The following is a 112496-nucleotide window of genomic DNA, read 5'->3' on the forward strand; positions in this document are numbered from 1 at the left end:
TCAGTATTACTCCGGCGGTGACACTTATGCAGCACATAGGCGCAATAGGTCACGGATTTGTCGTCCCGGTCACGGGTTTTGAATTCGATGGTGTCGATCTGTAGCCCCTTGTCACGTAGCGATCCAATGAGCTGCGGTACGCCATTACAGGGGATTCTGTCGAACAGCTCACGGACAGAGCGGGGGCCTTTCATCAGCAGCAGTAGGGCCCTATACTGGCGGGGAGATGAAAGACGTTTGGTTGTGGTGGCCGGCGTCTTTTTCATTTCTCTGCCTCCCGCTTATCGATGTATCGATAAAGATCCTCCAGGGCAACGGCCTTGCAGCCGCTAATGCGGATTATCTCCAGCTCACCCCGAGAGACAGCATCCGTCACTTCAGAGGCGGTCAGGTTTAGCGCCTGTGGCACTTGTGAAAGGGCAAGAAATTGGTGGTTGTTGCGGAAGAACCAGCCGGGGCTGCGCTTTTCAGATTGGTGTGATCTCATGCTGCGGCCCCCTTGGTTGCTTCCCAACTTTCCACGTCCGACAATTTCCAGCGGGTGCAATTGGGGCCGAGTTTTACGGGGGAGGGGAACGCGCCTTTCTTCGCCCATCGCCAGGGCGTAACGCGGGAGACTTCATAGCGGGATGCTAATTCTCTGTCGGAAAGGTACTTCTCTTTTTGCTGGTGATTCATTGCCGTGCCTCATGTGATTTGGCGTAACACATGGGCAGTAAATCAGGGTAGAGAGCGGGCTGAGACGCCTCTCCGGTGGACTAAGTACGGTTGCCTGTGCACAAAGTGCAGTCTCCTGTGGAGACTGCTATCTCAGCTTAATACCATTGTCCCTGGCGTACTTCCGGATCCACGTGGTGATGGTGCGGGGTTCGTATTCAAAGCCTTTGCTTTCGAGCCAGTCGGCGTAATAGTTGCCGGCCTTTTCGGCGCTTCGAAACTCGCTTTTTCTTTGGTGCCAGTCATCTATTACAAGCTGTCTTGCCTCGTTCCTTCTGGCGTGGCGCATCTTGTTCATTGACTGAGACTTCTGTTGTTTTCGGATGCTTTCTTGGTGCTTGATGACTTCCCGTGTTCGGTTAAATTGATCGATTCTGTCGAACCAGAAAGTTACCCAACCGGCTGCTTCTGAATTCTCTTCATTGAGATCGATCCCAGCTGCAACATCGTCTAGAAAGCACAATGTGAAGTAGGCCCCTAGCAGCTCTCTATCGTAGGGCCAGATCTCTTCTTCATCTTCGGAGAGCAAATTGGATTGTTCAAAAAGAGAATCGATGGCAAATATGTAGGGCTCAAGGTGAAGGTAGGACCATGGATTGGTTGGATTGATCTTAAGCTCTCGGAACTCTTTAATCGGTTCCTCTGAATCGTATGGATATATGACCAAAAGGCCCTCCTCTATCATTTGCTCCAGAGGGCTTCGGAATCGGTTCCACAAAGAGGCCAGCTCTTCAGTAGAGACAGTCAAGAACTCCTCTAGTTCATCCAAGGAAATTTCCTCTCCCGGAGGAAAAATCAAGTCAAAGGCTCGTTTACCTGCCTTCCAAAGTGTCTCGCGCTCGATATGCTTTTCACGACTTAAGCCCGCAATTATTAGCACTTCATCTTTATGTCCGGGCCCGCCTTCCACGAAAGAAGCTACAGGATCGATTACCCATCCTATGGGCCTTTTGCGCTCGGCTTTAACTTCGGAACTTTTCATGATTTCCCCTCGCCAATAGCTACCACCTTGCCGGATTCCGTCTTGGTATCGCCGTGCAAACAGAATTGCTCCCAATCCGCCATCATGAGCCGGCGCTTGTCTATCAGCTCCGAACGGGCATAGGCGGCCCGTGTGGCGTCACTGTTGATGTGTGCAAGGGCCAGTTCAGAAACCTCGTCAGCGTAGGCTGTGCGCTCTCTGGCCCAATCCTTGAAGGTTGAGCGGAACCCGTGCGCGGTTACTTTTCGCTCCATTCGTTTCAGCAGAGCGGTTAGGAAATTGTTTGATGGTTCGTCGCCTTTCGGACCGGGAAATATCAAGTCAGTCGGGGCGCCTTCCCCCATGCCTTTCAGCAGTTCAATCGCGGAATCTGTCAGCGGTACGCGGTGAACCTTTTCGGATTTCATTCGCTCTGCTGGCACTGTCCATACCTTGCGGGCCAAGTCGATTTCCTGCCAGGTAATGCCAGCCTTTCGGATTCGTTTATCTCCAATCACTTCGTTGGTGCGGGCAGCGGTCAGAACAAGAAACTCAAGGGCGCGGGCGGCGGTCCCGGTTCGTTTCTTGAGACCCTTAATGAATGCCGGCATTTCATCTACTGGCAGCGCTGCAAAGTGGCCACGTTTCTTGATCTTCTCCGGTGAGGGGTAAACCTCATCCAGGTAGCCCTGCCACTTGGCGGGATTTTCGTTGGATCGGTAGCCGTGAATCGCACACCAGCCCAATATATTTTCAATACGGGCCCTGACGCGGTTGGCGGTTTCCGTCTTGGTTTCCCATATCGGATCCAGTACTTGTTTGATGTGGGGTAGCTCGATTTCTCGTACTGGCATTTCCCCCAGATGCGGAATGGCGTAGGTGGTGAGGCTGTTGGTCCACTGCGTTTCCTGGCGGGGATTCCGGAACTCTTTGGACTTCATCCGGATGTATTCTTCCATCGCCTTCTGGAAGGTCAACGTGCTGATTTGTTCCGCCAGCAGTGAACGCTTCAGGGAGCGCTTTTCCTCAAGGGGATCTATACCATTCCGGATCTTCTCTTTCACTTCCCGGGCTTTGTCGCGGGCCTGAGCGACGGAGATTTCAGGGTAGGGGCCAAGGCCCATATCCGGGCGCCGGTTGCCTATCTTCGTGCGCAGGATCCACTGACGGGCGCCAGAGGGTGTAACTTTGAGTAGGAGGCCAGAAACTCCACCGACCGGATAACGGATTTCTGTTGCCTCTCCCGTGTCAGGATCAATTCGACAGGAGAGGCGTTTTACCTCAATGGGTGAAAGTTCCTTGGCAATCTTCGGCATGGCTTGGCCCACATCCCGGCACACAAAAAGTATTGATATTCGATGCTACAGGGTGATATGGTGGGTTACAAGCGTTTCAGGTAAGTAGTTGTTCTGGAATGGTTAAATGCTGAATTTTTCGAGGAAAATCAGTGTGTGAGTCAGGTCTGGCCCACCGCCACTTTCTCTTCCTTCCCTGATATTTCCCGTATCCTTTCAAACTGTTTCGTTAGTGCTTCTAATTCGTGGCCAATGCTTTGCGAATCGCCCGAATGCCACTCAGCGCTGCCTCATTGTCACCGTGTACGCACAGGCTGTCGGCCGGCAGTGTCAGCCAGTTACCGGATGAACTGTAGACTCCACCGTTTTTAGCGAACGATACCGCCTGATTGACAATCTTGTCTGCAGACTGATGTACCGCCCCTGGAAGGCGACGGGATACCAACTGGCCCTCATCGTCGTAGGCGCGGTCGGCAAAGGCTTCCAGCAGGATGGGGAGACCAACATAGTCCGCCAGTTTGCGGTGTTGTTCGTGTTTGACCGTCACCGGGAGCATCAGCGGCAGATCCTGCTGATAGCTTCTAACCGCGGTCATAACGGCTTCCAGGGTGCTCATGTCCCGCATCATGTCGTTGTTCAGGGCACCGTGGGGTTTTACGTAAGACAGTGTCAGGCCCTCGGCCCGACATAGTCCCTGTAGCGCGCCAAGCTGATAGAGGATCAGGGCGTGAATTTCCTCGGGGCTGTGGCTGATGGAGCGGCGGCCAAAACCGGCGAGGTCGTGATAGGAGGGATGGGCACCGATCTCTACTCCGTGCTTCGCTGCCAGAGCCACGGTTTTCTGCATGACCGAAGGGTCCCCGGCGTGAAAGCCGCAGGCAACGTTGGCCATATCGATAAGGGGCATCACCTGATCGTCCTGGCCCATACGCCAGGCACCGTAGCTTTCCCCCAAGTCACAATTCAGTTTCATCTCACAGCTCCCGGCCCGGGTACTGGGCCTGTCTCTGTTCCTCCGCGAGCCTGACCCTCTCTGCCAGTTCTTCGGGTTCATTGCGCGGCACCTGCCAGCCCTGCAGGTTCTCCTCAATCAGCTGCGTCAGGGCGTCGATATGTCCCGGTGTGGCATTGAGGGCGGAAATATAGCTGAAACCCTCGCCGCCGGCTTCCATGAAGTATTCACGGTTTTCCTCGTCAATCTCTTCGATGGTTTCGAGGCAATCCGCCGAAAAGCCGGGGCAGAACACATCTATAGATGTTACGCCTTTTTGGGGCAGTGCTTTAAGGGTTTCGTCAGTATAGGGCTGCAGCCACTCTTCCCGGCCAAAACGTGACTGGAAGGTGGTCAGGTATTCATCCTTTCCAAGGCCAAGCCGTTCTGCCAGCAGGCGGGAAGTCTTGTGGCACTCACAGTGGTACGGGTCCCCGCGCTCAAGGTACTTCAGGGGAACTCCGTGATAGGAGAGGATCAGTTTCTGGTTGCGCCCATGCTTGTCCCAGTGCGCCTGGATATGGCTGGCCATAGCCTCAATGTAAGGTGGGTAGTCCGGGTAGTGGGACACAAACCTCAGATCGGGCAGCCAGCGCCGACGGGTAAAATTATGGGCAATGGCATCGAATGTCGAGGCCGAGGTCGAGGCAGAATACTGCGGGTACAGGGGCAGTACCAGCAACCGGCGAACCCCCTGCTCCTGCATTTCATCAAGCACCTTTGGGATTCCCGGGTTGCCATATCGCATGGCAAATCCCACCAGGAGGTTATTGCCGTGTTTCGCCTGCAGTTGTTTGCGAATCGCTTCGGCTTGCCTGGCGGTGTGAATCAACAACGGCGATCCTTCCGGTTGCCACACGCCAGCATAGGCTTTGGCTGACCGGCTGGGACGCAGTCGCAGGATAATGCCATGGAGTATCAGCCACCAGATCGGGCGCGGCACTTCAACCACCCTGGGATCCCAGAGGAATTCCCCCAGATAACGGCGCAGGGCAGAGGTGGTTGGGGCATCCGGTGTTCCCAGATTGGTGATCAGTACTCCGGTTTTTTCGGGATGGTCATGGCGAAAATCGGCGGTACCCTTGTACGGCATGGTTCTGGATCCTGGAAAATGATGGGTGTCCGTTCAGAAAGTGGCTCAGGAGCGTTTCCCTGCCTGCTGGGCCATCCGCGGCGCCAGCCCGCCAACATCGTAACCAGCTTTACGGGCCTTGTTGACAATGTCGTGGGCCGGCTCGGTGCGTGCCGAACTCAGTGCCCAGAGCACGGTGCAGCGGGTTCCGGAGCGGCAGAAAGCAAGTACGGGCTTGTCTGCCTGACGGATCATTGCATCAAAGCGGTCAACGTCGTTGTCAAAGATATTCCCGGACTCGACCGGCAGATACACCCACTCCATCCCGTTTGCGCGAGCTGCGGCCTCTATGTCGGCCATGCCCGGCTGGCCGGGCTCTTCGGCATCGGGGCGATTGGCAACGAGTGTTTTGAAGCCGAGTTTTGCAGCTTCGCTAACGTCCTCCACAGTGAGCTGGGGCGAGACTGAAATCGTGTCGTCGATACGTCTGATGTCCATAAGCGATCCTTTTGCCGGTCACATAAATGCCTCAGCATAATGCCACAGGACATAGCCGCTGTCAGAGCCCGGGCCATGGGAAGTTTTAATCCAGGAGATAAAAAAAGCCCGGCACTGGTGGCCGGGCAGAGGCGTGCGAGTAGTATCCATGAAAGACTTCCAGACAAACCGGCATCAGCAGGGACACCGGTACAGTGAAGTATTGACCATATTTTGAACACTTCAAGCCAGTGAGCGATTCGTTTGATCACATTTTTTCATATTGAAAGTGTGCTTATACTAAAGCCGCTCGCTGTGGGCCTTTCAGGCGATTTGGTTTCAGCCCTGACGCAGAGATATTGGCCTGTTGACTGAAATTCAGTGCCCGCTGTAATACAATAATGAGCCATTGAGAGTCCAACGCCTCCGAGGTTTTGCATGTCTGACGAAAACGAAAACACGCCGGAAAACGACGAGCAGCTGGCGGGTAAAATAAAAGGGTCTGCGCGGCAGATCTGGCTGGCCGGGCTCGGTGCCTACACCAAGGCCGAGGAGGACGCTGGTCGCTTCTTTGAGCGTCTGGTTCAGGAAGGCGAGCAGTTGGAGAGTAAGACCCGCGGCGTGGTTGAAAAGCACGTACGCACAGTGGAAGACCGTGTGGACGATGTGCGGGAAAAGGCCACTGGCACCTGGGACCGCCTCGAGAACATGTTTGATGAGCGCGTGTCCGGCGCGTTGCGTCGATTGGGTATTCACCGTAGGGACGAAATCGAAGCCATGGAACGCCGGATTCAGGCCCTGGAAGCGGAACTCCAACGCCTCAGGGAGCAGACCGAGGACCGCTCCGAAGAGGAATGATGCTCGCTTCCGGCCGTTGATGTCAGAGGTAATCCCGGCTCATCAGGTAAATTTGTTCTTTTTCATCCGGGCCCAGGTAGGGCAATAGCAAGTGCATCATCTGGTAAACACCGCGGCCCGGGTCCATGGAGTCGCGGTCATCCAGATGCGACAGGCTGTCGAAGCTGCTCCAATAGCAGGCGGTGAGCGTCAACTGGTCGCAGAGTGCATCCAGCTCCCCATCGGTAATCTCCATGACGCCCTGGCGGCGAAAGCTCTCGCAGATGACCCTGAAACCATGGGTTTTCTTTTTCAGAATGCGCCGGAAGCGGGTTTGAAGCTGCTCGTATCGGGACAGGACGTTCACCAGGTCCTGATACAGGAATCGGTAGCGGGCGACGGTTTCGAACAACAGATGCAGGAAAAAACTCTGCTGGTCCAGGCTGATGGTCGCGTCTTCCGGAACCGCCAGCAGGTCGTGCATTTTGTGTTCATAGCTGGCAAACAGTTCCCCGACAATATCGCCCTTGCTCTTGAAGTGGTAATAGAGGTTGCCGGGGCTGATCTCCAGTTCGTCCGAAATCAACAGGGTGGTTACGTTGGGCTCGCCGATGCTGTTGAACAGCATCAGGCTGGCCTCAAGTATACGGTCGCGGGTTTTCATTTTTTTCATGTCGCGGCCCGGCGAGGTGGGTTCAAAGCGAGAAACGAGCCCACACCGGACAATGGTCCGAAGGCCGCTCCATGGCGCGAATATCGTAGCTGACGCCTGCTTCTTCCGCCTTGGGTAGAAGCGGGTCACTGGCCATGATCAGGTCGATCCTCAGGCCGCGGCGTGGGTCTCTGTCAAAGCCCTTGCTGCGGTAATCAAACCAGCTGAAGGTGTCAGATTCCTCGGGGTGCAGGTGTCGAAACACGTCCGTGAAACCACGGCTTTCGACCTGTCCCAGCCATTCACGCTCTTCCGGAAGAAAGCTGCATTTACCGGTTCTCAGCCAGCGCTTGGCATTGTCGGCACCGATGCCGATGTCCTGGTCAGTAGGCGAGATATTCATATCGCCCATTACCACAATCTCACCGTTGGCGGCTTTCAGGTCGTCCAGGTAGCTCATCAGGTCCGCGTAGAATTTTTCCTTGGCGGGAAACTTTACCGGGTGGTCTCGGCTTTCGCCCTGGGGAAAATAACCGTTGATCACCGTAAGTTTGCGGCCATTGACTGTGAAGTGTCCGGTAATCAGCCTGCGCTGGGAGTCCTCTCCGTCCCACGGGTAGCCTTTCTGGACGCTGTCCGGCGCCTGGCGGGAAAGAAGCGCAACGCCGTAATGAGTCTTCTGGCCATGGAAGTGAACGTGGTAGCCGAGTTCGCGAATGGCGTCCTCCGGGAACTCCTCGTCGGTCACCTTGGTTTCCTGCAGGCCGATAAAATCCGGGTTCAGGCTATCAATCACGGCCTCAAGCTGGTGCAGCCGCGTGCGGATACTGTTGACGTTGAATGAGACAAACATCATCGGCGGAAACCTTCTGTTTTGCAGTTTTGGCGATTGTCAGGGTGTGTCAGGAAACCGCAAGTCTACCACAACAGGTCGGTGTGTCCGCCTTGGCTGCAAGGACGGATTCAGCGGGTCAGTTCACAATCCGGAGCGGTGTCCACGGCATAGCGGATATGGGCGGTGTAGTTTGAGTCCTTATCCTTGCGGATATTGGTCAACCCAAGGTAGTCCGTCAGCGCGCCGTTGTCGTTATAGCCCAAGAGGATCGGGTCAACCAGAAAGCTCAGGATTGTGCTCGAGGGCTCTATCAGCACCGTATGTGTGGCGTTGATGCGGTCGTCCTTCGCAGGCTCCAGTACAAAGCCATAGGCTTTGCCCCGTGTGGGCGCCAGAAAGTTGAATTCGATGCGGTCACCGGAAGTGACCTCGGGCCAGTGGTTGCGGACCAGATTGTCGAAGCCCGCATCTGCCACCAGTTTCCGGGTGACCTCCACCGTCGAGTTTTCCGTGTCGCCTTCCGGAGTCTGCCACTCGATTTCCAGCGTCGCGTCATCCCGGTTGCGGATCTCCATGACTTCATTGAAGCCCGGCTGTCGGAAGGTCATCGCTGGACGCAACGTCGATTGTTTGTAAGACAGTGTCTTTTCAGCAAATGGCTCACCGTTACTGCGAACGTAAGTCACGTTGTGGGAGGCGGGTCGGAAAAGGCCATCGGTGCACTTGCCTGTGACCACGTGCTGCTCTTCATAGAGCAGGTTGTCGCCGTTCAACGGCATCGCCTGGCCGGTAAAGCGCATCTCGGCGGCCGCGGCCGACAGGGGCAGGGTGCAGGCGAGCAAAAGGGTGCTGGTCCTCATCGTATCAGCTCCGGATAGAGGGCCTTGCGGAGATAGAGAAGGCTCGGGAATACAACCAGCCAGCCCAATGCCAGCGCAGCCAGGGAAAGTGTGAGGTTCGGAAGTTGCACGGCGCCCAGCGCGCTGGCGGACCAGTAGGCAAATGGCCCGGCGATGGGGGCACACACAAAGGGCAGCCAGGGTTTGCTGCCAATCCATGACAGGGAATGGCTCAGGGTGGTCATGAATATGGCCCAGATGCCGACCAGCCAGACCGGTGTGATCTGTACGCTGCCAGTGCCATCATCAAGGATGCCGGTCTGGAACCAGATGCCGTCCAGTACACCGCCCAGAACCGTGCCGGCGCCGATAAACTGCAGTTCGGCGGAGCGGTGCTGGCTGACAAACAGCATGTGGAAAACCAATAGCAGGACCACGAATCCGGCAGCCATCAGGCCCGGATAGAGCACGCATACGAACCAGCCAGCCTGGAACAGGGCGAAGTTCAGGACATTGCGCAGGGTATCGGTGTGGATCATACGCTCAGGATGTTCTCACGCTTGTTACCTGGCTTGGCGAACAGGATCTGGGAAACTCCAATGGCACGTTCACTGAACCCGGCTTCGCAATAGGCGAAATAGAAATGCCACAGGCGGCGGAAGGCCTTGTCGTAGCCAAGGCTGTCGAGCGTATCCCGGTTCGCCATGAAGCGGTCGCACCAGTCCCGCAGCGTGCGGGCGTAATGGAAGCCGATATCTTCTGCGTGGGTCATTACCAGGTCCGAACCGGTGCGGACGGAGTCCAGCATCGCGCCAAAAGAGGGAATGAAACTGCCTGGAAAAATAAATCGTTGAATGAAATCGACGTTCTTCAGGGCGCGTTTGTATCGCTGTTCGGGCATATTGATGGCCTGAACCAGAGCCAGGCCGTCCGGCTTCAGCAAGCGGCTGATTTGAGAAAAGTAGCTGTCCAGAAATTGCGGGCCCACCGCCTCGATCATTTCGATGGACACCAGCTTGTCGAACTGGCCTTTCAGGTCGCGGTAGTCGTCAAACAGCAGGGTGATCTGCGCTTCCAGGCCCTCGTCGCTGACCTTTTTTCTCGCCAGTTCCAGCTGCTCGGCGGAAATCGTCGTGGTCGTCACATGACAGCCATAATGTTTGGCCGCATGCACGGCGAATCCACCCCAGCCGGTGCCGATTTCGATCACCCGGTCGCCCGGTTGCAGGTCCAGTTTTCGGCAGATGGTATCCAGTTTGTGAACCGCCGCTTGCTCCAGCGTCGCCTCTGGGCCTGGGTAGATGGCGGAGGAATACATCATCGTGGGGTCAAGGAAGGTCTCGAACAGGTCGTTACCCAGGTCGTAGTGGGCGCTGATGTTCTTGCGGGAACCTTCCTTCGTATTGCGATTCAGCCAGTGCAGGCCCTTCAAGGCCGGTTTGGTGACCCAACTGAATCGGTCCTCGAAGGCGTTCATTCGATCAACGTTTCGGGTAAAGAACCGCAACAGGGCCACCAGGTCCGGCGTTGACCAGTCACCTGCGACATAGGCTTCAGCGGCACCCACGCTGCCGCCCGTTAGCAGATCCTTCCAGGTGCTGTGGTCGTGGATGACCAGCTCCGCCGGCGCGAATCGGCTGTCATTGTCTCCAAAGGTCAGGGTTTCCGCCCCGGCTTCACGAATCGTCAGTGTTCCCGCTTCAAGAAGCGAAAGCTGCTGGCACACAAGGACTTTCGCCCACCGGCTGGTGAGCGGCGCCTGGCCAGTGCCAGTGGATTCAAGCGAGGTGTTCAGGTTCTCCATGAGCTTACCTTTCCGGTTGTCTTGTTCTGGGCTGTGGGTTCGGTGACATCCTGGCCTGAGTCTTCTGCGCCGCGCCGGTGCGCCGGGTCGTTTTCAGGCAGCTTGTTTGGATGGGTAAAGAACGGCACCCCTTTGAGCTTGAGCTTCAGGGCGTGCCAGTAAATACCGCCCACCACCTTCAGCGCTTCCAGTGGAAACTGTCTAAGGCTCCTGTGTAGTTCTTTACGATCCAGGGGGGTGCGTCGGACCACCAATGTGGCGTCAAAATGCTTGCGTTCGTCCTGTTTCACACCCATGTGGATCCGAAGCTCAGGGCCGCGGAAACTGAACGTCCACTGGTAATGCTGATCCATGGGATTAAAGGGCGATACGTGAAAGCGTTTGCTGAAATCGAAGCGCTCAGTGCGCCAGCCGGCACTGGTTGGTTCCGCGCCTGCGGTTTCGAGGCAGTACACATGGCGATCTTTCCAGGGTGTATTGGTGATCTGAGCCATGATGACCCGGGGCACGGCTCCATGATCCGGGCGGTCGCCGGCGTGGTAGCAGAAGTAGAAACTGACCGGATTGAACACATACCCGAAATAACGGGGATGAGTAATGAGTTGCACCGCGCCGTCCGGGCGCCATCCCGTCGCCTGTTGTACCTGATCGCTCACGGCCTGCAGGAGGTTGTCGGTCTCGGGCCGGAAATAGTCACGGCGGTACAGGGACAACCAGTTGAAGCGTTCCAGGGAAAACAGGCGGCTGATATGGGTTATGGATGGCCACTCGCGCAGGTCCAGGGCCAGCATGCCGGTGCTGTAGCTGAATTCGTGGCGGACCGGTGCCTTGCGACGATGCCGAATCGTGCCCTCCAGCCATTGGCTGTGAAGCTGATTGGCGACCATGTTTTGCGGTAGGGCAGCGTTCATGGCTACAGCTCCACTCCCAAAGCCTGAGTAACGCGGAGCGCACTGCTCACACCGTCCTCATGAAAGCCATTGAACCAGTAGGCGCCACAGAAGTGGCTGCGGTTGTGGCCGCCGATTTCGTCATAGCGTTTCTGGGCCGCCACGGCCTCCAGGGTGAACACGGGGTGTGCGTAGTCGAAGCGTTTTATGATGCGCTCCGGATCAATGTCCTGGCTGCGGTTGAGGGTGACACAGAAGGTTTCCGGTGCCTCATCGAAATTCTGCAGTACGTTCATGTTATAGGTCACAGACACAGGCTCGGTGCTGTGTTGCGGTATGAAATAGTTCCACGCCGCCCACGCCCTGCGATTTGATGGCAGTACCGAACTGTCGGTGTGCAACACCACATCATTGCGTTGATAGGTAATGGCACCAAGAATATCCAGTTCTTCGGCGGAAGGATCGGCGATCATGCCGAGGGCCTGGTCGCTGTGGCAGGCAAACACCACCTGGTCAAAGTGGTGGTGCTCGTTATTGACGGTGACCACCACATGGTCCGGCTCACGGACGACGGAACTGACCGGGCTGTTCAAATGTATGCGTTCGCCCAGGCGTTCCATCATCGCATCGACATAGCGCGCGGAGCCGCCGGAAATGACCCGCCAGGTCGGACGATCGTCTACCGACAACATGCCGTGATTATTGAAAAACTGGAGAAAGAATCGGATCGGGAACTGTTCCAGGACAATCTCCGGCGCCGACCAGATCGCAGCCCCCATGGGGACGATGTAGTATTGGCGGAAGTAGCGCGAGTAGCCGTTGCGGTTCAGGTATTCGCCCAGGGTTTCGGTGTCTGCGATGTTGCCAGCGGCCAGGTCTGCCCGGGATTCCTTATTGAAGCGCAGGATCTCCTGGATCATACGAAGAAACGGTAGATTCAGCAGGTTTCTGCGTTGGGCAAACAGGGTGTTCAGGCTGGTGCCGTTGTACTGTAGCCCGGAGGAATGACAGTCAACACTGAAACTCATGTCGCTGACTTCCGACGCAACACCCAAGCGGTCCATCAGCTTCATGAAATTGGGGTACGTCCAGTCATTGAAGACGATAAAACCGGTGTTGACCGGCCACTCCCGACCACCGGCAGTAACCATCTCTGTGTTGGTGTGGCCTCCGGCATAGTCGCCGGCTTCAAACAGCTCCACATCGTACTTTTCGGATAAGAGCCAGGCTGTGGTAAGGCCGGAGACCCCAGCGCCAATGACTGCAATACGTTGACGTTCGTTACTCATCCACTGGTTTCCTGTTCATTCCTGCTTTTGCGGCTCATGCTGGCGGCCATGCGATCAATCAACCCCTGGGGCAGGGCGCCCAGAGCCTTCAGTGTCCAGGTGAATCGCTTCGGAAAAGCGATTTCGTTACGGCCTTTACGCAGTCCTTTGACGATACGGCCTGCAGCGTCTTCCGCTGAGACCAGGAACGGCATCGGAAAATCGTTTCTGTCGGTCAGCGGCGTTTTCACAAACCCCGGCGAAACCACCACCACGTCGATGCCTTCGGGCGTCAGATCCGCTCGTAGCGCGTGGGCAAAGTAGGTGAGCGCGGCCTTGGAGGACCCGTACCCCTCGGCACGGCCGAAGGGAAACCACCACGCCGATGAGCTGACAATCACCAGCGTCGCCGGTTGGCCCTTCGCGACAGTGCGCCGCAGAGCCGGCAAGGCAATATCCAGACAGCGTGCGGTGCCCACCACGTTGGTGTTGATGTTGTTTTCAATCACAGCGCTGTCGTAGTCGGCGATTTCCAGGTATTCACAGGTGCCGGCGTTGAGGATGGCCATGTTGAGGTCGCCGTGGGTTTCCAGGGTGGAGGAAATACCCTGTAGGTCGTCCCGGCTCGTGGTGTCCGCCCGCGCTGCTACGACCCGCTCTGGCGCCAATGCGCTCAAGCCGTCCAATGCCTCCTGTCGTCGGCCGGTGATCACCAAACGGTGCCCCTGGTCTACCAGCGCGTGGGTAACGGCTTCGCCGATCCCTGAGCTGGCCCCGGTAATCCAGATGTTGGATGCTGTTCCAAGCCGTTTACTCATCCCGCCTGATTCCTTATCCAACGGATCACGCCACCCAGTAACGGAAGGTTTTCGTAGAGCAACTGGCCGATGTCGAAATAATCCCGATGGGAGAGAACGCGCCCCTCACGAATAACCAACTGACTAATGCCTTCCACCGCAACCGGGTTGCCCTTCCGAATACGCTTGTGCCTGAGGTGCATCACCCAGGGAATGCACACATCCTCGCCGTTGACCACGGGCTCGCCGAAGTCGAAACCGCAGGAAATCACGTTGGCGTAGGCCCCGGAAAAGTATTCTGTCAGTTCACCAATTCCCCGCACGCTCGTGAACGGATCGGTAAACGTCACGTTTTCGCTGTACACGCTGGACAGCTCCGCCATGTTGCCGGCGCAGAGGTTATTGAAGAGTTGCGTGAAGCGCCCAAGAGTTTCCTGGACGGATGAATTCTGGTTGCCCATTTCGATGATAGAGGCGGTACTCATGAGTGTTTCCTCCTCATGGAATCCAGTTGGCGGGTTTCTTCCTGAATGTGTTCTGGAATAGGGTTCATGTCCCATATGATGCCAAGACGCGCGAGTAGCCACAGTCCGTACCAGGTCATATCCACCTCGTACCACCGGAATCCCTGGCGCACGGATTGCGGCCAGCGATGGTGGTTGTTGTGCCAGCCTTCGCCCATGGCGATGAGCGCGAGCCAGACGTTATTCCTGCTGTCGTCGGAAGTCTCGAAACGGCGTTTTCCCCAGACGTGGGACAGGGAATTGATGGACACCGTGGCATGGAACAGCAACACCGTCGATATGAAGAAGCCCCAGGTCAGCAGCTGCAAACCATTGGTGCCCAGGCCGGGCGCCCACGCCGCCAGAGCTTCACCCAAGGCATAAATACCGACCGCGGCTGCCGCCGGTACCAATGAGTCAAAGCGGTTGAGAAAGCGGAGTTCGGGAAATTTCATCCAGTCCTTCACCCGGCGCTCATCCATGGCAAAGCCCGCGTCACAGGTAAACCAGCCAACGTGGGACCACCAGAACCCGCCTTGGTGTGGTGAGTGCAAGTCCTTCTCGTCGTCGGAGTGTTGATGGTGGTGCCGATGATGAGCGGCCCACCACAGCGGCCCACGTTGGGCTGCGCTGGCGCCCAGGACACCGAAGAAAAACTGTGCAACACGGCTGGTCTTGAAGGTTTTGTGGGCAAAGTAGCGATGGTAGAAGCCGGTGATGGCAAACATGCGCACGGCGAAAAAGCCGAATGCAAAGATGACAGCAAAGGTACTGGTGCCCGTGAAGATGACCAGCAAACAGGCCAGATGAAGTGCTATAAAGGGAACCACCCTGAGAAAATTGAAAGCCCGCGAGCTTGTGTCGAGGTGATCCGAACCCGCAGCGGAGTCGAACCATCTCAGAATGTTTGTCAGCCAGTGTTGCACTCGGGTCATACCCTGATTGCCCTTTCGTTCGTGGTTTAACCTGTAAAGCCTGGGCGTTGAAGAATCTCAACCAGACGCTTGACGGGTTCTACGTTCCAACAACCGAATTTGGATGCACGTTATACGATGTTTAACCAAACCGATCAGATGCCTGTTATACGCCGGATTGCCATTGTTGGTTCAGGCATGGCCGGCCTGAGTGCAGCACTTCTGCTTCAGGAGCAGAACCATGAAGTGACGATCTTCGAGAAAAGCCGCGGCCCGGGCGGTCGCATGGCCGCAAAGCGTGTTGCGGGTGGCTCCGTAGACATCGGGGCGCAATACTTTACGATCAGGAATCCTGCTTTCTCCGCCTTCCTGAACCGTTATGCCGAAGGCAGTTTCAGGCCGTGGCCCGGGCGGTTTGGTTACCAGACCACCTCCGGGCAATGGGAGCCGTTCCCGCAAGAGACCCGCTACGTCGGCGCTCCCCGGATGACCGCCATCACCCGCGGGCTTTCCACCGCTGCAGACGTCCAGGCGCAAACGCGCATTGATAGCCTGGTTCGCCAGGGTCAACAGTGGTTGCTGAACGATACAGACGGCGAGTCTTATGGGCCCTTTGACGCGGTTATCGTCACGGCACCTCCGGCTCAGACCCGGGATCTGTTCAGCAACAGTAGGCTCACAGCGCTCTCGGACCAGATGCAGGACCACGTTAGCCATATCCAGCCGTGCTGGGCAATCGCTGTCTATTTTCGGCAGGCGCTGGAACAGCCCTATGACGGGATGCGGTGCCAGAACCCGATACTCGACTGGATTGCGAATAACTCGAGCAAACCGGGCAGGGACGATTCCGGCCAGTGGTGGGTTCTCCATGCAACGCCTCAATGGTCTCGGGAGCACGAAAATACCTCGGCGGACAAGGTGTCGGCTGCCATGATTGAGGCGTTTAAGAAGGTAACCGGTGTTACTGTCTGCCCTGACGACTGGATTTCGCACCGGTGGCTTTATGCGAAATCCTCGCCCACGGAGCAACCCGGTTTTCGCTGGTATGGCGACCAGCGCATCGGGCTGGCCGGGGACTGGCTGAGCGGCGGCCGCGTGGAGGGCGCGTTCAACAGTGCCAGTGGCCTGGTCGCGCATATGCTGGCGGACTAAACCCAACTTACTTGCCGGTCAGTACGGTTGGCCGAACGTAGAAGTGGGTGATGGTACCGTCGCTGAACTTGCTGAAGAAGGCGCTGATATCGGTAATCTTGCGCAGGGAACGGGCACGGTTGATCGGATCACGCACCAGTACCTTGATGCCGTTGAAATTGTCCTGGATGTTCGAGAACCGTGCCCGCATGGAGCAGGTCACAACCTCGCCCGGGTCCAGGTCCAGCTCCCGGGCCAGCCAACGGCTGTGATCCTCGATGCCGGCGACAGTGAGATCTTCCCGGGTGTCCAGGTGGTTCAGTTTGGCCCGGTCCACAATGCAGCGTGAATAACTGCCAGACTTTTTCCGCGCCACTTTGCGAAAAGCCTCCCAGAAGAAGCTGTCTGTCAGTTCTGCGAAGTAACGCATGTCGCTCAGGCAGGTATCCACCCAATCAAATATTTCCGGGTCTTCAAGCACTTCGTTGATCGCTTCCCGCAACAGCCAGTCGAAACCCAGGGCCGTCTTGTGGGCGTAGACCTTGCGGTACATCTGGTGGCGGCTGTAGACGAAGTCCTCCAAGGCGCCAAGACCCTTCTGGGTGATGGCCAGGCCGAGCCAGGGCTCGCGCACGTCCCAGCCGAAGCGCAGGTTGCTCAGCAGGTGGTCAAGGTTGAAACCACCGATGGTGACTGAGGAGTGAAAACCGTCCCGAAGCATGTAGTCGGCCCGGTCGGCGTCGATTTCACCGGAGACAATGGACGACATCAGGTCCATCACCAGCCGGGGGGTGTCGGCTTCGCTTAGAACACCGGAGTCCGCGTCGTTACCGGCGATGAAATTCCAGAAGGTGCGTGCGTGGCGGCAGAACGCATCGCTGGGCCGCACATCCGTGGTCTCCATGATGCCGATCACGTCTCTTGGATCGAGGCCGGCGGTCTCAAGATCAATGGACGACAGCACTTCGTGGGCAACCCTCACGGAATAGTGCTCGTGCTCCAGTTCTTCCGGGCGTTCACTGTGATACACGGAATAGTCGACACCGCTCCAAAGGTCATCAAACCGGTCGGGCCGCGACATAAGGTCGTGGATGCGCCGCGCCTGGGTGAACTGGTGGGAGAAGCTGGAATGTCCGCTGTCGTGCAGCAGGCAGCCCAGGCGGATGGTCTTGGCCAGGTAGTCAATGGCATCAAGCTGGCTGAGGCTAAGGTCTGTCTGGTCGCTGAGTTGGCGTTCCCGCAGGTAGGCGTCGATCATCGAGCGGAACATCCGCGTGCCCACGTGCATCACGCCAATACTGTGAAGGAAGCGTGAGTGGGTCGCCCCAGGGAAAACCAGGCTGAGGATGTCGTTCTGGCAAATGTTGCGCAGGCGCTGGAACAGGGGATGGTCGATAACCTTGATTTCATGCCGGTAAAGCGGAATTCCGCCATGGACCGGGTCCATGATCAGCTTGTCATAAGCCCCGAGCAGGTCATTGACGGCACTTCTCATAGATTACAACCTCCCAAAAACATCAAACATGTCTTGTTATATCACAGGGGCGTGCCAGAATAGGTATCAGAAACCCAATTTCCTGTTTACCGATGGTAGTTTAGGGCAATCGCCATGACATCGCGCACCGAGCGCATTCTTATTATCGATTCGGATGAACGTGCCCGCTCGGAACTGGGTCGATACCTTGAGGCCAGGGGATTCTACGTTACCGGTTATTCGGACCTGGCTTCCGCCCGTTCCCTGTTCGACGATAATATTCCGGACATCATTTTTGCCGACCTGTCGCCGGACGCCATTGGTGAGCTTGCCGGTCGACTGGAAGACGCGGAAACCTTCACCCCCATCGTTGCCTGCTATTCCACCGCAGATGCCTCCGAAATCGTTAATGCGCTGAGAGCGGGCGCGGCCGATATCGTGCTTAAACCCTGTTCCGATGATCGTGGCGCCCTCGATGACGTTATTGGCAAGCTGTTTGATCGGGTGCGTGTGAACCGGCTCAACCAGCTTTATCGTCAGGAACTGGAAGAAGCGAACCGGGACTTGCGGGATGGCATTGCGGAATTACGTACCGACCAGCGCGCCGGCCGTAAGGTCCAGCTCAGAATGTTGCCGGACCGGGAACAGGTGCTTTCCGGCTTTTCCGTCAATCACCTCATCAAGCCCTCGCTGTTTCTCAGCGGGGATTTCCTGGACTATTTCCGAATAACCGAAGACAAGGTGCTGGTGTATATCGCCGATGTGTCTGGCCACGGTGCCAGCTCGGCGTTCGTAACGGTGTTGCTGAAAAACCTGACCAACCGCCTTCAGCGCAATCTCAGGCGTGGTTCCAGTGATGACATCCTGTTTCCCGATCGTTTCCTTGAGCGGATTAATTCCGAACTGCTCGATACCGGGTTGGGCAAGCATGTAACGGTGTTCGTGGGCATCATTTCAACGTCTGACAGAAGTCTTCGTTATTCGGTAGGCGCCCATTTCCCGATGCCGATCCTTTCCCTGGAGGGCGGCAAGACAGAGTTCCTAGAAGGCAGTGGCTTGCCGGTGGGGCTGTTCGAGACGCCGGAATGGGAGGTTTACGAAGTTCCACTGGACAAACCGTTCCACCTGATTCTTTTCTCAGACGGTATACTGGAGGTCATCAAGGCCAAAAGCCTGGATGAAAAGGAAAAGACACTACTTGAACTCGTCTCGGGAGGTAGTCACACTATTGCTTCCCTGGGCGACGCTCTGAATCTCGACGAGATCACAGAGTTACCTGACGATATTGCTATCGTATCAGTAACGGATACCGATCCTGATACCAATGGCCCGACGTCGACATAGTGGCAGTGGATTCAATGGCTGGTTACAAGATCCTGCAAGCTGAAAAACAGGGCATCTATGTCCTTAAGTTTATTGGAGAAATCCGGCTGAACCTGTGTTCGACGCTGGACAATCTGGTTGAGTCCATTACCCAGGATCCTGATTTCAAGACGGTGGTTATTGATCTTACCGAAACCGAGATCATCGACAGCACCACCCTGGGGCTGTTGGCCAAGATTGCCATGGCTGCCCAGAAACGCAGTAATTTCCTGCCCACGATGATATCCACCAACCCCGATATAACCCGAATCATCACCTCCATGGGTTTCGACAAGATTTTCATCATTGTTCGCGAGCCTGCGTCCCGCATCGAAGAACTGGAAGAAATCCCCGTATTGCGCGCGAGCGAGCAGCAGGTCAGGGATAAGGTGTTGGAAGCCCACCGTGTGCTGATGGGCCTAAACAGCCGTAACCGGGAAGAATTCAAGAACCTGGTGCGTGCCCTGGAATGCGAAGAGTCCGGCTGAGCCCGGGGTCATCACTGCGTTCTCCATTCCTGCCGGCCGTTTACCGGGCTGAACCATAAAACATAACGGAACGACTATGCCTGAGAAAAATAACCGTGGGCCCACCGACGTTTCCCAGACCGGCCATGATGTAGCGGTTCTCGGCGGTGGCAGTTTCGGTTCTGCCATGGCCAAAGTGCTGGGGGAGAATGGCCATACCGTCCATTTCTGGATGAGGGACGAAGCCCAGGCGGATGAAATCCGCAACACCGGTATCAACAGCCGCTATATGCCGGATGTCACCCTAACTGGTGATATTCAGCCAACTACCAGCCTGCCGGAAGCGGTCGGTAAGGCTGAAATTGTCTTTGTGGCCATTCCCAGCAAAGCCTTCCGCTCGGTCATTCGTGAAAACAGCTCTGAGTTCCGTGAAGGGCAGATCGTTGTCAGCCTGACCAAGGGCATCGAAGAGCATGGCTTCAAGCTGATGAGCGAAATCCTTCAGGAAGAAATCCCGCGTTCCCGCATTGGTGTGCTCAGCGGTCCCAATCTGGCTGGTGAAATCGTCAGTCAGGACCTTACGGCAACCGTTATCGCCGCCAAGGACCCTGACGTGCGCCGCACGGTTCAGGAACTGCTTGGCTGCGAATATCTGCGGGTCTACGCCAATGTGGATGTGTATGGCGTCGAGCTGGCCGGTGCACTGAAGAACATCTACGCCATCGTTGCCGGGCTGGCGTCAGCGCGGAACCTGGGAGAAAACGCCAAAGCGATGCTGATTACCCGCGGGCTGGCGGAAATGAGCCGGTTTGCGGTCAGCCTGGGGGCCAACCCCATGACGTTTATGGGCCTTGCGGGGGTAGGGGATCTTATCGTGACCTGTACGTCTCCGAAAAGCAGGAACTACCGTGTTGGTTACGCCGTGGGTAACGGCCAGGCGCTGGAAGAGGCGGTCGCGGAGTTGGGCCAGGTGGCCGAGGGCATCTACACTCTGAAACTGGTCAAGGAGAAATCCGAGGCGATTGGCATCTACATGCCGTTGGTTCGAGGGCTCTATGAGATTCTTTACGATGGCGCCTCCATCAGTGCTGTGATCAACAGTCTGATGATGTCGGTCCAGAATTCAGATGTGGAATTCATTCTTCCACGAACCATCAGTCAGTAAGGTTCGGGTTAGCCGGAGGGAAAGCCAGTGCACTTGATCGTCATGCGCCATGGTGAGGCCGGTTGGCACACTCTGGACAGGGAGCGTGAGCTGACGGAGTTTGGTCGCCACGGGGTAGCGGATGTAGCCGCTCAGATTGCGGAGTCGCCCTGGCGCCCCGAGTTTATTTGGTGCAGCCCATTGGTCAGGGCCCGGCAAACCGCTGCGATTGCGTCCGAGATTCTGAATTGCCCGGTCACGGAAAAGGATTATATTACCCCGGATGATGATCCCGGCCGTTGTCTGGATGAGTTGATCGAATCCGCCCCCTCTCCGTTATTGCTGATTTCTCATATGCCCTTTGTTGGCAGCCTTTCGACACTCCTGGTGGATGGTCATCGTAAGGGCATACCCTTTATGACCGCTCAGGCAGTGGTTCTCGAAATGCCCGTAGCGGGTCCGGGCTGCGCCGACTTGCGGGCACAATTCCTACCCTGAAATCTCTCATAAGACCTTTAAAATCGGTGCCCCAGCGCCCATAGTTTCTGTGAAACCACACAGGAATAACCTTTATGAGCCAGAAGCCCGAGACAATTGCGCAACAAGTGGAAAGTGCACAGGCTCCCGGAAAAGGCCTGCCACCGCTCGAAACATGGAATCCGGAGCTGTCCGGAGACATTGATATCGTGATTGCCCGTGACGGGCAGTGGCTGTATCAGGGCAAGCCCATCGGCCGGGACGCCATTGTTAAGCTGTTCTCGACGATTCTGCGGCAGGAAAGTGACGGGCACCATTATCTGGTGACGCCGGTTGAGAAGTGGCGGATCACTGTCGAAGATACGGCCATTCTCGCTCATTCTCTTGAAGTCTCTGGCAGTGGAAAGGACCAGGTTCTGTCTGTAACTACCAACACAGGAGAGACACTGTTAATTGGGGACGAGCACCCTCTGCACATTGGGGTTTATGAAGGAACCAACGAACCACGCCCGGTCATCGGTTTACGCCACGGTGTGGAGGCAAGGCTGGTAACGGCCGCTTATTACGATCTGGCCGACCGGGTGACTGAAGAAAGTTCCGGTGAAGATACCGTTATAGGTGTCTGGAGTAGCGGAAATTTCTACAAAATTGCCGATAACGGTTGAATTACCAGCCGCCGTCCCAACTAACTCACGGTAGAAAACGCAGTCTGACACTTGTTAAACTGTATTTTCGAACTTGTTACCGAGCCTGGCTCTCTAACGAGGCCCGGTGGTCGTAAGTCCCTCTGTGCAGTCTGGCTGTTCAAGATCACTTTCGATTGCCCAAATTTACATCAAACAGTCATTGCGACACGCAAGGAGATCACATGGCCCAACCTCGTGTTGTCACCATCCACTACACGCTCACCAACGACCAGGGAGAAGAGCTGGACTCCTCCCGTGTAGAAGGTCGCGAGCCTCTGTCCTATCTGGAAGGTGCTCAGAACATTATCGGCGGACTGGAAAATGCGCTGAACGAAAAGAACGCTGGCGATCAGGTGAAAGTATCTGTTGAGCCGGGTGAAGGTTACGGCGAAGTCAACGAAGAACTGGTCCAGCCGGTCCCACGTTCTGCGTTTGAAGGTGTCGACACCATCGAGCCGGGCATGCAGTTCCAGGCACAGACTCCGGGTGGCCCCCAGGTCGTTCGTGTCGTGGAAGTGGGCGACGAAACCGTCACCATCGATGCCAACCACCCGCTGGCGGGTGAGACCCTGCACTTCGACGTGGAAGTGGTTGAAGCGCGCGAAGCAACTGACGAAGAGCAAGAGCACGGTCACGCTCACTGATCCCGTCATAGTTGTTCATAAAAAAACGGCCCCTGTTGGGGCCGTTTTTTTTGGCTATCCGGAACTATTTACATGTTCGGATAGTTCGGACCACCGCCACCTTCCGGCGTCACCCAGGTGATGTTCTGGGCCGGGTCCTTGATGTCGCAGGTTTTGCAGTGAACGCAGTTCTGCGCGTTGATCTGGAACTTCTTGCCACTGCCGTCATCCGCTTCAACCACTTCGTACACGCCGGCCGGGCAGTAGCGCTGCGCAGGCTCGTTGTACTTCGGCAGGTTATCCTTAATTGGGATGTCCGGGTTGGACAGCTTCAAGTGAACCGGCTGATCTTCCTCATGGTTGGTGTTGGAGATAAACACCGAGGACAGCTTGTCGAAGGTCAGTTTGTTATCCGGCTTCGGATAATCGATCTTCTTGGCCTGGTCCGCAGGCTTTAGCGTGGCATAGTCGGGAGTCGTGTCGTGGAACGTAAACGGTAGACTGCTCCGAAGAATGTTCTGCTCGAAGTAGGCAATCGCGCCGCCCACGAAGTTACCGAACTTGTGCATGCCCGGGCTGAAGTTGCGCTCGGCATACAGCTCTTTATAGAGCCAGCTATCCTTGAAGCGCTCTTCGAAACTGGTGATTTCCTCACCGCTCTTGCCGTCCTTCAACGCTTCAAACACTGCCTCTGCGCCCAGCAGGCCGGATTTCATGGCGGTGTGGGAGCCCTTGATCTTGGAGCTGTTCAGGGTGCCGGCGTCACAGCCCAGCAGCAGGCCGCCCGGGAAGCTCATCTTCGGCAGGGAGTTGAAGCCACCTTTGGTGATGGCGCGGGCGCCATAGGCCACTCGCTTGCCGCCTTCCAGGTGTTTCTTGATCTCCGGATGCAGCTTCAGGCGCTGGAACTCGTCGAACGGGCTCATGTGCGGGTTGCTGTAGGACAGATCGCTGATCAGGCCAACGTATACCTGGCCGTTTTCCAGATGGTAAAGGAAGGAGCCACCGGTGGAGCCGGATTCGTTCAACGGCCAGCCAGTTGTGTGGATGACCAGGCCTGGCTCATGCTTGGCCGGATCGATGTCCCACAATTCCTTGATACCAATACCGTAGTGCTGAGGGTCTTTGCCTTCGTCAAGCTTGAAATCGTTGATCAGGCGCTTGCCCAGGTGACCACGGCAGCCTTCGGTAAACAGGGTGTACTTGGCACGTAGTTCCATGCCCGGCATGAAGCCGTCTTTTTCGGAGCCGTCACGGGCCACACCCATATCGCCGGTGATAATGCCCTTGACCTGGCCATCTTCTACGATGGTTTCGGAAGCGGCAAAACCGGGATACACCTCAACGCCCAGGCCTTCGGCCTGCTCGGCCAGCCAGCGGCACAGGTTGCCCAGGCTGATGATGTAGTTGCCGTGGTTGTGCATGTTCTTGGGCACAAAGGCGTTTGGAATCTTGGTGGCGCCTTCCTGGTTCTTTAGCAGGAAAATGTCATCACGGGTGACCGGCGTGTTCAGCGGTGCGCCTTTCTCTTTCCAGTCCGGGAACAGCTCGTTGAGGGCCGTGGGCTCAAACACTGTGCCAGCCATGATGTGGGCGCCGATCTCGGACCCCTTCTCAACGACGCAGACGGTCAGTTCCTGCTCGGCTTCCTGGGCCATCTGCATGACACGACAGGCTGCCGAGAGGCCAGCCGGCCCACCGCCGACGATCAGAACATCAAATTCCATCGATTCGCGTTCCACGTTGGTCTCCTCATCTGTTTTATAGTGATGCCAACAGGCAAATTCTTAGGGGCGTCATCATACCGGTAAAAGCTCGTATAGACGACTCCCTCAAAGCGAAAGCACCTGCCTTAATAGAGTAAAAGGATACCGCAATTGAATAATCAAACAAACGTTTGTTTGAAATTTGGATCTACCTTTGGCATTGTTTGGTGGCACTGGGCCAAAACGTGTTTTTTGAATCGTTTTTTAGTATCGTCTCACGCTCAGGTGGAGTCAACAGGTGTTCATTGGCCATTGACGCGGCGGTGCAGCGTCTATAGGGACTATTGACCCCGGTAGCCTTTGCCTGCAGTATTATGACGCCCTGACAGACAGCAGATCCTGCAAGTATGTGCTGTTCTCAATTGTAAACTCATCGTAGAAGAACGAGGAATCTATGAAGGTTCTGGTCGCTGTAAAACGAGTAATCGACTACAACGTGAAGGTGCGCGTCAAGCCGGACAACACCGGCGTTGATCTCGCCAACGTCAAGATGGCAATGAACCCATTCTGCGAAATCGCTGTTGAAGAAGCGGTTCGTTTGAAGGAAAAGGGCGTTGCCAGTGAAATCGTGGTGGTATCCATCGGCCCGAAGGCCTGCCAGGAGCAAATCCGTACCGCTCTGGCACTGGGTGCTGACCGGGGTATCCACATCGAAACTGACGAAGAGGTTCAGTCTCTCGAAGCGGCCAAGCTGCTCAAGAGTGTGGTTGAGAAGGAAGAGCCCAAGCTCGTCATTCTTGGCAAACAGTCCATCGATTCCGACAACAACCAGACAGGCCAGATGCTGGCCGCGCTGACCGGTATGGGTCAGGGCACATTCGCGTCTGAAGTAGTTGTCGAAGGTGAGAAGGTCAACGTGACCCGCGAAGTCGACGGCGGCCTGATGACCGTGGCCCTGAACCTGCCGGCGGTTGTGACTACCGATCTTCGCTTGAACGAGCCGCGCTACGCGTCCCTGCCGAACATCATGAAGGCCAAGAAGAAGCCGCTGGATGCCATGAGCCCGGCCGATCTGGGTGTTGAGCTTGCTCCGCGTCTGTCCACCCTGAAGGTTGAGGCTCCGGCTTCCCGTCAGGCGGGTGTGAAGGTCGCTGACGTAGCTGAGCTGGTCGACAAACTGAAGAACGAAGCGAAGGTGATCTAAATGAGCATCCTTGTAATTGCTGAACATGATAACAGCAGCCTGAAGCAGGCTACCCTGAACGTAGTCGCAGCTGCCAAGGCCATTGGCGGCGACATCGACGTACTGGTTGCCGGTGAGAACTGCGGCGCTGTAGGCGAAGCGGCTGCGAAGGCCGAAGGCGTTAACAAGGTACTGGTTGCCGACAACGCTGCGTACGGTCATTTCCTGGGCGAGAACCTGGGTGAGCTGGTTGCCGAAGTGGGCAAGGGCTACAGCCATATCCTGGCCGCTGCCGGCACCACGGGTAAAGACTTCATGCCGCGCGTTGCTGCGCTGCTGGACGTTGCCCAGGTATCCGACATCATGCGTGTGGAGTCCGAAGACACCTTCGTTCGCCCGATTTACGCTGGTAACGCCATTGCCACGGTGAAATCCGCTGACAGCATCAAGGTTATCACCGTACGCCCGACCGCCTTTGATCCGGTGGCTGGTGAAGGTGGCTCCGCCGCCGTTGAGCAGCTGGACGTGGTTAAAGACGCTGGCCTGTCCACCTTTGTCGGCGAAGAGCTGGCCAAGTCTGACCGTCCGGACCTGGGAAGCGCGGGTATCGTGGTTTCCGGTGGCCGTGGCATGCAGAACGGCGACAACTTCAAGATGCTGGAGCAGGTTGCCGATCTGATGGGCGCCGCTGTTGGTGCGTCCCGTGCGGCTGTTGACGCAGGCTTCGTGCCCAACGACATGCAGGTCGGCCAGACCGGTAAGATCGTTGCACCGCAGCTGTACATCGCGGTTGGTATCTCCGGTGCCATCCAGCACCTGGCCGGTATGTCTGACTCCAAGGTGATCGTTGCGATCAACAAGGACGAAGAAGCGCCGATCTTCCAGGTGGCGGATTACGGCCTGGTCGCGGATCTGTTTGAAGCGGTTCCGCAGCTTGAAGAAGAGTTGAAGAAAGTCCTGTAACTTTCTGAATCTAATAAAAAAGGCACCCTAGGGTGCCTTTTTTATTGCTCGTCTTTCGGCTTTTTCCGTGCCGTCAGCTGTTTTTCCTTCTTACCGAAAAACAGGGTGTCCGCCAGTATATGCAACGCCTTGTTGGTGGTGTGCACCGAGCGATAGATCTGGTCACTGGTCTGGTCGTGGGTTTCCCGCGCCCGACGGGCGTTTTCGCGGAACTCCTCATTGCTTGAAAAGCGGTCGATCAGGCTGAACGTTGTGGTGGTAATGGCCTTGTGAACCTTCTCTACCGCGCTGGTGCCATTCTTGACGGTTTCCTCCAGCAAGCGGGCCCGGTTTCGGGTTTCCATCAGATCCATCCGGGTTTTCTGGATATGGCTGTTGGCCGAAATTCGTTGGGAGTGAAGGATACGGAGAGTTCGGGTGTTGCGGCTGTGTTGTCGGAACGCAACCGCCATAAGCCCCGTTGAGGTCACAATGGCGCTTAAACTGAGCAGTGATACGATGTCCATGGCGCCTCCTATCGGTATTCGAGCTTCATTTCCACGTCGATTTCCCGTTCGGCCAGTTCCAGTTCGAGCTCTTTCATGACTTCCTGATACACCAGCCGTTTCACCATCACCGGAAGACGGTCTGCCAACATGCGGGCTGACTTCGATTCGCGTTTTGCCAGGGCAATCGGATCTTTTACTCGCAGCGTAAGTATCAGCTCCGGTTCCCGTGTATTATCAGGGCCATAGCTCTCAGCTATCGCCTTGCCAATGGATCTTTGCTGGAGACGTACCTGCCAGAACAGCCAGGCGCTGAGAGTGGCAAGTATGAGGCTCAGTACCAGAAGCAGGGTGTTCAATGGGTTAACCTCCGGGATTCGGGTTCATTGAGTCTGACAGAGTGTGCAGTATCGGTACGATGATTCGATTGGCCGATGCGACGTTTTGTTGCAACCTCCAGGGAAATAAACGAAAGGATAGTGACATGATCTGGTTAAAAGCATTTGTCAGTGGCCTTCTTGCCACCCTGATCTTTCATCAGGGGCTGTTTGCCGTGTTTTATTTCGTGGGAATGGTGCCATCCGCACCCTTTAACATGGCTGCGGTTCCGCCGCTGGGTATTCCCGCTGTTTTCTCGCTGGCTTTCTTTGGCGGACTTTGGGGGATCGTGCTCTGGGCGATCCTTGGCCGCTTTGGCGGCTTTAAGTTCTGGTTGGGTAATGTAATAGTAGGCGCCATCGGGCCGACAGCGGTCGCCATGCTGGTGGTCTTCCCGCTGAAGGGCATCGCTGTCACCGCCCAGACCTGGGTTGGCGGGCTGATACTGAACGGCTTCTGGGGCCTGGGTGTAGCGCTGTTCCTGGTATTGATGGGTGCAAAAGCGTCGCGGTCGACCGCCACCAATTCATAATTGATCCAAATGGATTAAGGACAACGAATGAGCACAAAGACTGACACCACCTACGACATCGTGGTATTCGGTGCCACCAGCTTCGTGGGGCAGATCCTTACCGGTTACCTGTTGGAGTCCTATGGTATCGGCAAAGACGTTCGCTGGGCCATCGCCGGACGCTCAGAAAGCAAGCTGGCCACCCTCAAACAGGGCCTGGGCCCGTCGGCGTCTGAGCTGCCCGTCATTGTGGCAGACGCCGCCGATGAAAGCGCCCTGAAAACCATGTGTGACCAGACACGTGTGGTGATCTCAACCGTTGGTCCCTATGCTCTGTATGGCGAACCGCTGGTCAAGATTTGCGCCGAAACCGGTACGGATTATTGCGACCTCACCGGTGAAGTGCAGTGGATCCGCAAGATGGTGGACACCTACGAGGACAAAGCCAAGGCCTCCGGGGCCCGCATCGTCCATTGTTGTGGCTTTGACTCCATCCCATCAGACATGGGGGTCTGGTTCCTGCAGGAAAAAGCTGCGGAAACCTTTGGCGCTCCGTGCCAGGATGTGCGGATGCGGGTCAAAATTGCCAAGGGCGAGTTCTCCGGTGGCACCGTAGCCAGCATGATGAACATCGCCAAGGAAGCGGCCGCCGACCCGAAACTGCGCAAGGAACTGGCCAACCCGTTTTCGATCTGCCCGCCGGAACACCGCTCCAAAACCCGGCAACCGAGCCTGAAAGGCGCAGAGTTCGATAACGACTTCGGCGTTTGGCTGGCGCCGTTCGTCATGGGGGCCATCAACACCCGGATCGTCCATCGCTCCAACGCTTTGCAGAACGCTCGTTATGGCAAGGAGTTCACCTACGATGAGGCCATGATGACTGGTCGTGGTGTGAAAGGTCGTCTCGCGGCTTACGGAATTACCGGCGCGCTTGGAGGTTTCTTCACCGCGTCTGCGTTCAAGCCAACTCGTTGGGTGGTGGAAAAGTTCGTGCCCAAGCCGGGCGAGGGCCCAAGCCCGGAAGCCCAGAAAAATGGCTTTTACGATCTACGCTTTGTGGGCAAGACGACCGACGGCAAGATCATCAAGACCAAAGTCACGGGTGACCGCGACCCCGGTTACGGTTCAACCGGCAAGATGCTGGGCGAGGCAGGTATGAGCCTGGCGTTTGATGTACCGGCCGAAAAACAGGGCGGTTTCTGGACACCATCGTCGCTTCTTGATGGCAAGCTCTATGAGCGCCTGACCAGCAAGGCTGGCCTGACCTTCGAAGTACTGGAAACCAGCTGAGGCCGCTAGGCCAGCCGGATGGTACGGTCGGAGGCGGGTAAGGCCTCCGGCGCGTGCCCCAGTGACACCACCGTTTTTCCTGCCAACCACTGCCTCATACCCGTCGCAATGTTGTTCCGGGTTTCGGCGTCCACTCCGGTGAACGGTTCGTCCAGAATCAATAACGGCGCTTTGTTCAATAGCACCCGTGCCAGTGCAATACGCCGGGCTTCACCGCCAGATAACTGGCTACCCATGGAGCCCAGCCAGGTGTTCAACTGCGCCGGTTCGTGGACAAACCGGTCTGCCATCGCCACCAGCTCCAAAACCCGCCAGAGGTCCGCATCCGTGGCGTCTGGGCGGCCGATCAGCAGATTGGCTTTCAGGGTGTCATCGAACAGTACGGTTTTCTGTGTCAGATAGGCCAGCGGTAACGCGTGAACACGCCCGACTGCCGGCGTCTCAAGGCCTGCGATGATATCCGCCAGTGAGGATTTTCCCGCGCCGGAGTGGCCAATGATTCCCACCCATTCGCCCTTAGCGACCGCCATATCGAAATGACTGAGCACCGGCGCATGGTCGCTGAAACGGATCGTCACACGCTCGAGTTCCAGGGCGCAGTCACTGCCATGTGGCTGTTGTTCGTGCGCACCCTGGGAGGGTTCTGGAGCGCAGTCCCGGTTGAGCGCCGCAGCAGAAGCAAGCGTGCCCCCCAGGCGCGCGAATGCATCCGGCAGCATCGAATAGATTTCCTGTAAACCGAGGAGGGCGATTGGCAGCAGCACAACCATCGGGCCGGTTATGGACCCCGCCTGGAACAGCTCTAGCCCCATCCACAGCGCGAGCACCACCGACAGGTTCACCATGACCTGGGATAGCCCCAGGTTCCAGCCGGTGCGTGTGTCAGTGCGGGCTTCGTTGCGGGTGATCTGGCCCGCCTGGCGCAGGCACAGGGCGGCATGTTTGCCAATGCGTCCTGCGGCGGTGAGTTCCCCGAAGCCCTCGATGTGCTCGATGACGTCTGTTCTTACCCGTTCGCGGGCCGCCGTCTGCTGGTAGACCAGATGCCGGGTTCGCAGGTAAACCAGCAGCGTTGCCACCAAAAATGCCGGTACCAGCACCAGAGCAAGGCCGACGGCCAGTTCCCCGCGATACATCAACCACGCGGCGATCAGCAGTATCGCCGTTACCAAAGCAGCAAGGGCCGTAGGTGCGATCAGGCGCAGATACAGCGTGTCCAGGGCATCCACGTCATTGGTCAGGCGGGATAGCCATTGCGGGCCGCGTAAACGGGTTCTCCGGTCCCGGCCGGCGGTGGATAAACGCTCGAACAGGGCCACTCGGATATCCGTCAGCAGGCGCAGCACGGTATCGTGGTTGTACACCCGCTCGGCATACCGCGCGACCGTTCGCGCCACGGCAAAGAAGCGAATGCCACCACCAGGGACATACAGATTGATGGACGCCTGCACACCGGCTGCCAGCAGGATGCCGGAGAGCGCCGTGGCGGTAATAAACCAGCCCGACAATGCCAGCAGCCCCATACCCGCAAGCAGAGTGGCCAGTATGAGAATGCCGCCGGTCACCAGGCGACCGGGGCGACGGAAAATCAATGCCAACCAGGGGCCAAGCTCACGCATCTGCAACGCCTCCTTCCGTCACCAGCAAAGTACGGTTGGCCAGTGTCAGCAGTGCCTGGTGGTGAGTGGCGAAAACCAGAGTCTTACCGGCCAGCGCCAGCTTGTGCAGCGCTTCCAGCACGTATATTTCGCTGTCACTGTCCAGCCCCGCTGTGGGCTCATCCAGCAGTATCAGGTCGTAACTGGCCACAAATACCCGCGCCAGGCTCAAGCGGCGTGCCTGCCCGCCGGAGAGCCCCTGGCCGTCTTCGGTAATGGCGCTGTAGATTCCCCGTTCCCGGCCTTTGATCAGGCTTTCCAGGCCAACGTGATGCAAGGCGGTTTCTATGGCGATGTCGGTCGCGTCCGGCGTGGTCAGGCGCAGGTTATCGGCCCAGGTACCATGCACCAGGAAGGGGGACTGACCCAGCCAGCCAAAGGCTTCGTCGCCGGCACGTTCTCCAAACACTGAAATACGCCCCCGGTCTGGTCTCATGAAGCCGGCCAACAGATGCAAGAGCGAGGTTTTGCCGCCACCGGAAGGGCCGGTGAGGGCGATGACATCGCCTTTGTTGATCACCAGAGACGCGCCGTCCAACACCGGCCTGGCGGCATCGTAGGCAAGAGCGACGTCACGAATGGCCACAATATCGGGAGATTCCGGCTGGTGACGGGGCTCTGCCTGCGGTTGTGGTTTATCAACTCCCTGCAACCGATCGACGATTTCAGAACTGGCACCCATCGCCGCAGCGCGATCATGATAATGCTGGGACAACAATCGCAGAGGCTGGAAAAACTCCGGGGCGAGCAGCAGGATCAACAGCCCGGAAAACAGTGTCAGGTCGCTGGACGGTCCAAAGGTGATGTACCCCAGCAACCCGAAGCCGATGTAAATGGCCACGACGGCAATGGCCACGGAGGAGAAGAACTCCAATACCGCTGAGGACAGGAACGCAATCTTCAGGGTTTTCATGGTGATGCGGCGGTATTCGTCGGATCGCTTGCGCAGGGTTTCTGTGGCAGGAGCGGTCTGGCCGAACAACTGCAGGGTGGTCAATCCCCGAACCTTATCCAGAAACTGGCCGGACAAACGACCGATGGTCCGGAAATGCTGCTGGTTGAGCTTTTCCGCGCCCATCCCGACCAGTGCCATGAACAATGGTATCAATGGGGCGGACAGCAGGAGGAAGATCCCCGCGAGCCAGTCCAGTGAAAATACCACCACCAGAATCATCAGCGGCACCACCACCGCGAGCATCATCTGGGGCAGGAAACGGGCGAAATACCCATGCAGGGCGTCCGTGTGGTCAAGCCATTCTCGCGCCAGGGTGCCGGCGGAGGTCTGGCTCATCGAAACCGGCCCGCTGGCCTGCCAGCACCGGTTGATACTATGGCGAACCTCGCTACGCACCTCACGGCTGCAGCGGGCTGCGTAGCGGGCCTGTAACCCCTGAGCCACACCGCGGATCAATATGGCGACGATGGCACCGGTGAACAGCAGCGACAGTTCCGCCACCGGTATCTTATCCACAATACCCTGATGAACAATGCCCGCCAGGAACGCCATTTGCGCGATGGTGGCAAGGGCCACCACAACGCCAGCCGAAACCGTGGCCAGGATCAGCCGCCGGCTGTGGGCGGCAAGTGCCCCCAGCCAACGTTTTGACTCGGCTTGTTCAGCCACCTAGTGGTATCCCTCGCCAGCCCGTACCTTGCCCCGGAACACCCAATAGGTCCAGGCGGTGTAGACCAGCACAATGGGAATCACGAACAGCAGCCCCAGCAGCAGGAACAACTGTGAGCCGTACGCGGAGGAGGCGTCCCAGAGCGTGTATTCCGGCGGCACCACATAGGGCCAGCGGCTGACGATCAAGCCCAGGTAGGTAAAGATGAACAGCCCCACCGTCGCGACAAACGGCATGCCTTCAAACCGGTTCCGAACTGACCGGAAGATCTGAAAGGCACAGAGCAGGGCGAGCACGGGCAATATCCAGATAATGCTCAGATTGGAGAACCAGCGGTTTTTCACCGCTTCATCCACAAACGGCGTCCAGACGCTGATCATCGCAAACACGACCAACACACCCAGCAGCAGCGGAATAGTGATCCGATACGCCCAGTCCTGCAGGCGGCCCTCGGTTTTCATGATCAGCCAGGTGGAGCCCAGCAACGCATAGCCGGCCATCAGACCGAAACCGGTCAGCACCGTGAAGGGAGTCAGCCAATCCAGCGCACCGCCGGTATAGACCCGGTTGGTAATCTCAAAGCCCTGGATATAGGCACCCACCACGGCGCCCTGGGCAAACGAAGCCACCGTGGAGCCACCGGCGAAGGCCCAGTTCCAGAGATAGCGCGAGGTTCTGGCCTTGAAGCGGAACTCAAACGCCACCCCGCGAAAGATCAGACCGGCCAGCAGCAGGAATACACCAATGTACAGCGCCGGCAGAATGGTGGAGTAAACCAGTGGAAACGCCGCCAACAGGCCCGCCCCGCCAAGCACCAGCCAGGTTTCGTTGCCATCCCAGACCGGTGCCACCGTGTTCATCATGGTGTCCCGGTCTTCTTCTTTCGGCGCGAAGGGAAAGAGAATGCCAATGCCCAGGTCAAACCCGTCCATCAGCACATACATAATAATGCCGAAACCGATAATAAACGCCCAGATCAGGGCCAGATCGAACAGTTCCATAATCAGTGGCCTCCCTGGTTCAGTGGCTTTTGACGACCGTTATCATCAATCTCAAACGGCACATGGGTGGCCGAGAAGGGACGTTTCGGCCGTTCGGCTTCATGGCCGTCCTCTGCGTCTTCGTCTTCCATGCCCACGTACAGCACCCGCATCAGGTAATAGACACCGGAACTGAACACCAAAGCATAGACCACGATGTAGCCAATCAGGGAGAACAGCGCCATACCGCCGGTCAATGACGGCGTAACCGACTCGCTCTGGTTCATCAGCCCATACACCAGCCAGGGCGCGCGGCCAATCTCCGTGACAAACCAGCCGGCCAGTACCGCCACAAAGGGTGTCAGACTCATAAAGCGCAACCCTTGCAGGAACCAGGGGGTTTGCCAGTATCGGCCACCGGCCCTCAATACCAGGCCGGCGAGGCCAAAGAGGATCATCAGCATACCCAGGCCAACCATCACCCGGAATGACCAGAACACGATTGCGACCGGCGGCTGCTCGTCCACCGCGACTTCGTTCAGCCCGGGCACTTCGCCGTCCCACTCATGGGTGAGGATCAGGCTGGCCAGGCTGGGAATGGCTACCTCGTACCGGTTGGTCTGGTTTTCCTGATCGGGAATCGCGAACAACAGCAGCGGCACATTACGCGAGGTTTCCCAGTTGCCTTCCATGGCGGCGACCTTCATGGGCTGGTGTTCCAGCGTGTTCAGGCCATGGAAATCCCCGATAACCGCCTGGGTGGGGGCAAGAACCAGAATCAGCCACAGGCTCATGGACAACGCGCGCCGGTTCGCCTCAACCTCACGTTTGCGAAGCAGATACCAGGCACTGACACCCGCCACCACGAACGAGCCAGTCAGGAACGAGGCCACCACCATGTGGGAAAAGCGATAAGGAAAGGACGGATTGAATATCGCCTCGCTCCAGGAGGTGACAAAGAACACCCCATCCCTGAATTCCGTACCGGCGGGGGTATGCATCCAGCTATTGGCTGACAGGATCCAGAACGATGATATAAAGGTGCCCGTGGCCACCATCACTGCCGCAAACAGGTGAACCCCGGCAGGCACCTTGTCGCGCCCGAACAGCAGCACGCCCAGGAAGGCTGCCTCGAGGAAGAAGGCGGTGACCACTTCATAACTCAGCATCGGCCCCAGGAAGTTGGCGGACGCCTGGGCAAAGTTGCTCCAGTTGGTGCCGAACTGGAAGGACATCACAATGCCCGACACCACGCCCATGCCAAACACCACCGCGAACACCTTGGTCCAGAAGGCAGAGAGTTTCGCCCAGGAAGGGTTATTGGTTTTAAACGCCAGGCCCTCGAGCACTGCAATGTAGGACGCAAGCCCGATGGTAAACACCGGAAAGATAGCGTGGAAGGACACCACGAACGCAAACTGGATTCGCGACAGAAAGACGGGATCAAGTTCCATGCGGAACCTCCGGACACTACAGTGAACAGAATAAACGAGCTTGGCGCCCGCTTGGCCGCTGCCTTGGCTGGGTTGTAGTGTTGTTTTACCGGCAGATAGTAGCCATGCTACCCATAGCACAGGGAAAACCAAGGGACAGAATGTCGCACCCCTTGATTTAAAACAAGTATAGGAAGGCTCCATGGGTTTCTACGACGAGCGAATACTGCCGCACCTGATCGATTACTCCTGCTCAGTAGGGCAGGTAATGAAACTGCGCAGCCAGGTGGTGCCACAGGCACACGGCACCGTGCTGGAAGTGGGTATGGGCTCGGGCATTAATCTGGAGTTCTACAATCCGGATACCGTTAGCCTCGTCTACGGCCTGGAGCCGTCCGAAGGCATGCGCCGAAAGGCACGGGCAAATCTGGCCAAATCCAGCGTTGCGGTGGAGTGGCTAGACCTACCAGGCGAGCAAATTCCGCTACCAGACAACAGCGTCGACACGGTACTGCTTACGTTCACCCTGTGCACCATACCCGATTGGCGAGCCGCGCTGGATCAAATGAAGCGGGTACTCAAGCCCGACGGCGAACTGCTGTTCCTGGAACACGGAGAATCGCCGGACCAGGGCGTGTGCAAATGGCAACACCGCATCACCCCAGGCTGGAAGAAAATCGCCGGCGGTTGCCACCTCAACCGACCGATCGCGGACCTGATTCGGGAAGGGGGGTTTGAGATCACCGAACTGGAAAACCTATACGTGCCCAAGGCCCCGAAATTCGCTGGTTATATCTACAAGGGCAGGGCGCGGAAGCCTTCGCAGCCAGCCTAAAAATACCACTTCCGCAATCCCAATTGCGTTACCGGGCAGGGCCTTATACAATCCTGCCCGTCAAAAGCTGCTTACAAGCCCCTCCGAATGCCCGGATGGTGGAATAGGTAGACACAAGAGACTTAAAATCTCTCGGCCGTTAGGTCGTGCCGGTTCGATTCCGGCTCCGGGCACCATATTTGACAACATTCTAGGGCCTTCTCTGTTTTTCTTCCTCGGATCTAATCGTACTATGTAGACGGGCATGTAGGCAGTTTGGCAAGCTGTCGTTTAGGCAGAGCACTCTTTACAGCGTTAGTGGTACTGAAGGTCAAAGAGGTTCACCAAATCCTGATCAAGGAGCCCATCAGTCCCTATTGCCAGTCTATCGCTGTTTTTATACAAGACTTGCGATAGACGATTCTGTGAGCGCTGAAGCACTATTTAATCTAGTTACTTGTAGCATATAAAAAAGGCTTTTGAATATGTCAAAAAATAGATGCGAGTTTTGGCATGATTTCTGGGACGACAGATGGGAAGAGTACCGTGACTTCTTTCAGTTGATAATAGTGCGATACCTAATAATATGGTTTTCAACCGTCCCGGTTGTTGCAGGAATAGTCTCTCAGTTTCCTAGCCCTCTCGTTGTTGAGTTTGCCAATGAGGTGCATGAGATCGAGCTCGTTATGCCTTTTAATTGGCAGCTGCTTTGGCTGTCTTCGTTATTCTTTGTGTTTGCTTTGTCTGTTTATAAAATATTTTGTCCAAAGTTTATTCAAGAATATAACAATTTTTCAGATTATAAATCACTTGGCCATCATCCCCGATGGCTCGTTTGGCAGGCGCACAAGCTTTTTAAAAAAATAGATAACCGTAACAAAGAAAAATTTTTCAAACGACTTTCGGACAAAGGTTACTTAGAAGAAGTAAAAAAGAAAGGTTTGTCAGAGCTGTGTAAGAAGCCAATTGTTGCGCGAAAAGAAACGTTTATGACGTTCAAGGTTGAAGGTAGAGCTTATAGGTTTGGGATGCCAACAAAGAAAGTTGACAATGAAAATGAGCCTGAAAAAGACGTTTTCTATGAGATTTTTGGAAGATATTCTCAAAGCAAAAAGTCCGCTCGTGTCATTATAAAGGCTTCTTTGTTATTAAGCTTTGTGTTGTTTTTGGTTGTTCTTTTTCAGCATGTGTGGAATGGTGGCGTATTCGTTTTGGATTGGGTTCAGGGTTTTACTAATGAGGCCATATAAATATTACGCTGGATTAACCAGCCAGGTCGCGTTTTGCGCTACTCCTCTTAGGCTTGATTCATATAATCGATGTCAATTTTCTTGTGAGTATTGTTTTGCCGCGACACGTCAAGGTTACGGTCGCGGGGAAGCTCTTCAGATTAGCAATCCTAAATCTCTAAAAGAAAGATTGGAAAGGGTTTCGAAGGGAATCATACGTTCAGCTCTCGATGAGATGATTGGTAGGAATATTCCTTTTCAGCTCGGAGGTATGTCTGACCCGTTTACTAAAATTGAAAAAGAAAAAGGTGTTACCTTAGAGTATCTGAAGATACTAAAAGACTATAACTATCCTGTAATAGTAAGTACTAAAAGTGATCAGGTTATCGGAAAAGATTACTTGGACGTAATCAATGGCTCTAATATTTATATTCGTTTTTCAACGACCATTGTTTCCCCGCACCTAAGAGAGAAGATTGATCGCGGATGCCCGCCATTAGCTGATATTGGCTTTGCCGCTAGCGTCCTTGCTAATGAAAATATCCCGGTTTGCTTTAGGTTTCAGCCTATCATCCCTGGGCACGAGAAAAGTTTTGATGAGGTGTTTGAAGTTGCTAAGAAAGCCAACGTCAAGCACATTTCAGCCGAGTATTTGAAATGTCCGATTGATGCTAATAGAAATTTTGGAAAATCATTGGCAAATGACTTGGGCAAGAATCCAATAGAGTACTACAAGGAATTAGGGGCAGAGAGATATGGTCGAGAATATATGCTGCCTCTTCGTTACCGTGCCCCGTGGTTGATAGAGTTCGCAAATAAAGCTAGAGATAACGGAGTTACGTTTGGGTTTGCAGACAATGATCTGTTGTTACATTCTGATGGTCAATCTTGTTGTTCAGCTTCTGACTTGTATCTCAAAAAGGCTAGTTTTTTCAATGCTAATATAGTTGCTTTAGCGAAATCTAAGCAATATGGTGACCTGATTTATTTTAGCGACTATCTTTCGCGGTGGATTCCTGAGTCGTCGGTCTCAACATATCTTAATTCGACAGCAAGATTAAGGTCATTGAACTTTGAGGAATCTCAATGGTTGCAGTATCTAAGGGAAATGTGGCTTGGTCAATATGGTGTGTTCCGCCCGGATTATTTTGACGGTCTTGAAAAGACCAAAAAGGTTGATTTGAACGGTCTACCAGTTTACGTAAAACGAAAGTCTGATTTCGTAAATCGCTTAGAAACCAGTGCTGCGAGTTCCGGCTATTTAGAACGTAAAGTTCAGTTGAATTGAGCGCTGAGTTCTCAAAGATCAGGTTATTGTATCTAACATACAGTTACTGAAGGCACTCTAAGGTGCCGGTGAGTCCAACTGTCAGAGGTTACCCGAACTCGGAAATGATAGAGTCGAGCAGAGCTGTCACCGCCGTGATGAGGTTGGGCCTCTACCCGATAGCTTCCGTGCCTTTTGGGTATTATGCCGGTGCAATATTATCCATCTTGTCTCAAACCGTCCTTCATGGCACGCGCCGCGTGCAACTTCTTATAACTATCTACCAACCGCTGATGCTTCTCCAGGCCTTCCAGTTTCATACTGGTAGGCGTCAGGCCATGGAAGCGTACTTCGCCGCTGACTGAGCCAACCACGGCGGCCATAGTGTCTTCGCCGAACATGCGCTGCAGATTGGGCAGGTAGTCGAGCAGTTCCAGTTCGTCACTCAGGGTGATTTCCAGAACGGTGTTAACGGCGCGGTAGAACAGGTTGCGTTCCACGGTGTTGTCGTTGAACTGCAGGAACATGTCGACAAATTCCTGGGCTTCTTCGTGCCATTGCAGGGCCAGGCAGATCAGCAGTTTCAGTTCCAGAATGGTGAGTTGGCCCCAAATTGTGTTCTCGTCGAACTCGATGCCAATCAGGCTGATGATGGTCATGTAGTTGTCGAGCTGGCTGGCTTCCAGGCGCTCGGCCAGGTCGGCCAGCTGATCATCGCTGAGGGCGTGGAGATTGAGGATATCTTCGCGGTAGTCCAGCGCCATGTTGGTGTTGTCCCACACCAGATCCTCTACCGGGTAGACCTCGGAATAGCCGGGTACCAGGATGCGGCATACCGGCGCGCCCAGGTCTTCGTGGGTCGCCACGTACACTTCTTTGCCGAGGTCCTCCAGAATGCCGAACAGGGTGCTGGCCTCTTCTTCGTTGGTGCCGGAGAAGTTCCATTCGCAGAACTCCAGGTCGGATTTGGCGCTGAAGAACCGCCAGGACACCACGCCCGTCGAATCGATAAAGTGCTCGACAAAGTTGTTGGGCTCCGTCACTGCCTGGGTGCTAAAGGTGGGCGCCGGTACGTCGTTGAGGTTCTCAAAACTGCGGCCCTGAAGCAGCTCGGTCAGACTGCGTTCCAGCGCCACCTCGAAACTCGGATGCGCGCCGAAAGAGGCGAACACGCCGCCGTTTCGCGGGTTCATCAGTGTCACGCACATAACCGGGAATTGGCCGCCCAGGGAGGCATCTTTCACCAGGATCGGGAATCCCTGTGCTTCCAGAGCGTTGATGCCCTCAACAATGTGCGGGTATTTATCCAGCACACTCTGGGGCACGTCCGGCAGCGCCATTTCCTCTTCGATGATCTGCTTCTTGACCGCGCGCTCGAAGATTTCAGACAGGCACTGTACCTGGGCTTCTGGCAGAGTGTTGCCCGCGCTCATGCCGTTGCTGAGGAACAGGTTCTCGATCAGGTTGGAGGGGAAATACACCGTTTCGCCGTCGGATCGGCGTACGAACGGCAGGGACACGATGCCCCGGTCGGTCTTGCCGGAGTTGGTGTCGGTCAGGTTAGACCCGCAAAGCTCGCCTTCTGGGTTGTAGATGGCCAGGCAGTGGTCGTCGAGAATACCTTCGGGCAGCTCGTCGTCCGGTCCTGGCTTGAACCATTTTTCGTTGGGGTAGTGGACGAAATCGCTGTTGGCGATGTCTTCGCCGAAGAACTGGTCGTTGTAGAAGAAGTTGCAGCTCAGGCGTTCGATGAATTCACCCAATGCCGAGCACAGTGCGCTTTCCTTGGTGGCACCCTTGCCGTTGGTGAAGCACATCGGGGAGGCGGCATCTCGAATGTGCAGCGACCACACGTGGGGCACGATGTTGCGCCAGGAGGCGATTTCGATCTTCATGCCCAAGTCCGCCAGTATACCGCTCATGTTGGCGATGGTCTGTTCCAGCGGGAGGTCCTTGCCCTCGATGTAGGTGCTGGTGTCACCTTCCGGCGCCATCAGCAGGGCCTGGGCGTCTTCGTCGAGGTTTTCGACGGTTTCAATCTGGAACTCGGGGCCGGTCTGTACCACTTTTTTCACGGTGCAGCGGTCAATCGAGCGCAGGATGCCCTGGCGGTCCTTGTCGGAAATGTTTTCCGGCAGTTCCACCTCAATTCTGAAAATCTGGTTGTAGCGGTTTTCCGGGTCGACGATGTTGTTCTGCGACAGACGGATGTTTTCGGTGGGAATGTCCCGCGCCTTGCAGTAAACCCGCACAAAGTACGCCGCACAGAGCGCCGATGACGCCAGGAAATAATCGAACGGGCTGGGGGCCGAGCCGTCGCCTTTGTAGCGAATGGGCTGGTCCGTGACCACGGTGAAATCGTCAAACTTGGCTTCAAGCCTGAGGTTTTCGAGAAAATTAACTTTGATTTCCATGAACAGCGTACCGGGTTTGCAGAATTGAGCGGGCTTTCAAAAGCCGGAGGGCCATTATCCAGTTTTTGCCGCCCTGCGTCTTGGGTGGCTTACAAATCGGATGGGAATGTCCGTACATCAACGGATGTGTCAAGCCAAACGGGTTTGCCGATACCGTTTCACCTCTATCCAGCCATGGACCATCAGTGCGGAGAAGACAATGGCGCCGCCGATCAGGCTCAGGGTGGTGGGAACCTCGCCGAGGAACAGCCACACCAGAAAAGAGCCCAGTATGGTTTCCAGTAACAGCATCAGGCTGACTTCTGCGGCCGGTATGTAGCGTGGGCCAATCTGGATGAGCACGCACGCCACCGGCAGGAAGAACAGGCAGAGCAGGGCGATGAATAAGGCATCCCGGGGTGAGAGCAACACTGCGCCGCCCGCCAGCGCTGCAGTGCCGGCAACGAGCAGCGCGCCGAACATCAGTACAAGGCTCATATCGCTGTCCGGTTTTGAGCGTGCCACGTTGAGATTCAACGCCAGAGCGGTTGCCGCAACGCCCGCCATGATCAGCCCTAAAGGATCTCCGCGCCCCCATTCGCCAAATGCCATCAGGGTGGCGCCTGCCACGCACACGAGGATGACCATCCAGGTTCGCCACGGCAGGGCTTCTTTCCAGACCAGCCAGGCGATGAGTGCGGCAATGACCGGAGAGGTGTTGAGAATGACCAGCACGTTGCCAGCCGCGGTGTTTTTCATGCCCATCACAAAACCCAGTTGGCTTAACCCGAAGGCGACGGCGCAGAACACCCCTTTCCAGCCGCATCGACGGATCTCAGCCCCCAGGCGGGTGCGATAGCGGACCGAACTGATCACCAGAAAGCTGAACGCCAGCAACAGCCCGCGCCAGAACAGAAACACCACCGGCTCCACGGAGGTGATTTTCACCAGCAGGGCGTCCGGCACGATGAACAGCACACCCAGTGCGGCAATGGTCAGGCCTTTGAGTCGGGTTGTCTGCAAGCCGCTACTCCGCTGCGTTGTCGTTGGCGGTGCAGGCTTTCTCAAGCCGGGTGATGCAGTCGCTGAACGTACGGCTGATGCGTGTCTGGTCTCGAATCATGGCCATTCGCGGCCAGGTGGCCTGCTCTCCAAGCCGGACGAACATTTCCAGGTCTTCCTTGTTGGGGTTGGACAATATCTTGCGATACAGCAGCGGTTTGAACGGGAACTGTATGTTGATGTCCCCCAAATAGGTCTGCGTGGCCATGGCATGAGCCTGCTCCAGTAAAGGCCGCAGTACCGTCGATGACCAGTTGTTGCGGGTGAGCTGAAGCGTTGTCGCTACCTGGGCGTGCATCAGCGATGCGGCAGCCTGTTTGGCAGAGGCGCCCGGGCCGCGCTGGTGGTGATGGCTGATAAAGGGCAACACATGGGGATTTGCCTGGCTGACGATGGTGCGATTAACGTTATGCAACCGCGCCATGCGCATCAGCGGCAGGTCGCCATGAACACTGCCGTCGATCCATCGCTCGGTGGGCATATAGGGCTTGCCCCCGTTGTCACCCCTATCCTTGTCCCTGGCCTGGAGCGTTACCGGCGGATAGATGCCAGGCACGGCACAGGACGCCAGGATGGCGGAATCCACCAGTACCTCCGGTGAGGCCAGGTTGTTCAACAGGCGGGGTTTCTGGCGAGTACGGGTCGGCGATACCGAAATGTTCAGGGTGCGGCCGCTTCGTTCAGCCGCTTCCTGAAAGCTGGTACGGCCGATGTTGGTGCGAATGTGGTGGAGTAGCTGGGATTGGTCCATGGCGTGACGCTTTCGCCAGATTCGTTTGGGTTCGAGCCAGCGGAAGGCGTCCAGGTGGATCTCCCCGGGTTCGTTGAAAAAGCGCTCGAGCTCGCGATTGTTACGGGTACAGATGGCGCCGGCGACAATCGCCCCCATGCTGGAGCCGGCAATCACGTCGGGAAGCAGTCCTTCCTGCCAGAGTGCGCGGGTGACACCAATATGATAGATGCCGAAGGCGGCGCCACCACTCAACATAAGGGCCGGGCGGCCATACACTCGCTCTGCATCCCGGAACAGGCGCAGCTTTTGCTGGTCAGATACGCCCGGCATGGGGTTGTCGCAGATGAAGTTCATGGAACGTTCCACTTCATAAAGGAACTCGCTGACCAGGACTTTGGTGCCGCTCCAGGAGATGGCGTAGAGGTCAGGGTTGCCAATCTCACCCAGGTGGCGATAAAGGCTTTCCTGCAGAACCCGCGTCAGCGCTCGGGTATCGCCCTTGTCGCGACAGCGTTTCATGGCCGTGATGTGGTCGCGAATCAGGGCTTCGTGGAGCAGTTCGCAGCCATCCTCTTCCCGCCACGCCAGCGTTCCCTCCAGTTCATCCAGGTTTGTGGCGGTGGCGAGCCAGTGCTTGTAGGAGGAGGCTTCGGTGAGTTGCTTTTCCAGTTCCCGGCGTTGTTTCTTTGTATCTCTCATGGGATAAAGGATACATCAGGAAAACGAAGTAGGGGGGATGATGACTGAGCAAACCGAACTGTTGGTAAAGAAATACTCCGAAAACGGAATCACCACGCTCACACTGAACCAGCCGGAGCGCCGCAACAGCCTGTCCATGACCATGCTGGAAGCACTTTCCGCCGAACTGGAATCTGTTGCGGATGACGTGGACACACGGGTGGTGGTGATTGCGGCCGCAGGGCAGGTGTTCTGCGCCGGGCATGATCTGCGGGAAATCCGCGACCAACTCGACAGCCATGAGTTCCAGCTGAGACTGTTCAATCAGTGCAGCAAAGTAATGCAGCAGATTGTGAACCTGCCGAAACCGGTGATTGCCCGTGTGGCTGGCGTGGCGACCGCGGCCGGTTGCCAGCTGGTGGCCAGTTGCGACCTTGCGGTAGCGGCTGATACGGCGCGTTTTGCCACGCCCGGTGTGAACATCGGCCTGTTTTGCTCCACGCCCATGGTGGCGTTGTCCCGCAACGTATCCCGCAAGCAGGCTATGGAAATGCTGTTAACCGGCGAGATGGTCGGAGCATTGAAGGCTGAGCAGATCGGTCTGGTGAACCGGGTGGTGGATGAGCAGGTTCTTGACGAAACTGTCTACCGCCTGGCCACCACCATCGCCGGCAAATCCGGCCATACCCTGAAGATTGGCAAGGAGGCGTTCTATCAACAACTGGAGATGGGGCTGGCCGAGGCCTACGACTTTACGTCGGAAGTGATGGCAAAGAACCTGCAGGCGGCCGACGCCCACGAAGGCATCTGCGCGTTTCTGGACAAGCGCAAACCGGAATGGAAAGACGAGTAGGGCGGCTAACGGCAGTCTGATGGTTTCAGGGAGAGTCGATCTCCCACGCCAATTCCCCGGCTTTCGAAATAGCCCAGGTTCATTTCCAGGGCCCGATAAAATGGGACGCCGGCTTCATAAGTTGGGCAGTCCCGGCCCTGGTCCGACGGGCAGGGCTCCATAGGGTGAATGGCACCGATGGTGCCGTCGCGGTCCAGATAGGCAATATCCAGTGGAATCAGCGTGCGGTACATCCAGAAGCCGTGGTCGGCACGGCGCTGGTTGTTATAGACGAACAGCATGCCGGCGTCTGGAGCCAGCCTCTCCCTGTCCATCAGCCCGCGGCTGCGTTCGGCTGGCGTGCGCGCCACTTCAACCGTGATGGGCATCGCCTGCCCGGCAGAGATCAGGCATGCCTGTTCCACCGGCAGTTCGTCATTGTCCGGGAGTGCTGCCAGGCAACCGGAGAACAGCAGCGCCAGGCAAACCAGCAGGGCTCTCACGAACGCAGCCGGTAGCCGGTCTTGAAGATCCACCACACCGCGACCATGCACGCCGTCAGGAACAGCAGTGTCATGCCCACGCTGATACCCACATGCACGTCAGACACGCCGTAGAATGCCCAGCGGAAGCCGCTGATCAGGTACACCACAGGGTTAAACAGGCTGATGGTCTGCCAGATCTCCGGCAGCATTTCGATGGAGTAGAACGTGCCCCCGAGAAACACCAGCGGTGTCACGATCATCAGCGGAACAATCTGCAGCTTTTCAAACCCGTCCGCCCAGATGCCGATGATGAAACCGAACAGGCTGAAGGTGATGGAGGTGAGCACCAGGAAGGCGAACATCCAGAAAGGGTGGAGCACGTCGTAGTCCACAAACAGTTTGGCGGTAATCAGTATGATGACGCCAAGTATGACGGACTTGGTGGCGGCGGCACCGACGTAGCCGAGAACGACCTCCAGATAGGAGACCGGTGCCGACAGGAGCTCGTAAATCGTGCCGGAGAACTTCGGCATGTAGATACCAAACGAGGCATTGGAAATGCTTTGCATCAGCAGCGACAGCATTACCAGGCCCGGAATGATGTAGGCACCGTAGCTGATGTTGTCGATGTCGCCCATGCGGCTGCCAATGGCGGAGCCAAACACCACGAAGTACAGAGAGGTGGAGATTACCGGCGAGGCGACACTCTGCATCAGGGTGCGGCGCATGCGGGCCATTTCAAAGTTGTAGATTGCTCGGACACCGTAAAGGTTCATTGCGTTACTCCCGCATACCGGTTGGTTTTATTCATGCACCAGGCCAACAAAAATCTCTTCCAGGGAGCTTTCCCTGGTCTGAAGATCCCGGTATTCGATGCCCAGGTCGCCCAGGGTTCGCAGCAGGCGCGCTACGCCAGCCTGCTCCTGTTGTGAGTCGAAGGTGTAGATCAACTCGTAGCCGTCATCTGACAGGTCCACCGGCTCCAGCGTGAGCGTACCGGGGATTTTCTCGAGCGGATTCTGCAGGTGCAGGCGAAGCTCTTTCTTGCCCAGCTTGCTCATCAGCCGGGACTTGTCCTCAACCAGGATGATCTCGCCTTGGCGGATAACGCCGATTCGGTCGGCCATCTCCTCCGCTTCTTCGATGTAGTGGGTGGTGAGGATGATGGTGACGCCGCTTTCCCGCAGCTTGCGCACCATTTCCCACATGTCCCGGCGCAGCTCCACGTCTACCCCGGCGGTGGGCTCGTCGAGAAAGAGGATGCGGGGCTCATGGGATAGCGCCTTGGCAATCATCACTCGACGCTTCATGCCGCCTGACAGGGACATGATGCGGTTGTTGCGTTTGTCCCATAACGACAGGTCTTTCAGGACTTTCTCGATGTGATTCGGGGCGGGCGCTTTGCCGAACAGGCCCCGGCTGAAGGAGACAGCGTCCCAGACGGTCTCGAAGGCGTCGGTATTAAGCTCCTGGGGCACCAGGCCAATGCTCTCCCGGGCTTTGCGATAATCCTTCACGATGTCATAGCCGGCGGCTTTTACTTCGCCATCGGAGAGGTTCACAATGCCACAGATAATGCTGATCAGTGTGGTCTTGCCGGCGCCGTTAGGGCCGAGCAGGGCGAAGATTTCTCCCCGCTCGATGTCGAGGTTGATGTCGTTGAGGGCCCTGAAACCATCCGCATAGACTTTGTTGAGGTGCTTGACGGAGATGTCCGGTTGCACTGGCTTGTCCTGTTGGTGGTGGATCAAAGCGCGGTATTTTCTCATGACCGGTGATGATTTAGAAAGCTTTGCCTTGTTAGCGATTATCCCCATAATGCCCGCTCAATTGTGGAGGAGTGGATGTGTTGAGAGCGCTTGTTGCTGTGCTTGCCATTGCCTGCGTCGTCGCGCTGGGCATTTTGGGCCCGCGTTGGCTGATGTCTGAAGATACCGCCGAGGCCGATCAGGGCACGGTTAAGTGCGATCTCCTCAATGCTACGTGCCACTGGGCACAAAAGGGCAAAAGCTGGCATGCGCGGTTGCAAAAAAGCGGTGTTCAGGCCCAGGGCACGGAATACCATCTAACGGTAAAGACCGACGGGAATCAGCCCCGGATGCTGGCTGTGCTGCGGGGCGAGTCCATGTACCTGGGGGAGTATCCCGTTCCCATGACCAAGGCGGGGATGTCGCCCGATGGTGAGGGCCAGCTTTGGGAAGCACGGTTTACCGCACCTTTCTGCACCACGGACCCAAGCATGACCTGGCGGATCGACCTTCAGGCCGGGATAGATCACGCCTTCGTGATGCCCGTAAAACTGACGTTTGTAGCCAAGGGCCGCGTCTGACGATGGGATGACAGTGTGTCAGGATTGTGTAAAATCAGCAGACCACCATACATCGTCCAGGGAAGCGCATATGGATTATGGCGATAGCGTACACAAAGTCCTGTTAAGGAAAATCCAGAAGGCGGAACAGGATCTGCTTCAACTCAAACTGGATTATTGCCGGTTCATCTTTGGGCTTAGCCACCGGGCCAGAGTGACAAGCAATGGCAACAGCTACGTGGTGCGTTCCGTGGATGTGGAGACTATGGAACGTCTGGACGACGGGTGCTTTTCCCGGCCAGAGGTGGCAGGGAGCCCTGTCGATAAGCCCGATACCGCAGACGCCGTAAACCTTGGCGTCGACTGGACGCTGGAAGAGCCTGCTACCCGCCCAAAAGCCCGCAGTTGAACGGGCACTCCTTTAAGCGTTAGATAAAGGCGTTCGACGTAATCGTTGAGTAGAGGCTGTGTTCCTGCGGAACATAGCGATGCCCGCTCCAGTGCTCTGCACCGTTTACACCACTTCTAAAAAAGGCCAACAAGGTCGAACTACCTGTCATCGTCGATAGCGCCTGGACCGCTTCGGGTTGCCGTATGCCGATTTTTCGGCTGGCCAGCTTGCTGACCAGGTCAAGCAGCGCATCTGAATGCCGCTGCGGCTTGTCACACAGGGCGCAGGCAGCACCGTACAACCAGACGACGGCATATTCCCGAACCGCAAGGGGCGCTGTTTCCAGAACTAGCCCATGTTCCCGGCAATCCCTGTCCTGAAGGCTGAGCAGGATATGCAGTTGGGTGATCAGTCCACACGTGTCTGAGGGGGCTGTGTGGGATGGTTGCGGAGCAGCAACGGAGCGTTTCTTTTGAGCCTCTGGTAGTGGAGGCTGGGCCGACTGTGGGTGTCCAGCCACCATTGTCACCACGGACGCCGGCACGAACGGATCGTTTCGGACCAGTGTAAGCATGCGAAAGAACAGTAAAAGCAGCAGCGCAATCAGCCCGACTTCGAACAGCATAATAAAGCTGCCAATCATAGGTGTTCCCTCTTGCTCAAACCTTACTCAAACCCTGGCCGAGCGGTGTTCCGGTGGAGATTGTTACATTCGTTATCCGAAGTGTAACTAAATGCATCCTGAGCACGAAGGGAAGCAGGGCCAAAAGCGGCGGGAATCCGCGGAACTGTGACGCGGTAGGCAGCTAGCAGGTGGGCATGGTCTGCAGGGCGAGTTTCCTGCGGATAAAGCGGCCCAGCACATCGACACCGATATTCAGCGATGCGGTGATCAGGATCAGCACCATCGCGCGATCAAACTGGATGTTCTGGATGGCGCTGTCGACATAGAAACCCAGGGTGTAGATGCCCAGTATGCCGAGGATGGCAGTTTCCCGCATGATGATCTCCCAGCGGTAGAACAGGAACGCCAGGAACGAACGATAGACCCTGGGCACCAGTTCATAGGTATATCGATTAAGACCATTCGGCGCATCCGGGCGTAACCGGATGGTGCTGGACTGCCGGCCAATCAGATGGCCGATGATGCCCCCATTGTGCAACGCCAACGCGACGACAGCAGGCAACATGGACGGTCCCCACAGTTGCAAAAGGATATACGCCAGGATGTATTCCGGCGTGGAACGCATGATCACCAGGAAGACATGCCCGGACGTGCGGCGCACTGGCCCTCCGAAGTGAGTGGAAATCAACGGGAAGGCCAGCAGTGCAATGATCCCGGTTGCAACCAGGGCCACCTGGGTCAGGATCACCGTGTTCCAGATGCCCGGCATGGCCTGATTGACAAACATGTCCCCCAGCCACGCGCCCATGCCGCCCCAGCCTTCTTCACCGCGCAGTGGCGACGGCACGATGTCCTGGGTGAAAAACCGACCGACGTTGCTCCAGACAATCGGGAGACCTTCGCCAAGAAAAAACGGAGCGCCAACGATATAAACGGGCAGCAGCTTCGGCTTTACCCAGAGCGGCATGGTGGCTATCAGCACATAGAAAAGGATCAGCATGGCGCCGGCGTCGGAATAGTGGCCTTGTGAAAAGGCCGATTCGAGGTAGAAGCCGAGGGTTGGCAAGCCGACAAAGCCAAGGATGGCACTGGAGCGCAAGCCGCATTCCAGCCGGTATGCGGTGTAGGTTCGCAGTTGCACCCAGCAATCCGGTATTTTGGTGTACAGGAAGGCCGAAACAACGCCCGTACGGGGCGGTAACAGGCGACCGGGCTCGGGGTCGGCTTCTTCCAGGATCTCCGAATAGACCTTGGCGAAGATACCAGCGTAGGGGATAGCGATCGCTAGAACGCCTGTCAGCGGATGGAAGCCGAAAAATTGCAGGAAAATAAGCGCCCAGAACAGCTCGTGTATCGCCCGCACAAACGCGCACAGAATCCGAATCGGCATCCAGCGATAAACAAGCGCCAGAAGAAAGCCGCTGATACTGCCGAGAGCGACGCCAACGAAGGCAAAGGCAACCGTCCGAAGCAGGGCGGTTGCCAGCCCTTCGGTACTGAAAAAATCCGGTGTCATCACGCCCAGGAAGAACCGACCAAGATCTTTCCAGGGATTGGCTGCCGTGATAGCGATATCGGCAAACACCAGGCCTACCAGGGCGATGGCGATAAAGATCAGGCTGGTTTTGACGGTTGGCGAAGACAGCATAGGAGTGGAATCTGGGCCGGTTGAGTCAGTAGAGTGGCGCAATGTCGGCCGGTGTGAGCTTTTCGCTCGGCTCGTCCAGCGCGATCTGCCCGTCCTGGATGCCCACGATACGGGTGCAGTATTCCAGTGCGAGCTCGACATCATGGAGTGCGATAACGCTGGTCTTGAAGCGCTCTCTCAATAACGTCATAACCTGATGGGCAAGCGGTCCGTCCAGGGCGGAGACAGGCTCGTCCGCTAACAAAAGTCCTGACTGCCGGTAAAGGGCACGGGCGATGGCCACGCGCTGGCGCTGTCCGCCGGACAGCGATGCAGTGGGCATCCAGGCTTTCTCGGTCATCCCCAATTCCGACAATAGGCTTTTGACGTCACGGCTGTCCCGGGTAAATGGCCGAACCAGGGTAACCATGTTGTACCAGTTGCCGTGGGCATCGAGGCGGCCCATGTACACGTTGTGGAATACCGGTAACGCGTTGACCAGCCCCAGGTCCTGGGGTACCAATGCTGCCAGGCGCTCCACCTGCTCATAGACAAGACGGATCAGAGTGGATTTTCCGGCGCCGCTGCGGCCCACCAGGCCAACGCGCTCTCCTTCCCTGACACTGAGGGAGAGCGGGCCAATCACCCGCTCTCCACCAAAAGACGCCGTCAGGCCGGACAGATCGAATCCCGACATTAATCGATGATTCCGATCTGCTTTCCAACTACCCGGATCGGCTCGTAAGCGTCATTGGAGACTGGGATGAAACCACTACGGGGAAAGCTTTCAAGCAATTCAGGGTCGTCCATCGCAAGCAGGGCTTCCTGAAGCCGTTTCTGGAAACCTTCACCGAACTGTTCGTTGACGTCGCCGCGAACACTCCACTGATAGTTCGGGTACGACGGCGTTGTCCAGATGACCTTCACCGCGTCGGTATCAATGTTGCCGTTTTCCATTTCCTTGTCCCACACTGAGAAGTTGATCGCGCCAACATCGTAGGTGCCCGCCTCTACGAGACGAAGGGTGCGGGTGTGATTGCCACTGAAGCCTACACGGCTGAAGACGTCGTCGGGGCTGTCATCAAAGGATTCGCGAATATAGTACTCCGGAATCAGGCGGCCGGAGGTTGACCCCTTGGAACCGAAGGTAAAGGTCTTCCCCTGGAGTTCGTCGGACAGGGTTTCCATCTCGTCAAGTCCGGTACTTTTGTGGGCAATGAAATGAGTGTAGAACGCTTTGTCTTCCACGCCCTGGGCAATCGCTTCAGAGCCGGGAACCAATTCACGGGCCTGCACGCCGGAAAGCCCGCCGAACCAGGCTAGCTGGACCTGGTTGTTGCGGAAGGCTGAAACCGCGGCGGCGTAGGATTTGACAGGGATATAGCGAACATCTACGTCCAACTCTCCTGCCAGGTAATCGGCGATACCCGTGAAGCGTTCCACCAGTTTGGTTTCGTCTTCATCGGGAATGGCCGTGAAGACGAGTGTCTGGGCTGAAACGGTTGCTGAAGAGAGCAAGGTCAGTAAGCTGGCGACAGCGAATTTCCGTATCAATTTCAAAGCCATTTGAATTTCCTTGTGTCTGGAGCTGAATTTAGCGGGGTCACATGTCCGGACCGGAAGCCCGAAGCTATCCAGAATACCGTGATTTACTGCAACTCTGAACAGCTATACGATTCTATGAGCCAATCAGGTTAGGGGTATCCGGCAAAAAATGAAAATCTTGATGGAAACCGACACTCATGAAAATCATCCTGAATACCCCGGCGCTACCGGGCTCCAGGGCTGGTAATCGGGCCACGGCGGACCGATGGTGCCGATTGCTTGAGCAGGCCGGACACCGGGTTTTCGTTGTGACCGAATACAACAACGAGCCCTGCGACCTGTACATTGCCCTGCACGCTTGGAGGAGCCATGAGGCCGTTCTTCGCTTCCGTGACCGTAACCCGGAAACGCCGATAATCGTTGTGCTTACGGGCACGGACATATACGACCACCAGTACCGCTACCCGGAGCAAACCCTCCATTCCATGGCCCTCGCGGATTGCCTTGTGGGGCTCCACCATCGTGTTGGCCGGGATATTCCCGAGCGTTTCGTGCCAAAGCTGGTGACGGTGCTGCAGTCCGCCGATCGGCCCGGGGGCAATGCAAGCGTCGATACCAGGCATTTCGATGTCTGTGTTATCGGACACCTGCGCGAGGAGAAGGACCCTCTGAGGGCCGCAATCGCGGCGAGGACATTGCCGCCAGGTTCGACCATCCGGGTGCTGAATGCAGGCAAGGCTCACAGCCAGGACTGGGCTCGGCGAGCCATAGCCGAACAGGAGGCCAATCCGCGTTTTCAGTGGCTCGGCGAAATTGACAGACCGTCCACCCATCAGCTTATGAACCGTTGCCGTGCCATGGTTATCAGCTCGGTGATGGAAGGAGGCGCTAATGTCGTATCCGAAGCCTGTCGTGCAGGGCTGCCGGTTATCGCGTCGGACATCTCCGGCAATATTGGCCTACTGGGTGAAGATTACCCGGGGTACTTCCGTGTAGGCGACGAGGCTGATCTTGCGAAGGTGTTACTGTGGGCGGAACATTCCCCCGAATATCTCGGGGAACTGACCGATCGCGTCACCGAACTCGCCTCTTGCTTTGTTTCTGAAGCTGAGCAAGCGGCCCTGCTCACTGCGATTGAGAAGGCCAGGGCCAAAGGCGACCGTCTCAATCCCTGAGTGTAATGGGCTCGATGGGGCCGCTCTCATCCTGCGGCAACACCCGCCCTATAATGGCAGTGTGGGGATAGCCCATTGCTTTCAGCTCACTGATACAGGCATCCGCCTGGTCAGCGGGCACGCTGGCCAGCAGTCCGCCGGCGGTCTGCGGGTCGAAGATCAATGGGTAGCGAGGATGGTTGACCCACTTTTCCTGGCCTCTAATACCACGCCGGAGACGAATGTTGGCCGGCTGCAAGGAGCTGAGGATACCTGCTGCTGCAGTTTCCTCAGCGCCAGGCAAAATCGGTATTGCCGTGAGATCGAGCTCCGCATCAACGCCAGAGGGGCGCGTCATCTCAACCAGATGGCCAAGCAAACCAAAACCCGTTACGTCGGTGCAGGCTCGTGAACCATATCGGCGCAGGCACTGGGCCGCGTCTTTGTTGGACTGCATCATTGAGGCCAGGGCAGAATCAATCCAGCGGCCTTTCGCGGCAAGTTTGGCGTGGGCAGCGAAGAGCGTCCCGGTACCGATAGGCTTGGTCAGCAGCAGAACGTCTCCGGCCCGCAGGCCGCCCTTGCTCATGACGTCATCCGGATCAATCAACCCGTTGACGGCAAAGCCCAGTGCCAGCTCCCGGCCTTCACCCGTATGGCCGCCCACCAACGCGCAGCCAGCTTCATTCAGCACTTCCACGGCGCCGGACATCATCTGGTAAACCACGTCTTCCACCTTGGACTCTATGCCGTAGGGCACGGTCGCTACGGCGGTGGCACTCTGAGCTTCGGCGCCCATGGCAAACACGTCGCCCAGGGCGTGATTGGCGGCAACCCGGCCGAACACATAGGGGTCGTCAATAAAGGCGCGAAAGAAATCGACGGTGTGAACCACCGCCTTTCCGGGTGGGACGGTCAGTACGGCGGCGTCGTCTGGGGCGTGTAGACCAATCAGGATGTCATCCCGCTCTATTGGTCGCAGCTCGCCGAGGGCCCGTGACAGCACGGTACTGCCGACTTTGGCTCCGCAGCCACCGCAACGCATGGCCACCGCGGAGATGGCCTGGGACGCTTCCTCGGGGTTTTGTGCGGCGCCGGTGTCGGGCAGGGCGGCGTTCTCTTCCATGGCGGGAAGATCATTGAATTTCGCCATGAAGCGTCTATCAATGCTGTTTTTCCAGCGCCAGACCCAAGAACCGGCCAACGACAGGTCACCTCTGGAGGCCACTCCGAATTTGTCGCCGGTACTGATCAGCGCCAGCCATTTTTTCTGCGGCCGGAATGGCTTCGCGGGCTTTCCGAGGGCATGGCGGCGGAGGTTGTCCGCCAGTGGCCGGCCCTGACGAACGGCAAATACGCCGGCTTTTTCCCGGGGGTGATTTACAACGTTGGCAATGTCACCCGCCGCGAAGATATCGTTGTCGGTTTCTGTCTGCAGGGTGTCCGTCACCCGGATAAAGCCACCGTCGTCCAGGGCCAGGCCGGTATCCCGCAGCCACTCGGGGCCGCCGGCACGGGTGACCCAGAGCACTTCGTCAACCGACAGGGTGTCGCCGGACTCCGTGGTCAAACGATTGGCCTCCACCTCTGAGACTGCGGATCCCAGGTGAACCTTCACCCCACGGCTTGCGAGTGTGTCAGCGAATACCGCACGCACCCTGGCGTTGTGGGTAGGCAGGATCTGCTGGTCTGCATCAAACAGATGAAAGTGCAACTGGTCCGGGTCGTGGCCGCGCTTTTCGAGCTCATTTCGTAGCCGGAACTGCATGGCCAGTGTGAGTTCAACGCCACCTGCACCTGCGCCGACCACAGCAACGGTCATCGGGCCGTCATGGTTTTCCAGCCGCGACAACAATGACAGCCAGCGATTGTTGAATCCGTTGATAGGCTTGACGGGCACTGCATGTTCAGTTGCGCCGCTGACGTCACCGACCTTGGGAGCGGACCCGATATTCACCGACAGAATGTCGTAAGGCACGTCCGGCCGGGAGCGGCAGACCACACGTTTTCGATGGCGGTCGATGCCAACCACTTCATCGCGGTAGAAGCGCGCGCCCGCGAACTCGGCCAGTTTGCTGAGGTCTATATGGACGTCGTCGTAGGAATAATGCCCAGCCACGTACCCGGGAAGCATTCCGGAGTAGGGTGTATGGGTATCCCTGCAGATGAGGGTAAGGCGGACACCAGGCACTGGGTTCATGGCAAAGCGCTTGAGAACGCCTACGTGGCTGTGTCCGCCGCCAATCAGGACAATGTCCCGTAAAACAGGCTGTTCGGATTGTTGCATTAAATAACTTTCTTGGCTTCGTCACTGAAGGTGTTAAAGCCTTTCACGCTTGAAAATGCCTGAAGCTTTTCCTTGTCCGCGTCAGACGGATTGGCGATCTGATCAACCGAGGTGATACCGGCTTCCTTCATTTTGCGGGCGGTGGCCGGCCCAATACCTTTAACCTGGGTCAGGTCGCTCTTGTCCTTCGGCTTTGGAGCGCGTGTTGCTGCAGCCGGCTTTGCCGCTGGCTTCCGCGCGGCCGTGGCGGCTTTCTTGGGAGCGGCTTTAGTGGCTGCGGCCGGACTTTTGGCGGCGGTGCTCGCCTTGGGTTTGGCGGCTTTCTTTGCAGTTGCCGCTTTTGGTGTGGCGGGCTTCTTGGCGGCCGGTTTTTTGGCCGCTGTCTTACTGGCGGTGGATTTTTTCGGAGCTGACTTGCCTTTGGCAGCAGGGCCGGCCTTCTTGGCGGCCTGGCCTGCGACCTTCTTCGCCTCTTCGCTGGCTTCCTTGCTGGCAATACCAAGGCGGTCCAGGATATTGTTTTGCAAATCGTGGAATTCACCCAAGCGACGTTCAAATTCTTCGTTGAAACGTTTCATTTCACGATCACGAAGCTCATCCACTTCCTTCAACAGTTTGCGGACGGGTTCCTGAATCTGGTTCTGCAGGCTGTCGAACTGCTTGAGGGCGTCGTTGATCAGCTTTTCGATCTGTGATGACGTTTTATCGAACTCTTTGTTCACTTTCTTGACGACTTTATCAACGCTTTGCTTGTTGGCTTTCTTCGCCATGAGGACTTTCTCCTTGAAGTGCAAGTTGATGTGGGGCGTTGGTGAGTTCAGGCCAGTTGCCGAATGCTGGAGGCGGGCCCTGAGGAACGTCTGGATTTTAGCGTCTGCTTCTTGAGCACCACCTCACGAATGCGCTTGAGTTTTTCGCTCAGGGCAGACGAGGAGTTGTCATTGAGTTCTACGAAATCAACGGAATAGAAGAAATTGCTACAGTGTTTCCTGCGTTCCGTTACCAGGCCGGTAATTCCATCCGCCCTGATGTCGTCAAACGGCATTTCCATCACGAGATCCAGAATAACCGTATCACCGGGGTTAAATATCTTGTCCGTCTTCATCACACATCCGAAGTGATCCAGCTCGAACAGCGCGGCCTGTACACGCTCCCGGCGAAAGAGGCCACGCTTGATGTGAAAATGTGCGACAAGATCCGGTAGTGCTTCGTTCATCTAAAAGTGATCTCTTTTGCACCCCGAGGGGGTCCGGACGACACCCCGAGGGCGTGTTCCTGAAAGTATATGGTTAAACAATAGCCACACTATGTTGGTTTGGCAACGTGTTCAGTGTCATACGATAGAGCTCTCAGGCGGTTCATCAACTGTTTTTATCATTTTGGCCCGTTTGTAGCGTGTTGAGCTCGTAAATATCCGTGCGCCGGTCTTTCAGGTTGGTCACCGAGCCTTCATTGCGCACCAGCTTCAGCTTTTCCAGATCCATGTCTGAAAACATGATCATTTCCGTATTCGGTGTGGTTTCCGCCATCACCGCATCGTGGGGGAACGCAAAGTCCGACGGTGAGAATACGGAAGACTGGGCGTACTGCACGTCCAGGTTCTCAACCTTGGGAAGGTTACCCACACTACCGGTGATCACGACATAGCACTCGTTTTCAATCGCCCGTGCCTGCGCACAGTGCCGCACCCGAAGGTATCCGTTCTTGGTGTCCGTCCAGAAGGGCACCATAATAATATCCACCTCTTCGATGGCCGCCAGGCGCCCCAGTTCCGGGAACTCGATGTCGTAACAGATCATGATGGCCACGCGGCCGGCGTCGGTGTCGAACACCTGGAACTTCTCACCGCCTTCGATGACCCAGTCACGGCGTTCGTGGGGCGTGATATGAATCTTGCGCTGCTCGTCGACGCGGCCGTCGCGGTGGCACAGGTAGGACACGTTGTAGACCCGATCATTTTCGAGCAGGGGCATCGAGCCGGTAATGATGTTGATGTTGTAACTGACCGCCATTTCCGACATCTGATTGCGGAATTGCTCGGTAAAGCCTGCCAGAAAGCGAATGGCCCGTGTCTGGTCCACCTGGTCCGTCAGGCCCATCAGCGGTGCGTTGAAAAATTCTGGAAACAGGGCGAAATCGCTCTTGTAATCCGAGAGCGCATCCACGAAGTACTCCACCTGTTCCAGCACTTCCTCCACAGAGGTAAATTCACGCATCTGCCACTGAACGGCACCCAGGCGCACTTGAGTCTTCTTGACGTTAAGCACCGGCGACGGCGGTGTATAGAGGATGTTCCGCCATTCCAGCAGAGTGGCGTAGCCCAGGGATTTCTCGTCTTCCGGCAGGTACTTGTGCATCAGCCGGGTGACCTGGAAGTCGTTGGACAGCTGAAAGCTGAGGATCGGGTCGTAGATGTCCTTGCGATCCACACGCTGGATGTATTCTTCCGGAGAGTGCTGGTCTGAATACTTGTGATATCCGGGGATGCGGCCACCCGCCAGGATGGCGCGCAGGTTCATGGATCGGCAGAGTTCTTTGCGAGCTTCATAAAGCCGCCGGCCAAGGCGGTAGCCGCGATAATCCGGGTGGATAAACACATCGAGGCCGTAAAGCGAGTCGCCTTTGGCGTTGTGCCAGATCTTTTCATTGCGCAGGATCAGGTCGTCGTAGGTGTGCGGGTTGCTGAATCGCTCATACTTGACGCACACCGTGAGGGCTACGGCCACCAGGTCACCGGACTCTTCGATACAGATCTGACCATCCGGAAACTGTTGCACCAGAGCTTCGATCGTGTCCTCTGGCCAGGCACCGCCAATATCGTCGTAGACCCTGTCCATCAGTCGCTGGAGCTGTGGGTAATCATCACTGGTCAGGTTACGAAGGTTGAGGTGCAGTTCTTCGTGGGCCATATACGGCAGCTCCCGTTGGGTGTGGAAATGACGGCAAGAATTGTCGATTGCTTCGGTATTTTATCAGAGAGCGCTAAAGACTTCTTATCACCTAAAGCTTAAGACTTCTTATCACATAAAGTTAAAGACTTTGCAGCACACGCCGAAAACCAGTTTATGAATGAAAGACAGCCGATAGGCTGTTTGACTGACCCCCCGAATAGACTGTCTCGAAAAGGACCCGGAAAATGAACCTCAGTTTCGGCCAGAAGTTGCTCGTCGCCTTTGGTATTTTGCTTTTACTTGTTATGGGGGCGTTTACGCTCAGCGGCAACCTCCGGTTACAGGACACTACGGATACCTATGTTGATGCACTGATTGAAGACACCGTGGCCCAGAGTACGTCCAGCATTGCGGATTGGCTCAACACCCGTCTTGCCATGACCGAAGCAACGGCAAAAGCGTTGGAGTCGGTGGAAACCGATGCCGAGGCGAGGGTTATCCTGGCCGCTGCGACAACCGGTGGCGGGTTCATTGACGTCTATGTTGGCCGCGATGATGGCTATATGCTGATGAAGGACGATGCCTCAGAAGCCACGCTGCCTGCGGATTTCGACCCACGCACGCGGCCCTGGTTCAAACAGGCGAAACAAAAGGGCTCAGCGTCGTTCACCGAACCCTACGTGGACGCGGGCACTGGAGGCACCATCATTTCCACGCTGGCACCGGTCAAACGTGGGGCCTACCAGGGTGTTGTCGGTGGTGATATTGCCCTGAAGACCATAGAACAGACGCTCTCCACGATTACGCTGGCCAACACTGGCTATGCGGCCCTGATCAGTGACGACGGCACCGTGTTGTTTCACCCGGACCAGAAACTGGTTGGCAAGAAGATCAGCAGTCTTTTGGGAGAATCCCCTCGGCTCAGCGGTGAAATTCACGAATATGACACCGGAGATGCCAGTTGGACTGCCGGTTTCCATCGCATCAAAGGTGCCCGTGGTGTTGAGTGGTATCTCGGCACTTTTATCAACGAGGACAAAATCAATGCGCCGGTCCACGCCGCTCGCGTAACCGGGCTGATCATCGCAGTAATTGGCTTGTTGGTGTCCCTGGTGATCCTGCGTTTTGGTATCCGCGTGCTGATGGCTCCCGTTCGTAAGCTTAATGCCGCCATGGCGTCAATCGCCAGTGGCGAGGCGGACCTCACCAAGCGCCTGGACGATAGCGCCAACGACGAGTTCGGCAAGCTCGCGGCGGAGTTCAACAGCTTTGTTGAGAATATCCAGAATGTGGTCCGGGACGTCCAGCAAGGCACCGCCGAGCTTGGCGAAAACGTGTCCTCCCTGCGGGATACCGCCAGCACCAGCCGAGACAGCGTTGAAAAACAGCAGGCCGAGATTGATATGGTGGCCACGGCCATCAATGAGATGTCTGCCGCTGCCGGGGAAATTGCACAGAATGCCCAACAGACCGCGGATGCCTCCAACACCGCCGATGCAGACAGCCGTGCTTCCCTTGAAACCGTTGCCGCTTCCCGGGATGCAGTACAGAAATTGTCAAAAGAGATTAACGCCGCTGCGGAAGTCATCGATAAACTCGGCAAGGACGTTACCGACATTACCTCGGTTCTCGAGGTAATTCAGGGGATTGCTGAACAGACCAACCTGCTGGCACTGAACGCGGCGATCGAGGCCGCAAGGGCAGGGGACGCGGGCCGTGGCTTTGCGGTTGTTGCTGACGAAGTGCGCAATCTGGCCCGCCGCACCCAGGACAGCACGGAAGAAATCAACAACATGATTGAGCGCCTGCAAAGCGGTGCAACCCAGGCTGTGGACGTCATGAAGGCATCAACAGCGGTCTCGAATGTGAGCATGGAGAAAGCTCAGGATGCCATGGAGTCCCTCAACCGTATTGCTGATGCCATAACGTCGATCAGCCAGATGACCTCCCAGATCGCAACGGCCTCTGAAGAGCAAACCTCGGTGACAGAGGAGCTGAACTCCTCCATCACCCGGATTGCCGACCAGGGCCAGGAAGCCGCCAAGGCTGCCAGCGAGAACGACGTCTATAGCGGTCAGATTGAATCGGTCGGCCACACGCTTAGTAAGAACGTGTCACGATTCAGGGTTTGAGTAAGACGTTTTCTGGGGCGCGGATAGTATCTGGATTCGCCGTCGGAGTTCGAGGAGGGTTCTGGTGCCGATGGCCCGGGACTCGTCCGTCAGATAGGGATTTTCCAGAACAAGGACGTTCCGGCTGTGCAGGTTTAGCTCGTCGATGGACTGGCCGTAGTATTGGTTGAGGTACGCGCCAAAGCTGCCATCGAAAATGGCCCTTTCCATGCCCAATTGAAGCCGATGTGCCGTTTCGTGGTCGTGCCGGTTGACGAAGAAGTAAGAGGGCATCGGATAGGCCAGCAGCAGGTCCGGCTCGATGGCGAAATCTTCGTTGTTTTCAAGCTCCAGATCGAAAAGAACCTCGTTGACTCCCCGGGCGAAGCATTCAAAACGATGATTCTCCAGCATGCGGAAAAGAATTTCGTACCGCGAGTGAGTCACCACGCTGACTCCGTTGGCCTGAAGAATCGACGAATCCGGCCAGTGTGCGCCCTGGCCGATGCGGATACCGACTTCCTCAAGATTGCCAAGGCTTCGGATGCCTTTGAATCTGGGCAAGGACTCTTTAAGCACCACGCACACCCGAAGCCCCAAAAGTCCGCCATCGATAGGTATGGGGATGGCCTGCAGGCTTTCTTCCCTCTGTTTTGATGTCGCGACATTCGCGAGATCGACCAATTTTGATTGCTGGCGCTCAAGTTCGCGGACAACCCGGCCTTGGGCCATCTCCGGGGTGCGAGTGATTCGATACGAACCGTATTCCGGTGTCTTGTCGAAGGCGAGGGCAACCAGGGCACGTATGGGTGGGCTGTCGTAATTGCGGTACCACAGGCGATATTCCCTTGCCTGTGTTTCTCCAGACAGATATTCCGAAGACACACCGGTTCCCGGGCAAACCAGAAACAATGCCAGGGCCGTCAGCCAGCCACGCGCACGCCTCACTTTCATTGAAGACTTACTCCCGCGTCCATTCGAGTTTCTTGTTATCGCCCGTTTTGATATCCAAGCAGTTTAGGTGAATTTTTCTTTCCGGAAAGGGATAACCGTAAAAAATCCCGAAAACAGTTGCGATACCTTTTAAACGGCTGCAATCATGGGCGTTAAATCACCAACAGGTAAGAAGACATGGCGTTCATCGACAATCTGATAGGTGCAACCGGCCATTGGGTGTCTGAATCGAATCCTGGTGCGCGAATCACCCAACCGCTGGCCTGGCTCCGTAAAACCAGTGGTTATGCGGCCGTCAACCGAATTATTGGCCTATCAATCCCGTTTGCACCACGGAATCGATTCAGTGTCGAGGAGATTCGCCCGGGGTTCGTTAAGGCAAGAATACGCCTGAAAGGCAATAAGAACCACTTTGGCAGCCTCTACGCCGGTGCCTATTTCCTGGTGGCGGAGATCCCCGGTGGCGTGTTGACGCTGTTTGATCTCGGCCCGGCTTACACGCCGATTCTCAAGGAAATGACGCTTCAGTTCCTGCAGCCGGCGAATTCCGATGTGTTTGTCGAGTTTTCACTGGACGCCGCCACGGTTGAAGCCATCAAGGCCGAGGCCGATGCTACGGGCAGGGCCGCGTTTGAGTTAGAAGGCACACTGTACGACAGTGACGGCCATCATGTGGCCACTTCGATGGCCCACTATCGTGTTCGCAAGAAAGGCTTCCAGGCGCAGTGAACTGAGGTCGATTCAAGCGCCGTCCAACTCCCTTAGGGCGGCGAGGAAAGTTTCCCCGTATTTTTCGAGCTTTGCCGCACCCACGCCGTTTATCTCAGACATTTCGGCAAGGCTGTTCGGTTTCTTGTCCAGGATTTCAAACAGCGTGGCATCGTGGAAAATCACGTAGGGCGGCACGCCCTTCTCATCCGCCAGCGATTTTCGGCAGGCCCGCAGCGCTTCCCAGCCGGGTTTGTCAGTGATCTGGTCTGCAATCCTGCGGCGGCCGGACCCTGATGACCCACGGCCACTGGAGGCCTTCACCACGGGATCCTTGCGTAATTGGATAGCTACCTCGCCCTTAAGTAGTGGGCGGCATTGCTCCGTGAGTTGCAACGCTCCATAGCCTTCCGGGTCAGCCCTAAGGTAACCATTGGCCACCAGCTGACGAAATACGGACTTCCAGTCGTTTGCAGACAACTCGGTACCAATTCCGTAGGTGGAAACCGTTTGATGGCCGGACTGCAGGATGCGTTCGTTCTCAGAGCCGCGTAACACATCAATCAAATACGTAACCCCGAAACGTTGGCCGGTTCTGAACACGCAGGAGAGCGCCTTCTGAACAGCAATCTTGCCGTCCCAGGTTTCCGGTGGAGTCAGGCAGGTGTCACAGTTGCCACAGGGCTGTTCAAGGGTGTCGCCGAAATACCGCAGCAACACCTGTCGCCGACAGCTTGTCACTTCGCACAGGCCTAGCATGGCATCCAGCTTCTGGCGCTCAACCCGTTTGAAGTGGTCATTGCCCATGGAGCCTTCGAGCATCTGTCGCAGCTTGATCACGTCCTGCAGGCCGTAAACCATCCAGGCGGTCGAAGGCTTTCCATCACGACCGGCTCGTCCGGTTTCCTGATAGTAGGCTTCCAGGCTTTTTGGAAGGTCCAAGTGGGCGACAAATCGAACATCGGGTTTATCGATGCCCATGCCAAAAGCAATGGTGGCCACGATGATGACGCCGTCCTCGCGTAGGAAGCGCTCCTGATTCCGCGCGCGATCACCGGCATTGAGGCCCGCATGGTAGGGCAGAGCGGTGTAGCCTTTGTCACTGAGCAGCTTCGCGGTGCTGTCGACTTTGTTGCGGGACAGGCAATAAACGATGCCGCAGTCGCCATCATGTTCCGCTTTAATAAAATCCAGTAGTTGTTTGTTTGCATTGGTTTTCGGAGCAATTCTGTACTGAATATTTGGGCGATCAAAACCACTGATAAAGTGTCGGGCTTCGGTCAGGGACAGCCGTTCAGCGATCTCCTTGCGGGTGCGCTCGTCCGCGGTGGCGGTGAGGGCTATGCGGGGTACGCCCGGGAATTCATGGGCCAGCCGGCTTAGCTCCAGGTAGTCGGAGCGGAAATCGTGCCCCCACTGGGACACACAGTGGGCTTCGTCGATGGCAAACAGGGAAATAGAAGCATCATGTAACAGGTCCAGTGTGCGAGGCTGGATCAGCCGTTCCGGCGCGCAGTAGAGCAGATCCAGTTCGCCGGTCATAAGCGCGTTTTCAGTGTCCCGGGCCTGTTCGAAATCCATGGTGGAGTTCAGGAACGCGGCCTTGACGCCCAGTTCTTTCAGCGCTGCCACCTGGTCCTGCATCAGTGCAATCAGAGGTGATATGACGACAGCTGTTCCGGCGCGAACCAGGGCTGGCACCTGATAGCAGAGGGATTTACCACCACCGGTGGGCATCAGTACCAACGCATCGCCACCGTTAACCAGCTCGCGGATAATGTCGCCCTGCAAGGGCCGGAAGGTCTCGTAACCGAAAACACGATGAAGGACTTCTTCCGGGTCCTGGTCGGTAACACGGGGGCGCTCTGTGCTGAGTTGTGCAAAATCCATGACTTGGCCAGCGGTGTTGGTTGAGGGTAAAAGGGTGCCGTTCTGGCAGGCAGGCCATGATACCAGAAAGCGGTCACGGAATCGGCGGAGACAAACAAACCTTATAAACGCTACAATGCGCCTTTTTTCTGCACCCAACAAACAGGAACTCCATGCAGGAATTTGACGCCATCCGACCTTACTCGGACGAGGAAACCGGAACCGCCATCAACAATCTGGTACGGGATCCGGAATTTCTGGATATGATTGGCCGCTTCAAGTCGCCCACACTGGCCAAATGGGCGCCGGGAATGCTCCGGGTATGGGTCAAGCGCTGGCTGGCCAGGAACTTTGGCGGACTTACCCGTATCGACGACCTCCAGGCACAACTGTCTGGCTACGTTGGCGAACTGGTTGATCACACAACGACCCGGGTTACCCACAGCGGGCTGGAAAATCTGGACAAGCAGAGCGCTCACCTGTTCATCTCCAACCACCGCGACATCGTGTTCGACCCGATGGTGGTCAATTACCTGCTGTTCGCGAACGGCTTCAATACCACACGTATTGCCATTGGCGACAACCTGCTGGCGAACCGCGTATTTGCTGAAATGATGCGGCTGAACAAGAGCTTTGTGGTGCGTCGCAGTATGACCAGCCCACGTGAAATGCGGGACGCCTACATCATGCTTTCGGCGTTTATCAATCACAGTATCGACAACAACGAGAGCATCTGGATTGCGCAGCGTGAAGGGCGCGCCAAAGACGGGCTGGATTTCACCGATCCCGCCATTATTAAAATGTTCTACATGAGCCAGAAGAAAAGTGGGTTGGATTTCGGCGAAGCCATGAACCGGCTGAACATCGTGCCGGTGTCCATTGCCTACGAGTATGATCCCTGCGATATGGACAAGGCCCGAGAGCTCGAAACCCGCTCCCGCACGGGCAAGTACATTAAGGCCGAAGGCGAGGATACTAACCAGATAATGCGCGGGCTCACGGGGTTCAAGGGCCACGTGCACGTGCATTTCGGAGCACCCATCGCGGATGCCGAAAACACGCCTAAGGAACTGGCTGCCCGGATCGATCGGGAGATGCATGCCAATTATCACTTGCACACGTCCAACCTGGTGGCCTATCAGCAAAGAGGCATTCATCCTGATTCACACGCCAGCAGAGACTCTGTAAGCGATGCGGTGGTGACGGCAGAGGCCTGGTCAGCGGCGGAAATAGAAGCCGCCGAGTCGGAGATGGAGCGTCGACTTGATGCCTGCGACCCGGCGATTCGGCCCTATCTGCTGGATATGTACGCCAACCCGGTGGTGACAGCACTTGAGGCCCACAATGGCAATGGCGCGACGAATACACCAACGGAACAATCCTGATACCCGAGGTATTTTGTGCAAGAACTTCAATATATTGAATTTGAAACCAATCCCCATCCTACTGCTGCCGTTATCTGGCTGCATGGCCTCGGTGCCAGTGGCCATGATTTTGAGCCGGTTGTGCCGGAGCTGGGGCTGCCCGACAATGCCGCAGTTCGGTTCATCTTCCCTCACGCCCCCAATATGCCGGTCACCATCAATGGCGGAATGACGATGCCAGCCTGGTACGACATCAAGGCGATGGATATTGATCGGGTAGTGGACACCGATCAGTTGGTGGCCTCGTCAGACGCCGTTGCAAAACTGGTGGACCGGGAAATTGAGCGTGGCGTGAAGAGCGAGAACATTGTGATTGCCGGTTTTTCCCAGGGGGGCGCCGTGGCCTACGAGCTTGGGTTGAGCTATCCGAAGCGCCTGGCGGGTATTATTGCCCTGTCAACGTACTTTGCCACGGCGAAGACTGTGAAGCGCTCAGAGGCAAATCGTGACATCCCGATCCGGATCTATCATGGCACCTTTGACCCGATGGTACCGGAGGCCCTGGGCCGGCAAAGCGTGGAAAAGCTGCAGGAAATGGGGTTTGAACCCACGTACGAGACCTATCCGATGGAACACAGCGTGTGCATGGAAGAGATCGTGGATATCGGCAAGTTCCTTCGCGATAAGGTGCTGTAAAGCTCGCCTGCCGTTCGATGGGCGAAGCCTAAGCAGGGCAGGTTGCCTCGCTTAGCTTCGCCAGAACGCTGGTGAAAGCACAATCACCACGCTCAGTATTTCCAGACGCCCCATCAGCATACCCACCGATAGAATCCATTTGGCAAGCTCTGGGAGCGGTGCAAAGGTGCCCGCTGGCCCAATCGTGTCGCCCAATGCCGGGCCAACGTTGGTCAGCACGGTGAGGGCTCCCGACAGGCTCGTGATAAAGTCCAACTGCAAAGCGGCCAGCGCGACCGTTATGATCAGAAGGCACAATAGAAAGATAAAGGTGTAGGCAATCATTGAAGCGATAATTTCGTCACTGACCGCGCGACCATTGTAGTTACGGGTAAATACCGCCCTGGGGTGCAACAGTCGCATCAGCTGTTCCCTCAGTACGATCAGCGAGAGCTGGAAGCGGAACACTTTCATGCCCCCGGCCGTTGAGCCAGAGCACCCGCCAATAAACATCAGGAAGAAGAACAGTACAAACGCAAGTGGCCCCCACGCAGAGTAATCTTCCGAGGCATAGCCGGTTGTCGTGACCACAGACGTGACATTGAAGAGCGTCGACACGTAGCCGTTAACGAGGTCAAACTCCGTTGGGGAGACGTACCAGCGGTAAAGAGTCAGTAAGGCAGGTACCACCAGCAGGATGGTCACGAACAGCCGCACCTGCTGATCCCTGAACAGCACGCCGTGCTGGCCATGCATTTCCCGGACAAAAAGAAAGAACGGCATGCTGCCGATCATCATGAACAGGGTGGCTTCCAACAGAATCAGGTTGGAGTCGAACTTGCCCATGGACAAGTCGGACGTGGAGAAGCCGCCGGTCGCAATACTCGTCAGGCCATGGTTGAACGCGTCAAAAAGGTTCATGCCGGATAGCCAATAGATCGTTACCGCAAGCACCGAAAACATCACGTAAACCAACAGCAGGCCACGACTGAGGGTCTTCATTCGCGGCAGGGCCTTATCCGTCCATTCAGAAGACTCCGTTGCAAAAAGCCGCATGCCGCCCACGCGGAGGAAGGGCAGTACGGCAACGAACATGCCGATGATCCCGATGCCACCAATCCACTGCAGCACAGAGCGCCAGAGCAGCAGGTCCTGGTCCATGGAGTCCAGGCCTGTAAGCACCGTGGCACCGGTGGTGGTGATGCCGGATGTGCCTTCGAAAAAGGCCTCGCCGAGGGTGAGCCCCAGATCACTGAGATAGAACGGGAGCGAGGAGAGCAGGGCGATAATAAACCAGCTAGAGACGGTCAGCACGAACATGTAGCGGGGCTTCAGGTCTCGTGCCTGGCGGTAGGTCGCGAGAATGCCCAGCAGCCCCGTGCCAAAACAGATAGCCGCAGACTCCGCAAACGCCATGGCATTCGGCGATTCAGAAGTTACGAGAAGAAGCACAGGTAAGGTCATGAAAATACTAAGAAGTATAAACATGACGCTCATGATAAAGATTACGGGGTTCAGGTTTCTCAAAGGACGCTCTAGCCGGCTGAACAGAGAGACGGCGTCAGGATACATGCGGCTTGGGGCTTTCGCAAGGTGGAACCCGCAGTGTGTCAGGGTCTTACAGGTACATTAAATCACTGTAAATTCCGCGTAAATAAGGATCCGAACGCTGGTGTTTGTCGTCAGCCTGATGCAACTTCGAATTGTGAGTTCGGTTTGAAACCGGAAGGAGAATTCAAATGAAAAAGTCGATTGCATTGATGCTTGGTCTTTCTGCAGCGCCGCTGATGGCGGTCTCCCAAAGCGCCTTCGCTGATGTCTACAAGTCAGGTGGTGGTAGCCTTTATGCGGGCCTGAACTACAGCTTTATCAATATCGAAAACGGCAGTGACGACGTTGACGTTGGTACGCTGTCCGCGAAGGTGGGTGGCCTGGTGTCGCCTTTCTTTGGGCTCGAAGCCCGTGCTGGGTTTGGCGTGGACGATGATCGCATTGGCGGCGTCGATTATTCGCTGGACAATTTCTTCGGCGGCTACGCCACGCTGAATCTGGCGAACGAATCACCCGCAACGCCTTACGTTATTTTCGGTGTAACCCGGGTTGAAGTGGAAGCGAAGTCGTTCCTGGGGACCACCACCGAGGATGAGTCGGACTTTTCCTACGGCGCTGGTGTGAATGTTGAGCTGGCACCGGAAGTGTCTGGCAACGTGGAATACATGCGTTACTATGACAAGGATGGCTCCACCGTTGATGGTCTGGGCCTGGGCGTCACCTTCAACTTCTGATCGGAGCGCTCTGCACAAAGAAACCTTGGCGGCGGAGGCCTGTTCGCCGCCGTTATTGGGAGCCAGTTTGAATCACCTTGCCCATCTTTTTCTCGCACCAGATTCCCCCAAGGTTCGTGTGGGCAGCCTGCTGGGGGACTTTGCGAGAGGCATTGTGCCGGAAGAACTGCCCCGGGAAGTGAGGGTGGGGCTGCAGCATCACAGGGCGGTGGATGCGTTTACCGACCAGCATCCGCAAGTCATTGCCAGCAAGCGGTTGTTCTCCCCTCAGCGCCGACGTTTCTCGGGTGTGGCGCTGGATATCCTCTACGATCACTACCTGTTAAGAAACTGGCAACGCTTTAGTCATGTGAATTCCGATACCTTTATCGATCAGGTCTATCGGGAACTCGATGAAAACGCGTCGTTGATGCCTGAGAAAATGCAAAAGGTGACTCAGCAGATCGTTCTCCAAGACTGGTTCCGCTCATACCAGGACATTGACAACATTGGGTATGCTCTGGACCGGGTCGCCAATCGCATACGGTTCAGGAATGCGTTCAGCGGAATCATCGAGGAGATCAAAGCCCACGACCAGGAACTCGAACACAGGTTCCTCAGCTTTTTCCCTGAACTCAAACACTTTGCCACAAAGGATTTTGAATGTTGACGGACTCCAAGAGATACGTTGTCGCTGCGCTTTTCGCGTTCCTGATCCCCTCCATCGCCATGGCTGAGAGCAGCAGTAATGAAAACGCTGTGCCAGAGCGACTTGGTTTTGTGGAATGGCTTGTACTCGAGGGTACAGGACTGCGCATGAAGGCCCGGCTGGACACCGGGGCCAAAACCTCTTCACTGCATGCCGTCAATGTTGAGCCGTTCATGAAAGGTGATGAAGAATGGGTCAGTTTCCAGTTGCCGCTGGCTGACCACCAGGATGAGGACGACGCCGACGGCAAGAATCTGGAAGAGGTGATTCTGGAGTTCAGCCTGCCTGTTGAGCGTACGGTTAAGATCAAGCGCAAGGGCGCACCCTCGCAGCGCCGGTTTGTGGTGGTTATGGACTTCTGCATTGCCGGTACCAGTCATAAAACTGAGTTCTCACTCACGGACCGTGGGAAGTTTTCCTATCCGGCGTTGTTGGGTCGACGGTTCATGCGCGACGACAATATCCTGATTGATTCGGCGGACGCCTTCATCGCGAAGCAGGACTGCGAGTACAAAAATCTGGCCGATGTTGCTGAAGAGCACGCTGGGTGAGTTGTTTGTAAAGTCTGCGTATAGACAAAATGTAGCTATAAGTCTACAATGATGCCAAGTGTTAAGTGGGCGAAAGCCTTAAAAACAGTGGTGTCCGCTATGAGTAACGCGCAGAAACTCGCAACCTTCCAAAAGAACAACGTCTCCGGCGTTGGCCTTAAAACCGTGTTTAATATTCTGGACCGTTGGGGCTGTACTCCCGAGCAGGTACAGAAAATCCTTCAGATCTCCCGCCCGGCGTACTACAAGTATCGTAAAGCGCCGGAGCAGGCGAGCCTGACCCATGACCAGATTGAACGTCTCAGTTATCTGGTCAACATCCATGGCTGCCTGCGGATGATCTTCGAGAACCCGAAGAACGTTTACGGCTTTATGGCCCTGAAAAACGACAATCCGTACTTCAACGGCAAAAGTCCCCTTGAGATTATCAGTACGGGCCAGTTTGCTGCTTTGTATGAAACGTTCAGGCGTATCGATGTATTGCGCGGGGGGCTCTGGTGAGTCAGGAACTGCCGCCAACGATCACACCCGAGAGCATTACCGGGTTTCGCCTGATCAACTCGAGGTTTCCGCCCATCAGCCTGTTTGATGATGTGGCGGACGAAGATGAGTTTGATGCGCTCTACGAACTTCAAGCGCTCACCAACCCCCGTCTTCAGACCGAGTTGGGTAATCTCAACCTGATCCGCAAAGCGGAGATCCCGTTCGGAATCCCTGGCTGCTCCTACGCCACCGGCCCGTTTACCCATGTAAACCCCGAAGGCAGCCGCTTCAGCGATGGCCAGTACGGTGTTCTGTATATGGGGGAGAGCATCGATACAGCAATAGCGGAGGTGGCCTATCACCAGTCACGCTACTGGCAGGGCGTTCACGGTTTGGACTACGACCGGCTGGTGTTCCGGGGGCTAAAGTGCAAGGTAGGGACGATGACCCTGCACGACGCCACGACCCTCTCCTTTGGGGACGCCATCTACGATGCTGACAGCTACGCTGCTTCACGGAGTTATGGTCGCAGGCTCTACAGGGCAGGCTCGGAAGGGCTTCGGTATCACTCTGTTCGAAAACCCGGCGATACCTGCTGGGGATTATTCACTCCCAGGCACGTCCGCAGTGTTATCCAGACGGCGCATTTCGAGTTTATCTGGAACGGTGAGCAAATCAGCTCGGTTAACAAATTCACCAAGGCGTGAGAATACCGTTACGGTTTCCATTCACTGACGATCAAATCGAACAGTGCCCGCAATTCTGAACGTTCATAGTTTCGCACGCCGCATATCAGATTGAGGTTGGTGATCATCTCCGGGTCATCAAAAATACGCACCCCTCCGCGGCTCTGTGATTGTTCCGCGAACTCCCGCTCCACAAGCCCAAACCCCATGCCGGATTTGACCATAACCACCGTGGAATACTCGTCGTCGGAACTGGTGGCCGCGTCGGAGAGGCTTGCCTGAGGGCCAAGCAGGTCCTTCATGAAATCAAAAAACGGGCAGTCCCGGTTGGGCCAGATCCAGGGCAGGCGCCGACGTGACTCGAAGTCGGCTGGTAGGGTGTCGAACTCCGTATCCGCAGGGCCAACAACGGAAATACGTACTGGCGTGAGTGGCACCACCTTCAACCTCGGGTCCTCGCAGTTGCCATAGACATACCCCAGATCCAGCTCTTCCGAAAGCACTTGCTCGACAATCTGGGTTGACGCCCGGGTTTTCATTTCCAGGTTGAGGTGAGGGAGAGCGTCCGTCTTCCGGCGAAGCACTTCGTCTACACGAAGGTATTCAGGCGGAGAGTTCAGTCCAAGGCGGAGTGTTGCGTGGGGCACCGAACGCAAGGAAAGCGCAGTGTTACGTACATCTTCCACGGCGGTAAACACCTGGCGAACGGGCATGAGCAAGCGCTCGCCAGCCGCGGTCAGGGACATTCCCTGTTTACTGCGCTCGAACAGCAGAACCTCGAACTCTTCCTCAAGCTGGCGAAGGTGCTCGCTCACCGCAGACGGTGTCGAATGACGACGAGCGGCCGCGCGAGTCAGATTGGCCTCTTCAGCCACCAGAAGAAAAGACTTGAGCCTGTCCAGCTTTATGTTCATATTTTTCGAACACCGGGTTCAAATAATGTCGATGGACGACCTGGTACGGCGGGTCGAGAATGGTTTCATTGTAGTCATCGTTCATATTTAAAGGAAGATGAAAATGAAAGCCATCCTCGTCAATCAAACACTCAGACAAACACCATCGATTGCATGTGTTCCCTCAAAGAGCTCTTTCATGAGGCGAGCCATCGCTGCTATCAAACGCTATGCGGGACGTTGGAGTCGCCGGTACCAATTGAGGCAGTCGCTGTATGAAATGGACACCAGGCTGGTCGAAAAAGACATAGGGTTGCCTCACGGCAGTCTGGTAGAGGAAGCGCACAAGCCATTCTGGCGGGAGTAGTCGTCACGCTGAGCCTTGTTCACCAGGGCTCAGCGATGCGTCTTCCAGAACGGGCTGTGTGCCTCTCGTAGCAGCTGAGCTCTGGTTGTTCCGATGTCCCATGCCAAACGATCCAGCTCTCTCATCGGCATTCCCCGCAGGCGTCTTCTTAGGCGTGTGCGGGTTCTTTGGTTCTCAATATAGTGTTTGAGTGTGCGAAACAGGACTTTGTCGATGTTCATATTCCACCTCCGGTGCTTGATAAAATTCTATTGGACCGGTGTTGGCGGAACAGACACAGAAGGGTGCTATTGGGGGAGTACAGTTTTAAGATACAGTTGACGCCAGCGAAACGGGTGCTAACCTTCCGTAGGTGCCGGGCTCCCATATAATTCATTTTTCAACATGACTACTTGTTTCGTGGCCGACTCGTGAGGGATCACCTGAAATATTCTATTTCCCTAGTTCTCAGCCTGTGTCTCAGCCTGGCGTCGGCGCATGCTTCCATACGCTCGGAATATGAAGTCAAAGCGGCGTTCCTCTACAACTTCACACGTTTTATTACTTGGTCAAATGGAGCAACCGCTTCCGATCCTCTTGATGTGTGCATCTACGGCGATGACCCCTTCGGCAACCTGCTTGACCCCATGCAAGGTCGTAAATCCCAGGGCAGGGCGCTTCAGCTTCGATACCCCAACGTTCCGGCCGATATCGCGGGATGCGACGTACTTTATATAGGGCAGTCCCAGTCCAGAAATGTCGACGAACTGCTCGAAATGGCCGAGAGCCACGAAGGCATACTGACAGTGAGTGATTTGCCAGACTTCATTCGCAAGGGCGGGATTGTCGGTTACGTGAAGCAGGGTAATGTTATTCGCTTCGAAATCAGCCTGAAAGCCGCAATGAAAGCGGGCCTGACCATTAACTCCAGGCTTCTGGAACTGGCGGTGAGGGTCCTGAGATGATGGGGCGGTGGCGATACTGGCGACTGAAAACCAAACTGCTATTCCTTACGTTGTTCACCAGCGCACTTGGCATCACCCTGGTCTGCGCGAGCCTCATCTTTGTTGAGAACCAGAATTACCGGAAACAGCTTGAATCCGAGCTTCATGTCATCGCCGGCATCCTGGCGGAGCAGTCCGCTGCCGCCCTGGTGTTCGAGGACAACGAGCAGCTGAGCAGTATTATCACCAGCCTCAAGCGTATCGACACTATTCGGCAGGCCTGTGTCTACAACCAGCAAGGGGACGTGATGACGTCTCTTTCAGGCCGGCCACAGGGGCAATGCCCGTCGGTTGGTTCGTCGTTGGAAGTAGGGTTCGTCGGGGACGTCTATCAGTTACTGATGCCGGTCACACTGGACAACGAAGTGGTCGGGCAGCTTTTCCTCTCATCACACCTTGAAGTTTTGCGGGGCCATATCCGGACCTTTGTATCCGTAGCCTCCGGTATCGGGGCGGTGATCCTCATCGCGCTGGTATTCCTGGCGCTCAGGTTACAGAGAATCGTATCCGAACCCATTCTCAAGCTTTCGGAGACGGCCGAGCGCATCGCCCAGGATCACGACTATTCCATTCGTGCGCCGGTTTCCGGCACCGACGAACTCGGGCGCCTGGGTAACACCTTCAACGAGATGATCAGCACCATCCAGCAACAGAACCGCCGGATCCTGGAAAGCCGTGACAGCCTGGAGCGCATCGTCGAGGCCAGGACCTCCGAGCTGAGCATGGCCAACCGTGAACTGGAGGCGTTCAGTTACTCGGTCTCCCATGACCTCAGGCAGCCCCTGAGAGCCGTTGAAGGGTTTGGGCAAGCCCTGGAAGAGGATTGTGGCGATCAGTTGAATGAGATCGGTAAGGATTACCTGAAGCGAATCCGCGCGGCCAGTGTACGGATGGCGGGGCTGATCGATGGGTTGCTTGTTCTGTCCCGCGTCAGCCGACAGTCCATGGAAAATCAGACAATAGACTTGAGCCAGATGTTGGAAGAAATTGCGGAAGAACTGCAAGACATCAGCGATGATGTGCCAACGGAAATTCTCATACAGCCGGGTATGTGGGTTGTAGGCGACAGCCGAATGCTGCGTGTTGCCTTCCAGAACCTGATGGCGAATGCCTGGAAATACAGCGCCAAAGAAGAAAAACGAATTGTCGAAGTGTTGTCTCGAAGAGAAGGGCGCTGGGTTGCTATTGAGGTTCGTGATAACGGTGTCGGCTTCGATATGAGGTATATCGACAAACTGTTTGTGGCATTCAATCGACTTCATACGCCGTCGGAGTTCGGCGGCACAGGTATTGGCCTGGCGACTGTATACCGCGTGGTTCGCCGGCACCATGGCGATATTTCCGCTACGTCGCAACTGGGTGAGGGGGCAAGTTTTGTTGTGAAGTTGCCTGTTTCGGGAGATCAGGGCTAGACTGTAGTCAGATTCAACCTATTAATGCAATTCATTGAAAGGGCAAATAAAATCATGGATGGCCATTCAATCCTTGTGGTTGAAGACAACCCGGATGATCAGGTTCTGGCAGTGCGAGCCCTCAAGAGTGCGAGCGAAAACAGCCCTGTCATCGTAAAAGAAGACGGGCAGGAAGCCCTGGACTTCCTGTTTGGCAACGATGCCAGGCAGCCGTGTAAAGATCTGGATTCGCTCGGTCTTGTTTTGCTTGATGTGAAGCTTCCCAAGGTCAGTGGCCTGGAGGTCCTGAAAGGTATTCGGTCCTCGCCACTAACCAATTGGCTGCCAGTCGTTATGGTTACATCCTCTGATGAGCCGGCAGACCTGTTGAATGCATACCGTCTGGGTGCCAACAGCTTTATCACCAAGTCGATCAATTATCGGGAGTTTACGGAACAAATGAAGTTGCTTGCCCGCTATTGGCTTTTTGTCAATAAAGTGCCCAAGGCAGGTGCGGTTCGCTCGTTATAAAAAGGTAAGGCCATTGACAGACACAGCCAGCCCTCTACGGATGTTGATCGTCGAAGATTCAGAAGACGATGCGCTGCTTCTACTGCGAGAGATGCGCAAAGGAGGCATAGCCCCCTATCATGAGTTGGTAGACAGCGAAGACCGTCTGTCCTATGCCCTTCGCCGGGGTAAGTGGGATATCGTCATTACCGACCACAACATGCCCGGCTTCTCTTCGTTCAGGGTATTGGAGCTGACCAAGAAGTACTGCAAGGACCTGCCAGTAATCATCGTATCCGGAACGATCGGCGAGGGCGTTGCCGTTACCGCCATGAAAGCCGGTGCGCAGGATTACATCATGAAGGACAACCTGTCCCGGTTGATTCCTGCCATTGATCGGGAAGTACGTGAAGGATTCATGCGCCAGGCCAAGCGTGTTGCCGAGAATGCCCTGGAGCATATGGCCTATCATGACAGCCTGACTGATCTTGTGAACCGCCGGGAATTCGAGCGGCGGCTGGTGCAGGCGCTCGAAGACACCCATAAAACCGGCCGTCATCATGTACTGCTCTATCTTGACCTTGACCAGTTCAAGATCATAAACGACACCTGTGGTCATGTGGCTGGGGATTACTTGCTTAAGCAGGTCGCCGCATTGCTGTCACTTCAAATTCGCTCTGATGATACCCTGGCTCGCCTCGGCGGCGACGAATTTGGAGTACTGCTGCGCGGTTGCGACGCGGTCCATGCACACAAGGTCGCTGAAAAGCTGTGTGAAGTGGTCCATGAGTTCCGCTTTGTTTGGCAGAACAAGCCGTTCTCGGTGTCGCTCAGCATCGGTATGGTTTTGATCAACGAAAACTACAACAGTGCCGGTGAGCTTCTGAGCCACGCCGACCTGGCCTGCTACGCCGCCAAGGATCGGGGACGCAATAACGTCCAGCTTTACGAAACCGATGACAGTGATATGCAGCAACGTCAGCGGGATATGAACTGGACCAGCCGAATTCAGCAGGCTCTGCAAAATAACAGTTTCTGCCTATGGCAGCAGGAAATGGTTGCCCTTCAGCCAGAAGCCAACGACGGTTATCGCACCGAATTTCTGGTCCGCCTGAACGAAGGGGATGACATCGTACCTCCAGGAGCCTTCATTCCTGCGGCGGAACGCTTCAACTTGATGACACGAGTTGATCGCAAGGTCATCGACCTGGCATTTGACTACCTTGATCGCACTGGGCTCGGGCGTGAGAGCACAGGAACGTTCTTTATTAATCTGTCTGGAAGCTCGTTTAACGAGCCAGAACTGTTTCTGTACATCAGCCAGTTAGCGGAGCGGTACAAGCTGATTCCCGAACGTATCTGCTTTGAAATTACTGAAACTTCCGCCATTGCCAATCTGAACGCGACTCAGAGGTTCATCAATTCCGCCAAAAGAAGAGGGTTCAAATTCGCGCTTGATGATTTCGGTGCGGGCATGAGTTCGTTCTCCTATCTGAAAGCCCTGCCAGTGGACTACCTGAAAATTGATGGTGGTTTCGTCCGCAACCTGCTGGACGACCCAATCGATTTGTCGATAGTCGATGCGTGCAACCGGATTGGCCACTCCGCAGGACTCAAGACGGTTGCCGAGTTCGTGGAGAACGACGAGGTGAGAGCCCGTCTGGTTGAACTGGGCCTCGACTTCGCCCAGGGATATGGGATTTCCATGCCTCGACCGCTGGAATAGCTACCTCTCCGCCTTTGTTCACACTTCAATAATGGACGTAACCTCCAAAAGGATTATCAATGCTCGAAAATGGTGACTTGATATTACGCTATCTGGAGCGTCTGGGTGTCGAGTATGTGTTTGGCGTTCCTGGCGGGAGCATTGAACCATTTTATGATGCGTTGGCAAGAAGTGAACGCCGGGGAGGCATTCGGACCATTACTGCTCGTCATGAATCCGGAGCGGCCTTCATGGCAGAAGGGTATGCCCGCGAAACTGGAAAAATAGGCGTCTGTTGTTCAACTGCAGGTCCTGGTGCCACGAACCTGTTAACCGGTGTCGCATCAGCCTATGCGGACGGCATTCCCATTCTCGTCATAACGGCGCAAACAGGGCTGGACAAGTTTGGCCAGGGTTCATTGCAGGAAACATCTTGCACAGGAATTCATACAGTCGAGATGTTTGCCAAATGTACGCGTTACAACACTTTGGTATCGCATCCTGCGCAACTCGAAACCAAACTGCTTCAGGCTGTAAGCCATGCTGTGAGTAATCAACCCGGGCCGGCACACCTTGCGATCCCCCTGGATGTAATGCGCCATCGGATTCCGGATAACGTAAAGGATCAGGCGCTCAATGCTTTTCTCAACCACGAAGTTGCTCCCAACCAGGCGTCCCTCCAGGCGCTGCTGGACGATTTAGAGTGCACCGATAAGGTCACGCTGGTGTTGGGTGAGGGCGCTACGGGGGCAAATGATATATTGGTAGCGTTGGCGGAATCACGTAATTGGCTACTCGTTACCACGCCGCGAGGAAAAGGGCTCGTAGATAGCTTTCATCCACTCTACAGGGGCGTATTCGGTTTCGCCGGCCACAATAGCGCGACCGACGCGTTAAAAGTGGAGAATGCGGATCGTGTCGTAGCCATCGGCACAGCCCTCGATGAAGTATCCACGTGTGGATGGGACCCGACCACCATACTGTCGGACCGCCTGATTCATATTTCCAGCAACCCTTCACATCTCAGCCGTTCAACAATGGCGAGGTTGGTAGTTCTGGGCTCCCCGAAACTCGTATTTGGAGCGATCGCGGATAAATTGATTGGTGACGCTACTGGAGAGTCCAGACAGCCAGTTACCAGCGATGCTCCCTTGCCGGAAAATACCCGTTTTGATGAACCTGAGGTTTGTCTTGAAAGATCGGGGCGCATTAAAGCCCAGGCACTGATGAATTTCATGAGTACGATATGCCCCCGGGATTCCCGAGTCCTTATGGATACCGGAAACAGCTTCCTGTGGGGGATTCATTACTGGAATGTTCGGCGCCCGAAAGGCATGCCAGCTGAAAGGAATCTGTTCAATATCGGGTTGGGGTTTGCTGCAATGGGCTGGGCGATCGGCAGTTCTATCGGGATGGCCGCGGCCAACCGGGACAAGCCGGTTGTTTGTTTTACGGGAGACGGCAGCTATCTGATGTCAGGTCAGGAATTGACGATTGCGCTCCAGGAAAACCTGAATGTATTGATGCTCGTTCTGAACGATGCTTCATTAGGCATGGTCAATCATGGACAGAAATTGAGCGGAGGGGAACGGGTCGCCACGCAACTACCAAGTGTGGATTTTGCCATGATGGCCAAAGCATTGGGTATTGAGTCTCACACAGTACAGACCATGGAGCAGTTGATAGACCTGGACATACCCGAAATTCTGTCACGTCCCGGCCCTTGCCTTCTGGATATCATCGTCGATGGTGATCAGGTACCTCCATTAGGATCGAGAATGAAGGTGTTAACCGGCTCGATACCCAACGACAATTAACTTAGGGGAAATCGCGTGCCCTCAGATTACGTCTATCACTCTGATTTCTGGTTTGAAGAGCCGGAAGAGTCCAACCCGTTTGCCGCTAAGGCCAGCTACTGTCATGGCTATGATGTGTATGGCCAGGTGATCGCCAAGGCTGGTTGGTTCGAGTATTTACTATTGATGTTCATGGGTGAACGGCCCCGGCCGGATGAAGCTGTGCTACTTGAGAAGCTTGCCCTGGTTCTTGCCAACCAGGGCCCCAAGGAAGCAAGCATTCGTGCGGCTATGAACGGCGGCGTGGCTGCCACTAACCATAGCTCCGCACTTATGTCAGCACTTGCTGTTGGGTCCGGTCTGTATGGCGGTTCCCAGGAATTGGAGATCTGTATCCGCTTATGGGAAGAATGTGGTCAGGACGTGGATCGCTGGAAATCAAGGCTGCAGGCCCCAGAGGAAGATGAAAGAGCCGACATATGGCCCGCGATAGAACATCCTCCAGGGTTTGATCCTAACGGTGATCAGATTCCAACCACGCTCCTGCAGTCGCTGGAACTTTTGGTGCAGTTCGCGCCGAAAGACGGAGCGTTGCACTGGCTGCAAAACCAACGCGGGGCCTTGGAGGAGTTCTTCGGATGCCCGATATCCATAACATCTGTTGCGGCGGCGGCGTTCGTTGATCTTGGTCTGGATCGTGACCAGGGTAGCATGCTTTATCTCATGCTTAGGCTGCCCGGTGCAGCGGTCCATGCGTTGGAACAACGTAAAATGGGATGGAAGAAATTCCCATTTTATAGCTCCGCCATTGAACTGGAAGATGATCCAGGGCCGTTTAAACAGCGAGACGAGGAGGGCGGACGATGAACCATGAGCAGCTACTTGAAACAGAAAGTCACTGGCTGACCCGTATCGGAAAAGCCTTTCTGACAGAACGTGTGGTTATGCATGGTAAGGATCTCCACCATGAACTGGATCATCTGGAATGGCTGCATCTATACCTGTACTGCATTCTTGGGAAAGACCCAGGAGAAAATGTCGCTAAGATGCTCAACTCCTATTGGGTTGGCACCAGCTATCCGGATCCATCTATCTGGCCCAATCACGTTGCGGCTTTGGCAGGCTCCGTTCGAACAACACCGTCTTTGGGTCTCATGGCGGGATTAAGTATTTCGGAAGCCTCTATATACGGCCGTCGGCCAGAGGTTAGAGCCCTTGATTTCTTCTACAGAGCAGGTAAATGGTGCGATGAGGGAGGAATGTTAGAGGAATTCGTTGACCACGAAAAATCCTTAGGGCGAATTCTTTATGGTTATGGGCGTCCGCTCGCGACAACAGACGAACGCATTGCGTTCACATTGGATAAAGCAAAAGAGTACGGCTTCTCTGAGGGACGCTACCTCAAAATGGCGTTTTCGGTCTACGAACACTTGAACACGACGTACGGATACTCGATGAATGTGGCAGCTGTGCACGCGGCGTTAGCTGCTGACATGGGGTTTAGTTGCGAGGAGTACCAACTTATCCTAACCCCTTGCTTCGTAGCAGGAATGGCTCCGTGTTTCCGGGATACCAAAAGTCGCCGCGAAGGTAGCTTCTTCCCGATCCGCTGTGAAAGTATCGTTTACCATGGCAGGGAAAAAAGGGACTGGGAAGGTTAGGCAGTCAGTGCCCGGCTAAAAGCTATAGGAGAGTTCACCGACTACAGTGCGCCCCGGCATGGGGAAGTCATTTGGAATGGGTGGGGCAGGGTCAGCAAACGGGCTGGGGTCTCTCACGTCCTCGTCGAAAACGTTACGAACGGATAGTGAAAGATCCAGCCCTTGCCATAGCCCCCGGGTACGAAGGGTCATATCGACGGTGGTGTAGTCCGATACGGGCTCTCTTTGGTCGCCAGCGGCCCTTTTTTGCTTGCCCACCCAGTTTACCTGTGAGCTCAGCAACCATTGTGGTGATACCGTCCAGTCAACTCGGGTGTAAATCTGATGATTAGGGGCTTCGCCAACCGATTGCCCGGTGCCTTCGTCTTTTGCCGTTTGATAAGCGTAGTTCGCTTGCAATGACAGGTCTTCGTACACCTGATACGTCAACTCGAGTTCGCCACCGTGCCCGGTACGTTGGCCCGCATTTCTATATTGCGTGGCAATGAGCCCTGACATTGGGACCGCGTTAATAAGATCATCAATTTCATAGTAGAACAGGTTAACCCCGTAGAGCAGTTGGGCTGTAATCTGATGAGAAACGCCTATCTCGAACGTGTCGATGGTTTCTGCGTCAAGCTCGTCGTTACCCATGAACACCGGGTTATTGGCGACATATAGCTCGTTCAGTGATGGGGCCCGAAATGCCCGGCCATAGAGCAGCTTGGTCGTGATGTTATCGGTAGTTGCCCATATCAGGGCAGCTCTTGGGTTTAACGTGTTGCCGAAGTCAGAATAGTCGTCAAAACGAATGCCGCTGACCAATTGCCAGTTTTGTGCAAACTGCCATTCATCTTGAATGAACGCATAGTAGTTCGTGCGGTCTTCCTCAGGCATCCAGACTTCCGTTGGGTCATCAGACACATCCACTACACTGCCTTTGGGGCTGAAATCCGGGTTGAAGTTCTTGCGTTCAGTAACTTCATAAAGATCCGCCCACAAAGTACCAATCCCGGTGTGTATGCGGTGGTTTTCGAGGCCCCGATAAATAGCGTTCAGATCAAACCTAAACTGATTCTCTTTATAGCCGGGACTTCCAATCAGGCCCTCAGGGAAGTTTCCGTTAAACGCACCTGGTGGATAGAGAACGATGTCGTTCTCCGGATCCTGCGTTATATTGAAGTAAGAGACCCGTGCCTCGACATCAAGGCCTTCGGCCAGATCAGACCACCGATAACTGTAATCGGCATTCACACGTCGAGACGAGAACTGTCCTTCAGGATCCAACGCCTGCGCAACGCCTGGGCCGGTGCCGAGATTTCCTCTGTCCTGCAGGCCTGCCCGAAAAGTCCATTGCTGTCCGCTCAATTCGAATCGAGCATCTACTTGGTCGACACCTGTATTGACTGGGCCGGGGGCCAACGACGCTGACGTACCAAACGTTTCGTCGAAGTTGGTCTGCGCATCACGTTCTATAGTTTCATCCCAACCATCCGTCGTTTGATATTCCAGTACCAGGCTGAGCCCCATATCGCCGATTTGGTGGCCCGACTCCAACCAGGCTCCCTGTGTATCAAAGCTGCCAACTCTGCCACCGACGGTTTGGTCGTTGATCGATTGATGGTTCTTTGTAGTGATATTAATGACACCGGAGTAGGCATCGGCCCCATAAAGAGCCGAGCCTGGGCCCCGAATGACTTCAATTCTCTCAATGGCCTTCACGGGCATACCGCCCCAGGCGTTGCCACGGTTCCCATACATCATGGTGGTTGTAGGAATGCCGTTGATAAGAAGAAGCGCTTGGGCGTTATTGCTGGAAGTAATGCCCCGAAACACGTATTTGGGCGAGAACGCCTGATCAGAGTGATTCACATGGAGCCCAGGCACTGTTTCAAGTACCTGGTCCAAGTCCGTGGCGCCCATGGCTGCAATATCGTCCGCATTAATGACCGAAGTGATTGCAGCGGCCTTATCGAGAGGTGTTTCGGTTCCAGAGGCGATTGAGACAACACGAATTTGACCAAGCTCTTCCAAGGGAATGTCCCAAAGGGAATCATCCGCGGCAACAACGATGGAAGAGGTTGAATAGCAAAGAACGGCGGCTACCACCCTCGAAACCACCTTGGGGCGTAAAGCTCTGCTTAGGGGCGATAGACGTTCCTGCATGCGCAATCTCAGCACTTTGCTCTTAGCATTATTTGAAACGATTCAGTCAACGATTGCACTCCGAGACCTGCTACTGACAAACCTGGCGGTCACACTGCCAAGGATGGCACATTTCTTAGCCAAACAGCGATGAAAAATGCAAGCTGAATAGGAGTTTAGCTGCATTCATCGTATAAGCAAGTCTTAAACGGCATGGAACCTAACGATACGATCAAACTCGCATTACTCGGCAGGAGGAGGGGAGCAGGGCGCCGCCGTGGCGTCCCAGTTGACCAGTTTATCTTCCAGTATCTGCGCAGTTACTGGTGTGCTGTTCTCGGCGACCGCTTTCTCAATAATGGCTTGGTACCTCCCGTTGTTGCGCAACGTCGCTAATCCATCATTGAACGCCTGCCTGAGGCCGGCTGACTCCGCGTTAAACAGCACGTGGTAAAACGCCTTCCGGAGTGGTTTGGGATGAAACGTCAGTTGATAAGCCTGGGAAGTAAACTGGTTTCTTATCATCGCTTCACCCACAACGGGGTCCATGGGAAACAAATCAATGCGACCAAGGAGCAGCTTCTTGAAATTAGCCGCGTCAGAAGTGGTGACGTCAGCGTCGACGAGACCACTCTCAATAACATCACTGAGTGTTTCGCCGTAACTGTAATCCTGTGTCAGACCAACTTTCTTTCCTTTCAACTCTACAAGGGCTTCCCAGTCAAAAGCCTCGGCAGCGCGGTGATAGAAAACGTATTGATAGGGCAGTAAAGGAGAAGAGAACAGGAAGTCACGGCTTCTTGATTCGGTGCAAGACCAGATCGCCGAGGCCTGATATTTTCCCGATTTGGTCATTGCCAGCGCCCGCGACCAGGGAAGAAATGCAAAATCTACGTCGACACCTTCGCTTTCAAAGGATTCACGAATAATCTGGGAGACAAAACCGCCACCAGGTAGATCTTCGCTCAGGTACGGCGGCCAGTGCCCGGTGCTGATTTTGATGGTGTTCGCTCCAAGCAACGTCGGACTAAACGACACAAATATCAGAATCATTAGGTGCTGTAGGTACTGAAAGTACCGGCATCTCTTTTGGCCTTTCATTTGTCCAAAATCCCGAAATTCCTGCGTTGGAGGATCCACATTTTATACCGTCATCAAACCTCGCAAACATGACAAAGCCATGTTTCTCGCAACATTATGTAAACGACAACCTGCGAAGAACCGTCACCAAGTGTTATAGAAACGTTATGTTTGGGGAGGAACCAAAGCCGGCACCTTTTGCTCTGATCCATTAATACAGATGGCTAATCCGATGAGAGGTTCCCATGACAAAATGGTTTATTGCGTTGCTTTTCTTACTGCCGTCGTTTGCCAGCGCCGCAGAGTGGACTAGTGGAACGAGTAAAACCGACGTTGTTGAGCTGTTTACCTCAGAGGGATGCAGCAGCTGTCCTCCCGCTGATCGTTGGCTGGGCTCTTTGAAGAGCAGCCCTGAGCTGTTCAAAGAATTCGTTCCAATGGAGTTCCACGTTGACTACTGGGATTACATCGGCTGGAAAGACCCGTTCGCAAAAGCTGCTTACAGCGAACGCCAGCGGAATTATGTGCGTGAAGGGCACGTTAGCCAGTCTTATACTCCGGGAATCGTTATCAACAACAAAGAATGGCGCCAATGGTTTCGAGGGCAACGAACCTGGACAGACGACACCAAACAGGTTGGGGTACTCAAGGCTAGCGTTAATGACAAACGCCGCTTTAAGGCGGAATTTGATGGCGAGAAGGCTGGCCAGTTGCATATAGCCATACTCGGTATGGGGTTAACAACATCCGTGAAAGCTGGAGAAAACCGCGGCCGGGAACTCACACACGATTTCGTGGTGTTGAAGTTAATAACAGTACCTGGAGAGAAAAGCTGGACCGTTACACTTCCAGAGTTCCCCGAAAAAGGGCAGAAACGAAATGCCATCGCGGCCTGGGTAACACCCAGCAATTCACAGACGATTCTGCAGGCAGTGGGTGGTTACGTCGATTAACGGCTAGCCGTAGTCGGTTTTTATCTTTCAGCCTGGTGATGGCTTTCTTTATAAAGCACACGAGCGAGATCTTCTGGCAAAGGCATTGGCGCAAACGGACTGACGTTCGCACGCCCGGTATTTCCAAGGGGAACCCATATGCGAGAAAACAACAATGCGGCGAACGTTCGAGTAAGCTGCCCAACGACTTCCCGCATGTCACGCGTACGCCAGCCGAGTTTGAGCATGCGAATGTGGGTCCTTGTGTGCGCCCAAGCATACTTCTGGCTCAGAATATGAGCTCGCTCAAGGTGGGCGAACGCCTTTGAAAAGTTACGCGACTCTTCAGCTTCGCACGCCGCGGTGAGTTCCACGTTATAAGCCTGTTTCAGTTCAGTTTTCATTTCAGAAATGCTCCCATTAAATCTGCGCCGTCAGTGGGTATCAAAAACCCTGTAGTAGCTGCAGAGTCAATGGTTTGAAGAAGGTGGCGTATGGGAAGAGAGGGGAATTTGACCGGGGCTGCTGTTCCTACCTTTAAAGAGCTACGTACACCATTTAACATAATATACATTATGCGCAGCATTGTGCTTCAACCTTGGTAGAGATTTGACCACCGATGTTGTACTAAATCCGGCGCTTGACCGCCTCAGCAACGGAACTACCTCCTTGTCCAGATGATTAGGCTGGCATGTATCACGCCATTTTCACTACTGGATCCGGTACAGGAATCGTTCCTGGATCGAAAAGAGAAAGCCCGGAGGCTTCATTGGCACTTTCGGAGCATATGGCTTGTCGTACTCTGACGCAGAACTCCTTGAAGACTTTCGTGCGGTCGGTGCAGCGATCCTTGCAAACAAGCACTTTAGGGGTGCTTCGTGCAGATTCCGAGACCTTCCTGAATCTCTGTCGCGCCCGCCCATTTCAGCCAATACCTGCCAGTTTTTCAACGATTCGTGGATTTATCCGTTATAGAGCGAGTCGGGGCGTCAAATTTACAATCATATCGAGCGCGCTCTCATCTCTGAACCATTGCCTCTAGCGCCAGACTGATAACCACCCTGCCCGCCTCTGAAAAAAAACCTTTGCGATGACTTGTCATGAGGCTGTGACGCTGAACACTGCGCTGGCTCTCGCTATGCGCTTTGAACCGACATGGAAATAACAGTTGGTGAACGCGGTACTGCGCCCAACTTTTTGAACGTCCGTATGAACCTCAATCCAATCTCCTTTTTCTGCTTTGCCCACATAATCCACGGTCTGGCTCGTGGTAACGATTGGCGTCGGCGGCTCTGTAGAGAACGCTGCACTATACCCCATAGCAATATCAGCGAGAGTACCGAAAAGACCCCCGTGGACGATGCCCCGAGCGTTGCAATGTTTCTCCTCTGCGACCAGCCCAATAACCAGGCCGGCTGCGTCCACTTTCTGGTAAATAGGGCCGAGCAATTCAGTTAACGGGCTCGTGCGTGACAGTGGTTCAAATCCTTCTCGTACTGCATTCATGCTCGATTCCTTTTCTTTACTCTTAACGCAAAGCCTTGCGGCAATCTTGGAGCCGCGAAGCTTTGGAAAGTTGTCCGGCAATAGCGCCTTTTACGGCTTTTCTGTTTCTCAGACTACCTTGGACTGGCCGCTCAACGGAACGACTAGGCGGCCGAACCAGCCTGCTCATCTGACAGAATCTCGTGCGTAACGTTGTCGACGACGACAGGAGTTTCGAAGTACGTCACCAAAGGATCTGTGCCGTACTTCTCGCGCACGAAAGCGCGCCAACTTTCGGTATACATTGCCTCAGCTTCTTCTTGCGAGTTCCAGAGGTAGACACCACCGGCCGTGCTGCCATCTTGCGACAAGACGTAGCATTTACGATAAAGGCCAGCTACGTCCTGATACTTCGGAGCCGTGCTCAGAAAAATAATTCGTGCCTCTTCCTGCGTAATTGGCGTTGACAAACGAAACGTAGTAATAACGGTGATCATTGGAGTTGCTTCCTATATGGTAAATACCGTGAGTGACGCCCAAGTGCATGCAGTCAGCGTACGCTACCGCACAGATATTCTCGCTAGCCTATCTAGCACCCAAGTCCTCAGAAATGGCTTATCTGAATCACTTCGTCGCTAAGAAGTTTCGAGATAATGGAGTTTCATCTTAAAATCTAATTGTTGAAAGGCTGGATTAGCTGGTTGATATTCTTTCCCACAATAAAAAATGAAGTAAATAATTGTTAGTTCTGTTAGAGAGTTGATTATCGTATCAAGGTTTCCAAAAAGGCTTATAGGCTTCATTTACCAAAGTCCCTGGAGCGAGGCCGACATCTTTCTCAATCAGGGATATATCCATGTTTCGAACTTTATTCCTTAACTGATGCCTGGTTCTTAATCTCGATCCCCATAACCTGACGGTAAGCAATATGAAATTCCCTTTTGAAGATATATATGTAGTTAAAGCAGAGGCACTACTAAGTTGCAGATCGGAACCTTCAGCGTCAGATTTTTCCACGACTTTGTCCTTTTGTTTTTTATCTTATTTCCAAAATAAATGCATAGATCCGGCGGGTCCATCAATTGATTTTTCATGCATATTCAGTTTTTGTTGACGGGATTTCACTGGTTGTTTTTTTCGAGCTCGGTTATGGTAACGGTAAAGAAGCGGGTCTATGACTTAAGAGGCCGGCGGCTACTCGTCATCACCACCACACACTTTTGCCTCCGTGGTGTAGGTGCACTTTTAGTCGTTGGGATCAGGTAGTACTAAGGCGTTAGTTTAGCTAGCCCTTTTCCCGACGTTCGCACTTTGCCAGAGAGGGGAATGTGATGAATATTCAGGTCGACAAACTTAGATCTTTTGTTCTGATCGCCGAAGAACGTAACCTGACGAAGGCTGCGGAACGCCGGTTTTCGACGCCAGCAGCGGTCAGCGCTCAGATTCGTCAACTCGAAGACGTCACCGGGTTAAGACTTTTTGAACGTACCTCGCAGGGCATGTTGCTAACGGAAGCTGGTCAAAGAATGCTGCCGCTGGCCTATCGAGTTATTGGTGACCTCGAAGAGTTTAAGTCCACGGCTAAGGCGGTGGCATCCAGCACAAGGAAGCGGCTGCTGCTAGGTCTGAATGCATTACCCGAACTGCTGAAAATGGACTCGATTTTGAAGGCTGTTTCAGCTTCGTTGCCTGATGTGTCTCCAGTCATCAAGACCAGTAATTCATTGGCTATTCAGGAAGATGTGTTCCGAAGACAATTGGACGCCGGATTTGTATACGGTGGCCGGGACCATCCCGAACTGTACCGGGAAGAACTCGGCCATATTGATGTAACCGTTATTGCGCCGGCCTCCAGCGACATCGAACAGCTTCCCGATCGGTTGGGAGAGCTGGCGAGCTTGCCCTGGGTGTTTCCGGCGGAACATTGCCCTTACCATCAAATGTTGAAGAAAATGCTCGGCGATGATAACGATCAAATACATGTTGTTGCCACTTCCGACGACGAATATTCTACATTGGCCATGGTTAGATCCGGTATGGGATTAGGCGTACTTGAACGCCAGCTTGCCACTGCGTCCGCCGCGCGCGGCGATATCCAGATTGTCGCCAGGGACAGAATGAAATTGCCAATTTACCTGGTGGCGAGAAAAGACCGTTACGAAAGTATTGAAGAGTTGGCGCTTTTTTTTAACCTGGTTCGTGAGCACTGGTCAATCAGAGGCTGCAACACCTGCCTCTCCCAGGAGAAGTTGGATGGTGTGCTGATTTAGTTAGCAGTGTCCGGAATCATTGAACCACTGCACAGCCAGTGGTATATCGGTTGCGGGCAGGAATTTTACCTCCGATCAATTCAGGGTAAGTCTATCCCCAATCTCTTCCAACAGAATTTTGATTCGCGTCACTCGCCTCAGATCTCGGTGCGTAAGCATCCACAATTGTGTTCTCAAAAGATAAGATCGGTTGAACCACCAGAACAAACGTAACGAACCCACCAATCAGCTGCATCAAACATTTGTTAATAACAGTCGTATATTAATAGATGGATTCCGTACTGCTCCGATTCATATATTTGAAGTTCAAGCTTTCAAGGAGCAAATTATGAAGATCCTCGCCATGCTAGTGGTTGCATTAGGTATCGGAATCGCAGGCTGCGACCAATCGATTGAAATCAATACCGCTGGAACCGATCGCTCGGATACGAACTGGTACATTGCTGATGGAGAAATAGCAACACAACTCAACGGCTCAACTGAGTATGTTGATTTTACACTAATACAGAAACGTTCGAGTGGCTCTGTTGTTTCCGGTTTCGTTCTATACGATGTGCATCATCGCGGATACAACATGCTGATACATCGAAGAACAAAAACTGAGGCAGGTCTGAAAGAAAGCTGGAGCTTCCACGAAATTCAAAATGGAAAATCAGAGGTTAGCTGTATGGAGTCACTCAACGACTACTTTACCCTTCCTGCCACCCTTAGAATGGTTGCCTGGACTCATGCCCCTTTCGACAACATTGTAGCTCCCAACGCCCACCCTACGATAAGCACTTGGACAAAAGGGGAAATACCCGTAGTAAACTCCAGTCTATTCAAACTAGAGCAGAAAATAGACCGGATAACCCGGATGCCGGAGAACTTCAGGCTGTGGTCATCAACCGGAAAAGTCGTTCAAATGGGAAAAGTTACGCAAATGGCCCTGATTGATCAGCTATACATGCCTGTGAGCATTAAGATCGTAACAAATGAACAGGAGGTCAGTGTCATGCTTCGAAATGGTGCCGTATTAAGTAACACAGAGAGCGCTAACGGTATCGAGGCTTATCGTCGATATATAGAATCACCAACCGCAACCTGTGTCTCCCCACATTTTTCAAATGACCAGTTGAAACAGCTCTAGATGAGTTATGCTGCTGGGCAAACATCTAGTCACGATTCTCTGCGGTAAAGCGTCCTGAATAATAACCATCATAAAAGAACCCGGCCAAAGGCCGGGTCCCCTAACAAGGACACGCTATGACTCTTGAGATCTGGATAACCTTTGTATCTGTGGTCTTCATCTTTGCCATCATCCCCGGGCCAACTGTGATCTTGGTGCTTGGTCAGTCTATCAGTCACGGAAAAAATCTGTTATTCCACTGGTTTCTGGCGTTTTAATTGGTGACTTGGTGGCAATGACGTTGTCCTTGATTGGTCTAGGTGCTGTTTTAGCGACGTCAGCGACGCTTTTCCTGATCCTAAAATGGTTTGGGGTTGGGTATCTGGTTTACCTTGGTATAAAAGTCTGGCGCGAAGTGCCTCAGCGTGATTTGCCGTCGTTATCAGCTCCAGGGATGTCATCAGCGAACCTGTTCAAGTCCTCTTTTCTCGTTACAGCACTGAACCCAAAGGATATTGTCTTTTTCGTTGCTTTTTTTCCTCAGTTTGTTAATCCCGAAGTACCGGCTGTTCCACAGCTACTCATATTAATGGTGACGTTTTTGGGCGTCGTCTCGATATCTATTACATCATTTGCGCTCTTCGCCGGGGCAGTTCGCCATAAGCTTCAAAGCCTCCCGGCCCGAAGACGGCTCAATAGACTGGGAGGCATGGCAATGTTTGGCGCTGCTGCGTTTACATCAACGATGCAGCGAAGTTAAGAAATTTCCGGCTGCGCGGAAACCCGTCACGACGAGCAGCTGTAATGCGAACAACCGCCAACCTCAAAGAGCTCCAGCGGCTTCAGCCTGTAGTATGTTTTCTCTACTGCCTCTGATTGCTCAGCGTACGGCTGCGTCATCACGTCCTGCAGTTCTCGCAGCAAAGCGTAATTACCCTCTGCCGCTTGCTGATAGGCGGGCACAACGAACCACTCTCTCAAGCTGTACTTCGGGTTAACGAGCTTCATCTGACTGGAAAGCTCCTCAGGCGTGCCAGGCTGAATCAGCGATTGCCAATTTGTGAGCCACGCTGACCAACGCTTGTCTAGCCCTTCGGGATCTGCAGCATAGGTCGAGCCTTTGTAGAAGCTTTTCTTAAGCGGCTCAATGTCATCTGGCAACGATGAGAGTTCCCGGAAGAACATTGTGTAATCAACAGGCGTCTGCATCATCAGTGTTGCCAGCTCGCGGAATAAAGCCGCGTCAAACGCGTCGAGTCCGAGTTTGGCCGCCCACATCGTCTCCATTTGCGCCTGCATCACCTTTGGGAAATCACTTTGAATGTCCTCCAGCTGCTGTAGACACTCTGGATGCCCTGCCAACAAAGGCCGAACCGCCGAACAGAACGAGTAGAAATTGCGTTCGACTGCTGCTGGTTGGTTGAGGAACGCGAAGTGATTTCCCCCGCCCGTCCATGGCTGGTACTGCGGATCAAACACATCGCAGAACCCGAAGGGTCCATAGTCGAGCGTGAAGCCGCCCGCGGCACAGTTGTCGCTGTTGAAGTTACCCTGGCAGTAGCCAACACGGATCCAGTTGGCGACAAGCGAGGTCAGTCGTCTGCGGAACTCATGTGCGAGCGACACCACTTTTTCAGCTGTGGTCCGCGACCGATCGATAACGTCATCGTACTCGCGATCAATCAGGTGCAATACGATCCTCTCGAGCTCCTCCATCGCCTGCGGGTGTTCCTGCTTGCGGGCACGACGACTAAAGAGCTCCAGCTGCCCTACCCGAATGAACGAAGGTGCAACACGTGTCGAGATGGCCACTGGCTCGGATACGAGAATATCGGGATCTACCGAGCGTGAACCCTCCGAATACCAGGGGCGCCTGACTTTCTCGGTTGTCGACACGTACAGACTCAGAGACCGTGACGTGGGAACGCCCAGCGCGTGCATATGCTCTTGGGCCAGGAACTCCCGCACACTGGAGCGCAGAACTGCCCGGCCGTCTGCGCCGCGGCAGTAGGGCGTGCGCCCTGCCCCTTTTAACTGCATTTCCCAGCGCTGCTTGTTGATGACAGCCTCGAGCACGGAAATCGCGCGGCCGTCGCCGTAGCCATTGCCAGTCTGGAACGGGCATTGTTGGTAGAATTCGGTGCCGTAGATGGAAAGTGCGTAGCCACACGCCCACCCCACGTTGCGCAGAGGCTCCGGAACATGCGACAAGTCGCCGGAGAACATACGGATGAAGTCGCTGGACTGCGCCATGCTGTCGGCGAAACCCAGTTCGTGAAACAGGTTTTTCCCATGGGCGACGTATTCGGGGTTTTCGATGGGCGTGGGGCTAACCGGAACATAGTGGCCCGAGAAGACTTGTCTTGGCGCGTGATCAGCTCCGTTTGCTTTCCCCTCAGGGTCGCAGTTGAGCGTGTCCATGAGTGAATAGTCTGCCAGCGGTGCGAGATCGTCGAGGGTCGCGACCGTTGTAGGCATTTCCAAATGATGTCGCGTTAACATAATAGGGACTCCTCTTTATCTATCATACACTTCTAACTCACGGATACAGATTCAGGGACGACATTGAACCATGGGTAAACAGCGCTTTCGTTACTCTGCCAGCATTCTCAAACCCAGCCACCTGTTTGCAACAATCGGAGCCTTGCTGACGATTTTGCTTGGAAGTCTGCTGCTATTGGCACTGCCCAACCTCGGTGAACTGGACTTCAGCCAACTATACCTGGACGAACACGGTAACGTGCCTTTCGAACTGCACCTAATTGCGTTGTGTCTGCTGCTGGGTTGCGTCGTGGCGTTTGTTAATCGCCGGGTCTGGCTGGAACTGGACAGCGAGAATCTGACGATTCACATCCCGCGGTTGACCGGCCTCGGGCTAATGGGATTCACCACCGGAGACCACCGCATTCCGTTAAATGCGATCCGGAAAGTTGAGCTGACCGCCGTTACGGGATTCCGGAATATGGCTCAGGCACTTCAGCAGTCAAAACTCAGTCTCGTTACCGACAGGCGGACCTATCGTCTGCAACCCTACCATTTTTTGAGAGAGGGCCACCCGGATCACCGTATCGGCATGGGCAGCGCCTTTGGAAAGCCCAAGGCGAGATTGGAATCCATCATTACCGAGGCCCCTCTTGTCAAAGCTCTGTCCGGAATCACCGGCAACGTGGACTTTACGTCAACCCAAACTGATCGAACCGGGCCATTGGCCAACCATTTCAACTTATTGAAACACAAAGGCATGGTGCTACAGCTAATTCTGCTGGCTGTGCTCGGCACCTATGCTCTCGTTGACTACGTACTGCTCACCAACTATCTCGTGATTGGTGACTTGCCACTTTGGCCATTCATTTCAACCGGGCTGCTGCTCGGTGTTTTGGGGGTTCAACTGGGTAAAGGTGCTCCCCGAGCAGAGCGCTTCGGCCTTGCTGCCCTGCTCTGTATCATCGCCTTCGCCGCTACCTATCCCGGTCTTCAGCGGTACGCGTTGGTGGTATCCCCCGAACCACTGTCCGTTGCCTACGACAACACTGAAACCGGCTACTTTGAACATTCGCATTACCCTGCGATCGACCAACGGGAAAGCAATATCCCTGAATATTGGCAGAGCCTTCCCTCAGAAGAGACTTACACCTTCTTCCTGCATGAATCGGAGCTGGGCTTTGTCCTGATTGATATGGCGGCCGTTTACGAGAAAAGCCGTGCTTTCTATCGGGAGGATGGCCGCTAACGACCTTGAAATCGCGTCTCAAACCATCACAGTCAGATAGTGAGGTAGCCATTTCCTTAACGAAGGAGAAACGCTATGAAGAGTATTAGCCGTGACGACCTCAAACAGATGAACGAAACCGAGCACGAAGATTTTGTGCTCATCAATGTCCTGCCGAGGGATGCCTTCAACCGAGAACATATCCGCACATCCATCAGTGTTCCTGTGGAGGAACCGTCCTTTTTGGAACAGGTCGAGGCAGTTACCGGCAGCAAAGATCGGAAAATCGTTGTCTACTGCGCGAACTTCGAATGTGATGCTTCTCCCAAGGCTGCCAAGAAGCTGGAAGATGCCGGCTTTACGGAAGTCTACGACTATGAAGGCGGCACCGAGGACTGGTTTAACCGGAAACGTGCCGCTTGACTGGTTGCAGTAGTGAGGGATGAATCTCAAGGGCTGCCCAACAGGGGCAGCCTTTTTTATGACATACGCACATGCTTCGGCCTAATCCGACGGTGATGTCGTTCGGCGCTGGTGCATATCAGGTCTAGACCGCCTTCAGGTGCCGGCCACAGGGCGAATTGGTCATGATGTCGTGCCAGCGAGCCTGGAGCAGTCTTTCGATATGATTCCTGATCCAGATAATCCCCGGTTCTCTATCATGGCGTGCGTGCCAGATGAGGTAGAGGCTGGTTGGATCTACATCGAAGGGTAGCTCCCCCATCCATAACCCATCGACGAATCCGCAATCCTGGCTGATTAGCTCAGGAACGGCCGCGATGAGATTGGACTCCCTTAACACTTGAGGAACGGACGCAAAATGGTTCATTGTTGCGGCGATACGCCTGCTCTGCCCTTTTTGATCAAGATAACTGTCAACAGAACCGTGTGCGTCGCCCGACATGGTGACCAACAGATGCCGGGCTTCCAGAAACTCTTCCATGGTGATTTGCCGGCCTGCCAGCGGGTGGTCTGCCCGCATTGCGAGAACAAATCCGCTATCAAGAAGCCAGGTACTCCGCAAACTGTAATCGTGCTGGTTAAGCACGCCAATCGCGAGGTCAACGTGAGCTGATCTCAGGTCGTCGTAGCTCCCTTCAGGTGTATAGGGAACGGCGTGTACGTCCACGCCCGGCGCCTCACGCTCAAGCAAGTCAATAAGCTGACGCCAGATCATCTCGACGATGACGTCGGTTACTGCAATGCGGAACGTCCGCCGGGCGGAGGCCGGGTCAAACTGCGTAGCGCTGACGGCGTTTGTCAGAGCGAACATAGGGTCACCCACCTGATCCCATAGGCTGAGCGCATAGGAGGTGGGTTCGATGTTGCGGCCCTTTCGCACAAAGAGCGGATCATTCCAGATCTGGCGCATCCTGGAAATCGCATTTGATACCGCAGGCTGCGTCATGGCCAGGCGATCCGCCGCACGAGTCACTGAACGCTCCGTCATAATGGCATCGAAGATGTACAGCAACTGGAGCTCTTGAGTTTTCATAGTAAGTTCTCGGCGTAACTATAAGTGCCCTTTAACGAACGTTCTCAACTGGCTGAGGCTCCCTGCCCCGGCATGTTGGGCAATCACATCGCCATCCTGAAACAGGGCCAATGTTGGAATGCCACGGATACGCATTTTTGCAGTAATCTCCGGGCTATCATCCACGTTGACCTTGGCAACGGTCAGTTGCTCACTGAACTCATCGGCGATGTCCTCAAGCAGCGGGGCTACCGTCTTGCAAGGGCCACACCAGGGTGCCCAGAAGTCAACCAGAACTGTCCGGTCGCTCTGAACAACCGCTTTTTCAAAATTCGCATCGGTTACATGAATAATGGTCGTCATAATATCTGCTCCTGAATGGAATTGCTCACCTTCAATACTGGGTCCTCCAAGCTGATAGCACTAATTTCAGTGCCATATAGATCCCATTTCTCACAATGATGGGTTGGCATAGAGCCCGTTAAAGGCGCTTACTGAATACCAGCCCACCCCACGCAAGCGTGCGGTTTCCGGTCCCGCTCTTAATTTCGGAGCTCTGGACCCGGAGCACGTAACTCAACTCGGTGCCAGCGACGAAACTGTGGGTATAGCCCGCCCAGATTTCCGCCAGGAGCACGTTAAGGTCGTTGGCATCCAGTTCGTGGTCGGAGTGCCTGAATTGGCCTTGAAGGAACGCATTATAGGCCCGAGCTTTAACAGACACGCCGCCCCAGAAATAATGCTCCCGGCCGCCAGGGGCTGCGACTCCCAGCGCTCGTTCGCCGTAAGCCATAAGCTCAGGGTTGAAACGATTGTCCGGGGAGGAAATCAGCCCGTCCCGAAAAACAAGCGCGGCACCAAACTCAGTCAAATAACCCACCGACCCGAAATACGTGACTTTGAATTGCTGGTCCGGCCGGCTTTTATCCAGATACTGATGATAGGCAGCGGAGTATCGGAATGTTGGTTCCCCGCCATTGGAGACCTGATGATCCCAGCCGTTGGCACGGTCACTTCCTACCACCTTGTGAACCGCATTCTGACCCGATTTAAAAACATCCAGGCCCAGCACTCCGACGGTCATCGAGGTGGTCCACCCGGAATCGTCACTCAGGGTCCTGTAACTATGGCTTGACGATAAATAAACGAGGCTGCTGTAGGGACGATCATCCCGATCGATATCCCTCGCCTTGATTTCCTCAGGGGTGAATCCGTAGATGCCAAATTCCAGGGCTGCACTTTCGGGCTCGTTAATATCTGCGCCAATACCCGACAACACGAACCTGTCCAGGTTTTGGCTGATTCCGGAAACCGGATTTCCCAGGAAGTCCTCCGAGTTTGAGGAATAGGTTATGGCCAAACCTGCGGTGTAATCCCGATCGGTTTGGGTGGGTGCAAAAAGATCATTGTCCGTAGAAAGCGCAATGACAGAATCAGAGTTCTCAGCATGAGCCATCGGAGACAAAACCAGAACAGTGAGAAAAAGTACAAGCAGACGATGAGACATGGCCAACTCCGAAAGACGATAGGTCGGAAACAAGTTGGCTGCTATTTTTCAACTGAACGCCTTGCGCGACTAATCAGGGCTCGATATTGAAAACATCATGTATTTTGATGAATAGGTGTTTGTACTGCGATGTTTACATCGTTGTCGGCGGGGCGGGTTCTATAAAACGATTTAAGTTAGTCCTTTAACATATTGTATTTAATTTATTTCCATGCATTTCGATAAAATCAGTCAAGATAGGAGACATCGAAGTAAGTCGCCGAAAAGCTCTATTTATCAGTTTTGGTGATGTGACTCATGCGGCCTCCTGATTATTCGTGACCTCTCTTCAAGCTCATACTCCACTCCATCTGATCTCGCGCCGATTGGCGAAACGGAGATCAGCCTTCGCTTATCAAAACTGGAGAACATGTTATGCGTACAACTGTACTGGTTGCCCTTACATCACTCTTAGCCGCTGCTGCGCTGCCTGCACACGCGACCCTGGCTGATCGGAAATCGGACGAGACTCATTTTGAAAACGCTCAACCGGCCCCGTACAGCGGCCAGCTCGTCATACGTGGTGAGATACAGGACCGTGATGCAGCAGGCCGTTCAGCAGAACCCGCCCCCTACAGCGGTCACATCGTTATCCGAGGTGAAGTGCGGCCTGAAAGCCACGGTTGAGCGATAAGTCTTTCTTTGCGTCTTGGCACCAGGGACGGTGCTTTTTTGTCAATCCGCTTCGGATGGCGTTACCGCCTCTCCCTCCAACCACGGTGGACGGTTACCAATCCGCTCCAACAGGAAATCAATAAAGACCCGTACCTTCGCCGTTAAAACATTAGACTTGGGATAAACCAGCCAGAGCGCCGGCTCTGCGTCCATCCGGAAGTCCCCAAGAACCTGTACCAGTGTGCCCTCCGCAAGTTCACGATGAACACTCCATAAAGCATGCATGGCAATGCCAGCGCCTGCCATGGTGGCGATCTTATAACTTAGCCCGTCATCAATGATCAGGCGGTTACCAGGCGCACGCGGGTTGAATTTACCCTGTTCACCATCTGGGCCAATCAGGTTGATGGTCGCCTGGGATTTAAACGCAATCAGTTGGTGGGAACAAAGGTCGTCGGGATGCTTCGGTGTGCCCCACTTCGCCAGGTACTCCGGGGAGGCGCACAACAATCGCCTGTCGTCTGCCAGTTTACGAGCCTTCAAATTACTGTCTGGAAGCACCGAGTCCCGCAATGCCAGGTCAAAACTTCCCTGGATAAGATCAAGCTCCATATCCGACAGTCGCAAGTCCAGATTGATGCCTGGGTAAAGCTCCAGAAACTCCGGCATCAGCGGTAACACATACTGCTGGGCAAACGTGCTGGATGCAGTCAATCTCAATGTCCCAGCCACATGTTCATTGCCGAACCCCATCGCCGCCAGGGCTGCGTTCTCCTGTGCCAGTATTTCTCTGGCGAAGGGTAAATGAGGTAACGGACCAACCCGGTAACGTCCCCGGCTAATGCGGCCTGCAATGGCGCCAAATCATTCGTCGCCCGGTAGCCTGAAATCCACTTCCTCAAGTGAGTCTGCCAGGAAGTCCAAAAATGCTCTTACCGCAGGAAGCAGCCCGCGGCGCGACGGGAAAACAGCGTGGAAAATCCCTCCGCGTGGTCGCCAGTCCGGTAAAATACTGACGAGATTGCCGTCAATCAGGTCCTGCCCACCGACGATGAGCGGCATTTTTACCACACCTAAACCACCCACAGCAGCTTTGAGCAACGTAAAGACATCATCGGTGACCAGGCGTGGCTGGTGATGGATTTTAACGGACGCACCAGCGGGCCCATCCAGGCACCAGACATGCTGTCCATCCCATTGCTCAAAATCGATACTGGGAAGTTTTGATAAATCATCGGGAGTTATTGGTTTCGGATACTGCGCAACCACCTCTGGCGCGGCCATCAAGCACTGAGGGCTTTTAGACAGCACTTTCATCGTTAAGTCACTGTCTTCGAGCGGCGGGTATCTCACTCGCAAGGCAACATCGAACCCCTCCCTGACAACGTCGATCCGTCGGCTCGTAGCCTCCATTTCGATTTTTACTTTCGGGTACTGCTGCATAAACCGGATAATCAACGGGGCCACCAGAAAGTAGATGATTCCCGGCGGGCAGCTCACCCGTATCGAACCCACTGGCTCGGAGCGGGAATGATCGATGACTTCCTGTGCCGCATCGGCCTCGACCAGCATTGCCACGCAGTGGCGATAATACTCTTTCCCCAACTCCGTAACAGTGAAGACACGCGGTGAGCGATTAATCAGTCGGGTATCAAGCCGACTCTCGAGCTCTGCCACGCGCCGGCTCAACTTGGATTTGGGTAACCCAAGTGCCCTGCCCGCTGGCGCAAATCCGCCGTGATCTACCACCTTCACGAAGTAAAAAAGATCGTTCAGATCCTGCATATACGATCGTCCTATATATAGAACTCTGAGTATAAGAATTAGTGCCTACTCAGGCCACCCTGGCTGAACTATCGTTAAATTTATTCCCTTTTCCAGTGCCAAAGGAGAGGGGGCCAACGACGACGGTGCACTGCGCCGTCTAAGCCCAGAAAGGAGAACGTCATGAGCAAACCCTATGTTCGACTCGATAAAAACGATGCTGCGGTACTGATGGTAGATCATCAGACCGGCCTGCTCTCCTTGGTCCGCGATATTGACCCGGACAAGTTCAAGAACAACGTATTGGCGATGGGTGACCTGGCTCAATACTTTGGGCTTCCGACCATTCTGACAACCAGTTTTGAGACTGGCCCTAACGGCCCATTGGTTCCGGAGCTGAAAGAACAGTTTCCCTCTGCCCCTTACATCGCCCGCCCAGGGCAGATTAACGCTTGGGACAATGAGGATTTTGTTAAGGCCGTTAAAGATACGGGAAAGAAACAACTGATCATCGCCGGCGTCGTGACAGAAGTGTGTGTTGCTTTTCCGGCGCTCTCCGCGCTGGCCGAAGGCTATGACGTATTCGTGGTGACGGACGCCTCCGGCACGTTCAACGAGCTGACCCGGCATTCCGCCTGGGACCGGATGTCGCAGGCCGGTGCCCAATTGATGACCTGGTTTGGGCTGGCGTGTGAGCTGCACCGTGACTGGCGCAACGATATTGAAGGACTGGGAGCCCTGTTCTCAAACCACATTCCTGACTACCGCAACCTGATTACCAGTTACAACAATGCCTGAAAAGCAGTGAGGCAATGGCGGGGTATTCGTTCCATAAATAGAACATTAAGTGGAAATATCGCTATCTATTCAGGGCCCGTACGCTGTTTTATCGTCACCTTGATGCAGTAAAAACGTAGGGTCGATGGACCCGTTAGGAGGTCAAAGTGAAAAAGATTCTGACAACGTACGGTCCCCCTCGCGGTCATTGGGTGGGTGATGGCTTTCCGGTTCGTTCGCTCTTCTCCTACGATCGCATGGGCGCATCGAATATCTCGCCGTTTCTGCTACTGGATTACGCCGGGCCATCGGAATTTCCTCCGGCTCAACGTCCCCGGGGGGTTGGTCAACATCCACACCGAGGCTTTGAGACCGTGACAGTGGTCTACAGCGGTGAGCTGGAACACCGGGATACCTCGGGTGCAGGTGGGCTCATTGGCGAGGGAGACGTCCAATGGATGACCGCTGGCGCGGGAATCGTGCACGAGGAGTTCCATTCACAGCAATTCACTGAACAAGGTGGTTTGCTGAACATGGTGCAGCTCTGGGTCAACTTACCTGCATCGGCAAAGGACACGCCGGCGGCTTACCAGACGTTGCTCAATAAGGATATCCCTCGTGTGTCCCTGGAAGATGATGGTGGAGCGCTGCGAGTCATTGCTGGTGAGTATCTTGAGCATAAAGGACCTGCCAACACATTCACGCCAATCAATGTGTGGGATCTTAAGCTGGAGCCTGGTGCCCGTGTGAATTTGCCGGTGCCCAAAGGCCACACCACCTTGGTGGCAGTGCTGAACGGTTCAGTTCAGATCAATGACACTGATGTGTTGCGTGAGGCAGAGCTTGCGAACCTGGACAGAGAAGGTCAAGAGATTGTGCTGGAGTCCAATAATGACGCTCGGCTGCTTGTGTTGAGTGGAGAACCCATTGATGAGCCGGTCGTGGGCTATGGACCCTTTGTGATGAATACAGAGGGAGAAATCAAACAGGCCATGCTCGACTTTCAATCAGGAAAATTCGGCGCTCTCTAGCAAGGGTAAAGAGAATGAACTGCTTTTGAGGGGCTGACAGGACGTCGCCCCCAATCAATCAAAGATTGGGAAGCACGCTATGAACGAACAAGAGGCAGACGCCGCCCCAAGCATCCACTATGGCTCTGGTCGATCCATCATAATCCGGCACACCGTGAAACCCGGACACCGTGACCACTATGAAACCTGGCTCAGGCAGATTATTGCCGCCGCAGCCCAGTTTTCCGGGCACCAAGGCGTTCATGTGGTACGACCGCCCGAAGGGCATGACACCTTTGAAATCGCGGTGCGCTTTTCTCAACCCGAAGAAGCCGATACTTGGCTGAACTCCGATGTTCGGCGGGAATTGGTATCCGACATCGTTCCGGCGCTGGCCTCTGAAGAACAGGTAGAGATTCAGACCGGCATCGATTACTGGTTCACCCCACCCACGTCAAAAGCCAAACAACCTACTCGCTGGAAGCAATGGCTCATTACTACAGCGGTTATTTGGCCACTCACGTTGATCGTACCAATCGTCTTTCAGCCCATATTCAATCAACTTCCAGTGCTTGCGTTATGGGGTGTGCGTCATGGTTTGGTGGCAGCCACTGTCGTCGCACTAGTGGTCTATTTGATCATGCCCCGAGTGGTTCGACTCGTTGCAAACTGGCTGTTTCGTTAGTCGACAGCGCTAGGGGCAGAGGTACAGATCGATTTTCTATGGCAGTTTTGCCGTACGACCGGCGGGAAGATATGGTAAAGACCTGCGGCCTTTCGCACTTGTTTGGACACTAGGGAACACAACACTGAGGGAAATTGCTATGACGCTGAAACTTCAAACAATCATCTGCAGCACGCGCCCTGGAAGGGTTGGCCCATCGATCGCTAAATGGTTCAACGAATTCGCCAATGCCGACGGACGATTTGAGTCGGAGCTTGTCGACTTGGCAGATTTTGAACTACCGGTCTACAACGAACCAAACCATCCGCGTTTACAGAAATACGAGCATGATCATACCAAGGCGTGGTCAAAAAGCGTCGATGCAGCTGATGCGTACGTTTACGTTATCCCCGAGTATAACTATTGCCCTCCCCCCTCCTTCACAAACGCGCTGGATTACGTGTACACCGAGTGGAACTACAAGCCGTGCGGGTTTGTGAGCTACGGTGGCGTATCCGGTGGTCTGCGCTCGGCGCAACTCGCGAAACAGTTGGTAACGACATTGAAAATGATGCCAATGATGGAGGGCGTGATGGTTCAGATGCCCTGGAACCTCCTCGATGAGAATAAGGTGTTCCAGGCGAGCGAGCATCACGAAGGTTCCGGGAAAGCGATGCTCGAGGAGTTGGAGAAATGGGCCAGTGCCTTGCAATCGATCCGTAAGGGATGAGAGCAGACGCTGAATCTGCACCTCCATGCGCCTATCACGGCATTCCGATTGCGGACGCTAATCAATAGGTGTGTGTTGGTGCTGAGGGCGGCCCAGGTTATCCAAGCGCCCGCTTAACCCAGTCCATACGGTCCTGGCCGAAGAACATTTCGTCGTTGACGAAGAAGGTGGGGGCTCCGAACACGCCCCTCTTGGCGGCGGCATCCGTCGCCTCGATCAGCGCTGTTTTTATCTGCGGTTGAGCCATTGCGTCCGCTACCTGTTCCGGATCAAAACCAGCGTTGGTTAGGATCTCCCTCGATGCCTCCGGGGATTGTAATTGATATTGGCGCCCGTCCCCTCAGTGAGTTCCTTCAACCGCATCCATGCGAAATAGGACGCGGGGCTTATGAAATCATAGTAAAAGTCGATATTCGTACTCATCATCATTACCTCTTGATGGGAAGGGTTTACCAGGGCTCAGAAAATGGCCGCGCATCCTGCTCGAATGTCCAGGCTGACCGGGGCTGTGTATGGAGATGCCAGTAAATGTCGGCAAGATCATCGGGCTCGATGATGCCACCCTCCCCCTTACTGGCATAAAGATCAGGCAGAAACTCAGCGGTCGCCTCGTTTCGTATCAGTCCATCAACAATAACGTGACCTACGTGGATTCCTTTTGGTCCAAGCTCCCGCGCCATGCTTTGAGCCAGGGCCCGTAACGCGTGCTTGCCGCCCGCAAAGGCAGAAAAACCGGCCCCACCTCTCAGGCTTGCCGATGCACCGGTGAACAGGATGGTACCCTCGCTACGGGCCAGCATCTTCGCCGCCACCTCCCGGCCCACCAGAAAGCCCGCCAGCGCACACATCTCCCAGACTTTCTGGTACACCCGGGCGGTTGTTTCGCAGAGATCGAATCGAACGTTTCCACCAACGTTGAAGATAGCAACCCGTATAGGGCCCAACTCTGATTCCACCCGATTGATCAGCTCCGTTACTTGCGTCTCATCACGGGCGTCGGAATGAATTGCCGTTGCCGTGGACCCTATGTCGCTGATTTCACGACCGAGCTTTTCCAGATCTCCCCGGCGACGGGTTACCACGAGATGGAATCCTTCCCTGGCAAATCGGTGTGCGATCGCCGACCCTAAATGATCACCAGCCCCAACCACCAGCGCAATGGGTTTGTCGGTCGTGCCCATGTTCCTTCCCCTTATTCCGTTGTGATGCTGGTAAAAACGTATCCCACCTAATAGCGTAGCTAAAATCGATTAAATGTATGCCAATCACAACCAATGGTTACGTCTTTTGGCTTTCTTGGTTGTCGTCACCGATCTCCCAATTGTTGCCTCAGATATTCCATGGCATAGCGAGCGCGCGCAGACAGGGGCCATTCCGCCCGGGAGATCATCCAGAGCGAATCCACCACGTCCCTTTCAAGCGTCATAACCTTGATTTCGCTGTGTCGGGCAAAGGCCTGCCTCGCGTACTGCGGTAGTACGGTAAAGCCCATGCCCCTGGCTACGGGTTCGAGAATTAAGCCTACCTGATTAACAAAACCGCGCACCGGAATATTGCGGATTCCAGGCTCCCCCGGAAAGCAGCGGCTCAACAGGCGCGTTGCCATGGCCCGGCCATCAGGGTGGTCGATATAGCCTAATCGCTCCAAATCCGCCCAGCTCGATACCGATTGCCCTGCCGGCACAATCAGTTCCAGTGGCTCTCCGGCGAAGTGGGAGGACGTCAAGTGGGGATCGTCAGGCTTTGCCGTAACCAAGCCGATCTCATAGCGTTTACCCAAGACCGCATCCAATATTTCCGTATCCGGTGCAAATCGATGACGGACCACCAAATCAGGATGCTGCTCCTGCAGATCGAGCAACAGTGGGTATAGCAGCAAGCCGCAGCTCCCCGGCGTGATAAGACTGAGCTCACCTTTTGTTTTATCGCCTTCCGACATTCGCAGGCGTAAGCGCATATCGGCCTGTTCCATCTCATCACAATACGCCAGGAGTGCGTGGCCGGCCGGTGTTAAATCCATCCGTCGAGGTTGCCGTATCACCAGGGTCCCCAGCTGTGCTTCAAGATGTCTTACATGCTGACTGACGGCTGCCTGGGTCAAGCCGAGCTGGTCGGCTGTCCGGGTAAAACTGCCGACGTCTGCAAGTACAACGAACGAACGTAACCATTGGGGATTAAGCATAAGAAACTCTTATTGATTTGATAAGCAATGACCTGTTTATATTATAGCAATTGCCGCTTACTCTGGTTCTACACTTTCCAGAGGAGAAGAACCATGAGCACCACTTACCCACGCAGTTTTTCCCATATCGGGATTTCGGTGACCGACCTTGATGCCGCTGTGAAGTTCTATACAGAAGTAATGGGCTGGTACCTGATCATGCCGCAAACCACTATTGAGGAAGATGACAGCCCCATTGGAGTTATGTGTACCGATGTGTTTGGTGCAGGCTGGGGCTCTTTCCGGATTGCTCACCTTTCCACCGGCGACCGGATTGGTGTGGAAATCTTTGAATTCAACAACGCAGAAAAGCCGGAAGACAACTTCGAGTACTGGAAAACCGGCGTGTTTCACTTTTGTGTCCAGGACCCGGACGTGGAAGGCCTTGCAGAGAAAATCGTTGCGGCAGGCGGTAAACAGCGCATGCCAGTTCGTGAATACTTCCCCGGCGAAAAGCCCTACCGCATGGTTTACATGGAAGATCCGTTCGGAAACATTCTCGAGATCTACAGCCACAGTTACGAGCTGACTTACTCCGCAGGCGCTTACGAGTAATCCGGTATTCGGTGGGCAATGACCCACCGACCTTTCGTTAACCTAGGTGTGAGCAAGGGCGCTCACAGTTCGACACGCGAACGCCCTCGCCTGACACGCACCATGTCCGCAACGATGGCCAGTGCAATTTCAGAAGGGGTTTTACTGCCGAGGTTGAGTCCGATGGGCATGTGGATCCGCTCAACGTCTTCCTTTGACAGGCCACCAGTCCGACGAAGTCGTTCGGATCGGGCCTGGGAAGTACGAACAGAGCCCATCACACCAATGTAGCTTGCCGAGGTTTTGACAGCAGCCATCATGGCCAGATCATCAATGCGGGGGTCATGGGTTGCGGCGACTATCGCCGTGGAGGGCGTGCAAGCACCAGGCGAAGCGATATACAGCGACGGCAGTTGGGGCACAAACTCAACACCCGGCGGCAGGCTCATGCCATTGGTGACTTCCTCCCGTGGGTCACACAGCACCACCTCATAACCAAGGCTTAAGGCGAACTGTGCACAGGCCTCTGATACCGTTGAATAGCCGGCAAGAATTAGCTTGGCGACGGGGCCAATACGAACCGTCACCGTCTCTTCGGTTTCATTTTGCAACACCCGCGGCCCCGTGGGTTCAGCATCGGACAGCCACCACACTGCATCCGTCAATCTGATATGTCGTGCGATTTCATTTTGGCCGGACAGGGCCTGCTGAATCCGCTCAAGGTGATCCCGGGTCTTTGCGGTGGCAACCATACGTTCCACCAGGACGTCGAGAATGCCCCCGCACGGCAAGCGAATACGGGGGCTCTCCGGGCTGTTGCTGCCCGGGTCGCCATAACGAACAATAACAGCAGGTTGTTCGTACTCTCCGGCGGCAACGCGCTCGAGGAAGTCTTCCTCGACGCAACCACCCGAGAGCGAGCCCACATGATGTCCATCCGAGGTGGCAACCATCAGTGAGCCCGGCTCCCTGGGCGATGATCCGAAGGTAGACAACACCGTGCACAACCAGATCGTCCGGCCACTCCCCAGCCATTCGATCGCCTGCTCCACTACCCGAGCATCCAGACTTTGCATGGTCATGCACTCAACTGATCACCAACGGGAAGACGGCGGATGCGTTTTCCTGTGGCCGCATAGATAGCGTTGCACAGTGCCGGGGCGACCGGTGGCAATCCCGGCTCGCCCACACCGCCCATGGCGTCATCGGGATTATCAATCAGGTGCACCCGGACCATTTTCGGCGCATTTGGCATTCGCGGTAACAAGTATCTGTCGAAGTTGCTTTGTTGAGCGACTCCATCCTGGAACGTCACCTCATTTTGCAGGGCAATGCCGATTCCCATCACGCAGGAACCCTCCATTTGTGACCGGATTCGCTCGGGGTTAGCCTGCGGCCCACAATCAAAGGCAATATCAGCGCGGTGAATGGTCACTTGCCCGTTATCATCCACTTCCACGTCAAAGACGACGGCGGTGTAGGAAACAAAGCTGTGGTGGAAGGCAAGACCCAGGCCACGCCCCTTTGCTGTTTCCTTTCCCCAACCCGCTTCTTCGGTGGCACGCTCAATGACCCGGCGCATGCGGCCTACATCAATTGGATACATCTCCGGATCTTCACCGTAGTTCCAACCATCGCCCACCGTGAGATTGTGAACCTCACGCCTTGGCCCCAACAGGTCCAGCACGTAATCGCGATGATCCTTGCCGGCCGCTACTGACATTTCGTGGGCAAAGCTCTGGATGGCCCACGCATGCGGTAGGTTGTACACCGAGCGGAACCACCCAATGCGGACATGGGCCGGTGCTGGCGGGTTCTCCAAACGGATAGCGGGAATGCTGAATGGCATGGTGTTAAACCCCATGCCCAGCTCAAAGCTCCCCTTGTGTTTTGGATCCGGGGCAAACAGCGATGCAATGCTGGGAGACAGAGTACGGTGGCGCCAACTGGTCGCTCTGCCATCGGCATCGAGGCCCGCATCCAGGTGATCCACAGAAACCGCATGGAAGTAGGCATGCTGAATGTCGTCCTCACGGGACCACTGCAGTTTGATGGGCTGCCCTTCAAAGGCCTTGGCCACTTGAGCGGCCTCAATCACGAAGTCTGGCTTCGATTTACGGCCAAAACCGCCACCCAGCAGGGTTTGATGAACGGTCACGTTTTCCAGGTCGATCTCCAGAAGCCCGGCGATGCCTTCTCGCGTCGCCCTGGGGTTCTGCACTGGCGCCCAGGCCTCGGCTTTGCCCCCGCTTACGCGAACCACGGCGACGGGGGGCTCCATGGGAGCCTGAGCCATATGGGGCATGTAGTAGGTGGCTGACACCCGCTTATTGGCTTCTTTCAAAGCGGCCTCAACATCACCGGACTGGCGTATAACCTTGCCCGGCGATTGCGCCGCTTTTTCCAGAGATTCACGGTAAGTATCCGATGTGTAATCGGCGTTGTTACCGGCCGGAGTATTGTCCCACTCTATCTTCAAAGCTCTGCGGCCTTCCATGGCAGCCCAGGTGTTAGTGGCTACTACTGCAACACCCCCGAGCGGATTAAATGCCGCAGGCTGGCCCGTGCCATCAATGCGTACAGTTTTCTTAACACCTCTGATCTTCAGGGCCTCACTGTCATCGACACTCTTCACCGTCGCGCCATAGACCGGTGGCCTGGCCACCACCGCATAGAGGGTGTTTTCCAGATCCACATCGGCGCCAAAAATCGCCTTGCCGGTAACAATGTCTTCACCATCGATTGCTTTGGGGTGCATGGATTTTAGCTCGCCATTGATCAGGCCGGATTCCTTGCCAATGAAACGCAGCTCACTATCAGATTTCAGAACCAACCCGTCCCGGCCAGGAACGTCCAGCTCCCGTGCGGCTTCTGCGAGCTGGCCAAAGCCGAGTTCACGTCCAGTGGCAGGATGAACAACCTTATGAACATCCGCCCTTACTTGGTCGACCGATACACCCCATTGATTGGCCGCTGCCTGCTCAAGCATCAGCCTGGCAGCAGCGGCCGCACGGCGCATGGGGTCGTACCAGTGACGCATGCTGCGGGAACCATCGGTATTCTGGTTGCCAAACTTATCCTGATCGCCGTCTGCCTGTTCCGCGCGAACCCGGTCCCAGTCTGCGCCCAGTTCATCCGCGGCCACCATAACCAGGCTGGTGCGAATACCCTGCCCCATTTCGGCACGGTTGTTGACGATGGTGACAAGGCCGTTGGCGTCGATATGGATAAACACATTCGGGTTGTCTACCCAGCCCCCCGGCATGGCCCCGGCCCCGAATTGAGCCTGTTCATTGGCCAGCCCAATATCCCATCGGGCTGCGAGCAGGAGCGCAGAGGCTCCGGCCAACCCTTTGAGAAGACCGCGGCGGCTGACATTCGCAAGCAGCAGTGTGTCGTCGGATTGGCTCATGAGCTCACCTCCTTGTCCGCAGCCCGCTCAATGGCCGCCAGAATGCGATTGTAGGTGCCACACCGGCAGAGGTTGCCCGCCATGGCATCAATGATTTCCTGGGTTTCCGGTTCCGGTGTTTTCTTCAGCAGAGCTGTGGCATTCATGATCTGGCCGCCCTGGCAGTAACCACACTGGGCCACACCCAGGTCCAGCCAGGCCTGCTGGACTTTTTGGCCAACCGCGTCATCAGACATGGCCTCGATCGTTGTGATTTCACCTTTGGCGGCAGAAACGGGCATTACACAGGACCGGGTCGCTACCCCATCAAGGTGAACGGTGCAGGCACCGCACTGCGCGATACCGCATCCAAACTTGGTGCCTTTCATCCCCACAACGTCCCGAATAGCCCACAGCAGGGGCATATTATCCGGAACGTCCAGCTCGTGCTCTTGTCCGTTTATCCTCAGGTTGACCATTGGTCTCTCCCATCACCATGTTGTTAGGTTTGCTTTATCGGGAAGCTTGAGTTTACTGACCGGAGAAAAACGACTCGGTATAACCGGTGTACTTCGTAAACAGCTCATCCCTGAAAGACTGTCCTCGTGTCTCCAGGATACGGTCAATGTCATCGCGCAGACCTGTAAGTTCCTTGCGATAACCGGCAACACTGACAGCGGAACCCAGTGCGGGTTCCAGAACGCGAAGCGACAGATCGTGATCTTGAATCAGATTGGCGCTCCAGAAATTGTCCTCAATGAATACGTCGGCCCGCCCGAATTCGAGCATGCGGAAAGGCACCGTCCCTTCGCCATCAGCGGAATAGGTTATGTCTGTAATATCCGGATGGGTTTCTGCCCAGCGTGCAATATTTTCCGGGTATACATAGCCGCTGATAATAAGCACGCTAACGTCGTTCAGCTTCTCCAGAGTTACCGGCTCTTCAATGGATAGACTCTCAGGTACGATCGCAGCCAACGTCCAGTGAGCGAACACCGTCCGTGAGTGCAGTAGATAGCTCCGCCCTTCCGTTACTGGCATGGCAACGTCCGATGCGCCTGACTGGACCTCGGATACGCAGCGTTTGAACGGTAGTTCCTCGTAAGTGGCTTCCAACTCCAGATCACTAAGGGCTGTATTCATCAGTTCCACGGCAATGCCGCGCATCTCTCCCTCGTGATCCTTAAAGATGTAGGGAGCCCAGGACTCATAACAGATTTTTACCGTTGACGTTGGTGCAGCCGCGTGGCTAATAGCTCCAAAGGACACCAGCAACACCGCGACAACTCCATAATGTATGGCAACTGATACTGCACGCTGCATGAAAGGCGCCCCACTACGCTTTTGGTTCGGAAACGGCAGTCATCGCCGTTCTTATAGTCTGATAAGTATAGACAATTGTGACGAACACTAACCGAAGCTGGACGTCATTAACCGTCCCTCCACAAACCATATTTTGATAACAATTCCGTTACCCAGCTCTGGAACACACGTAATCTCAACGGCAGATTTCGACGGCTCGGATACAACAACGATATAGGTAAGGAGGGTGCTTTATAGGCTTCGAGAATCTGTACCAGGTCCCCGCTTTCAAGATCATCCTGAACGTCAAATTTTGGAACCTGAATAATGCCAATACCTGCCTTTGCACTGGCGATATAGGCCTCTGCGTTATCCACGGTAATCGCACTCTGCATTTTCATTACCCGTTGCCGACCGTCCTCCACGTATTCCCATTCTGCCGCTAACGCTGGCAGATTGACCGCGTAGTTGACAAGAATGTGGCCACCCATGTCGTCTAGAGACATCGGCGTACCATGCTGCGCTAGATAAATCGGACTGGCACAGTTTATGACTTCGATATCACCCAATTTTCTGCATACCAGCTCGGAGTCTGGGAGGTGTCCGACCCTGACCACACAATCCACGCCCTCCGTCAGCATGTTGATGATTCGGTCGTTCATACTGAATTCCAGTTTTACCCTTGGATTCTGCTTCAGAAACTCAGGCAATGCCGGAATAACGATACGACGCCCGATACGGCTCGGGATATCTACGTGCAAGCGCCCTTCTGCCTGTTGGGGGCTTTGACGAAATATCGATTCTGCCGCCTCAAAAGCCTCTACAAGCGTTTGTGCAGCCTCGAAAAACTGCAACCCATCGTGAGTGGGCACAACTTGCCGGGTCGTACGCTGCAATAGTTGGGCTTCCAGCCGATCCTCCAAGGCCTGGATAGTCGTAGATACGGTCGAGCGGGGAATGCTCAGTGCTTCAGCCGCGCGCGTGAAATTCCCGCTTTCCATAACCTGGATAAAAACCTGTACTTGCCGAATCCTGTCCATACCATCCAATTGTTCGTGTTTTTCGACAACTGCTGTTCTAAATGCATTATTTATTCAGGATAACCTACAGCCTAACCTGATTGTGAACCTGGCGGGAAGCATCCGCCAATCGAAAAACACACAGCAAGGGATAAAGACAATGTCTCGAAACAGCATTGAAGGCAAAGTAGTGCTCATAGCCGGTGGCGCCAAGAACCTGGGCGGGCTCCTGGCAGAGGACCTTGCCGCCCATAAAGCGAAAGCCATCGTTATTCATTACAACAGTGATTCAACAAAGGCAGCGGCCGAAGAAACGGCCTCTAAGGTTCGTGCCGCAGGGGCTGAAGCTGCGATCTTTCAACAGGATTTGACCAAGGCTGACAATGTCGAAAAGCTATTTGCAGACACCGAGGCGACTTTCGGCAAGCCGGATATTGCGATCAATACCGTAGGCATGGTGTTGAAGAAGCCCATGGTAGAAATCAGCGAGCAAGAATACGACGCCATGAGTGCGATTAACTCGAAGTCCGCATTCTTTTTCCTGAAAGAGGCGGGGAAATACCTCAATGACAATGGAAAGATCTGCACGTTAGTGACCTCTCTGTTGGGCGCCTACACACCTTTCTATGCGGCATATGCGGGTATGAAAGCGCCAGTGGAACACTTTACCCGGGCCGCCTCCAAAGAATTTGGGGAACGCGGCATTTCAGTGACCGCCATTGGTCCCGGCCCAATGGATACACCTTTTTTCTACCCAGCAGAAAGCGACGATGCTGTAGCGTTTCACAAAACGGCAGCCGCCCTTTCGTCGTTCTCCAAGTCTGGGCTAACAGAAATCGAGGATATCGTCCCCTATGTGCGATTCATGGTATCCGAAGGATGGTGGATGACGGGGCAAACCATTTTAGTGAACGGTGGCTATACTACCAAGTAATCGGACAACCAAGAGGAGGCGGTGTTACCGCCTCCTTAACCTACTGTCGACCTCATTCTCTTCACTCGCCATATACCAGTACTAGAGGACTCAATTAATGCATACCTTAATGATTATTCTGGGTGGTTTCGCTCTTCTGGCTGTTGCGATCATTGTCACCCGGACTACGGGCCGGACGTTCAAATCTGTTTTGCCCCTCTACATTGTTGCCTGGTTCCTGTGCGCAGCGGTAAACATGGGGGTTGGGATCCTTCATGCCGGATACTCCTTTATGGCGGAACTGCCTATCTTCTTGTTCGTTTTCGGCGTGCCGGCACTGACCGCAGTCATCTTTGCGAGAAAGCTATAAGGCGCCTGCATGAGTCACCGCGTGCGCACGACAGGCGCTGGCAAAGGTCAGTATGTCTTCAAGTTGCTCCGGGTCTTCGCCCAACGCTTCAAGACCGGCAGCGGTTATATCCAGGTCCGACAACCGATAGAGCAACCCACCAACGAACGTATCGCCGGCATCCGGTTACTGGGTGAAATTGCCAAAAATGCGTATCCAGTACTTCATAGTGGCGCTGTGTTTCGCGCTGACAGCGATTAGCGGCATAAACACCATCTTCTTTTCATTTTGGGTTGATAGCGACTATGTTGGTAGAGAGGATGTATTAACTCACGACACTTGCCCCGCAATAATTTCAACTACTTACATGCTCCTATCGGGCAGGTTGCAAGGAGAACGACACATGTCGACAACACAAGAAGCGCCCTTATCAAATGATGTGGCCGCCTGGCTTGATCCGGAAATGGACTCTGTTAAAGGTACGGAGACCCCAAAGGATCCGAACAAAGGCTATATCGCCCTGCTTGGCTGGAGCGTCAATGCCATCAAGGCCGCACAGAAGTTCGACCGCCGCTACATCGTTGTTGCTCCGGAATGGGCTGCGGATTTTTGTACCGCTAACAAGATCCCCTTTATCCCATGGGATTTTATCCGTTTGAATGATCGGTCCCTGCAGATTGCTGAAAGGCTGAAAGAGGAAGGCGTTGACGTTGCCATACCGTTGTTTGAAGAGACCGTTGAGTGGTCTGGGGCGATCAACTCAGTGCTCCTGGACAGCCCTCGCATGTACGGGCAGTCGATTCTGTTCCGTGACAAGGCTTTGATGAAGCGCCGTGCCCAGCTTGGCGGCATTCGGGTCGGGATCTTCGAGGAGGCCCACGAGAAAGACGACATCGTCCGTTTCATGAAGCGTGTCAACCAGACCCTGTTGAAACTGGATGGCGACCCGGACGACCCCATTCACGTCAAGGCGTTTGACAAGGCTGGTTGCCTCGGCCATCGAATGATCCGTACGCTTGAGGAAATTGACAACATTCCAGCGGAAGAATATCCGTTGCTCATGGAAAGCCATCTGAGCGGCTGGGAGTTTGCCGTTGAGGCATGGATTCACGACGGCAAGATCAAGTTTCTCAATATCTCTGAGTACGTAACGCTGGGCTATTCCGTTTTCGTTCCGGCGACCGAGCAACTCGAAAGCTGGCGTAATGCCATCACCAAGCAGATCGAGTTGCTGATCAAAACGTTCGATATTAAGTTTGGCTTGATTCACCCGGAGTACTTCGTTACTGCTGATGGTGAAATGTACTTTGGTGAGGTTGCTTACCGCCCACCCGGCTTCAAGGCGTTTGAGCTGATTGAACGTGCGTATGGGTTTAACGCGTACCAGGCGTCAATGCTGGTATTTGACCCCAAGAGCACCAAAGAGGAAGTGGAAAAATTCTTCCCACGCGAAGTGGTCGATGCCAAGGGCTATGCCGGTTGCTTCGGTGTTTATCCGCGCCGCCGCGTGGTCAGCAAGCTGGAAATGCCTCCGGAATGTGTTGATCACCCCTATTTCGAGTCACATGAACTCGTTGCACCGACGGAAGAAACGGTTCCTGACCGGTCCGCCTTCGGTACTCACTGGGGCCTGGTCTTCTTCTATGGTGATGACCCCATCAAGATGCGGGACCTGTTGAAAGCTCAGGAGGACCTGGACTTCTATGTCTAGGTAGTCACCGCCCATTCAGGTGCTATTCGGATAGCGTTCCATGATTCTGACCTGCAACTCCGGAATCATGGAACGCCCCTACTTCAAACTATTCCCAACTGCTTATTAACGGCATCACGAATTTCCCGATAACGATCAGGATTCGTAGCCAGGGTATCCAGATCATCTTCAGGAAAAATCTCTTTCTTCGCTTTCCTGGTTGCCTCTTTGGTAAAAATGGCCGGTAGTAGCTGTTCCAGGCACCTCAGCATTACCTCCGGCGAAACCGATGCCCCTGGCGATGCTCCCAACAAGGTTCCGTAGGTTTTGTCCTTGGACACTAGGATTTCCGTACCCATCTGCAGATCGCCGTCCTTGATGATCTGGACCCGTTGGCCGGCGTGAACCGGTTTCCAGTCAAATTTTTTGCTCAGGCCGGGCGCAAAGCTTTCAAGCTCCTCGAACATGCTCTTCTCGCCCTTGAAGGTCTCTGAAACCAGGTACTTCACCAATGGGAAGTGCTCAAGGGTGACGTTCAGCAATCCTGGGATATCATGCAGGCGCATTGCCCGGAGGTAGTCAAAGAATCCACGTCCTTTCTCCAGAACGGGCTTGAAAGAGGCAAACGGGCCGAACAACAGGTAGTGCTGGCCATCCGCCACTCGCAAATCCAGATGCGGCACCGACATGGGGGGCGCGCCTACTTTTGCTTTGCCATAGGTTTTTGCCCGGTAATGATCGGCCTGCTCTGCGCTGATCGGGGCCTGCAGGAACCGCCCGCCGACGGGAAAGCCTGTAAACCGTTTCGCAAACGGCAGGTGGCTTTTCTTCAGGATCGGGAATGCCCCCCCACCCGCACCAACAAACAGTACATCAGCCTTGTAACGAGCGTGGGCTCCATGGCGTTCGGTTTCTATAAGCCAACTCCCCGCGGGGCTCTTGTGTACGCGTTTAACATGGGTGCCGTACTCAATCTTCACACCCAGGTCTTGAGCAGCGTGTTCAGCCATTTGTTGGGTCAGAGCACCGAAATTCACGTCCGTGCCTGTTTCTATGACGGTCGCAGCCATCTTTTCATGGCGAGGACGCCCTTCCATCAAATAGGGGATCCAGCTCTTGATTTCGTCGAAATCCTCTGAGAAACGCATGCTCTCAAAAAAATGATGAGCAGACATTTCCTTGAACCGCAGTCGCAATTCGTCGATTGAGGATTCAGAGACGATGGTGCAGTGCTTGGTCTGATTGATGAACGTCTTGGGGTCCTTGATCGCGCCTTTTTTGATCAGGTGCGCCCAGAACTGCTTGGCCACGTTGAATTGCGCATGGATCTTCAAGGCCTTTTCGACCGAGATAACTTCTT

General features: G+C 55.0%; 114 protein-coding genes, 1 tRNA gene and 1 pseudogene (1 of these 116 running past the window's edge). 52 read left to right on the forward strand and 64 right to left on the reverse strand.

All coding sequences use genetic code 11. The features are described from left to right. The 8 genes from B3M52_RS04735 to B3M52_RS04765 all read right to left on the reverse strand — a co-directional run. A partial coding sequence (locus B3M52_RS04735; protein ID WP_286749000.1) for a hypothetical protein occupies positions 1 to 266 on the reverse strand: 266 nt, incomplete at its 3' end. Beyond that, positions 263 to 487, reverse strand: coding sequence for a hypothetical protein (locus B3M52_RS04740; protein ID WP_286749002.1), 225 nt, complete (start codon positions 485 to 487; stop codon positions 263 to 265). The genes B3M52_RS04735 and B3M52_RS04740, both read right to left, overlap by 4 nt. After that, the gene (locus B3M52_RS20015; protein WP_414673594.1) at positions 484 to 678 is read right to left on the reverse strand and encodes a helix-turn-helix transcriptional regulator; all 195 of its coding nucleotides are present in this window, start codon (positions 676 to 678) and stop codon (positions 484 to 486) included. The genes B3M52_RS04740 and B3M52_RS20015 overlap by 4 nt, the downstream gene beginning before the upstream one ends. A gap of 127 nt (positions 679 to 805) precedes the next feature. Continuing rightward, positions 806 to 1699, reverse strand: coding sequence for a hypothetical protein (locus B3M52_RS04745; protein WP_286749004.1), 894 nt, complete (start codon positions 1697 to 1699; stop codon positions 806 to 808). Then, positions 1696 to 2994, reverse strand: a complete 1299-nt coding sequence (locus B3M52_RS04750) for a tyrosine-type recombinase/integrase (RefSeq protein ID WP_286749006.1) — start codon at positions 2992 to 2994, stop codon at positions 1696 to 1698. The genes B3M52_RS04745 and B3M52_RS04750 overlap by 4 nt, the downstream gene beginning before the upstream one ends. Before the next feature lie 217 nt (positions 2995 to 3211). Beyond that, entirely contained in the window at positions 3212 to 3946 is a 735-nt protein-coding gene (locus B3M52_RS04755; protein ID WP_036207449.1) for a 5-oxoprolinase subunit PxpA, read from the reverse strand. Position 3947: 1 nt separating this feature from the next. Then, positions 3948 to 5057 carry a ferrochelatase gene (hemH, locus tag B3M52_RS04760; protein WP_286749009.1) on the reverse strand — a complete coding sequence of 370 codons (1110 nt, stop codon included), beginning with the start codon at positions 5055 to 5057 and terminating at the stop codon, positions 3948 to 3950. 45 nt (positions 5058 to 5102) lie between these two features. Beyond that, positions 5103 to 5534 carry a TIGR01244 family sulfur transferase gene (locus B3M52_RS04765; protein WP_036207444.1) on the reverse strand — a complete coding sequence of 144 codons (432 nt, stop codon included), beginning with the start codon at positions 5532 to 5534 and terminating at the stop codon, positions 5103 to 5105. Between the two features lie 417 nt (positions 5535 to 5951). Here B3M52_RS04765 and B3M52_RS04770 point away from each other — a divergent pair, with 417 nt between their 5' ends. After that, positions 5952 to 6371 carry a phasin family protein gene (locus B3M52_RS04770; protein ID WP_036207441.1) on the forward strand — a complete coding sequence of 140 codons (420 nt, stop codon included), beginning with the start codon at positions 5952 to 5954 and terminating at the stop codon, positions 6369 to 6371. A gap of 22 nt (positions 6372 to 6393) precedes the next feature. Here B3M52_RS04770 and B3M52_RS04775 read toward each other — a convergent pair whose 3' ends face one another. The 10 genes from B3M52_RS04775 to B3M52_RS04820 form a co-directional block, all read right to left on the reverse strand. Continuing rightward, a complete protein-coding gene (locus B3M52_RS04775) occupies positions 6394 to 7023 on the reverse strand; it encodes a TetR/AcrR family transcriptional regulator (protein ID WP_286749010.1) in 630 nt (209 codons plus the stop codon). Positions 7024 to 7045: 22 nt separating this feature from the next. Further along, positions 7046 to 7858, reverse strand: a complete 813-nt coding sequence (gene xthA, locus B3M52_RS04780; RefSeq protein WP_286749011.1) for an exodeoxyribonuclease III — start codon at positions 7856 to 7858, stop codon at positions 7046 to 7048. 107 nt (positions 7859 to 7965) lie between these two features. Continuing rightward, entirely contained in the window at positions 7966 to 8697 is a 732-nt protein-coding gene (locus B3M52_RS04785; protein ID WP_286749012.1) for a hypothetical protein, read from the reverse strand. Further along, a complete protein-coding gene (locus tag B3M52_RS04790; RefSeq protein ID WP_286749013.1) occupies positions 8694 to 9215 on the reverse strand; it encodes a DUF2878 domain-containing protein in 522 nt (173 codons plus the stop codon). Before B3M52_RS04790 ends, B3M52_RS04785 begins: the two co-directional genes overlap by 4 nt. Then, entirely contained in the window at positions 9212 to 10480 is a 1269-nt protein-coding gene (locus B3M52_RS04795; protein WP_286749015.1) for an SAM-dependent methyltransferase, read from the reverse strand. The genes B3M52_RS04790 and B3M52_RS04795 overlap by 4 nt, the downstream gene beginning before the upstream one ends. Further along, positions 10468 to 11391 (reverse strand): DUF1365 domain-containing protein, encoded by a 924-nt coding sequence (locus B3M52_RS04800; RefSeq protein ID WP_286749016.1) that lies wholly within the window; start codon positions 11389 to 11391, stop codon positions 10468 to 10470. The genes B3M52_RS04795 and B3M52_RS04800 overlap by 13 nt, the downstream gene beginning before the upstream one ends. Positions 11392 to 11393: 2 nt before the next feature. Further along, the gene (locus tag B3M52_RS04805; protein WP_041333367.1) at positions 11394 to 12659 is read right to left on the reverse strand and encodes an NAD(P)/FAD-dependent oxidoreductase; all 1266 of its coding nucleotides are present in this window, start codon (positions 12657 to 12659) and stop codon (positions 11394 to 11396) included. After that, on the reverse strand, positions 12656 to 13456 hold the full coding sequence (locus tag B3M52_RS04810) for an SDR family NAD(P)-dependent oxidoreductase (RefSeq protein ID WP_286749017.1): 801 nt from the start codon (positions 13454 to 13456) through the stop codon (positions 12656 to 12658). Before B3M52_RS04810 ends, B3M52_RS04805 begins: the two co-directional genes overlap by 4 nt. After that, a complete protein-coding gene (locus B3M52_RS04815) occupies positions 13453 to 13920 on the reverse strand; it encodes a nuclear transport factor 2 family protein (RefSeq protein WP_286749018.1) in 468 nt (155 codons plus the stop codon). Before B3M52_RS04815 ends, B3M52_RS04810 begins: the two co-directional genes overlap by 4 nt. After that, the gene (locus B3M52_RS04820; RefSeq protein WP_286749019.1) at positions 13917 to 14873 is read right to left on the reverse strand and encodes an acyl-CoA desaturase; all 957 of its coding nucleotides are present in this window, start codon (positions 14871 to 14873) and stop codon (positions 13917 to 13919) included. The genes B3M52_RS04815 and B3M52_RS04820 overlap by 4 nt, the downstream gene beginning before the upstream one ends. Positions 14874 to 14990: 117 nt before the next feature. On the opposite strand from B3M52_RS04820, the gene B3M52_RS04825 reads away from it, so the two are divergent. Next, the gene (locus B3M52_RS04825; protein WP_126812585.1) at positions 14991 to 16004 is read left to right on the forward strand and encodes an NAD(P)/FAD-dependent oxidoreductase; all 1014 of its coding nucleotides are present in this window, start codon (positions 14991 to 14993) and stop codon (positions 16002 to 16004) included. 7 nt (positions 16005 to 16011) lie between these two features. On the opposite strand, the gene B3M52_RS04830 is transcribed toward B3M52_RS04825, so the two are convergent. Further along, the gene (locus B3M52_RS04830; protein ID WP_036207414.1) at positions 16012 to 17478 is read right to left on the reverse strand and encodes an HD domain-containing protein; all 1467 of its coding nucleotides are present in this window, start codon (positions 17476 to 17478) and stop codon (positions 16012 to 16014) included. Between the two features lie 114 nt (positions 17479 to 17592). On the opposite strand from B3M52_RS04830, the gene B3M52_RS04835 reads away from it, so the two are divergent. From B3M52_RS04835 to B3M52_RS04860, 6 genes are all read left to right on the forward strand, one after another. Further along, the gene (locus tag B3M52_RS04835) at positions 17593 to 18801 is read left to right on the forward strand and encodes a PP2C family protein-serine/threonine phosphatase (RefSeq protein WP_286749020.1); all 1209 of its coding nucleotides are present in this window, start codon (positions 17593 to 17595) and stop codon (positions 18799 to 18801) included. Positions 18802 to 18815: 14 nt separating this feature from the next. Further along, positions 18816 to 19307, forward strand: a complete 492-nt coding sequence (locus B3M52_RS04840) for an STAS domain-containing protein (protein ID WP_036207409.1) — start codon at positions 18816 to 18818, stop codon at positions 19305 to 19307. A 76-nt stretch (positions 19308 to 19383) separates the two neighbouring features. Beyond that, positions 19384 to 20451: an NAD(P)H-dependent glycerol-3-phosphate dehydrogenase gene (locus tag B3M52_RS04845; protein WP_036207406.1), complete on the forward strand. Its 1068-nt coding sequence runs from the start codon at positions 19384 to 19386 to the stop codon at positions 20449 to 20451. Between the two features lie 27 nt (positions 20452 to 20478). Beyond that, positions 20479 to 20928 carry a SixA phosphatase family protein gene (locus B3M52_RS04850; protein ID WP_036207403.1) on the forward strand — a complete coding sequence of 150 codons (450 nt, stop codon included), beginning with the start codon at positions 20479 to 20481 and terminating at the stop codon, positions 20926 to 20928. Between the two features lie 74 nt (positions 20929 to 21002). Then, entirely contained in the window at positions 21003 to 21572 is a 570-nt protein-coding gene (locus B3M52_RS04855) for a DUF1285 domain-containing protein (RefSeq protein WP_286749021.1), read from the forward strand. 203 nt (positions 21573 to 21775) lie between these two features. Then, positions 21776 to 22237: an FKBP-type peptidyl-prolyl cis-trans isomerase gene (locus B3M52_RS04860; RefSeq protein ID WP_036207397.1), complete on the forward strand. Its 462-nt coding sequence runs from the start codon at positions 21776 to 21778 to the stop codon at positions 22235 to 22237. 68 nt (positions 22238 to 22305) lie between these two features. Here the strand turns inward: B3M52_RS04860 and B3M52_RS04865 are convergent, their stop codons facing one another. Next, a complete protein-coding gene (locus B3M52_RS04865) occupies positions 22306 to 23958 on the reverse strand; it encodes an electron transfer flavoprotein-ubiquinone oxidoreductase (protein WP_036207395.1) in 1653 nt (550 codons plus the stop codon). Positions 23959 to 24376: 418 nt separating this feature from the next. Here B3M52_RS04865 and B3M52_RS04870 point away from each other — a divergent pair, with 418 nt between their 5' ends. Further along, the gene (locus tag B3M52_RS04870; protein WP_036207392.1) at positions 24377 to 25126 is read left to right on the forward strand and encodes an electron transfer flavoprotein subunit beta/FixA family protein; all 750 of its coding nucleotides are present in this window, start codon (positions 24377 to 24379) and stop codon (positions 25124 to 25126) included. Then, positions 25127 to 26068: an electron transfer flavoprotein subunit alpha/FixB family protein gene (locus tag B3M52_RS04875; RefSeq protein ID WP_036207389.1), complete on the forward strand. Its 942-nt coding sequence runs from the start codon at positions 25127 to 25129 to the stop codon at positions 26066 to 26068. A 41-nt stretch (positions 26069 to 26109) separates the two neighbouring features. On the opposite strand, the gene B3M52_RS04880 is transcribed toward B3M52_RS04875, so the two are convergent. Beyond that, the gene (locus B3M52_RS04880; RefSeq protein ID WP_036207386.1) at positions 26110 to 26574 is read right to left on the reverse strand and encodes a hypothetical protein; all 465 of its coding nucleotides are present in this window, start codon (positions 26572 to 26574) and stop codon (positions 26110 to 26112) included. An 8-nt stretch (positions 26575 to 26582) separates the two neighbouring features. After that, on the reverse strand, positions 26583 to 26912 hold the full coding sequence (locus B3M52_RS04885) for a hypothetical protein (protein WP_136632774.1): 330 nt from the start codon (positions 26910 to 26912) through the stop codon (positions 26583 to 26585). Positions 26913 to 27037: 125 nt separating this feature from the next. On the opposite strand from B3M52_RS04885, the gene B3M52_RS04890 reads away from it, so the two are divergent. Together B3M52_RS04890 and B3M52_RS04895 are read left to right on the forward strand one after the other, a co-directional pair. Next, positions 27038 to 27463 carry a hypothetical protein gene (locus tag B3M52_RS04890; protein WP_041333373.1) on the forward strand — a complete coding sequence of 142 codons (426 nt, stop codon included), beginning with the start codon at positions 27038 to 27040 and terminating at the stop codon, positions 27461 to 27463. 27 nt (positions 27464 to 27490) lie between these two features. Then, on the forward strand, positions 27491 to 28732 hold the full coding sequence (locus B3M52_RS04895) for a saccharopine dehydrogenase family protein (protein ID WP_136633600.1): 1242 nt from the start codon (positions 27491 to 27493) through the stop codon (positions 28730 to 28732). Between the two features lie 5 nt (positions 28733 to 28737). On the opposite strand, the gene cydC is transcribed toward B3M52_RS04895, so the two are convergent. The 4 genes from cydC to B3M52_RS04915 are packed head-to-tail and all read right to left on the reverse strand — an operon-like array spanning position 28738 to position 34449. Next, positions 28738 to 30351 carry a thiol reductant ABC exporter subunit CydC gene (cydC, locus tag B3M52_RS04900; protein ID WP_286749024.1) on the reverse strand — a complete coding sequence of 538 codons (1614 nt, stop codon included), beginning with the start codon at positions 30349 to 30351 and terminating at the stop codon, positions 28738 to 28740. After that, positions 30344 to 32014 carry a thiol reductant ABC exporter subunit CydD gene (gene cydD / locus B3M52_RS04905; protein WP_286749025.1) on the reverse strand — a complete coding sequence of 557 codons (1671 nt, stop codon included), beginning with the start codon at positions 32012 to 32014 and terminating at the stop codon, positions 30344 to 30346. Before cydD ends, cydC begins: the two co-directional genes overlap by 8 nt. After that, the gene (cydB, locus tag B3M52_RS04910) at positions 32015 to 33016 is read right to left on the reverse strand and encodes a cytochrome d ubiquinol oxidase subunit II (protein WP_036207368.1); all 1002 of its coding nucleotides are present in this window, start codon (positions 33014 to 33016) and stop codon (positions 32015 to 32017) included. Positions 33017 to 33018: 2 nt separating this feature from the next. Next, on the reverse strand, positions 33019 to 34449 hold the full coding sequence (locus B3M52_RS04915) for a cytochrome ubiquinol oxidase subunit I (RefSeq protein ID WP_127401339.1): 1431 nt from the start codon (positions 34447 to 34449) through the stop codon (positions 33019 to 33021). Between the two features lie 181 nt (positions 34450 to 34630). On the opposite strand from B3M52_RS04915, the gene B3M52_RS04920 reads away from it, so the two are divergent. The 4 genes from B3M52_RS04920 to B3M52_RS04935 all read left to right on the forward strand — a co-directional run bounded on the left by B3M52_RS04920 (position 34631) and on the right by B3M52_RS04935 (position 37759). Continuing rightward, positions 34631 to 35263, forward strand: a complete 633-nt coding sequence (locus tag B3M52_RS04920) for a class I SAM-dependent methyltransferase (RefSeq protein WP_151982243.1) — start codon at positions 34631 to 34633, stop codon at positions 35261 to 35263. An 89-nt stretch (positions 35264 to 35352) separates the two neighbouring features. Further along, positions 35353 to 35439 (forward strand) — tRNA-Leu (locus B3M52_RS04925). Positions 35440 to 35727: 288 nt separating this feature from the next. Next, complete coding sequence (locus B3M52_RS04930; RefSeq protein WP_151982241.1) at positions 35728 to 36492, forward strand: hypothetical protein; 765 nt, start codon at positions 35728 to 35730, stop codon at positions 36490 to 36492. Further along, positions 36479 to 37759: a hypothetical protein gene (locus B3M52_RS04935; protein ID WP_151982239.1), complete on the forward strand. Its 1281-nt coding sequence runs from the start codon at positions 36479 to 36481 to the stop codon at positions 37757 to 37759. Before B3M52_RS04930 ends, B3M52_RS04935 begins: the two co-directional genes overlap by 14 nt. A 197-nt stretch (positions 37760 to 37956) precedes the next feature. Here the strand turns inward: B3M52_RS04935 and B3M52_RS04940 are convergent, their stop codons facing one another. From B3M52_RS04940 to B3M52_RS04950, 3 genes are all read right to left on the reverse strand, one after another. Beyond that, on the reverse strand, positions 37957 to 40152 hold the full coding sequence (locus B3M52_RS04940) for an OsmC domain/YcaO domain-containing protein (protein ID WP_151982237.1): 2196 nt from the start codon (positions 40150 to 40152) through the stop codon (positions 37957 to 37959). Positions 40153 to 40281: 129 nt separating this feature from the next. Further along, positions 40282 to 41154: a DMT family transporter gene (locus B3M52_RS04945; protein ID WP_127401335.1), complete on the reverse strand. Its 873-nt coding sequence runs from the start codon at positions 41152 to 41154 to the stop codon at positions 40282 to 40284. 4 nt (positions 41155 to 41158) lie between these two features. After that, the gene (locus B3M52_RS04950) at positions 41159 to 42625 is read right to left on the reverse strand and encodes a patatin-like phospholipase family protein (RefSeq protein ID WP_127401333.1); all 1467 of its coding nucleotides are present in this window, start codon (positions 42623 to 42625) and stop codon (positions 41159 to 41161) included. 40 nt (positions 42626 to 42665) lie between these two features. Here B3M52_RS04950 and B3M52_RS04955 point away from each other — a divergent pair, with 40 nt between their 5' ends. After that, positions 42666 to 43457, forward strand: coding sequence for an enoyl-CoA hydratase (locus B3M52_RS04955; RefSeq protein ID WP_127401331.1), 792 nt, complete (start codon positions 42666 to 42668; stop codon positions 43455 to 43457). A 5-nt stretch (positions 43458 to 43462) separates the two neighbouring features. Here the strand turns inward: B3M52_RS04955 and B3M52_RS04960 are convergent, their stop codons facing one another. From B3M52_RS04960 to B3M52_RS04970, 3 genes are read right to left on the reverse strand one after another with little or no spacing between them, the layout of a single operon-like run. Next, entirely contained in the window at positions 43463 to 43939 is a 477-nt protein-coding gene (locus B3M52_RS04960; RefSeq protein ID WP_127401329.1) for a DUF192 domain-containing protein, read from the reverse strand. Next, a complete protein-coding gene (locus B3M52_RS04965; RefSeq protein ID WP_007152138.1) occupies positions 43936 to 44697 on the reverse strand; it encodes an ABC transporter permease in 762 nt (253 codons plus the stop codon). Before B3M52_RS04965 ends, B3M52_RS04960 begins: the two co-directional genes overlap by 4 nt. 27 nt (positions 44698 to 44724) lie before the next feature. Continuing rightward, the gene (locus B3M52_RS04970) at positions 44725 to 45645 is read right to left on the reverse strand and encodes an ABC transporter ATP-binding protein (RefSeq protein ID WP_127401327.1); all 921 of its coding nucleotides are present in this window, start codon (positions 45643 to 45645) and stop codon (positions 44725 to 44727) included. A 122-nt stretch (positions 45646 to 45767) separates the two neighbouring features. Between B3M52_RS04970 and B3M52_RS04975 the strand changes: the two genes are divergently transcribed. Both B3M52_RS04975 and B3M52_RS04980 read left to right on the forward strand, forming a co-directional pair. Next, positions 45768 to 46250: a hypothetical protein gene (locus B3M52_RS04975; RefSeq protein ID WP_127401325.1), complete on the forward strand. Its 483-nt coding sequence runs from the start codon at positions 45768 to 45770 to the stop codon at positions 46248 to 46250. 70 nt (positions 46251 to 46320) lie between these two features. Then, positions 46321 to 46638, forward strand: coding sequence for a hypothetical protein (locus B3M52_RS04980; RefSeq protein WP_127401323.1), 318 nt, complete (start codon positions 46321 to 46323; stop codon positions 46636 to 46638). A gap of 19 nt (positions 46639 to 46657) precedes the next feature. Here the strand turns inward: B3M52_RS04980 and B3M52_RS04985 are convergent, their stop codons facing one another. The 4 genes from B3M52_RS04985 to B3M52_RS05000 all read right to left on the reverse strand — a co-directional run bounded on the left by B3M52_RS04985 (position 46658) and on the right by B3M52_RS05000 (position 50438). Next, entirely contained in the window at positions 46658 to 47263 is a 606-nt protein-coding gene (locus tag B3M52_RS04985) for a hypothetical protein (RefSeq protein ID WP_127401321.1), read from the reverse strand. A 163-nt stretch (positions 47264 to 47426) separates the two neighbouring features. Next, positions 47427 to 48893: a PhnE/PtxC family ABC transporter permease gene (locus B3M52_RS04990; protein WP_127401319.1), complete on the reverse strand. Its 1467-nt coding sequence runs from the start codon at positions 48891 to 48893 to the stop codon at positions 47427 to 47429. Between the two features lie 25 nt (positions 48894 to 48918). Then, positions 48919 to 49569 carry a phosphonate ABC transporter ATP-binding protein gene (locus tag B3M52_RS04995; RefSeq protein ID WP_127401317.1) on the reverse strand — a complete coding sequence of 217 codons (651 nt, stop codon included), beginning with the start codon at positions 49567 to 49569 and terminating at the stop codon, positions 48919 to 48921. Then, complete coding sequence (locus tag B3M52_RS05000) at positions 49569 to 50438, reverse strand: putative selenate ABC transporter substrate-binding protein (protein ID WP_151982233.1); 870 nt, start codon at positions 50436 to 50438, stop codon at positions 49569 to 49571. The genes B3M52_RS04995 and B3M52_RS05000 overlap by 1 nt, the downstream gene beginning before the upstream one ends. A gap of 176 nt (positions 50439 to 50614) precedes the next feature. Between B3M52_RS05000 and senB the strand changes: the two genes are divergently transcribed. Then, entirely contained in the window at positions 50615 to 51592 is a 978-nt protein-coding gene (gene senB / locus B3M52_RS05005) for a selenoneine biosynthesis selenosugar synthase SenB (protein ID WP_151982231.1), read from the forward strand. Here senB and selD read toward each other — a convergent pair. The 4 genes from selD to B3M52_RS05025 all read right to left on the reverse strand — a co-directional run bounded on the left by selD (position 51582) and on the right by B3M52_RS05025 (position 56767). Beyond that, complete coding sequence (selD, locus tag B3M52_RS05010; RefSeq protein ID WP_151982229.1) at positions 51582 to 53858, reverse strand: selenide, water dikinase SelD; 2277 nt, start codon at positions 53856 to 53858, stop codon at positions 51582 to 51584. The genes senB and selD overlap by 11 nt on opposite strands. After that, positions 53858 to 54628: a helix-hairpin-helix domain-containing protein gene (locus tag B3M52_RS05015; protein ID WP_085680631.1), complete on the reverse strand. Its 771-nt coding sequence runs from the start codon at positions 54626 to 54628 to the stop codon at positions 53858 to 53860. The genes selD and B3M52_RS05015 overlap by 1 nt, the downstream gene beginning before the upstream one ends. Before the next feature lie 47 nt (positions 54629 to 54675). Beyond that, complete coding sequence (locus tag B3M52_RS05020) at positions 54676 to 55074, reverse strand: hypothetical protein (RefSeq protein ID WP_007152149.1); 399 nt, start codon at positions 55072 to 55074, stop codon at positions 54676 to 54678. A gap of 145 nt (positions 55075 to 55219) precedes the next feature. Further along, on the reverse strand, positions 55220 to 56767 hold the full coding sequence (locus tag B3M52_RS05025; RefSeq protein ID WP_036207289.1) for a bifunctional GNAT family N-acetyltransferase/carbon-nitrogen hydrolase family protein: 1548 nt from the start codon (positions 56765 to 56767) through the stop codon (positions 55220 to 55222). A 227-nt stretch (positions 56768 to 56994) separates the two neighbouring features. Here B3M52_RS05025 and B3M52_RS05030 point away from each other — a divergent pair, with 227 nt between their 5' ends. Next, entirely contained in the window at positions 56995 to 58881 is a 1887-nt protein-coding gene (locus tag B3M52_RS05030; protein ID WP_151982228.1) for a methyl-accepting chemotaxis protein, read from the forward strand. Here B3M52_RS05030 and B3M52_RS05035 read toward each other — a convergent pair. Then, the gene (locus B3M52_RS05035; RefSeq protein ID WP_036207283.1) at positions 58864 to 59814 is read right to left on the reverse strand and encodes a hypothetical protein; all 951 of its coding nucleotides are present in this window, start codon (positions 59812 to 59814) and stop codon (positions 58864 to 58866) included. The two genes, B3M52_RS05030 and B3M52_RS05035, sit on opposite strands and share 18 nt — an antisense overlap. A gap of 177 nt (positions 59815 to 59991) precedes the next feature. On the opposite strand from B3M52_RS05035, the gene B3M52_RS05040 reads away from it, so the two are divergent. Beyond that, entirely contained in the window at positions 59992 to 60543 is a 552-nt protein-coding gene (locus B3M52_RS05040; RefSeq protein ID WP_036207280.1) for a PaaI family thioesterase, read from the forward strand. Between the two features lie 12 nt (positions 60544 to 60555). Here the strand turns inward: B3M52_RS05040 and recQ are convergent, their stop codons facing one another. Next, a complete protein-coding gene (gene recQ, locus B3M52_RS05045; RefSeq protein WP_151982226.1) occupies positions 60556 to 62412 on the reverse strand; it encodes a DNA helicase RecQ in 1857 nt (618 codons plus the stop codon). Positions 62413 to 62564: 152 nt separating this feature from the next. On the opposite strand from recQ, the gene B3M52_RS05050 reads away from it, so the two are divergent. Beyond that, positions 62565 to 63776, forward strand: coding sequence for a 1-acyl-sn-glycerol-3-phosphate acyltransferase (locus B3M52_RS05050; protein ID WP_151982224.1), 1212 nt, complete (start codon positions 62565 to 62567; stop codon positions 63774 to 63776). Between the two features lie 15 nt (positions 63777 to 63791). Then, positions 63792 to 64451, forward strand: a complete 660-nt coding sequence (locus B3M52_RS05055; RefSeq protein WP_151982222.1) for an alpha/beta hydrolase — start codon at positions 63792 to 63794, stop codon at positions 64449 to 64451. Between the two features lie 51 nt (positions 64452 to 64502). On the opposite strand, the gene B3M52_RS05060 is transcribed toward B3M52_RS05055, so the two are convergent. After that, positions 64503 to 65918 (reverse strand): TrkH family potassium uptake protein, encoded by a 1416-nt coding sequence (locus tag B3M52_RS05060; protein ID WP_151982221.1) that lies wholly within the window; start codon positions 65916 to 65918, stop codon positions 64503 to 64505. 251 nt (positions 65919 to 66169) lie between these two features. Between B3M52_RS05060 and B3M52_RS05065 the strand changes: the two genes are divergently transcribed. The 5 genes from B3M52_RS05065 (at position 66170) to B3M52_RS05085 (ending at position 69144) form a co-directional block, all read left to right on the forward strand. Next, positions 66170 to 66715, forward strand: a complete 546-nt coding sequence (locus B3M52_RS05065) for a porin family protein (protein ID WP_007152159.1) — start codon at positions 66170 to 66172, stop codon at positions 66713 to 66715. A gap of 67 nt (positions 66716 to 66782) precedes the next feature. Next, a complete protein-coding gene (locus tag B3M52_RS05070; protein WP_151982219.1) occupies positions 66783 to 67364 on the forward strand; it encodes an ACP phosphodiesterase in 582 nt (193 codons plus the stop codon). Further along, positions 67358 to 67954, forward strand: coding sequence for an ATP-dependent zinc protease (locus B3M52_RS05075; protein WP_036207262.1), 597 nt, complete (start codon positions 67358 to 67360; stop codon positions 67952 to 67954). The genes B3M52_RS05070 and B3M52_RS05075 overlap by 7 nt, the downstream gene beginning before the upstream one ends. A gap of 99 nt (positions 67955 to 68053) precedes the next feature. Beyond that, positions 68054 to 68455 carry an antitoxin Xre-like helix-turn-helix domain-containing protein gene (locus B3M52_RS05080; protein WP_127401307.1) on the forward strand — a complete coding sequence of 134 codons (402 nt, stop codon included), beginning with the start codon at positions 68054 to 68056 and terminating at the stop codon, positions 68453 to 68455. Further along, the gene (locus B3M52_RS05085; protein WP_083637157.1) at positions 68452 to 69144 is read left to right on the forward strand and encodes an RES family NAD+ phosphorylase; all 693 of its coding nucleotides are present in this window, start codon (positions 68452 to 68454) and stop codon (positions 69142 to 69144) included. The genes B3M52_RS05080 and B3M52_RS05085 overlap by 4 nt, the downstream gene beginning before the upstream one ends. A gap of 8 nt (positions 69145 to 69152) precedes the next feature. On the opposite strand, the gene B3M52_RS05090 is transcribed toward B3M52_RS05085, so the two are convergent. Next, positions 69153 to 70037 (reverse strand): LysR family transcriptional regulator, encoded by an 885-nt coding sequence (locus tag B3M52_RS05090; protein WP_127401305.1) that lies wholly within the window; start codon positions 70035 to 70037, stop codon positions 69153 to 69155. A 178-nt stretch (positions 70038 to 70215) separates the two neighbouring features. Here B3M52_RS05090 and B3M52_RS05095 point away from each other — a divergent pair, with 178 nt between their 5' ends. The 8 genes from B3M52_RS05095 to B3M52_RS05130 all read left to right on the forward strand — a co-directional run bounded on the left by B3M52_RS05095 (position 70216) and on the right by B3M52_RS05130 (position 78429). Beyond that, a complete protein-coding gene (locus B3M52_RS05095; RefSeq protein ID WP_156105500.1) occupies positions 70216 to 70383 on the forward strand; it encodes a DUF1127 domain-containing protein in 168 nt (55 codons plus the stop codon). Positions 70384 to 70793: 410 nt separating this feature from the next. Next, positions 70794 to 71327 (forward strand): YfiR family protein, encoded by a 534-nt coding sequence (locus B3M52_RS05100; RefSeq protein ID WP_157132739.1) that lies wholly within the window; start codon positions 70794 to 70796, stop codon positions 71325 to 71327. Continuing rightward, positions 71324 to 72778 (forward strand): ATP-binding protein, encoded by a 1455-nt coding sequence (locus tag B3M52_RS05105; protein WP_007152169.1) that lies wholly within the window; start codon positions 71324 to 71326, stop codon positions 72776 to 72778. The genes B3M52_RS05100 and B3M52_RS05105 overlap by 4 nt, the downstream gene beginning before the upstream one ends. 54 nt (positions 72779 to 72832) lie before the next feature. Further along, positions 72833 to 73288 carry a response regulator gene (locus B3M52_RS05110; protein WP_036207564.1) on the forward strand — a complete coding sequence of 152 codons (456 nt, stop codon included), beginning with the start codon at positions 72833 to 72835 and terminating at the stop codon, positions 73286 to 73288. 13 nt (positions 73289 to 73301) lie between these two features. Next, a complete protein-coding gene (locus B3M52_RS05115; RefSeq protein ID WP_226909918.1) occupies positions 73302 to 74993 on the forward strand; it encodes an EAL domain-containing protein in 1692 nt (563 codons plus the stop codon). 59 nt (positions 74994 to 75052) lie between these two features. Next, positions 75053 to 76789: a thiamine pyrophosphate-binding protein gene (locus B3M52_RS05120; RefSeq protein ID WP_127401303.1), complete on the forward strand. Its 1737-nt coding sequence runs from the start codon at positions 75053 to 75055 to the stop codon at positions 76787 to 76789. Between the two features lie 15 nt (positions 76790 to 76804). Further along, positions 76805 to 77635 carry a citryl-CoA lyase gene (locus B3M52_RS05125; protein WP_127401301.1) on the forward strand — a complete coding sequence of 277 codons (831 nt, stop codon included), beginning with the start codon at positions 76805 to 76807 and terminating at the stop codon, positions 77633 to 77635. Beyond that, a complete protein-coding gene (locus tag B3M52_RS05130) occupies positions 77632 to 78429 on the forward strand; it encodes a citrate/2-methylcitrate synthase (protein WP_127401299.1) in 798 nt (265 codons plus the stop codon). The genes B3M52_RS05125 and B3M52_RS05130 overlap by 4 nt, the downstream gene beginning before the upstream one ends. Positions 78430 to 78444: 15 nt before the next feature. On the opposite strand, the gene B3M52_RS05135 is transcribed toward B3M52_RS05130, so the two are convergent. Together B3M52_RS05135 and B3M52_RS05140 are read right to left on the reverse strand one after the other, a co-directional pair. Next, a complete protein-coding gene (locus tag B3M52_RS05135; protein ID WP_256713541.1) occupies positions 78445 to 80574 on the reverse strand; it encodes a TonB-dependent receptor plug domain-containing protein in 2130 nt (709 codons plus the stop codon). A gap of 222 nt (positions 80575 to 80796) precedes the next feature. Further along, positions 80797 to 81606: a substrate-binding periplasmic protein gene (locus tag B3M52_RS05140; RefSeq protein WP_151982217.1), complete on the reverse strand. Its 810-nt coding sequence runs from the start codon at positions 81604 to 81606 to the stop codon at positions 80797 to 80799. Positions 81607 to 81878: 272 nt separating this feature from the next. Between B3M52_RS05140 and B3M52_RS05145 the strand changes: the two genes are divergently transcribed. Next, positions 81879 to 82586 (forward strand): DUF1223 domain-containing protein, encoded by a 708-nt coding sequence (locus B3M52_RS05145; RefSeq protein WP_151982215.1) that lies wholly within the window; start codon positions 81879 to 81881, stop codon positions 82584 to 82586. Between the two features lie 20 nt (positions 82587 to 82606). Here B3M52_RS05145 and B3M52_RS05150 read toward each other — a convergent pair whose 3' ends face one another. From B3M52_RS05150 to B3M52_RS05160, 3 genes are all read right to left on the reverse strand, one after another. Further along, positions 82607 to 82969 (reverse strand): DUF3703 domain-containing protein, encoded by a 363-nt coding sequence (locus tag B3M52_RS05150; protein ID WP_007152178.1) that lies wholly within the window; start codon positions 82967 to 82969, stop codon positions 82607 to 82609. Between the two features lie 694 nt (positions 82970 to 83663). Further along, on the reverse strand, positions 83664 to 84071 hold the full coding sequence (locus B3M52_RS05155) for a PaaI family thioesterase (RefSeq protein ID WP_151982201.1): 408 nt from the start codon (positions 84069 to 84071) through the stop codon (positions 83664 to 83666). A gap of 143 nt (positions 84072 to 84214) precedes the next feature. After that, complete coding sequence (locus B3M52_RS05160) at positions 84215 to 84547, reverse strand: YdhR family protein (protein WP_151982199.1); 333 nt, start codon at positions 84545 to 84547, stop codon at positions 84215 to 84217. Positions 84548 to 85381: 834 nt separating this feature from the next. Between B3M52_RS05160 and B3M52_RS05165 the strand changes: the two genes are divergently transcribed. From B3M52_RS05165 to B3M52_RS05175, 3 genes are all read left to right on the forward strand, one after another. Beyond that, complete coding sequence (locus tag B3M52_RS05165) at positions 85382 to 86320, forward strand: LysR family transcriptional regulator (protein WP_151982197.1); 939 nt, start codon at positions 85382 to 85384, stop codon at positions 86318 to 86320. Positions 86321 to 86648: 328 nt separating this feature from the next. Further along, positions 86649 to 87449 (forward strand): hypothetical protein, encoded by an 801-nt coding sequence (locus tag B3M52_RS05170; protein WP_151982195.1) that lies wholly within the window; start codon positions 86649 to 86651, stop codon positions 87447 to 87449. Positions 87450 to 87723: 274 nt separating this feature from the next. After that, a complete protein-coding gene (locus tag B3M52_RS05175) occupies positions 87724 to 88188 on the forward strand; it encodes a LysE family translocator (RefSeq protein WP_286749045.1) in 465 nt (154 codons plus the stop codon). A 26-nt stretch (positions 88189 to 88214) separates the two neighbouring features. Here B3M52_RS05175 and B3M52_RS05180 read toward each other — a convergent pair whose 3' ends face one another. Further along, positions 88215 to 89930: a protein adenylyltransferase SelO gene (locus B3M52_RS05180; protein ID WP_151982191.1), complete on the reverse strand. Its 1716-nt coding sequence runs from the start codon at positions 89928 to 89930 to the stop codon at positions 88215 to 88217. A gap of 70 nt (positions 89931 to 90000) precedes the next feature. On the opposite strand from B3M52_RS05180, the gene B3M52_RS05185 reads away from it, so the two are divergent. Next, positions 90001 to 91158: a hypothetical protein gene (locus B3M52_RS05185; protein ID WP_151982189.1), complete on the forward strand. Its 1158-nt coding sequence runs from the start codon at positions 90001 to 90003 to the stop codon at positions 91156 to 91158. Between the two features lie 75 nt (positions 91159 to 91233). Next, positions 91234 to 91560 (forward strand): rhodanese-like domain-containing protein, encoded by a 327-nt coding sequence (locus tag B3M52_RS05190; protein WP_085680664.1) that lies wholly within the window; start codon positions 91234 to 91236, stop codon positions 91558 to 91560. A gap of 124 nt (positions 91561 to 91684) precedes the next feature. Here the strand turns inward: B3M52_RS05190 and B3M52_RS05195 are convergent, their stop codons facing one another. The 5 genes from B3M52_RS05195 to B3M52_RS05215 all read right to left on the reverse strand — a co-directional run bounded on the left by B3M52_RS05195 (position 91685) and on the right by B3M52_RS05215 (position 96557). Further along, on the reverse strand, positions 91685 to 92632 hold the full coding sequence (locus B3M52_RS05195; protein ID WP_007152207.1) for a LysR family transcriptional regulator: 948 nt from the start codon (positions 92630 to 92632) through the stop codon (positions 91685 to 91687). A gap of 18 nt (positions 92633 to 92650) precedes the next feature. Further along, entirely contained in the window at positions 92651 to 92974 is a 324-nt protein-coding gene (gene trxA, locus B3M52_RS05200) for a thioredoxin (RefSeq protein WP_126812730.1), read from the reverse strand. A 118-nt stretch (positions 92975 to 93092) separates the two neighbouring features. Then, entirely contained in the window at positions 93093 to 94118 is a 1026-nt protein-coding gene (locus B3M52_RS05205) for a lipid A deacylase LpxR family protein (protein WP_286749049.1), read from the reverse strand. A gap of 714 nt (positions 94119 to 94832) precedes the next feature. Next, positions 94833 to 95525 (reverse strand): substrate binding domain-containing protein, encoded by a 693-nt coding sequence (locus B3M52_RS05210; RefSeq protein WP_081899276.1) that lies wholly within the window; start codon positions 95523 to 95525, stop codon positions 94833 to 94835. Between the two features lie 111 nt (positions 95526 to 95636). Further along, positions 95637 to 96557, reverse strand: a complete 921-nt coding sequence (locus tag B3M52_RS05215) for a LysR substrate-binding domain-containing protein (RefSeq protein ID WP_036207206.1) — start codon at positions 96555 to 96557, stop codon at positions 95637 to 95639. Positions 96558 to 96719: 162 nt separating this feature from the next. On the opposite strand from B3M52_RS05215, the gene ycaC reads away from it, so the two are divergent. The 4 genes from ycaC (at position 96720) to B3M52_RS05235 (ending at position 99717) form a co-directional block, all read left to right on the forward strand. Then, positions 96720 to 97334, forward strand: coding sequence for an isochorismate family cysteine hydrolase YcaC (ycaC, locus tag B3M52_RS05220; RefSeq protein ID WP_269400221.1), 615 nt, complete (start codon positions 96720 to 96722; stop codon positions 97332 to 97334). A gap of 146 nt (positions 97335 to 97480) precedes the next feature. Continuing rightward, a complete protein-coding gene (locus tag B3M52_RS05225) occupies positions 97481 to 98344 on the forward strand; it encodes a pirin family protein (RefSeq protein ID WP_199448665.1) in 864 nt (287 codons plus the stop codon). A 79-nt stretch (positions 98345 to 98423) separates the two neighbouring features. Next, positions 98424 to 99008, forward strand: a complete 585-nt coding sequence (locus B3M52_RS05230) for an antibiotic biosynthesis monooxygenase (protein WP_286749053.1) — start codon at positions 98424 to 98426, stop codon at positions 99006 to 99008. Positions 99009 to 99147: 139 nt separating this feature from the next. Then, positions 99148 to 99717 carry an NADPH-dependent FMN reductase gene (locus B3M52_RS05235; protein ID WP_036207193.1) on the forward strand — a complete coding sequence of 190 codons (570 nt, stop codon included), beginning with the start codon at positions 99148 to 99150 and terminating at the stop codon, positions 99715 to 99717. Between the two features lie 97 nt (positions 99718 to 99814). Here B3M52_RS05235 and B3M52_RS05240 read toward each other — a convergent pair. The 3 genes and pseudogenes from B3M52_RS05240 to B3M52_RS05250 form a co-directional block, all read right to left on the reverse strand. Next, a pseudogene (locus B3M52_RS05240) lies at positions 99815 to 100033 on the reverse strand (DsbA family protein); the annotation flags it as partial. A 133-nt stretch (positions 100034 to 100166) separates the two neighbouring features. Next, on the reverse strand, positions 100167 to 100898 hold the full coding sequence (locus tag B3M52_RS05245) for an SDR family NAD(P)-dependent oxidoreductase (protein ID WP_286749054.1): 732 nt from the start codon (positions 100896 to 100898) through the stop codon (positions 100167 to 100169). A gap of 125 nt (positions 100899 to 101023) precedes the next feature. Continuing rightward, entirely contained in the window at positions 101024 to 101899 is an 876-nt protein-coding gene (locus tag B3M52_RS05250; protein WP_127401248.1) for a LysR family transcriptional regulator, read from the reverse strand. 93 nt (positions 101900 to 101992) lie between these two features. Between B3M52_RS05250 and B3M52_RS05255 the strand changes: the two genes are divergently transcribed. Continuing rightward, entirely contained in the window at positions 101993 to 102493 is a 501-nt protein-coding gene (locus B3M52_RS05255) for a lactoylglutathione lyase family protein (RefSeq protein WP_127401246.1), read from the forward strand. Between the two features lie 62 nt (positions 102494 to 102555). On the opposite strand, the gene B3M52_RS05260 is transcribed toward B3M52_RS05255, so the two are convergent. The 5 genes from B3M52_RS05260 to B3M52_RS05280 form a co-directional block, all read right to left on the reverse strand. After that, positions 102556 to 103548 carry an XdhC family protein gene (locus B3M52_RS05260; protein ID WP_127402384.1) on the reverse strand — a complete coding sequence of 331 codons (993 nt, stop codon included), beginning with the start codon at positions 103546 to 103548 and terminating at the stop codon, positions 102556 to 102558. A 2-nt stretch (positions 103549 to 103550) separates the two neighbouring features. Then, positions 103551 to 105884, reverse strand: coding sequence for a xanthine dehydrogenase family protein molybdopterin-binding subunit (locus B3M52_RS05265; protein WP_286749055.1), 2334 nt, complete (start codon positions 105882 to 105884; stop codon positions 103551 to 103553). Then, the gene (locus B3M52_RS05270; RefSeq protein ID WP_127401242.1) at positions 105881 to 106342 is read right to left on the reverse strand and encodes a (2Fe-2S)-binding protein; all 462 of its coding nucleotides are present in this window, start codon (positions 106340 to 106342) and stop codon (positions 105881 to 105883) included. The genes B3M52_RS05265 and B3M52_RS05270 overlap by 4 nt, the downstream gene beginning before the upstream one ends. Positions 106343 to 106394: 52 nt before the next feature. Further along, a complete protein-coding gene (locus tag B3M52_RS05275) occupies positions 106395 to 107186 on the reverse strand; it encodes a substrate-binding periplasmic protein (protein ID WP_127401240.1) in 792 nt (263 codons plus the stop codon). Between the two features lie 107 nt (positions 107187 to 107293). Next, positions 107294 to 108205, reverse strand: coding sequence for a LysR family transcriptional regulator (locus B3M52_RS05280; RefSeq protein ID WP_127402383.1), 912 nt, complete (start codon positions 108203 to 108205; stop codon positions 107294 to 107296). A gap of 139 nt (positions 108206 to 108344) precedes the next feature. Between B3M52_RS05280 and B3M52_RS05285 the strand changes: the two genes are divergently transcribed. From B3M52_RS05285 to B3M52_RS05300, 4 genes are all read left to right on the forward strand, one after another. Continuing rightward, positions 108345 to 109118 (forward strand): SDR family oxidoreductase, encoded by a 774-nt coding sequence (locus B3M52_RS05285; protein ID WP_126812751.1) that lies wholly within the window; start codon positions 108345 to 108347, stop codon positions 109116 to 109118. Positions 109119 to 109227: 109 nt separating this feature from the next. Then, positions 109228 to 109467, forward strand: coding sequence for a hypothetical protein (locus B3M52_RS05290; protein ID WP_286749056.1), 240 nt, complete (start codon positions 109228 to 109230; stop codon positions 109465 to 109467). A 9-nt stretch (positions 109468 to 109476) separates the two neighbouring features. Continuing rightward, a complete protein-coding gene (locus tag B3M52_RS05295) occupies positions 109477 to 109707 on the forward strand; it encodes a hypothetical protein (RefSeq protein WP_164732125.1) in 231 nt (76 codons plus the stop codon). 142 nt (positions 109708 to 109849) lie between these two features. Further along, the gene (locus tag B3M52_RS05300; protein ID WP_036207174.1) at positions 109850 to 111157 is read left to right on the forward strand and encodes an ATP-grasp domain-containing protein; all 1308 of its coding nucleotides are present in this window, start codon (positions 109850 to 109852) and stop codon (positions 111155 to 111157) included. A gap of 83 nt (positions 111158 to 111240) precedes the next feature. Here the strand turns inward: B3M52_RS05300 and B3M52_RS05305 are convergent, their stop codons facing one another. Beyond that, on the reverse strand, positions 111241 to 112496 hold the 3' portion of the coding sequence (locus tag B3M52_RS05305; RefSeq protein WP_075194831.1) for a malate:quinone oxidoreductase. 193 nt of this gene lie beyond the right edge of the window; 1256 of the gene's 1449 nt are visible here — the last part of the coding sequence; its start codon lies off the right edge, out of view; the stop codon is at positions 111241 to 111243.

The sequence above is a fragment of the Marinobacter sp. UBA2688 genome (assembly GCF_002352785.1).
Taxonomy (GTDB): Bacteria; Pseudomonadota; Gammaproteobacteria; order Pseudomonadales; family Oleiphilaceae; genus Marinobacter; species Marinobacter salarius.

Excerpts from the sequence above, each read along its gene's own strand:
- B3M52_RS05180 (WP_151982191.1), bottom strand. The coding sequence starts at position 89,930 with ATGTTAACGCGACATCATTTGGAAATGCCTACAACGGTCGCGACCCTC.
- B3M52_RS05195 (WP_007152207.1), bottom strand. The coding sequence starts at position 92,632 with ATGAAAACTCAAGAGCTCCAGTTGCTGTACATCTTCGATGCCATTATG.
- B3M52_RS05145 (WP_151982215.1), top strand. The coding sequence starts at position 81,879 with ATGACAAAATGGTTTATTGCGTTGCTTTTCTTACTGCCGTCGTTTGCC.
- B3M52_RS04890 (WP_041333373.1), top strand. The coding sequence starts at position 27,038 with ATGATCTGGTTAAAAGCATTTGTCAGTGGCCTTCTTGCCACCCTGATC.
- B3M52_RS05000 (WP_151982233.1), bottom strand. The coding sequence starts at position 50,438 with ATGGCTTTGAAATTGATACGGAAATTCGCTGTCGCCAGCTTACTGACC.
- B3M52_RS04835 (WP_286749020.1), top strand. The coding sequence starts at position 17,593 with ATGACATCGCGCACCGAGCGCATTCTTATTATCGATTCGGATGAACGT.
- senB (WP_151982231.1), top strand. The coding sequence starts at position 50,615 with ATGAAAATCATCCTGAATACCCCGGCGCTACCGGGCTCCAGGGCTGGT.
- cydC (WP_286749024.1), bottom strand. The coding sequence starts at position 30,351 with ATGCGTGAGCTTGGCCCCTGGTTGGCATTGATTTTCCGTCGCCCCGGT.
- B3M52_RS04815 (WP_286749018.1), bottom strand. The coding sequence starts at position 13,920 with ATGAGTACCGCCTCTATCATCGAAATGGGCAACCAGAATTCATCCGTC.
- ycaC (WP_269400221.1), top strand. The coding sequence starts at position 96,720 with ATGAGCAAACCCTATGTTCGACTCGATAAAAACGATGCTGCGGTACTG.
- B3M52_RS04880 (WP_036207386.1), bottom strand. The coding sequence starts at position 26,574 with ATGGACATCGTATCACTGCTCAGTTTAAGCGCCATTGTGACCTCAACG.
- B3M52_RS04920 (WP_151982243.1), top strand. The coding sequence starts at position 34,631 with ATGGGTTTCTACGACGAGCGAATACTGCCGCACCTGATCGATTACTCC.
- B3M52_RS05275 (WP_127401240.1), bottom strand. The coding sequence starts at position 107,186 with ATGCAGCGTGCAGTATCAGTTGCCATACATTATGGAGTTGTCGCGGTG.
- B3M52_RS04930 (WP_151982241.1), top strand. The coding sequence starts at position 35,728 with ATGTCAAAAAATAGATGCGAGTTTTGGCATGATTTCTGGGACGACAGA.
- B3M52_RS05065 (WP_007152159.1), top strand. The coding sequence starts at position 66,170 with ATGAAAAAGTCGATTGCATTGATGCTTGGTCTTTCTGCAGCGCCGCTG.
- B3M52_RS05050 (WP_151982224.1), top strand. The coding sequence starts at position 62,565 with ATGCAGGAATTTGACGCCATCCGACCTTACTCGGACGAGGAAACCGGA.
- B3M52_RS05255 (WP_127401246.1), top strand. The coding sequence starts at position 101,993 with ATGAGCACCACTTACCCACGCAGTTTTTCCCATATCGGGATTTCGGTG.
- B3M52_RS04795 (WP_286749015.1), bottom strand. The coding sequence starts at position 10,480 with ATGGAGAACCTGAACACCTCGCTTGAATCCACTGGCACTGGCCAGGCG.
- B3M52_RS04855 (WP_286749021.1), top strand. The coding sequence starts at position 21,003 with ATGAGCCAGAAGCCCGAGACAATTGCGCAACAAGTGGAAAGTGCACAG.
- B3M52_RS05295 (WP_164732125.1), top strand. The coding sequence starts at position 109,477 with ATGAGTCACCGCGTGCGCACGACAGGCGCTGGCAAAGGTCAGTATGTC.
- B3M52_RS04870 (WP_036207392.1), top strand. The coding sequence starts at position 24,377 with ATGAAGGTTCTGGTCGCTGTAAAACGAGTAATCGACTACAACGTGAAG.
- B3M52_RS04765 (WP_036207444.1), bottom strand. The coding sequence starts at position 5,534 with ATGGACATCAGACGTATCGACGACACGATTTCAGTCTCGCCCCAGCTC.
- B3M52_RS04940 (WP_151982237.1), bottom strand. The coding sequence starts at position 40,152 with ATGGAAATCAAAGTTAATTTTCTCGAAAACCTCAGGCTTGAAGCCAAG.
- B3M52_RS05205 (WP_286749049.1), bottom strand. The coding sequence starts at position 94,118 with ATGTCTCATCGTCTGCTTGTACTTTTTCTCACTGTTCTGGTTTTGTCT.
- B3M52_RS05090 (WP_127401305.1), bottom strand. The coding sequence starts at position 70,037 with ATGAACATAAAGCTGGACAGGCTCAAGTCTTTTCTTCTGGTGGCTGAA.
- B3M52_RS05290 (WP_286749056.1), top strand. The coding sequence starts at position 109,228 with ATGATTATTCTGGGTGGTTTCGCTCTTCTGGCTGTTGCGATCATTGTC.
- B3M52_RS05030 (WP_151982228.1), top strand. The coding sequence starts at position 56,995 with ATGAACCTCAGTTTCGGCCAGAAGTTGCTCGTCGCCTTTGGTATTTTG.
- B3M52_RS05270 (WP_127401242.1), bottom strand. The coding sequence starts at position 106,342 with ATGGTCAACCTGAGGATAAACGGACAAGAGCACGAGCTGGACGTTCCG.
- B3M52_RS04830 (WP_036207414.1), bottom strand. The coding sequence starts at position 17,478 with ATGAGAAGTGCCGTCAATGACCTGCTCGGGGCTTATGACAAGCTGATC.
- B3M52_RS05080 (WP_127401307.1), top strand. The coding sequence starts at position 68,054 with ATGAGTAACGCGCAGAAACTCGCAACCTTCCAAAAGAACAACGTCTCC.
- B3M52_RS04990 (WP_127401319.1), bottom strand. The coding sequence starts at position 48,893 with ATGCTGTCTTCGCCAACCGTCAAAACCAGCCTGATCTTTATCGCCATC.
- B3M52_RS05165 (WP_151982197.1), top strand. The coding sequence starts at position 85,382 with ATGAATATTCAGGTCGACAAACTTAGATCTTTTGTTCTGATCGCCGAA.
- B3M52_RS04755 (WP_036207449.1), bottom strand. The coding sequence starts at position 3,946 with ATGAAACTGAATTGTGACTTGGGGGAAAGCTACGGTGCCTGGCGTATG.
- B3M52_RS20015 (WP_414673594.1), bottom strand. The coding sequence starts at position 678 with ATGAATCACCAGCAAAAAGAGAAGTACCTTTCCGACAGAGAATTAGCA.
- B3M52_RS05280 (WP_127402383.1), bottom strand. The coding sequence starts at position 108,205 with ATGGACAGGATTCGGCAAGTACAGGTTTTTATCCAGGTTATGGAAAGC.
- B3M52_RS05025 (WP_036207289.1), bottom strand. The coding sequence starts at position 56,767 with ATGGCCCACGAAGAACTGCACCTCAACCTTCGTAACCTGACCAGTGAT.
- B3M52_RS04805 (WP_041333367.1), bottom strand. The coding sequence starts at position 12,659 with ATGAGTAACGAACGTCAACGTATTGCAGTCATTGGCGCTGGGGTCTCC.
- B3M52_RS05075 (WP_036207262.1), top strand. The coding sequence starts at position 67,358 with ATGTTGACGGACTCCAAGAGATACGTTGTCGCTGCGCTTTTCGCGTTC.
- B3M52_RS05160 (WP_151982199.1), bottom strand. The coding sequence starts at position 84,547 with ATGATCACCGTTATTACTACGTTTCGTTTGTCAACGCCAATTACGCAG.
- B3M52_RS04895 (WP_136633600.1), top strand. The coding sequence starts at position 27,491 with ATGAGCACAAAGACTGACACCACCTACGACATCGTGGTATTCGGTGCC.
- B3M52_RS04800 (WP_286749016.1), bottom strand. The coding sequence starts at position 11,391 with ATGAACGCTGCCCTACCGCAAAACATGGTCGCCAATCAGCTTCACAGC.
- B3M52_RS05060 (WP_151982221.1), bottom strand. The coding sequence starts at position 65,918 with ATGTTTATACTTCTTAGTATTTTCATGACCTTACCTGTGCTTCTTCTC.
- B3M52_RS05035 (WP_036207283.1), bottom strand. The coding sequence starts at position 59,814 with ATGAAAGTGAGGCGTGCGCGTGGCTGGCTGACGGCCCTGGCATTGTTT.
- B3M52_RS04935 (WP_151982239.1), top strand. The coding sequence starts at position 36,479 with ATGAGGCCATATAAATATTACGCTGGATTAACCAGCCAGGTCGCGTTT.
- B3M52_RS04745 (WP_286749004.1), bottom strand. The coding sequence starts at position 1,699 with ATGAAAAGTTCCGAAGTTAAAGCCGAGCGCAAAAGGCCCATAGGATGG.
- B3M52_RS05120 (WP_127401303.1), top strand. The coding sequence starts at position 75,053 with ATGCTCGAAAATGGTGACTTGATATTACGCTATCTGGAGCGTCTGGGT.
- B3M52_RS04955 (WP_127401331.1), top strand. The coding sequence starts at position 42,666 with ATGACTGAGCAAACCGAACTGTTGGTAAAGAAATACTCCGAAAACGGA.
- B3M52_RS04950 (WP_127401333.1), bottom strand. The coding sequence starts at position 42,625 with ATGAGAGATACAAAGAAACAACGCCGGGAACTGGAAAAGCAACTCACC.
- xthA (WP_286749011.1), bottom strand. The coding sequence starts at position 7,858 with ATGATGTTTGTCTCATTCAACGTCAACAGTATCCGCACGCGGCTGCAC.
- B3M52_RS05095 (WP_156105500.1), top strand. The coding sequence starts at position 70,216 with ATGAGGCGAGCCATCGCTGCTATCAAACGCTATGCGGGACGTTGGAGT.
- B3M52_RS05235 (WP_036207193.1), top strand. The coding sequence starts at position 99,148 with ATGACGCTGAAACTTCAAACAATCATCTGCAGCACGCGCCCTGGAAGG.
- B3M52_RS04840 (WP_036207409.1), top strand. The coding sequence starts at position 18,816 with ATGGCTGGTTACAAGATCCTGCAAGCTGAAAAACAGGGCATCTATGTC.
- B3M52_RS05300 (WP_036207174.1), top strand. The coding sequence starts at position 109,850 with ATGTCGACAACACAAGAAGCGCCCTTATCAAATGATGTGGCCGCCTGG.
- B3M52_RS04770 (WP_036207441.1), top strand. The coding sequence starts at position 5,952 with ATGTCTGACGAAAACGAAAACACGCCGGAAAACGACGAGCAGCTGGCG.
- B3M52_RS04985 (WP_127401321.1), bottom strand. The coding sequence starts at position 47,263 with ATGATTGGCAGCTTTATTATGCTGTTCGAAGTCGGGCTGATTGCGCTG.
- B3M52_RS04845 (WP_036207406.1), top strand. The coding sequence starts at position 19,384 with ATGCCTGAGAAAAATAACCGTGGGCCCACCGACGTTTCCCAGACCGGC.
- B3M52_RS05175 (WP_286749045.1), top strand. The coding sequence starts at position 87,724 with ATGACGTTGTCCTTGATTGGTCTAGGTGCTGTTTTAGCGACGTCAGCG.
- B3M52_RS05170 (WP_151982195.1), top strand. The coding sequence starts at position 86,649 with ATGAAGATCCTCGCCATGCTAGTGGTTGCATTAGGTATCGGAATCGCA.
- B3M52_RS04740 (WP_286749002.1), bottom strand. The coding sequence starts at position 487 with ATGAGATCACACCAATCTGAAAAGCGCAGCCCCGGCTGGTTCTTCCGC.
- B3M52_RS05140 (WP_151982217.1), bottom strand. The coding sequence starts at position 81,606 with ATGATTCTGATATTTGTGTCGTTTAGTCCGACGTTGCTTGGAGCGAAC.
- B3M52_RS05105 (WP_007152169.1), top strand. The coding sequence starts at position 71,324 with ATGATGGGGCGGTGGCGATACTGGCGACTGAAAACCAAACTGCTATTC.
- B3M52_RS05015 (WP_085680631.1), bottom strand. The coding sequence starts at position 54,628 with ATGGCGAAGAAAGCCAACAAGCAAAGCGTTGATAAAGTCGTCAAGAAA.
- B3M52_RS04810 (WP_286749017.1), bottom strand. The coding sequence starts at position 13,456 with ATGAGTAAACGGCTTGGAACAGCATCCAACATCTGGATTACCGGGGCC.
- B3M52_RS04790 (WP_286749013.1), bottom strand. The coding sequence starts at position 9,215 with ATGATCCACACCGATACCCTGCGCAATGTCCTGAACTTCGCCCTGTTC.
- B3M52_RS05155 (WP_151982201.1), bottom strand. The coding sequence starts at position 84,071 with ATGAATGCAGTACGAGAAGGATTTGAACCACTGTCACGCACGAGCCCG.
- B3M52_RS04980 (WP_127401323.1), top strand. The coding sequence starts at position 46,321 with ATGGATTATGGCGATAGCGTACACAAAGTCCTGTTAAGGAAAATCCAG.
- B3M52_RS04965 (WP_007152138.1), bottom strand. The coding sequence starts at position 44,697 with ATGAACCTTTACGGTGTCCGAGCAATCTACAACTTTGAAATGGCCCGC.
- B3M52_RS05130 (WP_127401299.1), top strand. The coding sequence starts at position 77,632 with ATGAACCATGAGCAGCTACTTGAAACAGAAAGTCACTGGCTGACCCGT.
- B3M52_RS04860 (WP_036207397.1), top strand. The coding sequence starts at position 21,776 with ATGGCCCAACCTCGTGTTGTCACCATCCACTACACGCTCACCAACGAC.
- B3M52_RS05110 (WP_036207564.1), top strand. The coding sequence starts at position 72,833 with ATGGATGGCCATTCAATCCTTGTGGTTGAAGACAACCCGGATGATCAG.
- cydB (WP_036207368.1), bottom strand. The coding sequence starts at position 33,016 with ATGGAACTGTTCGATCTGGCCCTGATCTGGGCGTTTATTATCGGTTTC.
- B3M52_RS04820 (WP_286749019.1), bottom strand. The coding sequence starts at position 14,873 with ATGACCCGAGTGCAACACTGGCTGACAAACATTCTGAGATGGTTCGAC.
- B3M52_RS05230 (WP_286749053.1), top strand. The coding sequence starts at position 98,424 with ATGAACGAACAAGAGGCAGACGCCGCCCCAAGCATCCACTATGGCTCT.
- B3M52_RS05285 (WP_126812751.1), top strand. The coding sequence starts at position 108,345 with ATGTCTCGAAACAGCATTGAAGGCAAAGTAGTGCTCATAGCCGGTGGC.
- B3M52_RS05215 (WP_036207206.1), bottom strand. The coding sequence starts at position 96,557 with ATGCAGGATCTGAACGATCTTTTTTACTTCGTGAAGGTGGTAGATCAC.
- selD (WP_151982229.1), bottom strand. The coding sequence starts at position 53,858 with ATGCAACAATCCGAACAGCCTGTTTTACGGGACATTGTCCTGATTGGC.
- B3M52_RS05245 (WP_286749054.1), bottom strand. The coding sequence starts at position 100,898 with ATGGGCACGACCGACAAACCCATTGCGCTGGTGGTTGGGGCTGGTGAT.
- B3M52_RS04775 (WP_286749010.1), bottom strand. The coding sequence starts at position 7,023 with ATGAAAAAAATGAAAACCCGCGACCGTATACTTGAGGCCAGCCTGATG.
- B3M52_RS04915 (WP_127401339.1), bottom strand. The coding sequence starts at position 34,449 with ATGGAACTTGATCCCGTCTTTCTGTCGCGAATCCAGTTTGCGTTCGTG.
- trxA (WP_126812730.1), bottom strand. The coding sequence starts at position 92,974 with ATGACGACCATTATTCATGTAACCGATGCGAATTTTGAAAAAGCGGTT.
- B3M52_RS04750 (WP_286749006.1), bottom strand. The coding sequence starts at position 2,994 with ATGCCGAAGATTGCCAAGGAACTTTCACCCATTGAGGTAAAACGCCTC.
- B3M52_RS04825 (WP_126812585.1), top strand. The coding sequence starts at position 14,991 with ATGTTTAACCAAACCGATCAGATGCCTGTTATACGCCGGATTGCCATT.
- B3M52_RS05260 (WP_127402384.1), bottom strand. The coding sequence starts at position 103,548 with ATGCAAAGTCTGGATGCTCGGGTAGTGGAGCAGGCGATCGAATGGCTG.
- B3M52_RS05040 (WP_036207280.1), top strand. The coding sequence starts at position 59,992 with ATGGCGTTCATCGACAATCTGATAGGTGCAACCGGCCATTGGGTGTCT.
- B3M52_RS05135 (WP_256713541.1), bottom strand. The coding sequence starts at position 80,574 with ATGCAGGAACGTCTATCGCCCCTAAGCAGAGCTTTACGCCCCAAGGTG.
- B3M52_RS04875 (WP_036207389.1), top strand. The coding sequence starts at position 25,127 with ATGAGCATCCTTGTAATTGCTGAACATGATAACAGCAGCCTGAAGCAG.
- B3M52_RS05250 (WP_127401248.1), bottom strand. The coding sequence starts at position 101,899 with ATGCTTAATCCCCAATGGTTACGTTCGTTCGTTGTACTTGCAGACGTC.
- B3M52_RS05150 (WP_007152178.1), bottom strand. The coding sequence starts at position 82,969 with ATGAAAACTGAACTGAAACAGGCTTATAACGTGGAACTCACCGCGGCG.
- B3M52_RS05265 (WP_286749055.1), bottom strand. The coding sequence starts at position 105,884 with ATGAGCCAATCCGACGACACACTGCTGCTTGCGAATGTCAGCCGCCGC.
- recQ (WP_151982226.1), bottom strand. The coding sequence starts at position 62,412 with ATGGATTTTGCACAACTCAGCACAGAGCGCCCCCGTGTTACCGACCAG.
- hemH (WP_286749009.1), bottom strand. The coding sequence starts at position 5,057 with ATGCCGTACAAGGGTACCGCCGATTTTCGCCATGACCATCCCGAAAAA.
- B3M52_RS04995 (WP_127401317.1), bottom strand. The coding sequence starts at position 49,569 with ATGTCGGGATTCGATCTGTCCGGCCTGACGGCGTCTTTTGGTGGAGAG.
- B3M52_RS05185 (WP_151982189.1), top strand. The coding sequence starts at position 90,001 with ATGGGTAAACAGCGCTTTCGTTACTCTGCCAGCATTCTCAAACCCAGC.
- B3M52_RS05210 (WP_081899276.1), bottom strand. The coding sequence starts at position 95,525 with ATGGGGTTCGGCAATGAACATGTGGCTGGGACATTGAGATTGACTGCA.
- B3M52_RS04785 (WP_286749012.1), bottom strand. The coding sequence starts at position 8,697 with ATGAGGACCAGCACCCTTTTGCTCGCCTGCACCCTGCCCCTGTCGGCC.
- B3M52_RS05190 (WP_085680664.1), top strand. The coding sequence starts at position 91,234 with ATGAAGAGTATTAGCCGTGACGACCTCAAACAGATGAACGAAACCGAG.
- B3M52_RS05020 (WP_007152149.1), bottom strand. The coding sequence starts at position 55,074 with ATGAACGAAGCACTACCGGATCTTGTCGCACATTTTCACATCAAGCGT.